Source organism: Sinorhizobium americanum, assembly GCF_001651855.1.
GTDB lineage: Bacteria > Pseudomonadota > Alphaproteobacteria > Rhizobiales > Rhizobiaceae > Sinorhizobium > Sinorhizobium americanum.
Map to the genome: position 1 here is coordinate 1 of NZ_LNQC01000080.1, position 115,343 is coordinate 115,343.

Annotated in this window: 90 protein-coding genes, 1 tRNA gene and 2 pseudogenes; 55 read left to right on the forward strand and 38 right to left on the reverse strand. The window is 63.7% G+C overall.

Features of this window, described 5'->3' with window-relative positions:
- Nucleotides 1-118 precede the first annotated feature (118 nt).
- The gene (rpmE, locus tag ATC00_RS27535) at nt 119-340 is read right to left on the reverse strand and encodes a 50S ribosomal protein L31 (protein ID WP_037389147.1); all 222 of its coding nucleotides are present in this window, start codon (nt 338-340) and stop codon (nt 119-121) included.
- A 199-nt stretch (nt 341-539) separates the two neighbouring features.
- Here rpmE and ATC00_RS27540 point away from each other — a divergent pair, with 199 nt between their 5' ends.
- Nucleotides 540-2,339: an ABC transporter transmembrane domain-containing protein gene (locus tag ATC00_RS27540; protein ID WP_037389149.1), complete on the forward strand. Its 1,800-nt coding sequence runs from the start codon at nt 540-542 to the stop codon at nt 2,337-2,339.
- A gap of 135 nt (nt 2,340-2,474) precedes the next feature.
- Complete coding sequence (locus tag ATC00_RS27545; protein ID WP_064255199.1) at nt 2,475-3,467, forward strand: Bug family tripartite tricarboxylate transporter substrate binding protein; 993 nt, start codon at nt 2,475-2,477, stop codon at nt 3,465-3,467.
- Nucleotides 3,468-3,504: 37 nt separating this feature from the next.
- Here ATC00_RS27545 and ATC00_RS27550 read toward each other — a convergent pair whose 3' ends face one another.
- The 6 genes from ATC00_RS27550 to ATC00_RS27575 all read right to left on the reverse strand — a co-directional run bounded on the left by ATC00_RS27550 (nt 3,505) and on the right by ATC00_RS27575 (nt 10,572).
- Nucleotides 3,505-5,154 (reverse strand): FAD-binding dehydrogenase, encoded by a 1,650-nt coding sequence (locus ATC00_RS27550; protein WP_082912592.1) that lies wholly within the window; start codon nt 5,152-5,154, stop codon nt 3,505-3,507.
- An 80-nt stretch (nt 5,155-5,234) separates the two neighbouring features.
- Complete coding sequence (locus ATC00_RS27555) at nt 5,235-6,266, reverse strand: peptidoglycan -binding protein (RefSeq protein WP_037389156.1); 1,032 nt, start codon at nt 6,264-6,266, stop codon at nt 5,235-5,237.
- 3 nt (nt 6,267-6,269) lie between these two features.
- The gene (locus ATC00_RS27560; RefSeq protein WP_064255201.1) at nt 6,270-7,376 is read right to left on the reverse strand and encodes a MotA/TolQ/ExbB proton channel family protein; all 1,107 of its coding nucleotides are present in this window, start codon (nt 7,374-7,376) and stop codon (nt 6,270-6,272) included.
- A gap of 362 nt (nt 7,377-7,738) precedes the next feature.
- Nucleotides 7,739-8,539, reverse strand: a complete 801-nt coding sequence (locus ATC00_RS27565; protein ID WP_037389161.1) for an inositol monophosphatase family protein — start codon at nt 8,537-8,539, stop codon at nt 7,739-7,741.
- A gap of 234 nt (nt 8,540-8,773) precedes the next feature.
- Entirely contained in the window at nt 8,774-9,910 is a 1,137-nt protein-coding gene (locus tag ATC00_RS27570) for a tetratricopeptide repeat protein (protein WP_064255260.1), read from the reverse strand.
- Nucleotides 9,911-9,918: 8 nt separating this feature from the next.
- Nucleotides 9,919-10,572 (reverse strand): thiamine phosphate synthase, encoded by a 654-nt coding sequence (locus ATC00_RS27575; protein ID WP_037389164.1) that lies wholly within the window; start codon nt 10,570-10,572, stop codon nt 9,919-9,921.
- 103 nt (nt 10,573-10,675) lie between these two features.
- Between ATC00_RS27575 and ATC00_RS27580 the strand changes: the two genes are divergently transcribed.
- A complete protein-coding gene (locus ATC00_RS27580; RefSeq protein ID WP_064255202.1) occupies nt 10,676-11,455 on the forward strand; it encodes a sulfite exporter TauE/SafE family protein in 780 nt (259 codons plus the stop codon).
- Between the two features lie 112 nt (nt 11,456-11,567).
- Nucleotides 11,568-11,828, forward strand: a complete 261-nt coding sequence (locus tag ATC00_RS27585) for an ArsR/SmtB family transcription factor (protein WP_037389169.1) — start codon at nt 11,568-11,570, stop codon at nt 11,826-11,828.
- Between the two features lie 144 nt (nt 11,829-11,972).
- On the opposite strand, the gene ATC00_RS30605 is transcribed toward ATC00_RS27585, so the two are convergent.
- Nucleotides 11,973-12,146: a YdcH family protein gene (locus ATC00_RS30605; protein ID WP_014765888.1), complete on the reverse strand. Its 174-nt coding sequence runs from the start codon at nt 12,144-12,146 to the stop codon at nt 11,973-11,975.
- 211 nt (nt 12,147-12,357) lie between these two features.
- On the opposite strand from ATC00_RS30605, the gene ATC00_RS27590 reads away from it, so the two are divergent.
- The 6 genes from ATC00_RS27590 (at nt 12,358) to ATC00_RS27615 (ending at nt 16,217) form a co-directional block, all read left to right on the forward strand.
- The gene (locus ATC00_RS27590; RefSeq protein ID WP_012709331.1) at nt 12,358-12,561 is read left to right on the forward strand and encodes a YdcH family protein; all 204 of its coding nucleotides are present in this window, start codon (nt 12,358-12,360) and stop codon (nt 12,559-12,561) included.
- A 53-nt stretch (nt 12,562-12,614) separates the two neighbouring features.
- Entirely contained in the window at nt 12,615-13,079 is a 465-nt protein-coding gene (purE, locus tag ATC00_RS27595) for a 5-(carboxyamino)imidazole ribonucleotide mutase (protein WP_064255261.1), read from the forward strand.
- A complete protein-coding gene (locus ATC00_RS27600; protein WP_064255203.1) occupies nt 13,076-14,125 on the forward strand; it encodes a 5-(carboxyamino)imidazole ribonucleotide synthase in 1,050 nt (349 codons plus the stop codon). Before purE ends, ATC00_RS27600 begins: the two co-directional genes overlap by 4 nt.
- A gap of 178 nt (nt 14,126-14,303) precedes the next feature.
- Nucleotides 14,304-14,429, forward strand: coding sequence for a type B 50S ribosomal protein L36 (ykgO, locus tag ATC00_RS27605; protein ID WP_012709334.1), 126 nt, complete (start codon nt 14,304-14,306; stop codon nt 14,427-14,429).
- A gap of 95 nt (nt 14,430-14,524) precedes the next feature.
- Nucleotides 14,525-15,124 (forward strand): tetratricopeptide repeat protein, encoded by a 600-nt coding sequence (locus tag ATC00_RS27610; RefSeq protein WP_064255204.1) that lies wholly within the window; start codon nt 14,525-14,527, stop codon nt 15,122-15,124.
- Nucleotides 15,125-15,170: 46 nt separating this feature from the next.
- Nucleotides 15,171-16,217: an alpha/beta fold hydrolase gene (locus ATC00_RS27615; RefSeq protein ID WP_064255205.1), complete on the forward strand. Its 1,047-nt coding sequence runs from the start codon at nt 15,171-15,173 to the stop codon at nt 16,215-16,217.
- Here the strand turns inward: ATC00_RS27615 and pyk are convergent.
- On the reverse strand, nt 16,184-17,623 hold the full coding sequence (gene pyk / locus ATC00_RS27620) for a pyruvate kinase (protein WP_037420214.1): 1,440 nt from the start codon (nt 17,621-17,623) through the stop codon (nt 16,184-16,186). The two genes, ATC00_RS27615 and pyk, sit on opposite strands and share 34 nt — an antisense overlap.
- Nucleotides 17,623-18,006 (reverse strand): annotated as a pseudogene (locus tag ATC00_RS27625) (DUF1036 domain-containing protein); the annotation flags it as partial. The pseudogene ATC00_RS27625 and the gene pyk, both read right to left, overlap by 1 nt.
- A 286-nt stretch (nt 18,007-18,292) precedes the next feature.
- Between ATC00_RS27625 and ATC00_RS27630 the strand changes: the two are divergent.
- The 3 genes from ATC00_RS27630 to ATC00_RS27640 all read left to right on the forward strand — a co-directional run bounded on the left by ATC00_RS27630 (nt 18,293) and on the right by ATC00_RS27640 (nt 19,850).
- On the forward strand, nt 18,293-19,087 hold the full coding sequence (locus tag ATC00_RS27630) for an N-formylglutamate amidohydrolase (RefSeq protein ID WP_037389182.1): 795 nt from the start codon (nt 18,293-18,295) through the stop codon (nt 19,085-19,087).
- Nucleotides 19,088-19,103: 16 nt separating this feature from the next.
- Nucleotides 19,104-19,409, forward strand: a complete 306-nt coding sequence (locus ATC00_RS27635) for a DUF1244 domain-containing protein (RefSeq protein ID WP_037389184.1) — start codon at nt 19,104-19,106, stop codon at nt 19,407-19,409.
- Between the two features lie 174 nt (nt 19,410-19,583).
- Nucleotides 19,584-19,850 carry a DUF2312 domain-containing protein gene (locus ATC00_RS27640; RefSeq protein WP_037389186.1) on the forward strand — a complete coding sequence of 89 codons (267 nt, stop codon included), beginning with the start codon at nt 19,584-19,586 and terminating at the stop codon, nt 19,848-19,850.
- Between the two features lie 76 nt (nt 19,851-19,926).
- Here the strand turns inward: ATC00_RS27640 and ATC00_RS27645 are convergent, their stop codons facing one another.
- Both ATC00_RS27645 and ATC00_RS27650 read right to left on the reverse strand, forming a co-directional pair.
- Nucleotides 19,927-21,765 carry a DUF882 domain-containing protein gene (locus ATC00_RS27645; RefSeq protein WP_037389188.1) on the reverse strand — a complete coding sequence of 613 codons (1,839 nt, stop codon included), beginning with the start codon at nt 21,763-21,765 and terminating at the stop codon, nt 19,927-19,929.
- 180 nt (nt 21,766-21,945) lie between these two features.
- A complete protein-coding gene (locus ATC00_RS27650; RefSeq protein WP_037389191.1) occupies nt 21,946-23,490 on the reverse strand; it encodes a sigma-54-dependent transcriptional regulator in 1,545 nt (514 codons plus the stop codon).
- Between the two features lie 183 nt (nt 23,491-23,673).
- On the opposite strand from ATC00_RS27650, the gene ATC00_RS27655 reads away from it, so the two are divergent.
- From ATC00_RS27655 to ATC00_RS27665, 3 genes are read left to right on the forward strand one after another with little or no spacing between them, the layout of a single operon-like run.
- A complete protein-coding gene (locus tag ATC00_RS27655) occupies nt 23,674-25,539 on the forward strand; it encodes a M3 family oligoendopeptidase (RefSeq protein WP_037389194.1) in 1,866 nt (621 codons plus the stop codon).
- A gap of 36 nt (nt 25,540-25,575) precedes the next feature.
- Nucleotides 25,576-26,733 (forward strand): aminodeoxychorismate synthase component I, encoded by a 1,158-nt coding sequence (locus tag ATC00_RS27660; RefSeq protein WP_064255206.1) that lies wholly within the window; start codon nt 25,576-25,578, stop codon nt 26,731-26,733.
- On the forward strand, nt 26,730-27,356 hold the full coding sequence (locus tag ATC00_RS27665; protein WP_064255207.1) for an aminotransferase class IV family protein: 627 nt from the start codon (nt 26,730-26,732) through the stop codon (nt 27,354-27,356). The genes ATC00_RS27660 and ATC00_RS27665 overlap by 4 nt, the downstream gene beginning before the upstream one ends.
- On the opposite strand, the gene ATC00_RS27670 is transcribed toward ATC00_RS27665, so the two are convergent.
- Nucleotides 27,321-28,271: a GGDEF domain-containing protein gene (locus ATC00_RS27670; RefSeq protein ID WP_037389202.1), complete on the reverse strand. Its 951-nt coding sequence runs from the start codon at nt 28,269-28,271 to the stop codon at nt 27,321-27,323. The two genes, ATC00_RS27665 and ATC00_RS27670, sit on opposite strands and share 36 nt — an antisense overlap.
- Nucleotides 28,272-28,387: 116 nt before the next feature.
- Between ATC00_RS27670 and ATC00_RS27675 the strand changes: the two genes are divergently transcribed.
- The 5 genes from ATC00_RS27675 (at nt 28,388) to hemH (ending at nt 34,801) form a co-directional block, all read left to right on the forward strand.
- Nucleotides 28,388-29,299, forward strand: a complete 912-nt coding sequence (locus ATC00_RS27675; protein WP_064255208.1) for a heme-dependent oxidative N-demethylase family protein — start codon at nt 28,388-28,390, stop codon at nt 29,297-29,299.
- Between the two features lie 144 nt (nt 29,300-29,443).
- A complete protein-coding gene (locus tag ATC00_RS27680; RefSeq protein ID WP_037389209.1) occupies nt 29,444-30,895 on the forward strand; it encodes a homospermidine synthase in 1,452 nt (483 codons plus the stop codon).
- A 294-nt stretch (nt 30,896-31,189) separates the two neighbouring features.
- Nucleotides 31,190-31,555: an outer membrane lipoprotein Omp10 gene (gene omp10, locus ATC00_RS27685; protein WP_037389211.1), complete on the forward strand. Its 366-nt coding sequence runs from the start codon at nt 31,190-31,192 to the stop codon at nt 31,553-31,555.
- 227 nt (nt 31,556-31,782) lie between these two features.
- Nucleotides 31,783-33,648 carry a bifunctional metallophosphatase/5'-nucleotidase gene (locus ATC00_RS27690; RefSeq protein WP_064255262.1) on the forward strand — a complete coding sequence of 622 codons (1,866 nt, stop codon included), beginning with the start codon at nt 31,783-31,785 and terminating at the stop codon, nt 33,646-33,648.
- 115 nt (nt 33,649-33,763) lie between these two features.
- Complete coding sequence (gene hemH, locus ATC00_RS27695) at nt 33,764-34,801, forward strand: ferrochelatase (protein ID WP_037389353.1); 1,038 nt, start codon at nt 33,764-33,766, stop codon at nt 34,799-34,801.
- A gap of 67 nt (nt 34,802-34,868) precedes the next feature.
- Here the strand turns inward: hemH and ATC00_RS27700 are convergent.
- The 3 genes and pseudogenes from ATC00_RS27700 to ATC00_RS27710 all read right to left on the reverse strand — a co-directional run bounded on the left by ATC00_RS27700 (nt 34,869) and on the right by ATC00_RS27710 (nt 40,013).
- Nucleotides 34,869-38,026, reverse strand: a pseudogene (locus ATC00_RS27700) (efflux RND transporter permease subunit).
- Nucleotides 38,023-39,192, reverse strand: a complete 1,170-nt coding sequence (locus ATC00_RS27705; protein WP_064255209.1) for an efflux RND transporter periplasmic adaptor subunit — start codon at nt 39,190-39,192, stop codon at nt 38,023-38,025. The pseudogene ATC00_RS27700 and the gene ATC00_RS27705 overlap by 4 nt, the downstream one beginning before the upstream one ends.
- A 341-nt stretch (nt 39,193-39,533) precedes the next feature.
- Nucleotides 39,534-40,013, reverse strand: coding sequence for a YqhA family protein (locus ATC00_RS27710; protein ID WP_064255210.1), 480 nt, complete (start codon nt 40,011-40,013; stop codon nt 39,534-39,536).
- A gap of 401 nt (nt 40,014-40,414) precedes the next feature.
- Here ATC00_RS27710 and ATC00_RS27715 point away from each other — a divergent pair, with 401 nt between their 5' ends.
- The 3 genes from ATC00_RS27715 to ATC00_RS27725 all read left to right on the forward strand — a co-directional run bounded on the left by ATC00_RS27715 (nt 40,415) and on the right by ATC00_RS27725 (nt 44,849).
- Entirely contained in the window at nt 40,415-41,842 is a 1,428-nt protein-coding gene (locus ATC00_RS27715; protein ID WP_064255211.1) for a basic amino acid/polyamine antiporter, read from the forward strand.
- 295 nt (nt 41,843-42,137) lie between these two features.
- A complete protein-coding gene (locus ATC00_RS27720; protein ID WP_064255212.1) occupies nt 42,138-43,571 on the forward strand; it encodes a basic amino acid/polyamine antiporter in 1,434 nt (477 codons plus the stop codon).
- Nucleotides 43,572-43,586: 15 nt separating this feature from the next.
- A complete protein-coding gene (locus ATC00_RS27725) occupies nt 43,587-44,849 on the forward strand; it encodes an arginine deiminase (protein WP_064255213.1) in 1,263 nt (420 codons plus the stop codon).
- 62 nt (nt 44,850-44,911) lie between these two features.
- Here ATC00_RS27725 and ATC00_RS27730 read toward each other — a convergent pair whose 3' ends face one another.
- Nucleotides 44,912-46,348, reverse strand: coding sequence for a metal-dependent hydrolase family protein (locus ATC00_RS27730; protein WP_037389230.1), 1,437 nt, complete (start codon nt 46,346-46,348; stop codon nt 44,912-44,914).
- Nucleotides 46,349-46,505: 157 nt separating this feature from the next.
- Nucleotides 46,506-48,392, reverse strand: coding sequence for a diguanylate cyclase (locus ATC00_RS27735; protein WP_064255214.1), 1,887 nt, complete (start codon nt 48,390-48,392; stop codon nt 46,506-46,508).
- Between the two features lie 198 nt (nt 48,393-48,590).
- Between ATC00_RS27735 and ATC00_RS27740 the strand changes: the two genes are divergently transcribed.
- The 3 genes from ATC00_RS27740 to ATC00_RS27750 all read left to right on the forward strand — a co-directional run bounded on the left by ATC00_RS27740 (nt 48,591) and on the right by ATC00_RS27750 (nt 51,590).
- Nucleotides 48,591-49,577, forward strand: coding sequence for an SPFH domain-containing protein (locus ATC00_RS27740; protein WP_064255215.1), 987 nt, complete (start codon nt 48,591-48,593; stop codon nt 49,575-49,577).
- Between the two features lie 10 nt (nt 49,578-49,587).
- A complete protein-coding gene (locus ATC00_RS27745; protein ID WP_037389238.1) occupies nt 49,588-50,043 on the forward strand; it encodes an NfeD family protein in 456 nt (151 codons plus the stop codon).
- Between the two features lie 104 nt (nt 50,044-50,147).
- Entirely contained in the window at nt 50,148-51,590 is a 1,443-nt protein-coding gene (locus ATC00_RS27750) for an outer membrane beta-barrel protein (protein ID WP_064255216.1), read from the forward strand.
- 77 nt (nt 51,591-51,667) lie between these two features.
- Here ATC00_RS27750 and galU read toward each other — a convergent pair whose 3' ends face one another.
- A complete protein-coding gene (gene galU / locus ATC00_RS27755) occupies nt 51,668-52,555 on the reverse strand; it encodes a UTP--glucose-1-phosphate uridylyltransferase GalU (RefSeq protein WP_037389244.1) in 888 nt (295 codons plus the stop codon).
- A gap of 302 nt (nt 52,556-52,857) precedes the next feature.
- Between galU and ATC00_RS27760 the strand changes: the two genes are divergently transcribed.
- On the forward strand, nt 52,858-54,075 hold the full coding sequence (locus ATC00_RS27760; protein WP_037389247.1) for a lytic murein transglycosylase: 1,218 nt from the start codon (nt 52,858-52,860) through the stop codon (nt 54,073-54,075).
- A 111-nt stretch (nt 54,076-54,186) separates the two neighbouring features.
- A complete protein-coding gene (locus ATC00_RS27765; protein WP_037389249.1) occupies nt 54,187-55,443 on the forward strand; it encodes an SGNH/GDSL hydrolase family protein in 1,257 nt (418 codons plus the stop codon).
- Nucleotides 55,444-55,606: 163 nt separating this feature from the next.
- On the opposite strand, the gene ATC00_RS27770 is transcribed toward ATC00_RS27765, so the two are convergent.
- Complete coding sequence (locus tag ATC00_RS27770; protein WP_037389252.1) at nt 55,607-57,064, reverse strand: glutamate synthase subunit beta; 1,458 nt, start codon at nt 57,062-57,064, stop codon at nt 55,607-55,609.
- Between the two features lie 98 nt (nt 57,065-57,162).
- Nucleotides 57,163-61,887 (reverse strand): glutamate synthase large subunit, encoded by a 4,725-nt coding sequence (gene gltB / locus ATC00_RS27775; RefSeq protein ID WP_064255217.1) that lies wholly within the window; start codon nt 61,885-61,887, stop codon nt 57,163-57,165.
- A 553-nt stretch (nt 61,888-62,440) separates the two neighbouring features.
- Here gltB and ATC00_RS27780 point away from each other — a divergent pair.
- Entirely contained in the window at nt 62,441-63,487 is a 1,047-nt protein-coding gene (locus ATC00_RS27780; RefSeq protein ID WP_064255263.1) for a threonine aldolase family protein, read from the forward strand.
- Nucleotides 63,488-63,567: 80 nt separating this feature from the next.
- Here ATC00_RS27780 and ATC00_RS27785 read toward each other — a convergent pair whose 3' ends face one another.
- Entirely contained in the window at nt 63,568-64,029 is a 462-nt protein-coding gene (locus ATC00_RS27785) for an Hsp20 family protein (protein WP_037389258.1), read from the reverse strand.
- A gap of 379 nt (nt 64,030-64,408) precedes the next feature.
- On the opposite strand from ATC00_RS27785, the gene ATC00_RS27790 reads away from it, so the two are divergent.
- The gene (locus ATC00_RS27790) at nt 64,409-65,392 is read left to right on the forward strand and encodes an alpha/beta fold hydrolase (RefSeq protein ID WP_064255218.1); all 984 of its coding nucleotides are present in this window, start codon (nt 64,409-64,411) and stop codon (nt 65,390-65,392) included.
- 68 nt (nt 65,393-65,460) lie between these two features.
- Here the strand turns inward: ATC00_RS27790 and hisN are convergent, their stop codons facing one another.
- Nucleotides 65,461-66,237, reverse strand: a complete 777-nt coding sequence (gene hisN / locus ATC00_RS27795; protein ID WP_064255219.1) for a histidinol-phosphatase — start codon at nt 66,235-66,237, stop codon at nt 65,461-65,463.
- Nucleotides 66,238-66,586: 349 nt separating this feature from the next.
- Nucleotides 66,587-67,468 (reverse strand): N-formylglutamate amidohydrolase, encoded by an 882-nt coding sequence (locus ATC00_RS27800; protein ID WP_064255220.1) that lies wholly within the window; start codon nt 67,466-67,468, stop codon nt 66,587-66,589.
- Nucleotides 67,469-67,658: 190 nt separating this feature from the next.
- On the opposite strand from ATC00_RS27800, the gene cpdR1 reads away from it, so the two are divergent.
- Both cpdR1 and ATC00_RS27810 read left to right on the forward strand, forming a co-directional pair.
- Nucleotides 67,659-68,021, forward strand: coding sequence for a response regulator CpdR1 (cpdR1, locus tag ATC00_RS27805; RefSeq protein WP_037389271.1), 363 nt, complete (start codon nt 67,659-67,661; stop codon nt 68,019-68,021).
- Nucleotides 68,022-68,309: 288 nt separating this feature from the next.
- Nucleotides 68,310-68,384: transfer RNA gene (locus ATC00_RS27810), tRNA-Val, on the forward strand.
- A 220-nt stretch (nt 68,385-68,604) separates the two neighbouring features.
- Here ATC00_RS27810 and ATC00_RS27815 read toward each other — a convergent pair.
- A complete protein-coding gene (locus ATC00_RS27815; protein ID WP_064255221.1) occupies nt 68,605-69,078 on the reverse strand; it encodes a hypothetical protein in 474 nt (157 codons plus the stop codon).
- 296 nt (nt 69,079-69,374) lie between these two features.
- Between ATC00_RS27815 and ATC00_RS27820 the strand changes: the two genes are divergently transcribed.
- Nucleotides 69,375-69,572: a hypothetical protein gene (locus tag ATC00_RS27820; protein WP_132079463.1), complete on the forward strand. Its 198-nt coding sequence runs from the start codon at nt 69,375-69,377 to the stop codon at nt 69,570-69,572.
- Between the two features lie 154 nt (nt 69,573-69,726).
- On the opposite strand, the gene ATC00_RS33110 is transcribed toward ATC00_RS27820, so the two are convergent.
- The 3 genes from ATC00_RS33110 to ATC00_RS27830 form a co-directional block, all read right to left on the reverse strand.
- On the reverse strand, nt 69,727-69,894 hold the full coding sequence (locus ATC00_RS33110; protein WP_082912594.1) for a hypothetical protein: 168 nt from the start codon (nt 69,892-69,894) through the stop codon (nt 69,727-69,729).
- Between the two features lie 301 nt (nt 69,895-70,195).
- Nucleotides 70,196-70,876, reverse strand: coding sequence for a peroxiredoxin-like family protein (locus ATC00_RS27825; RefSeq protein WP_064255222.1), 681 nt, complete (start codon nt 70,874-70,876; stop codon nt 70,196-70,198).
- 93 nt (nt 70,877-70,969) lie between these two features.
- Complete coding sequence (locus ATC00_RS27830; protein WP_064255223.1) at nt 70,970-74,233, reverse strand: adenylate/guanylate cyclase domain-containing protein; 3,264 nt, start codon at nt 74,231-74,233, stop codon at nt 70,970-70,972.
- 315 nt (nt 74,234-74,548) lie between these two features.
- On the opposite strand from ATC00_RS27830, the gene ilvD reads away from it, so the two are divergent.
- A complete protein-coding gene (ilvD, locus tag ATC00_RS27835; RefSeq protein ID WP_037389285.1) occupies nt 74,549-76,387 on the forward strand; it encodes a dihydroxy-acid dehydratase in 1,839 nt (612 codons plus the stop codon).
- Nucleotides 76,388-76,454: 67 nt separating this feature from the next.
- On the opposite strand, the gene ATC00_RS27840 is transcribed toward ilvD, so the two are convergent.
- A complete protein-coding gene (locus ATC00_RS27840; RefSeq protein ID WP_037389287.1) occupies nt 76,455-76,859 on the reverse strand; it encodes a GFA family protein in 405 nt (134 codons plus the stop codon).
- Nucleotides 76,860-76,952: 93 nt separating this feature from the next.
- Here ATC00_RS27840 and ATC00_RS27845 point away from each other — a divergent pair, with 93 nt between their 5' ends.
- Nucleotides 76,953-77,414 carry a MarR family winged helix-turn-helix transcriptional regulator gene (locus ATC00_RS27845; protein WP_037389289.1) on the forward strand — a complete coding sequence of 154 codons (462 nt, stop codon included), beginning with the start codon at nt 76,953-76,955 and terminating at the stop codon, nt 77,412-77,414.
- Here ATC00_RS27845 and ATC00_RS27850 read toward each other — a convergent pair whose 3' ends face one another.
- Nucleotides 77,415-77,885: a MarR family winged helix-turn-helix transcriptional regulator gene (locus ATC00_RS27850; protein WP_037389291.1), complete on the reverse strand. Its 471-nt coding sequence runs from the start codon at nt 77,883-77,885 to the stop codon at nt 77,415-77,417. It lies immediately after the preceding gene.
- A 256-nt stretch (nt 77,886-78,141) separates the two neighbouring features.
- On the opposite strand from ATC00_RS27850, the gene ATC00_RS27855 reads away from it, so the two are divergent.
- Nucleotides 78,142-78,615 (forward strand): DUF1579 domain-containing protein, encoded by a 474-nt coding sequence (locus ATC00_RS27855; RefSeq protein WP_037389292.1) that lies wholly within the window; start codon nt 78,142-78,144, stop codon nt 78,613-78,615.
- A 58-nt stretch (nt 78,616-78,673) separates the two neighbouring features.
- Complete coding sequence (locus ATC00_RS27860; RefSeq protein ID WP_037389293.1) at nt 78,674-79,438, forward strand: VOC family protein; 765 nt, start codon at nt 78,674-78,676, stop codon at nt 79,436-79,438.
- Nucleotides 79,439-79,485: 47 nt separating this feature from the next.
- Here the strand turns inward: ATC00_RS27860 and ATC00_RS27865 are convergent, their stop codons facing one another.
- Nucleotides 79,486-80,439, reverse strand: a complete 954-nt coding sequence (locus ATC00_RS27865; RefSeq protein WP_064255224.1) for a LysR family transcriptional regulator — start codon at nt 80,437-80,439, stop codon at nt 79,486-79,488.
- 108 nt (nt 80,440-80,547) lie between these two features.
- Here ATC00_RS27865 and ATC00_RS27870 point away from each other — a divergent pair, with 108 nt between their 5' ends.
- From ATC00_RS27870 to ATC00_RS27930, 13 genes are all read left to right on the forward strand, one after another.
- The gene (locus tag ATC00_RS27870) at nt 80,548-81,582 is read left to right on the forward strand and encodes an aldo/keto reductase (protein WP_037389297.1); all 1,035 of its coding nucleotides are present in this window, start codon (nt 80,548-80,550) and stop codon (nt 81,580-81,582) included.
- A 128-nt stretch (nt 81,583-81,710) separates the two neighbouring features.
- Nucleotides 81,711-85,037: a transglutaminase family protein gene (locus ATC00_RS27875; protein ID WP_037389299.1), complete on the forward strand. Its 3,327-nt coding sequence runs from the start codon at nt 81,711-81,713 to the stop codon at nt 85,035-85,037.
- Nucleotides 85,038-87,446, forward strand: a complete 2,409-nt coding sequence (locus tag ATC00_RS27880) for a circularly permuted type 2 ATP-grasp protein (RefSeq protein ID WP_037389302.1) — start codon at nt 85,038-85,040, stop codon at nt 87,444-87,446.
- A gap of 18 nt (nt 87,447-87,464) precedes the next feature.
- Nucleotides 87,465-88,343 (forward strand): transglutaminase family protein, encoded by an 879-nt coding sequence (locus ATC00_RS27885; RefSeq protein ID WP_037389304.1) that lies wholly within the window; start codon nt 87,465-87,467, stop codon nt 88,341-88,343.
- A gap of 183 nt (nt 88,344-88,526) precedes the next feature.
- The gene (locus tag ATC00_RS27890; protein ID WP_082912595.1) at nt 88,527-89,768 is read left to right on the forward strand and encodes a vWA domain-containing protein; all 1,242 of its coding nucleotides are present in this window, start codon (nt 88,527-88,529) and stop codon (nt 89,766-89,768) included.
- Between the two features lie 226 nt (nt 89,769-89,994).
- Complete coding sequence (locus tag ATC00_RS27895) at nt 89,995-92,460, forward strand: glycogen/starch/alpha-glucan phosphorylase (protein WP_082912596.1); 2,466 nt, start codon at nt 89,995-89,997, stop codon at nt 92,458-92,460.
- On the forward strand, nt 92,457-94,667 hold the full coding sequence (gene glgB, locus ATC00_RS27900; protein ID WP_037389309.1) for a 1,4-alpha-glucan branching protein GlgB: 2,211 nt from the start codon (nt 92,457-92,459) through the stop codon (nt 94,665-94,667). Before ATC00_RS27895 ends, glgB begins: the two co-directional genes overlap by 4 nt.
- A gap of 113 nt (nt 94,668-94,780) precedes the next feature.
- Complete coding sequence (glgC, locus tag ATC00_RS27905; protein WP_064255225.1) at nt 94,781-96,043, forward strand: glucose-1-phosphate adenylyltransferase; 1,263 nt, start codon at nt 94,781-94,783, stop codon at nt 96,041-96,043.
- Between the two features lie 11 nt (nt 96,044-96,054).
- The gene (glgA, locus tag ATC00_RS27910) at nt 96,055-97,497 is read left to right on the forward strand and encodes a glycogen synthase GlgA (protein WP_064255226.1); all 1,443 of its coding nucleotides are present in this window, start codon (nt 96,055-96,057) and stop codon (nt 97,495-97,497) included.
- Nucleotides 97,498-97,501: 4 nt separating this feature from the next.
- Nucleotides 97,502-99,130: an alpha-D-glucose phosphate-specific phosphoglucomutase gene (locus ATC00_RS27915; protein WP_064255227.1), complete on the forward strand. Its 1,629-nt coding sequence runs from the start codon at nt 97,502-97,504 to the stop codon at nt 99,128-99,130.
- 257 nt (nt 99,131-99,387) lie between these two features.
- Nucleotides 99,388-101,352, forward strand: a complete 1,965-nt coding sequence (glgX, locus tag ATC00_RS27920) for a glycogen debranching protein GlgX (protein WP_064255228.1) — start codon at nt 99,388-99,390, stop codon at nt 101,350-101,352.
- Nucleotides 101,353-101,429: 77 nt separating this feature from the next.
- A complete protein-coding gene (locus ATC00_RS27925) occupies nt 101,430-101,918 on the forward strand; it encodes a MaoC family dehydratase (RefSeq protein ID WP_037389323.1) in 489 nt (162 codons plus the stop codon).
- Nucleotides 101,911-102,981, forward strand: a complete 1,071-nt coding sequence (locus ATC00_RS27930; RefSeq protein ID WP_064255229.1) for a DUF2332 domain-containing protein — start codon at nt 101,911-101,913, stop codon at nt 102,979-102,981. The genes ATC00_RS27925 and ATC00_RS27930 overlap by 8 nt, the downstream gene beginning before the upstream one ends.
- 70 nt (nt 102,982-103,051) lie before the next feature.
- On the opposite strand, the gene soxG is transcribed toward ATC00_RS27930, so the two are convergent.
- From soxG to ATC00_RS27950, 4 genes are read right to left on the reverse strand one after another with little or no spacing between them, the layout of a single operon-like run.
- The gene (soxG, locus tag ATC00_RS27935) at nt 103,052-103,606 is read right to left on the reverse strand and encodes a sarcosine oxidase subunit gamma family protein (RefSeq protein ID WP_064255230.1); all 555 of its coding nucleotides are present in this window, start codon (nt 103,604-103,606) and stop codon (nt 103,052-103,054) included.
- Nucleotides 103,599-106,592 (reverse strand): sarcosine oxidase subunit alpha, encoded by a 2,994-nt coding sequence (locus ATC00_RS27940; protein WP_064255231.1) that lies wholly within the window; start codon nt 106,590-106,592, stop codon nt 103,599-103,601. Before ATC00_RS27940 ends, soxG begins: the two co-directional genes overlap by 8 nt.
- On the reverse strand, nt 106,589-106,930 hold the full coding sequence (locus tag ATC00_RS27945) for a sarcosine oxidase subunit delta (protein ID WP_037389331.1): 342 nt from the start codon (nt 106,928-106,930) through the stop codon (nt 106,589-106,591). Before ATC00_RS27945 ends, ATC00_RS27940 begins: the two co-directional genes overlap by 4 nt.
- Before the next feature lie 16 nt (nt 106,931-106,946).
- Complete coding sequence (locus ATC00_RS27950; protein WP_064255232.1) at nt 106,947-108,200, reverse strand: sarcosine oxidase subunit beta family protein; 1,254 nt, start codon at nt 108,198-108,200, stop codon at nt 106,947-106,949.
- 339 nt (nt 108,201-108,539) lie between these two features.
- Here ATC00_RS27950 and rpsU point away from each other — a divergent pair, with 339 nt between their 5' ends.
- The 4 genes from rpsU to ATC00_RS27970 all read left to right on the forward strand — a co-directional run bounded on the left by rpsU (nt 108,540) and on the right by ATC00_RS27970 (nt 111,897).
- The gene (gene rpsU, locus ATC00_RS27955) at nt 108,540-108,752 is read left to right on the forward strand and encodes a 30S ribosomal protein S21 (RefSeq protein ID WP_012709405.1); all 213 of its coding nucleotides are present in this window, start codon (nt 108,540-108,542) and stop codon (nt 108,750-108,752) included.
- Between the two features lie 246 nt (nt 108,753-108,998).
- Nucleotides 108,999-109,889 carry a tetratricopeptide repeat protein gene (locus ATC00_RS27960; RefSeq protein WP_037389337.1) on the forward strand — a complete coding sequence of 297 codons (891 nt, stop codon included), beginning with the start codon at nt 108,999-109,001 and terminating at the stop codon, nt 109,887-109,889.
- Between the two features lie 155 nt (nt 109,890-110,044).
- A complete protein-coding gene (locus tag ATC00_RS27965; RefSeq protein WP_064255233.1) occupies nt 110,045-110,518 on the forward strand; it encodes a DUF992 domain-containing protein in 474 nt (157 codons plus the stop codon).
- Between the two features lie 158 nt (nt 110,519-110,676).
- Nucleotides 110,677-111,897: an adenylate/guanylate cyclase domain-containing protein gene (locus ATC00_RS27970; protein ID WP_064255264.1), complete on the forward strand. Its 1,221-nt coding sequence runs from the start codon at nt 110,677-110,679 to the stop codon at nt 111,895-111,897.
- Nucleotides 111,898-112,077: 180 nt separating this feature from the next.
- On the opposite strand, the gene ATC00_RS27975 is transcribed toward ATC00_RS27970, so the two are convergent.
- The 3 genes from ATC00_RS27975 to ATC00_RS27985 are packed head-to-tail and all read right to left on the reverse strand — an operon-like array spanning nt 112,078 to nt 115,046.
- Nucleotides 112,078-113,478, reverse strand: a complete 1,401-nt coding sequence (locus ATC00_RS27975) for an NAD(P)(+) transhydrogenase (Re/Si-specific) subunit beta (RefSeq protein ID WP_064255234.1) — start codon at nt 113,476-113,478, stop codon at nt 112,078-112,080.
- Between the two features lie 9 nt (nt 113,479-113,487).
- A complete protein-coding gene (locus ATC00_RS27980; protein ID WP_012709410.1) occupies nt 113,488-113,898 on the reverse strand; it encodes an NAD(P) transhydrogenase subunit alpha part 2 in 411 nt (136 codons plus the stop codon).
- Entirely contained in the window at nt 113,898-115,046 is a 1,149-nt protein-coding gene (locus tag ATC00_RS27985; RefSeq protein ID WP_064255235.1) for a Re/Si-specific NAD(P)(+) transhydrogenase subunit alpha, read from the reverse strand. Before ATC00_RS27985 ends, ATC00_RS27980 begins: the two co-directional genes overlap by 1 nt.
- Between the last annotated feature and the right edge of the window lie 297 nt (nt 115,047-115,343).

The following is a 115,343-nucleotide window of genomic DNA, read 5'->3' on the forward strand; positions in this document are numbered from 1 at the left end:
AGACAACGACCGACGCCGCGCCTTGTAGGCGCGGAGAGGATGTCCTTTGCTTGACAGACCCAGCCCAAAAAGAGAAGCCCGGCATTGCCGGGCTCCAGAAACGCGATATCGCGAGCGATTAGAGGCCGAGGCCCTCGAAGCGCTTCTTGAACTTGGAAACGCGGCCGCCGCGGTCGACGAGCTGCTGGTTGCCGCCGGTCCAAGCCGGGTGCGACTTGGAGTCGATTTCGAGGTTCATGACTGCGCCTTCCGAACCCCAGGTCGAGCGGGTTTCGTATTCGGTGCCGTCGGTCATGACCACCTTGATCGTGTGGTATTCGGGATGGATGCCTGCCTTCATAACAATCTTCCTAGAGTTCCAGGGTCCAATTGTCGCAAGGCATTGCGACTTTGGGACCGAACACGTAAATGAAGCCGCGGACCGCTCTCGGCCACGGCTTCTTCAATTCGATGCCGTGCCTATACATGAAGGTCCGCGGGATAACAAGTGCCGCGCGGAAGACTAATCGACCCTCCGTGACAGGCGATCGGGGGGTCACGTGCCAAGACAAGAGAACCAAGCGCGAGAGCGCAAGTCCGTCCGGCCACTTGCAGCCGTGCTGCCCTATGTCAGGCGATACCGCCGCTTCGCGATCGGCGCCGCCATATCGCTGACGATCGCCGCGGTGACCACGCTGACGCTGCCGCTGGCCGTCCGCCGGATGATCGACCACGGCTTTTCCAATTCCGATTCCGCTTTCATCAATACCTATTTCACCATGCTGATGGTGCTGGCCATCATCCTGGCGCTGGCGAGCGCCGCCCGCTATTATTTCGTCATTTCCCTCGGAGAGCGCATCGTCGCCGATTTGAGGCGCGACGTCTTCGCCCGCGTCACGGGCCTTTCCGCCTCCTTCTTCGACGTCAACCAGTCCGGCGAGATCGTCTCCCGCCTGACCGCGGACACGACGCAGATCAAGTCGGCGGTCGGCGCCACGGCATCCGTCGCGCTGCGCAACCTGATCCTCTGTCTGGGCGCGATCGCCATGATGGTCTATACCAGCCCGAAGCTGTCGAGCCTGGTGATCGCCGCCATTCCGCTGATCGTCTTTCCCCTCGTCGGCTTCGGCCGCTCCGTCCGCCGCCGCGCCCGCGAGGCGCAGGACACGCTGGCCGCCGCCTCCGCCTATGCCGGGGAGGCGATCGCCGCCACCCGCACGCTGCAGGCCTTCAATGGCGAGGCGAGCGCCAACAACCGCTTCGGCGCCGCCGTGGAGGAGGCCTATGGCGCCGCCCGCGCGGCGATCCGGGCACGCTCGGCACTCACCGCCTTTGCCATCACCATGGTGTTCGGCAGCGTCGTCGCGGTGCTCTGGTTCGGAGCCCGCGACGTCCTTGACGGAACGCTTTCGGCCGGCACGCTCAGCCAGTTCCTGCTCTATTCGGTCTTTGCCGCCGGCAGCCTCGGAGCGCTCTCGGAAGTCTGGGGCGAAATCTCGCAGGCCGCAGGCGCCGCCGAGCGCCTGAACGAGCTCCTGAGCGAAGTCCCGCAGATCCGTGCTCCCGAGTTCCCCGCCCCAATGCCCGCACCGGCCAGGGGGGCGATCGCGTTCGACGACGTGCACTTCGCCTATCCGGCGCGCCCCGACTATAAGAGCCTCAAGGGCCTGAGCCTGGCGGTGGAGCAGGGCGAGACCGTTGCCATCGTCGGCCCTTCCGGCGCCGGCAAGAGCACGGTGTTCTCGATGCTCCTGCGCTATTACGACCCGATCAAGGGAGCCGTGCTGGTCGACGGCATCGACATCCGCAGCGTCGACCCGAAAGACCTGCGCGAACGGATCGCGATCGTGCCGCAGGACGTGACGATCTTCGCCGCCTCGGTGCATGACAACATCGCCTTCGGCACGGCGGCGAGCCGCGAGGCGGTGCAGGCGGCCGCCATCGCGGCGCAGGCCGACGAGTTCATCGCAAGGCTCGACCGCGGCTACGACACGCTGGTCGGCGAGCGCGGCGTGACGCTTTCCGGCGGCCAGCGCCAGCGTATCGCCATTGCCCGGGCGATTCTCAGGGACGCGCCGATCCTGCTCCTCGACGAAGCGACGTCGGCCCTCGACGCGGAGAGCGAGACGCTGGTGCAGAAGGCGCTCGACGGGCTGATGCGGGAGCGCACCACACTCGTCATCGCGCATCGGCTGGCGACGGTGCTGAAGGCGGACCGCATCCTGGTCATGGATCACGGCCGCATCGTCGAGGAAGGCACCCACGCATCGCTGATCCGCCAGGGCGGGCTCTATGCCAAGCTCGCGCGGCTCCAGTTTGATCACGGGGCGGAAGGATTGTTTGTCGCATCCCAGGTCTGAGGCCGCGCGTTAACCAAGCGCCCGTCGAATGTGATTGTTTCTCGATCCGCCATTGCCCGCGGCAAGCGCAGCCCTATTGTATGGGGGCCGGCTTTCGCCGACAGCGCCTTCGACGAGATTGGGAGGATATCCGTAATGCCATTTCTAAGCATGACCCGCCGCGCCGCCCTGGCCTTCGGCATCGCCACGCTTTCCGCCATGACCTTGGGCAGCCCGGTGCAGGCGCAAAGCTTTCCGGACCGAACGATAACGCTCGTGGTCCCCTTCGCCGCCGGCGGTTCGACCGACGTCGTGGCCCGGATCATCGCCCAGAAGATGTCCGAAGATCTCGGCCAGCAGGTGATAGTCCAGAACGTCGCCGGCGCCGGCGGCAACCTCGGGGCGTCCAATGTCGCCCGCGCCGATCCGGACGGCTACACGATCCTGATGGCGACGGTCGCGACCCACGCCCTGAACCCGCTGATCCTGAAGACCAAGCCCTACGATCCCGAGAAGGACTTCGCGCCGATCTCGCTGCTGGTCGTCGTTCCGAACGTGCTGGTTGTCAATCCGGAGCTGCCGGCCAAATCGGTTCAGGAATTGCTGGCGCTGCTCAAGGCATCGCCCGACCAGTACAGCTATGCTTCCTCCGGCAACGGCACGCCGCTGCATCTATCCGGCGAGCTCTTCAAGTCGATGGCCGGCGTCCAGATGCAGCACATCCCCTACAAGGGATCCGGCCCGGCGCTGAACGATGTCATCGGCAACCAGGTTCCGATCATGTTCGACAACCTGCCCTCCTCGTCCAGCCACATCAAGGCCGGGACGCTCCGGGCACTGGCGGTGACGACGGCGGAACGCGCCCCCTCCTTCCCGGACGTGCCGACCATCGCCGAATCCGGCATCCCTGGCTACGAGACCTATACCTGGAACGCCCTCTTCGCCCCGGCCAATACGCCGCAGCCGGTGATCGCGCGGCTGAATGAGTCGGCCAAGAAGGCGCTTGCCGATCCGGGGGTCCAGAAGCGCATGAAGGAGTTCAGCGCCAAGATCGTCGGCTCGACGCCCGAGGAACTCGGCGCCCATGTGAAGGCGGAGCTGGCGAAGTGGACACCGGTCGTGCGCGACGCAAACATCCAGATGGATTGACGAGAGAGAACCTGGCCGGGCTGTTTTCGCAGCTCGGCTAGGTTTTCACGGCCGCGCCCCGCCCCGCGGCACGGCCAGAAAAGATGCAGCCGCCCAGGAAGGTGCCTTCGAGCGCGTTGTAGCCGTGCATGCCGCCGCCGCCGAAGCCGGCGACTTCGCCGGCAGCAAAGAGGCCCGGCACCGGCTCACCGGAAAGCTCCAGCACCTGGCCGGCAAGGTTGGTCTGCAGTCCGCCGAGGGTCTTGCGCGTCAGGATATGCAATCGCACCGCGATGAGCGGGCCTGCCTTCGGGTCCAGGAGGCGATGCGGCCTGGCGGTGCGGAGCAACCGGTCGCCGCGATAGGCGCGGGCGCCGCGGATGGCGGTAACCTGCGCGTCCTTGGAAAACGGATTGTCGATCTCCCGGTCGCGTGCCTCGATCTGCGCCGTGAGGTGGCTCGCCGAAAGCCGGTTATCGCCCGTCAATCTGTTCATCCCCTCGACAAGATCTTCGAGCCGGTCCTTGACGACAAAGTCCTCGCCCTTGTCCATGAAGGCCTGCACCGGCCCGGTCGGCTTGGCGCCGAGCCGCTTCAGGAGAAGCGCTATGCTCTTGCCGGTCAGATCGGGATTCTGCTCGGACCCGGAAAGGGCAAATTCCTTCGTGATGATCGCGCGCGTCAGGATGAACCAACTATAGTCATGGCCGCTCCGGCGGATCGCGGCCAATGTCCCGAGCGTATCGAAGCCGGGCATGGCCGGCGCCGAAAAACGGTTGCCATCGGCATCGCACCAGAAGGAGGACGGCCCGGGCAGAATGCGGATGCCATGATCCGGCCAGATCGGGTCGAAGTTCCTTAGCCCCTCGGTATAGTGCCACATGCGGTCGGCATTGATGACGGAACCGCGCGCCTGGGCCGCGATATCCAGCATCCGGCCGTCGACGTGGTGCGGCACGCCGCTGACCATCGAGGCTGGCGGCTGGCCGAGCCGCTTGCGCGGCCAGTTGCGGCGCACCAACTCATGATTGCCGCCGATGCCGCCCGAACTGACGACCACCGCGCCGGCGGAGATCTCGAAATCGCCGATCTCGTCGCGCGAGCTGCGCTCGCCGCGGCCGACCGGATCCGCCTTGAGGATTGCCCCGCGCGCGCCGGTCACGACACCATCCGTCGTCACAAGTTCGTCGACCCGGTGGCGGAAGCGGAAACGAACGAGGCCGCGGCTCTCCGCCTCCCGCGTCAGCCGGATGAAAGGTTCGAGCACCGCCGGGCCGGTACCCCAGGTGATGTGAAAGCGGGGGACGGAATTGCCGTGGCCATGCGCAAGACCCCCGCCGCGCTCGGCCCATCCGACGACCGGAAACCAGCGCAGCCCGAGCGCATGTAGCCAGCGTCGCTTTTCGCCGGCGGCGAAATCCAGATAGGCTTCGGCCCACAGGCGCGGCCAGTGATCCTCGGGCCGGTCGAACTGCGACGATCCCATCCAGTCCTGGCCGGCCAAGTCCCGGCTGTCGCGAATGCCCATGCGCCGCTGCTCTGGACTGTCTACGAAGAAGAGGCCGCCAAGCGACCAGAAGGCCTGGCCGCCGAGATTCTGCTCGCCCTCCTGGTCGAGAACGATCACCTTGCGGCCAAGCCCCGCCGCCTCGGACGCCGCCACGAGCCCGGCAAGGCCGGCACCGATGACCAGCACATCGCAATCCATCAAAAGGCGCCCTCCCCAAACATCCTCGACCCGCGACTCTTACGCATACGTCAAGGTCAATTCAAGCGGGGGCCGTTCGTCTATTTTTCGGTCAGCTTAAGTTCGATTCGCCGATTTTGCGCCCGCGCCTCCAGGCTCTCCCCGGCCGCAATCGGCTGGTATTCGCCAAATCCGGCCGCCACCAGGCGGTCGGCCGGTACGCCCCTGGAGATCAGGAACTTGACGACCGAAGTGGCGCGCGCCGAGGACAGTTCCCAGTTGTCGGCGAAGCGGCCGGTGCCGGAGAGCTGCACATTGTCCGTATGGCCGTCGACGCGCAGCACCCAGTTGATCTCGGCCGGAATCTCCCTGGCAAGGTCGAGCAGCGCCGTGGCGAGCTTGGCCATTTCCACCTGACCCTCGGGGTTCAGGTCGCTGCTGCCCGAGGAGAAAAGCACTTCCGACTGGAAGACGAACCGGTCGCCGACGATGCGAATATTTTCGCGGTCGGAGAGAATTTCCCGCAGGCGGCCGAAAAAGTCCGAACGGTAGCGGTTGAGTTCCTGCACGCGCTGGGCGAGAGCGACGTTCAGCCGACGGCCGAGGTCGGCGATCTTCGCCTGCGAAGCCTGATCCTTCGCCTCTGAAGCCTGCAACGCGCCTTCTATGGCGCCGATCTGGCTGCGCAGCGCCGCGATCTGCTGATTCAAAAGCTCGATCTGGCTCATCGCGCGGGCGCTGACCTGCTTTTCATTCTCGAGTTCCGAACCCAACCGGCCGAGTTTCTGATTGGCCGCATCGGCACTGCCGGCCCCCTGGTCGAGCAGCGCCTGCAGTCGCGACCGCTCGCCTTCCGACTGGGCAAGCGAGGCCTGGAGATTGGCAAGCGAATCCTCGAGGTCCTGCTTGCCGCCCTTTTCGAGAGCCAGAAGCTGGGTCAGTTCGTTGATCTGGCTGTTCAGCCGGTTCAGCACCTCATCCTTGCCGGTGATCTCCCGCCCCATCAGGAACTGCGCCGTGACGAAGACGCTGAGCAGGAACATGATCGCCATGAGCAAGGTCGACAGCGCATCGACGAAGCCCGGCCAGTAGTTGATCGTCCGCGGATTGCGGCCTCTTCGGGCGAGCGCCATGGATCAGTCACTCCCGCTTTCGTCGGCGTGGCTGAGCTTCGCCTGCGACGTGGTCCTCTCGCTGTTGACGGCGATCCGGTCGGCCTGGCCGATGCGCGAGGTCAGCCGGTCGAGCGTCTTGCGCATCGATTTCGCCTCTTCTTGCTGCGCCTCGATCCAGTCGCGGAGCATCTGCTGCTCGCCGCGCATGTTCTTGACGAGGCCCTGGATGCCCTCGGCGAGGCTCGCCATCGCCGCCGTGGTGCGCTGGTTGACGCCGCCGTCCTGCGCGAGGCGGGAGAGCTGGTCGGCAACGCGCCGCATTTCCTCCGCCGGTGCGCCGCCGGTCGTCTCGATCGGCGCCGAAAAGCCGGAGCCGACATCGGTCACCGACGAAAGCCAGTTCTCAAGCTCCGTGTAGAAGCGGTTCTGGGCACGGCCGGCCTGGAGATCGAGGAAGCCGAGGATCAGCGAACCGGAAAGGCCGAACAGCGAGGCCGAGAAGGCGGTACCCATGCCGGTCAGCGGCGCCGACAGGCCGCTCTTCAGCGAGCTCAGGAGGTCCTCCGTCGTGCCGGAACCGGCGTCGAGCGATTGAATGACGGTATTGATCGAGCCGATCGTCCCGAGGAGACCCCAGAAGGTGCCGAGCAGGCCGAGAAAGACGAGGAGGCCGGCAAGATAGCGGGTGATGTCGCGCGACTCGTCGAGGCGGGTGGCGATGGAATCGAGGATCGAGCGGAGCGCGATCGTCGAAATCGCCGTCGTCTGGCGCCCGCCGATCAGCGCCCGCATGGGGGCAAGCAGCACCGGATCGCGCCCGACCTTATCGGCACTGCCCGCAGCGCGGAACGAGTTGAACCAGCGCACTTCGGGCCTGAGGCCGAGCACGTGGTTGAATGCCAGCAGAATGCCGATCAACAGCACCCCGAGGATCAGCCCGTTGAGGCCGGGGTTGCCGACGAAGGCTTCGCGTGCCTGCCGGAAGAGGATCGCCGCGACAAAACCGACGATGATCAGGAAGATGACCATCGTCCAGAAATACGGCATCGGGCTCGAAAGCTTGTGCGGATTATAGTTCTCCTCCGCCACTTCCTGCCCACGCCAGCCGGACAGACTCAGTTTCGTCATGCGTTTGCCAATCTCCCGGTTTGCGGCACGCTCTTGCGCTTGTCCGCACAAGCGCCGGTTGCTGCAACTCTTTGAAGTAGCGGATCATTCTCGAAATCAATAGCGATCGCGAGCCAAAGATGCCGCCGATGGCCGGAGACCATCCCTACCGGCCCGGAGACTAGTGGAACTTTGCGCCAAATTGAAGGGAAAACGGCAGGCCCGACGCAGGAATGCGCCGGCTGCCTCTAGCGAACCCGGATCACCACGCTGCGAAGGCGCAGAAATCTTCGATTTCAATGCCTTATGCCGAAATCGGGTCTACGAGGCGCGTGCTCTCGGCCGGTCCGAGGCATGGGCCCTGGAACGGCCATGCCTCACGGCTATTTCGTCGGAACTGGGCGGTGGATGACCTCGCGCAGCGCCTTGGCGATATATTCGTTGCCGCAGATGATCGAGCCGTCTTCGACCGGCTTGCTGCCGCCGTCGATGTCGGTCACCCAGCCGCCGGCCTCGCGAACGAGCAGGACCCCGGCGGCGATATCCCAGGCAGCAAGATCACGCTCCCAGAAGCCGTCGAAGCGGCCGGCAGCCACATAGGCGAGGTCGAGCGAGGCGGAGCCGAAGCGGCGAATGCCGGCCACCTCGCCCATGACGTGGCGGAGCTCGATGAGATATTTGCCGTGATTGCCGCGGCCGAGATGCGGCGTGCCCGTACCGACCACCGCGTCGGACAGGACCTTGCGGGCGCCGACGCGCAGGCGCCGGTCGTTCAGGAAGGCGCCGCCGCCCCGCTCGGCCGTATAGAGTTCGTCGGTTGCCGGATTGAAGACCACCGCAGCGACGATCTCGCCCTGGCGCTCCAGCGCGATCGAGATGGCGAAATGCGGGAGGCCGTGGAGAAAATTGGTCGTGCCGTCGAGCGGGTCGACGATCCAGCGATGGGCGCCGTCGGTGCCCTTGATCTCCTCGCCCTCTTCGCCGAGGAAGCCGTAGGTCGGGCGCGCCTTCAGGAGATCCTCGCGGATGCTTCGCTCGGCCTTGCGGTCCGCCTGGGAAACGTAGTCGCTCGGCCCCTTCAAGGAGACCTGCAGGTTCTGTACTTCGCCGAAATCGCGCGCCAGCGACTTGCCGGCCTTGAAGGCCGCCTGGACCATGACATTGAGAAGGGCAGAACGGGCCATAGGCAATCCTCTGAAAGCGAAGGCCGGCCGAGCCGCCTCGACCGGACATTGAACCTGCTTGACGGCCCGCCCTCGCAAAGGGTCGGCGAAGAGACGCACCGTCGTCAAAAAACCGAGTGAGAAGTCACTCCGCCCGCGGAGATGGCATGAGGCGCCGCGGACAAAACCGCGGCCTCAAAACCACAAAAACCCCGAGAGTTCAAGCGAAATACATGGCGCGGGTCGAATCAAGGCTCAGGACGAGCGGAACTTGTTCGCCGCCGCGAGCGCCGATTTCTGCTGCGAGTCGTTGAGGCCGAGATAGAAATCCTCGAGCGCATCGTCCTTGAGCCCCGCCCGGCGCGACAGCACGTACCATTTCGCCGCCTCGATCGGATCGGGCCGGGTGCCGATGGCGTTGACGAGGAGATGGGCAAGCCGGTTCTGAGCAACGACATTGCCGCCCTCGGCTGCTCGCTTCATCCAGGCGAAGCCCTCGTCCAGATTGCGGTCGCCGCCGATCCCCTCGATCAGCCAGATCGCCATATCGAGTTGCGCCGTGTCATAGCCGGCGCGCGCCGCCCGGGCCAGCCATTCGCGCGCACGCGCCCGCTTGCCGTCGTCGATGCCCTCGACATTGAGATAGATCTGCGAAAGCGCATATTGCGCATCGGCAATGCCCTGCTCGGCCGCCTTCTCGTAATAGGGCATCGCCGCCTTCAGGCCCTTCTGGCCGGGCGCGTCTGCAACGAGCGTCTGTCCGTAGTTGAACTGCGCGGCGGCGTTGCCGAGGTCGGCTGCCTTCTTCATCAGTTCGTCGGCGGCCTTGCGGTCGCGCTTGACATAGCGGCCCTCCATGAGGATCAGCGCATATTTGAACATCGCCGCTGGATCGCCGTTGTTCGCCGCCTGACCGTACCAGAAGGCGGCATCCTTGGGGTTGCGCGCGACGCCGAGGCCCTGCTCGAGGATTGATGCGACCAGCGTCTGGGCCGCCGGATCGCCGAGTTGGGCGCGCGGCAGCGCAAGGTCCATTGCCGTCAGGTAATAGCCGCGCTGGAAGGCTCCATAGGCCTCGTCCACCTTGCCGGCGAACGGCTTTTCGGCGGGAAGCGCGGGAAGTTCGGCCCCCATGCGGTCGATGATGTTGACGCCCCCGGACGGTTTTTCTTCGGCCTTCCTGGGCTTGGCGTTCGTATCGCTCTTCGCTGGCTTTTCGGAGCCTTCCGGCAGCGCCGCGCCGTTATAGGGCGTGATCCGGCCCCGTTTCGGGACGATGCCCTCATCCGCGGGTGCCGGCGGCTGTTCGGCGCGAACCGGCAACACGCCCAGAATTACGGCGACGACAAGGGTCGCGACCCGGCTTAGTTTCAGGGAGGATCGGCTCAGCATCGCCACGTCTAATCTTCAAACCGTGGCGCTTTTTCGTCGAGCAAGGCGTTGACGGCGGCAACCACGGAGGGCCCCTGGCCCGGCTCGGCGAAGACGGCGAGGCGAAGCGCAACGAACTCGGCGCCGGTATCGGCCACCGCAAGCGCCGACTGCGGATCGGTGCCGCCCATGACGATGCAGGGAATTTCGATCATCGATGCCCACCATTCCGCGAGCGCCAGGTTCTTCGGGTGTGCTTCCGGCTTGATGTCGCCGTCGGTGCGGCCGAAGAACACGTAGTCCGGCCGGAGTTCGCCGATCTCGAGCGCGTGGTGGCGGTCGGTTGCATTGCCGCCGCCGACGATCATCTTCGGCGTATGCCGCTCTATCGCCTCGGCAAGCACGTCCGCACCGGCGGCGATATGAAGACCATCGGCCTTGGCGCGGCCGGCAAGGCGCGTATCCCCCTCGATCAGCGCCGCCGCACCCGCCTGCTGGATCACCGGCACCAGCGCCTCGGCGTGCTTTTGGAAATCCGTCTCGTTGAGACCGTATTGCGGAACGATGACCGAGGCCACGTCGCCGCCTTTCAGCGCATCCGTGAGCACCTTCGCGCGTTCGGCGGCATCCGGCATGTCGGGCGCGATCAACACAAGGCGGCAGCGGTTTTCGATGGTGTTCATTCGTCTGTTCCTGGCGAAGCCCATTTCGAGGGCGGAAATCCGCTACTCGATTTCAATCGGGAAAACCGATAGACGGAGATGACCAAAGGATCAACCGCCGCCCATGTTTCCCGATCTCGACTTCTATCTGGTCGCCGTCCCGGCGGTCCTGCTCGTTGGCCTCAGCAAGGGAGGCATGGGAGAGGCGCTGTCGCTGATGGGCGTTCCGATCCTCTCGCTGGCGGTCTCGCCGGTCCAGGCGGCGGCGTTACTCCTCCCGATCCTCATCGCCATGGACATCGTCTCCCTATGGATCTGGCGTAAGCACGGCGACCGGAAAACGCTCACCATGCTCTTGCCCGGCGCGCTCGCCGGCATCGCCATCGGCTGGGCGACGTCGGCCTACGTGCCGCGCGATGCGCTGCGGCTGATCATCGGCGCTATTACAGTCGTGTTCGTCCTGCGCTACGTCTACACGGTCTGGCGCAGCCGCAGCGGAGCGCCGATCCTTCCGAAGCAGCACCGTCCGGGTCCTGCGGCGCTGTGGGGAAGCTTTGCAGGATATGGCAGCTTCGTGGCGCATGCCGGCGGGCCGCCGTTCCAGATCTACGCGCTACCGCTGAAGCTGGACCCGCGGGAATATACCGGGACCATCGTGCGTTTCTTCGCGACGCTGAATGCGGTGAAGCTCATTCCCTATTTCGCGCTGGGGCAACTCGACACCAGTAATCTCATGACATCGGCGACGCTTTTCCCCCTGGCGATGGTCGCAACGGCCTGCGGCGCCTGGATCGTGCGCCGGATGAAGCCGCAGGTGTTTTATCCCTTCATGTACACCATGGCCTTCGTCGCCGGATCGAGGCTTGTCTGGGAGGGCCTGACCAGCCTTCTCTCCGGCGGTTGATCCCAAAGGCGCGCGCGCCTTGTACCGCTCGCAGAATGCTGCAAAGCAATGCGATATATCGCAACGCACAATCTTCTTGCCGGTCGCAGGAAATTCGCCTAACGTCCCGGTCATGACGATCGCGGACCCATTCGATGCCATTGCGGATCCGAACCGGCGTTATCTGCTGGAGGAGCTGCGGCGCGCACCCAAGACTGTCAATGAACTCGCCGAAGGGCTGCCGATCAGCCGGCCGGCGGTGTCGCAGCATTTGAAGGCGCTGCTCGACTGCAATCTCGTATCGGTGTCGACAAGCGGCACCAGGCGCATCTACGCCATCCATAGGCCGGGCTTCGACCGCCTCAATCTATGGCTCGACCAATTCTGGTCCTGACGGCTTAAACATTCGCCGAGGAAGCGGACCGGGCCGTAGCCCGGTCGAGCGATCCAAACGTTATGGGATTGTTGTTGACCTTTCGCGCCGTTTTGCCCTTACGAGGCAGACGCCTCCCGAAAACGCGGGAGATACCGTTCGCAATCAGTGTGTCGAGGAACGGAGTCTTTCGATTTCGTCCTTGATGCGCAGCTTCCGCCGCTTGAGTTCACTGATCAACTCGTCCTCGCAGGAGGGAGAATTCAGCGCTTCATGCAGCTCCTGTTCCAGGGCGCCATGTTTTTTCTCAAGCGTTGCAAGATGAGCCTCAATGGTCATGGGCAGTCCCTTCCTTTTGCTTGCATCCGGCACGCAAATGCCGGATGTTCCATGGTTGTAACCTTACTAGTGTGCCACGCCATTTTTCATTTGTCGAAGGCGAAATGATGACGTCGGATAACTTCCCGTCACCGCCCAAGATGTGATAGAGCGGCGCAGGAAATTCCGGTTCGCGGCACGGACGCGGCCGGGCTTATGGGGATCGTTTTGAATGCCGGACCAGGACCAGGCCGAACTCAGACTGACGATAGCGCGCCTGAGGCAGGAACATGAAGACTATGACGTCGCCATCAATGCCATGATCGAAACCGGCTGCGACGCCCTGCGCATCCAGCGCATGAAGAAGAAGAAGCTGGCCATCAAGGACAAGATCAGCAAGATCGAAGATCAGATCATCCCCGACATCATCGCCTGAAACGGACCCATACAGACGTGACCGAAACCACGACCCCGCCCGTCGCCATCATCATGGGAAGCCAGTCGGACTGGGAGACGATGAAGAATGCGGCCGACACGCTCGAGGCTCTCGACATCGCCTATGAGGCGCGCATCGTTTCCGCGCACCGGACGCCGGACCGGCTGGTCCGCTTCGCCAAGGGCGCGCGCGACGAGGGCTTCAAGGTGATCATCGCCGGCGCGGGCGGGGCCGCCCATCTGCCGGGCATGTGCGCCGCGATGACGCCGCTGCCCGTCTTCGGCGTGCCGGTACAGTCAAAGGCGCTCTCGGGCCAGGATAGCCTGCTCTCGATCGTGCAGATGCCCGCCGGCATCCCGGTCGGCACGCTGGCGATCGGCAGAGCCGGCGCCGTCAACGCCGCCCTGCTCGCCGCCGCCGTCCTGGCGCTGGGCGATGACGACCTCGCCGACCGTCTCGACGACTGGCGTGAGCAGCAGACCGTTTCGGTCGCCGAGTACCCGGTAGACCAGGCATGAAGACCATTGGAATCATCGGCGGCGGCCAACTCGGCCGCATGCTGGCCATGGCGGCTGCCCGGCTGAATTTCCGCACAGTCATTCTGGAGCCGCAGCCGGACTGTCCCGCCGCCCAGGCGGCGAACGCCCAAATCGTTTCCGCCTATGACGACTCTCGGGGGCTCGACGAGCTCGCCCGGACCGCCGATCTGATCACCTACGAATTCGAGAACGTCCCCGTCGCCGCGGCCGAGCGGCTGGCGGCATCGCGGCCGGTCTTCCCGCCGCCGAAGGCGCTGGAAGTCGCACAGGATCGGCTGGTCGAGAAGCGGTTCATCAATGGCTGCGGCATTGCCACGGCTGGCTTCCACGCCGTCGACAGCCAGGCCGACCTCGAAGCGGCGCTTGCCGACTTCGATGGCTCCGGCGTTTTGAAGACCCGCCGCCTCGGCTATGACGGCAAGGGGCAGCGCGTCTTCCGCTCCGGCAAGGACGATCCTTCCGGCGCCTTCGCCGCCCTTGGCGGGGTGCCGCTGATCCTCGAAAGCTTCGTGGCTTTCGAACGGGAAATCTCGATCATCGCCGCACGCTCGCCTGACGGCGCCACCGCCTGTTTCGATCCGGCGGAAAACGTCCACCGGAACGGCATTCTCCACACCTCGACCGTGCCCGCATCGGTTCCCGCCTCGACCGCCGAGGCTGCCCGCAAGGCTGCGGCCGCCATTCTCGAGGCGCTCGGCTATGTCGGCGTCATCGGCGTCGAGTTCTTCGTGCTTGCCGACGGCAGCGTCGTCGCCAACGAGATCGCCCCGCGCGTCCACAATTCCGGTCACTGGACGGAAGCCGCCTGCGTCGTTTCGCAGTTTGAGCAGCATATCCGCGCGATTGCCGGCCTGCCGCTCGGCGACGCCTCGCGTCACTCGGACTGCGTGATGCAGAACCTCATCGGCGACGAGATCGCCGAATTGCCCGCTCTGCTCGGCGAGCCGAACGTCCTGGTCCATCTCTACGGCAAGGCCGAGGCACGCGCCGGCCGCAAGATGGGGCACTTCACCCGCCTTAGCTGAACCGATTTGGCCCTGGATTGCGCGCGCAGGCGTCGAAATCGCGCGGTCCTGCGGTTGACAAGGATGGGGGCGACACGCTATGTGCCTGCCTACTTGAAGAGCGCGCTGAATGGCGCGCTTTTGATTGTTGGAATTACCGGGCGAATTTTCATTCCCCGAAACCTGCGGATCAGGAAAAATGAAGATCAAGAATTCGCTCAAGTCGCTGAAAACCCGTCACCGCGAAAACCGCCTGGTTCGCCGCAAGGGTCGCGTCTACATCATCAACAAGTCGAACCCGCGTTTCAAGGCACGCCAGGGCTGATGCCCTCGGGCGGCTTCTGCCGCCGGCCTGAACGTCGGTCGCTTCGGTGACCCTCCTTCATATTTGATTTTGATCTTGTTTCATGGCGGGCTACGATGTCCGCCATGCGCTTTTTTCTACCTTTGATTCTGGCCCTGATCGTTCCGGCAACCGCGGGCCTGTCGCAACCTGCCGAACCCGCCCCCCAGCCGGAGGCGGCAAGTCTCACCACACCCGAGCAACGCCTTGACGCCCTGTTCCTCGACCTCAAGAAGGAGCGCGACGAGAACAAGGCGCGGGAGCTTGCGGACCGCATTCGCCTGGAGTGGCAGGACTCCGGCAGCGCCACGGTGAACCTTCTGATGCAGTCGGCCGACAAGGCGATCACTGACGACAAGAAAACGGTGGCGCTCGACATCCTCGACCAGGTCATCGTGCTTGCCCCCAGCTATGTCGAGGGCTGGAACCGCCGCGCGACGCTGCATTTCCAGATGGGCAACTACCGCAAATCGATGTCCGACATAAACCGCGTGCTTGCCATCGAACCCCGGCATTTCGGGGCGATCGCCGGCATGGCGACCATGCTGGAGGCCGCCGGCAAGAACGAACTGGCGATGCGGGCATGGCAGCAATTCCTCGATGTCTATCCCTCCGACCGCAAGGCGCAGGAGCAATTCGGCGAACTCGCCGAGAAGCTCGCCGGCAGCCGGACCTGATCGGCAACCTCTGCCCTATCGCAGCCGCTCCCTGATATGACCACGCATGTTCCTTGCTCTTCTGATTCTCGCCATTCTCATTCTCGCCGCGGTCGCCCACAGCTATTGGCAGGCACGCAGGATCGCCGCTCGCTTCCCCAACAGCGGCGAACTGGTCGATGTCGGCGGTTTCCGCATGAACTGCGTCCACATCCGGTCCCGCGGGACGGCGGATCTGCCCCCGATCGTCTTCATTCACGGAGCCGGAGGCAATCTTCTCGACCAATTGCACGCCTTTCAACCGGCGCTCGATGGCCGTGCCGAAATGCTTTTCGTCGATCGGCCGGGACACGGCTATTCGGAGCGCGGCGGGCCGGCCAATGCCCGGCCGGACGGCCAGGCCGACGCCATTATCCGCCTGATGAAGAAGCGCGGAATCTCCCGCGCAATCATCGTCGGCCACTCCTTCGGGGCCGCGATCGCCGCCAGCCTCGCGCTTCACCACCCGGACAGAACCGAAGGCGTCGTCCTGCTGGCGCCGGCGACACATCCCTGGCCCGGAGGCGTCGACTGGCATATCACCTTCGCGGCCATGCCGGTCGTCGGCTGGCTGTTCGCCAGCACGGCCGTCATTCCGATCGGGCTGAGGCGCATCGACCGGGTCACGCAAGCAATATTCTCGCCTAATCCGCGCCCGAAGGACTACGTTGCCAATACGGCGCCGCACCTCGTCCTGAGGCCGGCCACCTTTCTCAACAATGCAGTCGACGTCGCCAATCTTCACGCTTACGTCGCGCAGATGTCGCCGCGCTATGCGGAAATCTCCGCACCGACCGTCATCATAACCGGTGACCGGGACGGCATCGTTTTGGCCGACATTCATTCCCGCAGCCTGGCGAGCTCCATCAAGGGATCGGAGTTGCTGTGGATCAGCAATCTGGGGCACAAGCCCGATTATGTCGTGACCGACCTCGTCGTCGCTGCCATCGAGAAGATCTCCGGAAAGCCGCATGACCTCCAGGAATTCGCAAGGCGGGCCGAAGCCCGCCTGACGGTCGAGGAGCAGGTCGAGGAACTCGCTTATACGCCGGTACGTCCGTCCGAGCCGATGTAGGCGATGCGCAGCATATTGGTGGCGCCGGGCGTTCCGAGCGGCACGCCGGCGGAGATGATGATCCGGTCGCCGGGCTTGCCGAAGCCTTCCGAAACGGCAATGCGGCAGGCGCGATTGACCATGTCGTCGAGGTCGGTCGCATCCTCGGTGACGACGCAGTGCAGGCCCCAGACGACCGAGAGGCGGCGGGCCGTCTGGACGATCGGCGAAAGGGCGATGACCGGCACCTGCGGGCGCTCGCGCGCGGCGCGCAGGCCGGTGGCGCCGGACGAGGTATAGGTGACGATCGCCGCCAGGTTGAGCGTCTCGGCGATCTGGTGCGCGGCAAGCGAGATGGCGTCGGCTCCGGTTGCCTCCGGCGGCGTGCGCTGGGCGTAGATGATGCCGGAATAATGCGGGTCGCGTTCGACGTTGCTGGCGATCGAGGCCATGGTCGCGACCGCCTCGACCGGGTATTCGCCGGAGGCCGATTCAGCCGAAAGCATGACCGCATCCGCGCCTTCGAACACGGCGGTCGCCACGTCCGAAACCTCGGCGCGCGTCGGCACCGGCGACGAGATCATCGATTCGAGCATCTGCGTCGCGACGACGACGGGCTTGCCGGCACGCCGACAAGCGCGCGTCAGCTGCTTCTGCAGGCCGGGCACGGATTCGAGCGGCATCTCCACCCCGAGATCGCCGCGCGCGACCATCAGCGCGTCCGAAAGCTCGATGATCTCGTCGATGCGTTCGATCGCCTGCGGCTTCTCGATCTTCGACATGATCCCGACCCGACCGCGGGCGATCTTGCGGACCTCGGCAAGATCCTCCGGGCGCTGGATGAAGGAAAGCGCCACCCAATCAACCTGGCCGGTGGCAAGTACTGCGTCGAGATCGGCCCGGTCCTTGTCGGTCAGTGCGCCGACGCCGAGGAGGGTATCGGGCAGGCTGACGCCCTTGCGGTCCGAGATCCTCGTGCCCGAAACCACCGTGGTGACGATGCTCTTGCCGTCGGTCTTCTCGGCGCGCAGATGCAGCTTGCCGTCATCGATCAGCAAGCGGTCGCCGGGCTTCACCGCCTCGAGAATTTCCGGATGCGGAAGGAAGACGCGCGTGTTGTCGCCGGGCACGTCCCTATTGTCGAGCGTGAAAGTCTGGCCGATCTTGAGCTCGACCTTGCCTTCGGCGAATTTGCCGACGCGCAGCTTCGGGCCCTGCAGATCGGCAAGGATGCCGATCGGCCGGCCGCAGCGCGCCTCGACACTGCGAATTCGCTCGATGAGCGTGCGCATGACCTCATGGCTGGCGTGGCTCATATTGATGCGGAACAGGTCGGCCCCCACCTCGTGCAGCTTCTGGATCATCTGCTCCTCGGACGATGCCGGTCCGAGCGTGGCGAGGATTTTGACTTTTCTGTTCCGTCTCATCAATTCTGGCTTTCCTGCGTGCCGGGCGTATCGGAAAGCTGAACCATCCAGCTTCCCTGCCGCCCCGTGTCATATTCCTTGAATCCCATGCGCTGGAAGCCGCGCGCAAAGCAGTCCTGCACGCCGACGATCTTGAACTCGTTTTCGGCGACGCACATGTTGATGTCGCCGGTCCAGCGGCCGCCCTTGGCCGCGTCTTCCGCATAGAGATAGTAGTAGCGGGACTCGAGCTCGCCCTCGATCAGCGTCGCGCAGGTCGTTGCCGGCACCTGCCACCAGCCTTCCGTGACCCAGCCGTCCTTGGCGCGATAGCCGATCGCCACGCCGACCAGCTGCTGCGTCCCGTTGCACACGCGGAAGTCGGCCCGAGCCTCCCCAGAGATGAGAAATGCGCCGGAAATCACCAGGGAATACAGGAGGATGGCTCCTAACGTCGTCGACCCCGGCTTCGCTTTGCAAAAAGGATATCTAGACACGGCTTCCTGCGGAACTCCGTTTTGATTTGCGTGGCACTTTCTTGCGACGGCCAGTCCCGAATGTCAACGCAACTCTAATCGATTATATTTGCCATTCCTGTGACAGAAGGCGCTGAACTCACGGCTTTTTATTGCGGGGCGCAATCTTGCGTGCGATCAGATGCGGAACGTTGGAGAGCGACACAGGATCGGAATGCGGCACTTCTCCCCCTACGAAGTCATCAACGGCAAGCGCGAAAGCGGCCTCGTCCTTCTGGCCGATCACGCCATGAACCGGCTTCCCCCGGAATACGGGCGGCTCGGCCTTGCCGACAGCGCCTTCGAGCGCCACATCGCCTATGATATCGGCATCGAGCCATTGGTGCGGCAATTGTCCGCGGCACTCGACGCGCCGGCAGTCCTCGGCTGCTTCTCGCGTCTGCTGATCGACCCAAACCGCGGCGAGGACGACCCGACGCTGATCATGAAGATCTCGGACGGCGCCGTCATCCCCGGCAACCACCCGATCGCCGACGAGGAATGGCAGAACCGGCTGAACCGCTTCCACCGGCCCTACCACCAAGCGGTCTCGCAAACGATCGCCGAGACCGCTGCGGCGAGCGGAAAGGCGCCTCTGGTGATCTCGCTGCATTCCTTCACGCCTGCCTGGAAGGGTATCGCGCGCCCCTGGCACGCAGCGGTGCTCTGGGACAACGACCCCCGCGCCGTCTTTCCATTGATCGAAGGGCTCGAGAGAGCCGGCGACATCGTCGTCGGCAACAACGAGCCCTATGACGGTGCGCTGAGGGGCGATACCATGTACCGCCATTGCATGGTGCCGGGCATCGCCCATGCCTTGATCGAGGTGAGGCAGGATCTGATCTCCGATGCGGCGGGCGTTGCCGACTGGGCCGGGCGGCTGGCGCCGATCCTCGCGGAGCTCAACGACATGCCGGCTCTTCACGCCTATCAGCGCTTTCCTTCGCGCACGGGTGCTTATGACGGATGATGATTAGGAGATGGCCATGACCGACCTCAGCAAGGAGCAGCGCGCCGAATTCGAGGCCGCCGCCTTCCGCCGGCTGGTCGAGCACCTGCGCGAGCGCGGTGACGTCCAGAACATCGATCTGATGAACCTCGCTGGCTTCTGCCGCAACTGCCTCTCGAATTGGTACCGGGATGCGGCCGAAGCCTCGGGCATTTCGATGACCAAGGATGAGTCGCGCGAGATCATCTACGGCATGCCCTATGAGGAATGGCGCGCGCGCCATCAGAAGGACGCGACCGCGGAGCAGCAGGTGGCGTTCGAGCGCAATCGCCCGAAGGAATAGCGGCGGTCCAGACAGTCAGATTTCCCGTCGTATCCACATCAATCCACATGTGCAGCGCCCATCGGAGCGGGCGCAGGGAGGAATTGCCGGGCCTGTTGCGCAATCGCCCTTGACCTCGCCTGCCGTTCGCGGCAGGTCACAGCACCAGAATTCATTCCCCAAAAGGAGAAGACCATGTCCGATGCTCAAGGCTTCGCACGCGATCAGCTTCGCGCTTTCATCGAACGGATCGAGCGGCTGGAAGAAGAAAAGAAGACGATCGCCGATGACATCAAGGATGTCTATGGCGAAGCCAAGTCGATGGGTTTCGACACGAAGATCCTGCGCAAGGTCATTTCGATCCGCAAGCAGGACGCCGACGAGCGCATGGAGCAGGAGGCGATCCTCGACACCTATCTGCAGGCGCTGGGCATGGTCCCCGCCGCCGACGAGGCCGCTTAAGCCCGATCAGGCTGAATGAAAAAGCCCGCCGGTCAGCTCAGACCTGGCGGGCTTTTTCTGTGTCCGGGAAAGGAACTCAGTTGGTACTGAACTTCTTCACTTCCATGAAATTCACCGCAGTGCCGCTGAAGCGAGCCGTATCGACCGTGGCGCCGGCATTGCTGTTGAAGCCGGCCGCATAGACGGTCGTCGGCGCGGCTCTGAGCGAACTGCTGACGAAGCGCGGCGCCTTGACCGGCTTCGACAGCGTGGCGACGCGGCCGGTCGAAAGCGCCCATTCGGAAATGATCTTCTTCGTCAGCTTCGGCTCGGTCCGGACGGAGGAGCGGCTTGCCGCTTCTGCATCCTGCCGCTTCGGGCGGGCGCCCTTCGACGGCAAGTCCGCTTCGGTGTCGAAGGCGCTGTCGAAGATCGAGGCCCGCGAGCGGCCGGCGGGCTGCGGCGCATAGGCGGCCATTTGGACCGCCGGTGCAGCATGCTCCTCGACCGTGGGGGCCGCGAGCGCGACCCGCGTTTCGGGCGGCCGGGCCATGGCGATCGTCTCGGCCATGGATGCGGCCGCAACCGGGCGCTCCTCAACGAGCGGGGCGGTGACGTCGGCCTCGGCGACCGCGGCAAGCGCAGCCTGTCCGGCCGGACGCATTCCCGGCACCGGCACGAAGCCGAGCTCGGGTGTCTGGCCGTCGGCGGAGGCCACGAGCGTTTCGCCGGCCATGAGCGTGTTCTCACGCATCTGCGGGACCGGCACCTTCAGCGCGCTGAGATCCGGATATTCCGATGGCGTTTGCCCGGTTTGCGGCATGGCCGCGGCCAGAGCCTCCTGAGCGCTGTTCTTTTCCGGGGCAACGAGCGCGACCGCTACGCCGCTCTCAGCCGGTGCATTCTTGAAGGCCGGGCGCACGGCAGGCACCGGCGCGTTGATATTCTGCTGATCGTCGGCCGGCGCACCAGCGACCGAACCAGCGACACCCGGCAGCGCCTCCTGATCGGCCGGCGCCGAGGCGGTCTGAACCTTGGCCGGAGCTTCCTCGCCGCCGCCCTCGCCTGCGCCGGCGGCGATCGCCGTCGGTTCTTCATCCTCGTCCCCGCCGCCGCCAAAGAGCGCGGCGAAGAGGTTGCGGCGCTTGCCAGTGCCAACGTCGCCCGGCCCCTTCGCGCCACCGCCGGCCACCTCGATCGCTGACGCGCCGACGCGCCGCTTGTAATCGGCAACGGCCTGTTGGAAGCCCGGTAGCGGCTTGCCGTCGGCGGGAATGTGCATCGTCTTGCCATCGGGGAAGAGGCGCGCGAGTTCGTTGCGGGTCATGCGCGGCCAGGCGCGCACGCCGCCGACGTCCATGTGCACGAAGGGCGACCCGGAGGTCGGATAGTAGCCGACGCCGCCGACCTGGAACTTCATGCCGATCTCGCGCAGCGTCTTGAGCCTCACGTCGGGTAGATAGAAGTCCATCGCCTTGCCGAGCATGTGCTGGCTCTTCTTGGCAACGCCCTTCGAACGGGACCGCAGCATGCCGTTGGTGGCGGGCGAGCGATAGGCGGAGACGACGTGGATGTAGTCGCGCGAACCGCTCTTCTGGTAGACCTCCCAGATGAGGTCGAGCAGGCGCGGGTCCATCTTGGTCGGCTCGTTACGCCGCCAGTCGCGCAGGAACCGGTTGATCTGCTGCAGGCCCTTCGAATCGTAGCGGCCGTTGCGCTTGAAGGTGATCTGCGCCTTTTCCTTGGTATGGATGAAATAGAGCTTCAGGGTCCGTGTCTGGCCGGCGGCCTCGACCGGCGGCGCCATTCCGGGAGTGACGAGGGAGCACGTCAAGGCGATGGAGGCGAGAATCTGCGGCCCCTTGCGGGTGATCGCCGAGCAGAGTCTGCGCGTCAAGGAACCGATGGGTCCCCCCAAACCGAACAAATTTGGCATTCAATCCCCGTTCGACGGACAACCGTGCTTTGCTGTCTCAGATGACTGTCAAATAAGGTGACAGCATGGCAAATATGCCACAGTAGTCACCGCCCCTTATAATATAGTGAACAGTTTCCTAACAAGGTCTAAACGGCGGTGACTGAATTGGACGGCAAATGAGGTGTGAATGCGTCGATTTTATGCCGCTTCGCGCAGTGGATTGTCGGGATCGATGCCATAATCCTTGAGTTTTCGATAGAGCGTGGAGCGCCCGATGCCGAGTTTGCGGGCCACCTGGCTCATCTGGCCGCGATAGAACTTCAGCGCAAAACGAATCAGCTCCTCCTCGACCTCGGCAAGTTTGCGCACTTCGCCGCCCTCGTCGATGCTGGCGATGGCGTTCTCGAACCGCCCTTCGGGAACCGCGCCGAACGGCTCGGGCTTCTCCGGAGTTTCGGCGCGCGGAACGAGAACGGTCGCAGGGGTGGAAGCCTGCAGGCGGCGGTCCGGACCCCCCTCGCCCCAGGAGAACCCGCCACGATCGGCAACGACATAGCCCGGTATCTGGGTGGCGATCTGCGGAAAATCCTTGACCGTGAGTTCGCCGCCGTCGGCAAGCACGACGGCGCGGAAGATGGCGTTCTCGAGCTGGCGGATATTGCCGGGCCAGTCATAGGCGGTGAGCAGCGCCATCGCGCCGCTCGAAACCGTCAAGGGGTGGTTGAGCCTCTGCTCCGCGGTGAAACGCTCGACGAAGGCGCGCACCAGGACGGGAATGTCCTCCTTGCGCCGGCGGAGCGCCGGAATGGTGATCGGGAAGACGTTGAGGCGATAGTAGAGGTCCTCGCGGAAGCGCCCCTCGCGCACCTCGTTGATCAGATCCTTGTTGGTGGCCGAGATCAGCCGCACATTGACCCGCTGCGGCTGGCGCGCGCCCACCGTCTCGATCTCGCCCTGTTGGACGGCGCGCAGCAGCTTCACCTGAACCTCGAGCGGCAGGTCGCCGATCTCGTCGAGGAAGAGCGTGCCGCCGTCCGCATCGACGAATTTGCCGCTGTGTTTTTCGGTCGCGCCGGTAAAGGCGCCCTTCTCGTGGCCGAAGAGGATGCTCTCGACGAGGTTGTGCGGGATGGCACCGCAGTTGACGGTGACGAAGGGCTTGCTCGCCCGGTCGCTTGCCGCCTGGATCGCCCGTGCGACCATCTCCTTGCCGACGCCGGATTCACCCTCGAGCACGATCGGGATGTTCGACTGCGCGGCACGCCGCGCCAGATCGAGGACGCGGATCATCGCCGGACTCGCCGAAACGACATCGTCGAAGCCGACGGCACCGCCGCGCGGGCGGCGAGCGGTTTTGACCCGCCCGTCGCGACTCGCCATTTTCAGCACATTGCCGATGGCGATCGACAGCCGCTCCGGAGAAACAGGCTTGACGAGGAAGTCGAAGGCGCCTGCCTGCATCGCCTGCACGACCGTCTCGATGCCGCCCTGCCCGGTCTGGACGATCACCGGCGTGTCGATACCCCGTTCGGCAAGCGCCTCGAGAAAGCCGTGACCATTCATCTCCGGCATCAACAGATCGAGCAGGATGACATGGATCATGCCGCCCTTGCGCTCCAGGAGTTCGAGCCCGCTGCGCCCGTTGTCGGCGAGATGCGCGACATGGCCGAGCCGCTCGATCATGTTCGTCAGCAAACGGCGCTGCACCGGATCGTCATCGATGACAAGAATATGGGATGTCACGAAAGCCTCCTGCTTAGGACACGCGGTACTCTTTGGCCAGCCTCATGTGCCAAATCATGCCAGTCATTCGTGCCATAAAGGGCTGAACATCGTGTTTTGAGAAATGCTTGCATTTTAGCCATTGCGGGCGATAGCAATGCGCCCCATATCGCTGCCTTCCGCAATCAAACGAGAGAACCGCCGATGACCCTCGCTTCGCCCCTTCTCGCCGCCGTCGGTCCCTCTCCATTGCGCGCGCCAGCCGGACAGGCCGGCCCGGCCGCAGATCTCGGCGAGCTGCCTACCTGGCGGCTCGAGGATCTCTATGCCTCCGCCACCTCCGACGAATTCCGCTCCGATCTCGCGAAGGCGGAAGCCGACGCGCTCGCCTTCGAGAACAAGTGGAAGGGCAAGCTCGCGGAAGCCGCCGGCAAGTCGGGCGATCAAGGCATCGGCGCGGCCGTCAAGGAATTCGAGGCGCTCGAGGACCTGATGGGCCGCATCGCCTCCTTCGCCGGCCTCACCTATTTTTCCGATACGTCCAATCCGGCGAATGGCAAGCTCTATGGCGACGTCCAATCGAAGCTCACCGACATATCGGCGCATCTGTTGTTCTTCTCGCTCGAACTCAACCGGATCGACGACAAGGTCATCGATGCGGCGCTCGAGGCGGACGGTCTTGCCGCCCACTACAAGCCGTGGATTCTCGACCTGCGCAAGGACAAGCCCTACCAGCTCGACGACAAACTCGAGCAGCTTTTCCTGGAAAAATCTATGACCGGCGCGAGCGCCTTCAATCGGCTGTTCGACGAGACGATCGCCTCGCTCACCTTCTCGGTCGACGGGGAAGCGCTGCCGCTCGAGGTGACACTGAACCTCTTGCAGGATTCGTCCTCCGAAAACCGCAAGAAGGCGGCCATGGCGCTTGCCGAAACCTTCAAGGCGAATATCCGAACCTTTACCCTCGTCACCAATACGCTGGCCAAGGACAAGGAGATCTCCGACCGCTGGCGCGGCTTCGAGGACATCGCCGACAGCCGCCACCTCGCCAACCGGGTGGAGCGTGACGTGGTGGACGCGCTCGCGGCGGCGGTCAAGGCTGCCTATCCGCGTCTGTCGCACCGCTACTATGCGCTGAAGGCCAAGTGGCTCGGCATGGAACAGATGGAGTTCTGGGATCGCAACGCGCCGCTGCCGGAAACGCCGACCGCGCTGATCCCCTGGGGCGAGGCGAAGGACACGGTCCTATCCGCCTATCACGGCTTCGCGCCGGAAATGGCCTCGATCGCCCGGCGCTTCTTCGACGACCGCTGGATCGACGCCCCCGTGCGGCCGGGCAAGGCACCCGGCGCCTTCGCCCATCCGACGGTGCCCTCCGTCCATCCCTACGTGCTCGTCAATTATATGGGCAAGCCGCGCGACGTGATGACGCTCGCCCACGAGCTCGGCCATGGCGTCCACCAGGTGCTTGCCGGTGGCCAGGGAGCGCTGATGGCGTCGACGCCGCTGACGCTCGCCGAAACCGCCTCCGTCTTCGGCGAGATGCTGACCTTCCGCGCCCTGCTCGACCGCACCAGGGACAAGCGTGAGCGCAAGGCCATGCTCGCCCAGAAGGTCGAGGACATGATCAACACGGTGGTGCGCCAGATCGCCTTCTACGAGTTCGAGCGCAAGGTCCACACGGCGCGCAAAGAGGGCGAGTTGACCGCCGACGATCTCGGCGAACTGTGGTTGTCGGTGCAGGGCGAGAGCCTCGGGCCGGCCATCCGGATTTCGGAGGGCTATGAGACCTACTGGGCCTATATCCCGCATTTCATCCACTCGCCCTTCTACGTCTATGCCTATGCCTTCGGCGATTGCCTGGTGAACTCGCTCTATGCCGTCTATCGCAATGCCGAAAGCGGCTTCCAGCAGAAGTATTTCGAGCTCCTGAAGGCCGGCGGAACCAAGCATCATTCCGAGCTCCTGGCACCCTTCGGGCTCGATGCCGCCGATCCGTCGTTCTGGGCACAGGGCCTGTCGATGATTGAGGGGCTGATCGACGAACTGGAAGCACTTGATAAGGCGTGATCCGGCCACGACGGCGACTGACAGCGACGGCTTTAGATGATCGAACACGCGCCCTTTGTCCTCTTCCGGGACGACAGCGAAGACCGCACGACGGTCTTCGCCGAACCGTCGCGCGTGATCACGGCGCGCACACGGGCCGAGTTTCGACGCGGACTTTCAGAACTCGAGGCTGCCCGCCGCGCCGGCAAATGGCTGGCCGGCTATATGGCCTATGAGGCGGGGCATCTTTTCGAGGAAAAGCTCACTCCCTTTGCCGAGGAGAACCGCGAAACGCCGCTGATGTCCTTCGGCGTCTTCGACGCGCCCGCGGCAGACCACCCCCTCGCCGAGCCAAGCCGACGCGTCGAAAACGAACCGTTCCTGTCCGAGCCCCGCGCCGGCTGGGATTTTCCTGCCTATCGCCAACGTTTCGAGCAGCTGCACCAGCACCTGCGCCAGGGCGATTGCTACCAGGCGAACCTGACGATGCCGATCCAGGCGCGCTGGTCCGGCGACCCGCGCGCCGCCTTCTGGTCGCTGATCGAACGCCAGCCGGTCAAATACGGCGCGCTGGTGGCGCTCGACGGACCGCTTCTGCTGTCGCGATCGCCCGAGCTCTTCTTCCATGTCGACGCCGACGGCTGGATCGAGACGCATCCGATGAAGGGCACCGCACCGCGTGGGGCGACCGCGGAGGAGGACGCTGCAATCATCGCCGAGATGCGTGAAGACGAGAAGACGCAGGCCGAAAACCGGATGATCGTCGACCTGTTGCGCAACGACATCTCCCGCATCACCGAAGTCGGCACGCTCGATGTGCCGAAGCTCTTCGAGATCGAAACCTACCCCACCGTTCACCAGATGGTGAGCCATGTGCGGGCCAAGCTCCTGCCTGACATTGCCGTCGCCGATATCTTCGCCGCCCTCTTTCCGTGCGGCTCCGTGACCGGCGCGCCGAAAATGCGGGCCATGGAGATCCTGCACGAGCTGGAATCCGGCCCCCGCGATGCCTATTGCGGCGCGATCGGCTTCATCGCGCCGAACGGGGTCATCCGCTTCAACGTGGCAATCCGGACGATCTCGCTGTTTCCCGACGGCCGCGCCATCTTCAATGTCGGCGGCGGCATCGTCTTCGATTCCAAGGCCGAAGCCGAATATGACGAGTGTCTGTTGAAGGCGCGCTTCGCCGTCGGCGACGCCGAGGTCGCCCGATGACGGATTTCTCGCTGATAGAGACCATGCGCTACGAGCCTGAGGCCGGCTTCGTCCGCCTTGGACTGCACCTTGCACGACTGACACGCTCCGCCCGGCGCCTCTGCTTTTCCGGAGCGGCGGCGGCCGAGGCGCGGCTGCGGGAAGCGGTTTCCGATGCCGAAGGCGCGCTGCGCGTGCGCCTTACGCTCGACCGCCAAGGTGTCATCTCGGTGACGACCGCACCGTTCGCGCCGCTGCTGGCCGACGCACTCTGGCGCGTCCGGATCGCTTCGACACGGCTCGATTCTTCCGACCGGCTGCTTCGCATGAAGACGACGCGGCGCGGCGTCTACGAGGCGGCGCGCAACGAGTTCTCTTCGGCCGAGGCCGACGAGGTGCTCCTGTTCAATGAGCGCGGTGAGGTCTGCGAGGGAACGATCACCTCGATCTTCCTCGACGAGGGCCACGGCGTATTGAAGACGCCGCCGATCGCCTGCGGCCTGCTCGCCGGCGTGCTGCGTACAGAACTCATCTGCCAGCGGCGCGCGCGAGTGGCGCGGCTGTCGGCCGCCGACCTTCGGCGCGGCCGTCTCTATGTCGGCAATTCCCTACGAGGTCTGATCCGGGCGGAACTCGTGGTCTGACCCAGGCAGGGTATAGCGCTTCACCCGGTCCCGGCCCTCGCGCTTGGCGAGATGGAGCGCCTGGTTGGCGCGGGAATAGATATCGCTCACCTTGTCGCCGTCGCGGTACTCCGCAAGCCCGACCGAACACGTGTAGTAGAACTCCGGAATGTTGGAGAGCGGCCTGGCGCCGCGTATCTTTTCCAAGAGGCGATCGAGGATGAGGTTCGACTCGCTGACCGTCGTGTCGGGCAGGATCAGCATGAACGCCTCGCCGCCGATGCGGCCGAAGCAGTCCGATCGGCGGACGAAGCCCTGCATCTGGCGCGCGAAGTCAAGCAAGACCTCGTCGGCGCGCTGCGGGCCGTAGCGGTCGTTGATCGCCTTGAAATAGTCGATGTCGACGATCGCCACACACCCCCACATCTGCGGATTCTCGGCGCAATCCTGGATGAATTCGGCAAGCTTCCCGAGCGTATGGCGGCGGTCGGGGACGTGGACCAGTTCCTCCACCGGCGAATCCCGCAAGGCAAAATCCCTATCCTTCCGGTGCTTGCGCTCCTCTTCCCGTATGGCCGTCACGTCGACCGCCATGGAGAGCGTCCAGCCCCTTTCGTCCACCGTCTCGGTCACCCACAGCGACCGGCCGTCGTGCAGTTCGGCTTCCGACGCACGGGACGGCACGCTGCCGCGCCGCTCGAGCGCCGTGGCGATCCAGGCCTCAATGTCGTCGGCTCCGATTATCGCGCCCCGGCCTGCCGCATGATTGCGGCGCATGATCTCTTCCCAGGTCGGCGACTCATCGGCGCCGACATGATAGGTGGAACGGAATGCCGCATTGGCAAAGCGCAGCCGATCGTGCTGATCGTAGAGCGAGATCAGCACGGGCGATCGGGCTTGCAAACCCATCAGGGCCTTGAGGTAATCACCGGTCACGGTTGGTCTGCTCCAGCTTGAACAACAATCAATCACGGCGCGAAGCGGACGGATCAACTAAAGCTATAGCACGAAAAGCTTGCGGCAAGTCGTACAACATGTGAAACGAAGGGAAAATGGTTAAGTCGCAGAACGTGCCGAATTCGCACATGAAGCACACACCTTATGACGGTTCGTCGAAGCCCTTCACGATCGGGCTTACGCAGCTCGACCCCGATCGCTGGATCGAGCCGGACGAGGCGCTGGACTTCTATCTGTCCGAAAAGGCGAGGCTGCTTAGCGCAAGCCGCGAAGAGGTCTTCGCGGCCGAGGACCGGACCGAGACTGCCCAGCGGGAACTCGTCGATTTACTGACGGACTACCTTCCGCACCACTACCCTGAGCTTTACCGCCGAGAAAACGGCGCGATGATCGCCGGCGGCCGCCGCGTCGCGCTCGACGGTGATGTCCCTATCGTCGTCGCCGGCTCGCTGATCCAGGACGATCTGGCGATCCTGGAACGCAAGGAGGGCGAATGGCGGCTTACCGCCGCCTATGTCGCCTTTCCGTCGTCCTGGTCTCTTCGTGAGAAGTTCGGCCGGACGCTCGACGAGATCCACGCCCCGGTGCCTGGCTTCGAGGGCGGAAGCCGCAATGCGGAATTGATCGCCCGGATGTTCGACAATCTCTCGCCGGCCCGCTTCGTCGAGCGCTTCAACTGGGCCGTCAATATCGACGGCGCGCTGCATCTCCCGAAATCAAAGGCCGAGGGCATCGGCGCCGAGGCCGTCCAACTGACCGAGGACGGCACCTTCATCCGCGTCGAAAGGCAGACGCTGCGCAAGCTGCCGCGGACCGGCGCGATCGTCTTCACCATCCGCATCTATTCCGACCCCGTGGCCGCGCTCAGAAACAGGCCTGATGCGGCCGCCCTTGCCCGCTCCTTCATCGGACAGTTGAACGACCTGACGCCGCCGCAGGCAGCCTATAAAGGCCTTGTCAGCAAGCGGGAGGCGCTGATCTCGGCCCTCTTATCGATAGCCGGTTAAGCAATATCCGAAATCGCGGTTGACCCGCCGGCCCTTTATTGTGACACGAAACTATGCTCTAGGGCCTCACGCGAAATTCCGAGGCGCGCCATTCCGCGCGCATTCAAGCAGCATCAGAGACGTTTTGTCAGGAGAGACGCAAAAATGGCAGACACCAGCTACCCGGTCTATGGCGAGATTACCGGTCCGATCGTGATGATCGGCTTCGGTTCGATCGGCCACGGCACCTTGCCGCTGATCGAGCGCCACTTCAAATACGACAAGAGCCGGCTGATCGTGGTGGAGCCCCGCGAGGACGCCAAGGACACGGAGATCTTTGCCCGCCACGGCGTGCGCCACGTCCGCGCGGCCGTGACCAAGGACAATTACAAGGAACTGCTGAAGCCGTTGTTGACCGAAGGCGGCGGCCAGGGCTTCTGCGTCAACCTCTCTGTCGACACCTCGTCGCTCGATATCATCAAGCTCTGCCGCAAGCTCGACGTGCTCTACATCGACACGGTCGTCGAGCCTTGGCTCGGCTTCTACTTCGACTCCGAAATGGACAATGCTGCACGCACCAACTATGCGCTGCGTGAAACGATGCGCCGGGAGAAGGAAAAGAATCCGGGCGGCACCACGGCGGTTTCGACCTGCGGCGCCAATCCGGGCATGGTCTCCTGGTTCGTCAAGAAGGCGCTCCTCAACCTCGCCGACGACCTCGGCCTGAAATATGAGGAGCCGCATCAGGACGACCGCGAAGGCTGGGCCAAGCTGATGAAGAAGGCCGGCGTCAAGGGCATCCACATCGCCGAGCGCGACACCCAGCGTACCAAGCACCCGAAGCCGCTCAACGTCTTCTGGAACACCTGGTCGGTCGAGGGCTTCATCTCGGAAGGCATGCAGCCGGCCGAGCTTGGCTGGGGCACCCACGAGAACTGGATGCCGAAGAACGCCAGGAGACACAAGAAGGGCTGCCAGGCAGCGATCTACCTCGAGCAGCCGGGCGCCAACACCCGCGTGCGCAGCTGGTGCCCGACGCCGGGTCCGCAATACGGCTTCCTCGTCACCCACAATGAATCGATCTCGATCGCCGACTTCTTCACCGCCCGTGACAAGAACGGCGAAGTCACCTATCGGCCGACCTGCCACTATGCCTACCACCCGGCCAACGACGCGGTCCTGTCGCTGCATGAGATGTTCGGCAACGGCGGCACGGCGCAACCGGTGCACCACGTGCTGGACGAGACGGAACTCGAGGACGGCATCGACGAACTCGGCGTGCTGCTCTACGGCCACGACAAAAACGCCTACTGGTACGGCTCGCGCCTGTCGCTGGAAGAAACCCGCCGTATCGCCCCCTATCAGAACGCCACCGGCCTGCAGGTGACGAGCGCCGTTCTCGCCGGCATGGTCTGGGCCCTGGAGAATCCGAAGGCCGGCATAGTCGAGGCCGACGAGATGGACTACAGGCGCTGCCTCGAAGTGCAGCTTCCCTATCTCGGTCCGGTCGAAGGCCACTACACCGACTGGACGCCGCTCGACGGCCGCCCCGGTCTCTTCCCGGAAGACATCGACACCAAGGACCCCTGGCAGTTCAAGAACATCCTTGTCCGCTAAACCGATCGCGCCCGGAGCTCGCTGGCTCCGGGCGCCTCGACCGTGATTTTCGCGCCGCCGCACCGCATCCTTCTATTGCCTGCAGCTCACGACTGGACGGCGAAATTGAGAGCCTCCTGCGGCTTGGGCGCAACGCCCGGCGCACAAAGTCGCCCTCGAATGCTGTTCCGCTGCTCAATTTGCCGTCAACCCGGTTCCGGCGGAGCGAATTATGCGGTAGAGCGGGGCGAACAGAAGTCTGTAGCGGCATTGCATTAGCATCCCGCTTCAACTCGTGACGCGGGAGAAACGCCGATGAAGCCACTCGCCATGCTGACCATTCTCGCAACCGCCACGGCGCTTGCATCCTGCCAGTCGTCTCCGAGGGAAATCCGCCAGGCGCCGCAGGTGCGGGCGAGCGGCGTGGAGGGGGCCTGGGTCGATCCGAACGGCATTATCTCCACCTTTGCCGGCGGCACCTTCTCGACGCGCACCACCGACACCAACCAGCTTCTCGCCTCCGGCACCTATGTGAATGTCAGCCCGACGCTCGTCGAGATCAATATGACCTCGCTGGTCAGGAACACCCAGTCCAGGGTCAACTGCGCGCTCGTGACGCCGGCGCAGCTGAACTGCACGACGGATGCGGGCGCCCAGTTCTCGCTCGCCCGCCAGGGCTGAACAAAGGTCAAACAATGCGCATGTCTTGGAAGCCTCCCACCGGGAGGCTTCTTTGTTTCTGAGCCGGCTTAACCCTACTTCGAATCCGGCAAAGAAGGGACGTGTTTAGCGCTTGAAGTCCGGCGCGACTGATGAAAACATCCGGCCTGCCAAATTGCCTCGGTCGGGCGATGATTCCCTACCGGGGCTTGCAATCGGCTGAAGACGACAGGCAACAGGAGAACATCATGATCAAATATATGCGGACCGGCCTCATCACCGCATCCCTTCTCGCCCTTTCATCGGGCGCCGCCTTCGCCGATTACGAATTGAACATCCTGCATATCAACGACCTGCACTCGCGCATCGAGTCGATCAACAAGTTCGATTCGACCTGCTCGGCCGAGGAGGAAGGCAAGAACGAGTGCTTCGGCGGCGTCGCCCGTCTGAAGACCCTGATCGACCAGAAGCGCCAGGAGCTTACCGGCAAGAACGTGCTTCTGCTCAATGCCGGCGACAATTTTCAAGGATCGCTGTTCTTCACCACCTACAAGGGCGCGGCGGAAGCGGAATTCCTGAACCTGATGAAGTTCGACGCGATGACCGTCGGCAACCATGAGTTCGACGAAGCCGAGGACGGTCTCGCGAGCTTCCTCGACAAGGTCAAGTTCCCCGTCGTCACCGCCAACGTTCTTCCGAGCCACAAGTCAAAGATCGGCGACAGGATCAAGCCGTCGATCGTGCTCGATCTCGGCGGTCAGAAGATCGGCATTGTCGGTGCGGTCGCCAACGACACGCCGGAGCTCTCCTCGCCGGGCCCGGACATCCTGATCGGCGAGGACGTGGCGACGATCACCAGCGCCATCGATGAGCTGAAGAAACAGGGCGTCAACAAGATCATTGCGCTGACGCATGTCGGCTATCCGCGCGACCTCGCTGCGATCGCCAAGATCCCGGATGTCGACGTCGTCGTCGGCGGCCATTCCCACAGCCTGCTCTCCAACACCGACGAGAAGGCCGAAGGCCCCTATCCGACGATGGTCGACAACCCCGGCGGCTACAAGGTTCCGGTCGTGCAGGCGGGTTCCTACAGCAAATATCTCGGTGACCTCGTCGTCACTTTCGACGACAGCGGCGTCGTCAAGGCGGCCAAAGGCGATCCGATCCTCGTCGATTCCTCCATCAAGCCGGATGAGGCGGTGGTCGCGCGCATCAAGGAGCTCGCCAAGCCGATCGAAGAGTTGCGCACGAAGATCGTCGCCAAGACGGAAGCGCCGATCGACGGTTCGCGCGAGAATTGCCGGGCGAAGGAATGCGAGATGGGCAGTCTCGTGGCCGATGCCCTGCTCGACCGCGTCAAAGGCCAGGGCGTGACGATCGCCATCACCAATGGCGGCGGCCTCAGGGCCTCGATCGACGCCGGCGACGTGACGATGGGCGAAGTGATCACCGTGCTGCCCTTCCAGAACACCGTCGCGACCTTCCAGTTGAAGGGTGCCGATATCCGCGCGGCGCTGGAGAACGGCGTCAGCCAGGTCGAGGAAGGCGGCGGGCGGTTCCCGCAGGTGGCCGGCCTCAAATTCTCCTTCGATCGTTCGAAGCCTGCCGGCAGCCGCCTTGTTTCGATCGAGGTGAAGGAGGGTGACGCCTTCACGCCGCTCGATGCGGAAAAGACCTATTCGCTCGTCAGCAACAATTTCATGCGCGGCGGCGGCGACGGCTACGCGGTCTTCAAATCCAAGGGCGAGAACGCCTACGATTACGGCCCTGGTCTCGAAACGGTGCTCGCCGACTATCTTGCCGCCCATCAGCCGTTCAAGCCCTATGTGGACGGCCGCATCTCCGAGGTCGCCGCTGCCGCCGGCGCGACACCGGCAGCGGAAACCGCCGAAGCTGCTGCTCCCGCTGCTCCCGCTCCCCAGCCGTCACCCGAGACTGCGGCGGCCGCTGGCCGACCGCAGAAGCACGTCATCGCCCGGGGCGACACGCTTTGGGATTTGGCCGAGTCCTTCTACGGCAACGGCTTCGAGTGGAAGAAAATCGCGGCAGCCAACGGCGACCCGGAGCCGCGGGCACTGCATGTCGGGCGCGAACTGGAGATTCCGGCAAAGTAAGACAATTTGCCTCTATCGCAAAGGCTGGTGCGGGCTTTCCCGCGCCGGCTTTTCTTTTTAGAAGGATTTGAAAACAGAGGCGTTGCTGGACATATAGACGCCGATGAGGAAGACGATGACCCAAGCAAATGCCGAACCCACCGCCGCCGCTCACCCGCCCGTTGAATCGGGGAAGGTCGGCGTGCTGCTGGTCAATCTCGGCACGCCGGACGGCACCGATTACGCTTCCATGCGCCGCTACCTCAAGGAGTTCCTCAGCGACCGCCGCGTCATCGAGTGGTCACGTCTCTTCTGGTATCCGATCCTTTACGGCATCGTGCTCAACACGCGCCCGCAGAAGGTCGGCAAGGCCTATGAGCTAATCTGGAACAAGGAGCTGAACGAAAGCTGGCTCAGAACCTATACACGCAACCAGGCCGCTCTGATGGCCGAAGGGTTCGTCGATCGCCCTCACATCGTCGTCGATTGGGCGATGCGCTACGGCCAGCCGTCGATCGCCTCGCGCATGGAGGCGCTGCAAAAGCAGGGCTGCGAGCGCATCCTGGTGTTTCCGCTCTACCCGCAATATGCGGCGGCAACGACCGCTACGGTCAATGACAAGGCCTTCGAGGCGCTGTTGAAGATGCGCTGGCAGCCGGCTTTGCGCACCGTCCCGCCCTATCACGACGACCCGATCTATATCGATGCGCTCGCAACATCGATCGAGCGCCACCTGGCAAGGCTCGACTGGCAGCCGGAGGTGCTACTGGCGTCGTTCCACGGCATTCCGAAGAGCTATTTCGAACTCGGCGATCCCTATTATTGCCAATGCCAGAAGACGGCGCGGCTCTTGCGCGAGAGGCTCGGCTGGTCGAACGAGAAACTGCAGGTGACCTTCCAGTCGCGCTTTGGACCGGAGGAATGGCTGCAGCCCTATACGGACGCGACGGTCGAGAAGCTCGCCAAGGGCGGCGTCAAGCGCATCGCCGTCATCAATCCGGGCTTCGTTTCCGATTGTCTGGAGACGCTGGAAGAGATCGCCGGCCAGGCGGCCGAAAGCTTCCACCACAATGGCGGCGAGAAATTCGCCCATATCCCCTGTCTGAACGACAGTGCCGAGGGCATGGCCGTGCTCAACCACGTCGTGCGCCGTGAACTCGAGGGCTGGCTGTAGCGGTCGCCCAGCCGTTCCTTGATCGACACTCAAGCGCGATTCAATCTGTGCGAAGGCAGACATCCACTTAGGGTCGGCGGTGGGTGATTTCACCCGCCGTCGGGGCTTCGCGCGGTTTGAGGAGGCGCGCTTTGATTTCCTCGCGAACGGTTTGGACCAGCACATAAAGGACAGGAATGAGCAGGAGGCCGGCGGCGGTTCCGACGAACAGCCCCCCGAAGACGGTCATGCCGATGGCGCGGCGACTGCCAGCGCCTGCCCCAGTTGCGATCACGAGGGGGATGACGCCGAGGATCGATGCCATTGCGGTCATGAGAACCGGGCGGAAACGCTGAGCCGTCCCCGCCGCCGCGGCTTCAAGCGTCCCCAGTCCTTCCTCGCGCCGCTCCTTGGCGAACTCCACGATCAGGATCGCGTTCTTCACGGCGAGCCCTATCAATAGAACCAGACCGATTTGGGCGTATATGTTGATGTCGATCGAGGCGAGCATCAGACCCGCGAGAGCGCCGAGGATGGCGACGGAGACGGACAGCATCACCGCGACAGGAACGCTCCAGCTTTCATATTGCCCGACGAGAAAGAGATAAGTGAAGATGATGCCCATGAGCAGAACGAGGACGGTCTGGTTTCCCGACTGCTCCTCCTGCAGCGCCAATCCCGTCCACTCGAATCCGAAACCTTCAGGGAGGTTCTGCTCGGCGAGCGACGCCATGGTGGCAAGGGCCTGGCCGCTGCTCGTTCCCGTCGCCGCCTGGCCGTTGATTGAGGCCGAAGGGAACAGGTTATAGCGGTTGATCGCGTTCGGCCCATAGGTGGTGGAGATGGAGAGCAGAGATTGGAGCGGTACAAGCTCTCCGTTCCGGCTGCGTACCCGAAGGCGCTGAATGTCTTCGATACGGCTGCGGAATTCTGGCTCATCCTGGATGCGCACCTGGTACACACGGGAGAAGATGTTGAAATCATCGACATAGGACGAGCCGAGATGGGACTGCATGGCGTTGAAGATGGTCGCGGTCGAAACGCCGAAGAGCTCGGCCCGGCGGCGGTCAACATTGAGAAAGACCTGCGGGACGTCCGCCGAAAAGGTGCTGAAGACGCTGGCTAGTCCGGTGGTCTGGTTCGCCTTGACGATGAGGCCGCGCACCACCTCGGCAAGTTCCTGCTGGCTTTGGCCGCTGCGAGCCTGGAGTCTCAGATCGAAGCCGCCGGTTGCGCCAAGGCCCGGCATGGCCGGCGGATTGAACGGCACGACCGAGGCGGCGGGAATTCGGGCAAATTCCGCGCGGAGGCGATTCATGATTGCGTCGATGCTCTCCTCGGTGCTCCTGCGTTCGTCCCAGGGCTTCAGCGCGGCAATCACCATGCCGGCATTCGAGCCGCCGCCACCCACCATGCTGTTGCCGGCGATGCCGACCGAATTCGCCACGCCCGGCGTCCGTTGTAGGATCCTCGCGACGGTGTCCAGCGCCTGCTGCGTCCGCTCGAGTGAAGCGGCATTCGGCAGTTGCACGTTGATGAAAAGATATCCCTGATCCTCGCTCGGCACGAATCCGGTCGGAAGCGAGCGGAACAATCCGTAGACCCCGCCAAAGATCGCGAGAAGAATTAGCGAAGCAATCCAGAGCCGCCGGGACATGCGGTCGAGCATTGCGAGGTACCATTCGCGCGAGGCGTCGAGACCCCGGTTGAATGTCCCAAATATCCGGGACGGCTGCTCGCGCAGTCGCGTGAGCATGAGGACGCAGAGCGCCGGACTGAGCGTCAGTGCATTGATGGTCGAGAAGGTAATCGTCACCAGGATCGTCACCGCGAATTGGCGGTAGAGCTGTCCGGTGATTCCGGCCACGAATGCGATCGGCACGAAGAGGGCCGCAAGGACCAGCGTTGTCGCCACGATCGGACCCGTCACCTGACGCATCGTGCGCCGGGTGGCGCCCCGCACGTCCAGCCCCTCTTCGCTCATCACGCGCTGTACGTTCTCGCGACGATGATCGCGTCGTCGACGACCAGGCTGATGGCGAGAATGACGGCGAAGAGCGTGATTGTATTGGCCGAGTAGCCAAGCAGATAAAGGACGGCGAAGCCGCCAATCAGGGACACCGGGATCGTCAACGTCGGTATGACGGTCGCCCGCCAGTCCTGCAGGAAGAGGTAAGTGACCGCGACCACCAGCGCGAAAGTAATCGCAAGCGTGATACCGATCTCCTTGATCGTTTCGGTAATGAAAGCAGTGGTGTCGAAGACGACCGCATAGGCAACATCTTGGGGAAATTGCCGCGAAAGCCGATCGAGCTCGGAAAGCACTGCCCGCGACACGGCAAGCGCATTGGCGTCGGAGCTCTGGTAGACGACGACCGTCGCGCTCGGCTGCCCGTTGAAAGTAGACGTCGTGTCGTAGGATTGCGCGCCAAGTTCCACGCGCGCGACATCGCGGAGGCGGACGATGGCACCGTCCGTATTGGTGCGAACGACGATATTCGAAAAGTCCTCCTCGGTCGCGAGACGCCCCTGGGCCATGATCGTGAGCTGCAACTGTTGGCCCGATGCTGCCGGCGGAGACCCCAACTGGCCGGCAGAAGCCTGCGCGTTCTGGGCCTGGATGGCGCTCGTCAGGTCCGCGGCGGTGATGCCGAGAGCCTGCATGCGGTCCGGGTTCATCCAGACGCGCATGCTGTAGGACGGCCCGAAGACGCCGGCCTCGCCGACGCCGGCCACCCGGGCGATCGCATCACGGATATTATTCGCGGCAAAGTTGCTGATGAATATCTCGTCGTGCGTTCCCTTGGGGGAATAGACCGCGACGCCCATCAGCATGCTGGACGAGCGCGCTCTCACGGAGACCCCCGTCTGGGTCACGGAGGCGGGAAGCCGGGGCGTTGCGAGCGCGACGCGGTTCTGCACGTTCACTTGCGCCAATGCGGGATCGGTGCCGACGGCGAAGGTCACGGTCAGCGAGTAGGTCCCGTTGTTGGTGCTCGAGGACGACATGTAGAGCATGTCCTCGACCCCGTTGACCTGATCCTCGATCGGCGCTCCGACGCTCTCCTCCAGCACGCTGGCGTTGGCACCCGGGTAACTGGCGGTGACCTGCACCTCGGGTGGCGTGATCTGCGGGAACTGCGCGATCGGAATCTGAAACAGTGCGAGCGCACCAGCGATCGCCATCACCACGGCGATAACCATGGCAAGACGCGGGCGGTCGATGAAGTGCTGCGACAGGTTCATTGGCTTGAAGATCCTGGCGCGAAGCCGCCGGCCGCATTCGTTGCGGCGTTGTCGGGCGATACGCTCTGCGCCTCGACGACGGCTCCGGGGGAGACGCGCTGGAGGCCCTCGACGATCAGCGTCTCTCCGCCCTTCAGGCCCTCTTCGACGACCCAGTTCTGCCCGACCTGCACAGAGGCGCGAATGCGCCGCACGGTTGCCCGGCTCTCGTCGTCGACAACGAGCACGAAGCGGCCCTCGCGGTCCTGCTCCACCGATCCGACAGGTACCACCGGACGCTCTTCACGTTCCGCGGGCTCGACGATCACTGTCACGAACTGCCCCGGCATGAGGAGAGATCGCTGATTGGCGAACAGCGCTCGGATCGGCAGCGTCCCGGTCTGCACGTCCACCTCGTTTCCGAAGAATTCGACCTTGCCTGACTCCTGGTAAGGCTCACCGTTCGAGAGGCGCAGCTTGAGGACATAGCGCTTTGCCAGCTCGTCCTTGCCTGCGCCTCCGGCAGCAGCGCGAAGATCGAGGATGGTGCGATCGCTGACCGAGAACACCACGCGGATCGGATCCGTCTGAACCACCCTTGCCAATGGCTCCGACGAAGGGCTGACAAGGCTCCCCACAGAGAAGGCCGCACGGCCGATCCGACCGCCGATCGGGGCCCTGATGTGGGTATAACCGAGATTGAGCTCGGCCTGATTGACCCTGGCCTGTGCGGACAGGACGTTTGCCCGGGCAGTGTCACGAGCCGCCTGGCTCTCCTCCAGCACGGCCTGGGAAACGGTGCGCTGGGTCAGCGCCTGGTTGCGCTGGAACTGGCGCTCGGCATTGTCGAGCGTGGTCTCGGCGCTGGCGACGGCGGCTTGTGCGTCCTGGAGCGCGAGCTCATACGTCGTCCGCTCGAGGGTGAAGAGGTCTTGATCTTTCGCGACGTCTTGGCCTTCGGCGAAAAGCCGCCTCTCCAGGAAGCCTTCGATCCTGGCTCGGATATCCACCGCGTTGAGGGCCTCCACCCGGCCAACGAACTCATGGTCAGGAGATACATCCTCGACTTGAACGGCCATCACGCCCACCACGGGCGCGTTCTGCGCGACACCGTCTCCGGTCGAGCAGAGCAGGAGGCCGCTGCCCCCTAGGGCGAATCCCACAGATCGAAATACCGTTCTGAACATCGAAGACCCCGCTTCGAGTTTCCGCTGCAAGCCTCCTTGGCGAGGCAAGCTAGGAGGCGCCTGACGCGGCCTTGCGATAAAAGGAGAACCCTGGGGATGCCTGTCGAGACCTGTCGCACGCCGAATGAGCGACCGATTTATAAGTATTGGCCTCGATCGGTAACCGCTGGGAGCACTTTACGAGCGATACGCACATTCACGGACGCAGGGCGGATGCTGCAACGTCAAGAAGTGTCAGGCCGTTAGATCGACAAGTTATACGCGCAAAGCCGGCGCCCTTCAAGCAAAATGAGCCGTCGCAGTAGCCCGCGCGACGTGCCTGGGGAGGCGCTGCGCTGCTTCTATTTCGGACCGAGATCGTGCGTAGAACTGGCGACAAGCTTCATCGCCGCCGCCAGGAGAAGTGCCGCGCCCGGCAGCACAAGACCGTCCCAATCCAGCATCCCCTCAGTTTCCGCCACGACGGTCGCAAAATGAACGACGAGATAAAGGATGATCACCTCGATGAAGAGGATCTTCATTTCCGCGACCGTGTTGAGGATCATCCATCGCGGCACCCTCTTCCTGACCTCGTCCGAGAGATCGACGACGAAACCGAACGTGATCGCATAGCCGAAGATGGTGAGCACGATGCCGAAAAGGAACTTGTCGGTCGCGCGCAACACGGCAGCGGTCACCGAAAGCTCCGGCTCCGTTCTGACGAAAGTGAAAGCGTTGCGCAGAAGAAGCGCACCCTCGAGGAACATCAGCAGCGCGCCGCCCAGGACTCCAAGGGACGCAAGGATCATGATGTAGCGGATGCGCAAAAAAAACGAGATCATTGGCCTTGCTGCCTTTCCACAGCGGGTCCGGGCACACTGATTGGCACGGTGCGCTTCCCGTTCGAACGCTCCTCCCTGATATGCGGCAGCTCGACTGCCGCCCAACGCGGTGGAACCGTTCGGCCACATTTCATGGAGGCGCTGGCGACAGGCGCAGATTAGCACACCTAAATCTGGTCTGGTCCCCAGGGATTCTACAGCTTGAAGTTTTGCAACAAAAGGTACAACGTCTTGGACCTGCAACCTACAGCGACCCTTGCGCGTCCTATCAGACGCACAAGGGTCGCTGTAGCACTTTTGAATCACTGCGTGTCTAGTCCCTAAGGAGACATGCGGTCGGGCGGCTTCATCAGTAAGTGCTTTTCGTTCCATCAGGCAACCGTGATGCAATCGGAGGCCGCATGACCAGCACTGCCCAGAAACTTTCGCTTTTTTCGCTGTCCTCGCTCGTTGTCGGCTCCATGGTGGGTGCGGGCATATTTTCTCTGCCGCGCACCTTCGGCACTGCGACGGGACCCTTCGGCGCGATCGTGGCCTGGTGCGTCGCAGGCGCGGGCATGTTCACCCTGGCTCACGTGTTCCGGGTGCTAGCGGAACGCAAACCGGATCTCGACGCAGGCGTCTACGCCTATGCGAGGGCCGGCTTCGGCGACTATGCCGGCTTCCTTTCGGCCCTCGGCTATTGGCTGGTCGGCTGCATTGCCGATGTGTCGTACTGGGTGTTGATCAAGGCGACCCTCGCGGCCTTCTTCCCGATCTTCGGAGACGGCAACACGGTCGCCGCCGTGCTTGTCTCCTCTTTCGCGCTGTGGGGATTCCACTTCATGATCCTGCGAGGCATCAAAGAGGCGGCGGCCATCAACACCGTCGTCACGGTGGCAAAGATCGTGCCCATTGTGATCTTCATAGTCATCCTGCTCGGCGCGTTCGATGCCGGCCTCTTTCGCGCCAATTTTTGGGGCGGCGCGGGCATGCCCGAGGCGAGCCTCTTCGAGCAGGTTCGCGCGACCATGCTGGTCACAGTTTTTGTGTTCATCGGCGTAGAGGGGGCGAGCGTCTATTCGCGCTACGCCCGCAATCGTTCCGATGTGGGCGTGGCCACAACACTGGGCTTCGTCGGTGTTTTGGGATTGATGGTGCTGGTGACGCTGCTGCCCTACGCCGCCCTGGAACGACCGGAGATCGCGGGCATGCGACAACCCTCGATGGCTTCCGTGCTGGAATCCGTCGTCGGACCATGGGGCTCCGTGTTCGTCAGTGTCGGTTTGATCGTTTCCGTGCTCGGAGCGTATCTGGCATGGTCGCTGATCTGCGTCGAGGTGCTCTTCTGCGCTGCCAGGAACGGAGACATGCCGAGCGTTCTCGCCAGGGAGAACGGCAACAACGTTCCTGCTGCGGCTCTGTGGCTGAGCAATGGAGTGATCCAGCTCTTCCTCGTCAGCACGCTGTTCTCAGACGACGCGTTCCGGTTGATGGTAAACCTGACGAGCACAATGGTTCTGGTTCCATACCTGCTCGTAGCCGCCTACGGCTTCCTCCTCGCCCGCCGCGGCGAGACCTATCACATCAGGCCAGACGAGCGGTTCCGCGATCTGATCCTTGCGGGTGCCGCCGCGGTCTACACGACATTCATGATCTATGCCGGAGGCCTGAAGTTCCTGCTGCTTTCCACCATCCTCTACGCGCTTGGAACGGTCCTGTTCTTTTACACAAGGCGCGAACAGAAGAAGCCGCTGTTCAACCCTCGGGAATGGCTCGTCTTCATGGCTGCAATGGCAGGATGCCTTTTCGGCATCCACGGTCTCGTGACCGGTTACATCACCCTGTAGTGTCCTTTGCGCGTGAAAAGACGCGCCGCTGTCGCTCACATATGGCTTTGCGTCAGCGTATCGGCAGATGATCGATTCCCTCTAGAAATTTTGAAGGTTACACGTTAACATTGCGCTCCGAGGGTCCAAGCATGTTATAGAAGTGGTGCCAGAAGCGGATAACCGCTTCACATCGAAATCCTATAGGCAAGATCCACAAGCTCCTCCGGCATCACGAGCGGTACCAGATCTGAACGGCGTCCGCGCTAGCGCGGTCGGTTCCCTGCATCAGCGAACCCGGCCCGGGAGTAGTGCTATGGCGATCAAAGCTGAGCAGAAGCTATCCCTATTCGCTCTGACCGGCATGGTTGTCGGTTCCATGGTCGGCGCCGGCATCTTCTCGCTCCCGCGGACATTCGGCATCGCGACAGGGCCGTTCGGCGCAATCATCGCCTGGTGCATTGCGGGGGGCGGCATGTACATGCTGGCGCGGGTCTTCCAATCGCTGGCCGAACGCAAGCCCGATCTCGACGCCGGCGTTTTTGCCTATGCCAAGGAAGGGTTCGGCGACTATCCGGGTTTCCTGTCCGCCTTCGGCTACTGGATCGGCAGTTGCATCGGCAACGTGTCGTACTGGGTGCTGGTCAAGTCGACGCTCGGCAATTTTTTTCCAGCCTTCGGCGACGGCAACACCCTCATCGCTATCCTAGTCGCCTCGATCGGAATATGGCTCTTCCACTTCATGATCCTAAGGGGCATTCAGCAGGCGGCCTTTATCAACACCGTCGTGACCGTCGCGAAGATCATTCCGATCATCGCCTTCATCATCATCCTGTTCTTCTTCTTCAAACTCGACCTGTTTCGGCTCAACTTCTGGGGCGGCGAGGGGATGCCGGAGGCAACCCTTCTCCAACAAATCCAGGCGACGATGCTGGCGACGGTCTTCGTCTTCATCGGCATCGAAGGCGCGAGCAACTATTCGCGCTACGCGCAGACGCGCTCCGATATCGGCACGGCCACGATCATAGGCTTCATCGGCGTCAGCGCGCTGATGGTGCTGGTCACACTCTTGCCGTATGCGGCGCTGACGCGACCCGAGATCGCCGCCATGAGCCAGCCGTCGATGGCCGGCGTGCTTGCAGCCGTCGTCGGCCCCTGGGGTGCGGTTTTCATCAGCATCGGCGTCATCGTGTCGGTCCTTGGCGCCTACCTCGCCTGGTCGCTGGTGTGCGCGGAAGTGCTCTACGTGGCCGCGCGCACGGACGACATGCCCCAGCTTTTCGGCACCGAGAACCAGAACAAGGTCCCTGCGGCCGCGCTATGGCTCACCAACATCGTCGTCCAACTTTTCGTCATCAGCACCTACTGGTCGCGAGACGCGTTCGCGCTGATGCTGAATTTGACGAGCGCAATGTCGCTGATTCCCTACATGTTCGTGGCCGCTTTCGGGTTCCTGCTGGCGCGACGCGCCGAGACCTACGAGGTCAGGCCGCATGAACGCAACCGCGACCTGATCATCGCCAGCATCGCCGCCTTCTACACGTTTTTCATGATTGTCGCCGGCGGCATTAAGTTCGTCCTGTTGTCGGCTCTTCTGTATGCCCCTGGCACGATCCTCTATTTCTGGGCCAGGCGCGAGCAGGGCAAGCAGGTCTTCAACACATCCGTCGACTGGCTGATTTTTGCGGCCGCAGTCATCGGCTGCATCGCCGCGATCATCGGATTGTCCACCGGCTACCTGACGATCTGAAAAAGGAGATGTGTCATGTCTTCTGAAAGCTCGACCACCCAGCACAGTTTCGGCGTACATTCCGAGGTCGGCCAGCTAAGCAAGGTGATGGTCTGCGCGCCCGGCCGCGCCCACCATCGTCTGACACCAAGCAATTGCGATGCTCTTCTCTTCGACGACGTCCTTTGGGTGGACAACGCCAAACGCGACCATTTCGACTTCATGACCAAGATGCGCGACCGTGGCGTTGAGGTTGTCGAGATGCACAACTTGCTGGCCCAGACCGTCGCAATTCCCGAAGCCAAGGAGTGGATCCTCAACAACCAGGTCGTTCCGAACCAGATCGGCCTCGGCCTCATCAACGAAGTCCGTTCTTATCTCGAGGGCCTCTCCAACCGCGATCTCGCCGAAACGCTGATCGGCGGGCTGTCGACCTATGAATTTCCCGAGTCGCTCGGCGGCGAGCAGTTGGCGCTGATCCGTGACGCTGCGGGCGTCAACGAATACCTGCTGCCGCCGCTGCCCAACACGCTCTATACCCGTGATACCACCTGCTGGATCTATGGCGGGGTGACGCTCAACCCGCTCTATTGGCCAGCGCGCCACGAAGAGACCATCCTCGCCACCGCCATCTACAAGTTCCACCCAGACTTCGCCGGCAAAGTTAACGTCTGGTGGGGCGACCCGACCAAGGACTGGGGCCTCGCCACCCTTGAGGGCGGCGACGTCATGCCGATCGGCAAAGGCAACGTGTTGATCGGCATGAGCGAGCGTACGTCGCGGCAGGCAATCAGCCAACTCGCTGTAACCCTCTTTGAAAAGGATGCAGCCGAACGCGTCATCGTCGCCGCCATGCCAAAGCTGCGAGCGGCCATGCACCTCGACACGGTGTTCACCTTCGCCGACCGCGACTGCGTGCTGCTGTATCCCGATATTGTTAACGGTATCGAGGCTTTCTCCTACAGGCCGGGCAACAAGCTGGGCTCCGTTGAGCTGCACCGGGACAGGGGCTCGTTCGTCGAAACGGTGCGCGACGCCCTCGGCCTCAAGGAGATGCGCGTGGTCGAGACCGGCGGCAATGCCTATGTACGCGAACGCACGCAATGGGACAGCGGTGCCAATCTCGTCTGCCTCTCGCCCGGCGTGGTGCTTGCCTACGACCGCAACACCTACACCAATACGCTGCTGCGCAAGGCGGGTGTTGAAGTCATCACCATTTCCGGTGCCGAGCTGGGGCGTGGACGCGGTGGCGGCCACTGCATGACCTGCCCGATCGTGCGCGACGCCGTCGACTACTAGCAATTGAGATCAGCCGCGACCGGGCGAGATTCTCAAATGCAGAAGCAGAACCGGCTTTGCACTCAAAGCATGTTCTTGTGGATCGCACCGTCTTTGATGACGACGGCCAAGTTCTTTTCCGGATCTTCAATCAGGCGGATGTCCTCGAGCGGATTGCCATTGATAACCAGGATATCGGCGAGCGCGCCTTCCTCTATGACGCCGAGTTTGCCCGGATAAGGGGTGCGGAGATTGGAGAGCGCCAGCAGTTCCGCATTGCCCGATGTCGCCATGCGAAGCGTTTCGGCGTTGGTGTACCAGCGGCTGAGATGGGTCAGCATGATGCCCTGGCGCTGCGTGATTTCAGGGGAGAACAGCACATCCGACCCCCATGCCGTCTTGATCCCGTGCTTGCGAACAAGCTCGTAGATCCTCGGAGTCCCGGCAAAGACCTGCAGCATGCGTTCGGCCGATGGCCCTGTCTGCTGCGCGACATCATCCGTCGACAGGAAAGGCTGGGTGCTGAGCCAGACTTCCTTGTCGGCCATGAGCCTTGCCGTCTCCTCGTCCATCAGATGCGCATGCTCGATGCAGCGCGCTCCCGCCGCAATGGCCCGCTGGACGGTGTTCGGAGCATAGGCATGAACAGTGACGTAGGTGTTCCAGTCCCGGGCAACGTCAATCGCCGCGCGTAGCTCCTCCTCGCTGAAGGTCGACATGTCGAGCGGGCTGCGCGGAGACGACACGCCACCGCCTCCGACGATCTTGATCTGCGAGGCGCCCTGCAGAAGCTGCTCCCGTACGCGTTGCTTCAAGTCTCCTATGCTGTCGGCGATCGCCGCGGCGCCCACGAGTTCACTGACGCTGAGCCGCCCAGGGTCGCGCGGAATCTCACTCGGCATGCGAAGGTCGCCATGCCCGCCGGAAGTCGTGATCATCGCACCGGACGGAAATATGCGCGGACCCGGTATCACGCCGTTGTCGATTGCTTGCTTGAAAGAGAAGACGGGACTGCCGAGATCACGCACTGTGGTAAAGCCGCGCAGGAGGGTCCGTTCCGCTTCGGCCGTGGAGGCGGAGAAGACGAAGCCGGGATCGCCTGTCGCGATAACCGCCAGGGGAACGGCGGCATAGAGCGTATGCCAGTGCGCATCGATCATACCGGGCATCAGAACGCGATCGCCGCAATCGATCACGGTCGCGTCGGACGGCGGAGCGCTGTTCGTCGCGTCGACGGACGCGATCCTGTTGCCCTCGATCACGACTTGGACCCCTGCCCGCAATGTGTCCGACTTGCCATCGAACAACCGGACCTTGCTCAAGAGAACCTTGGAGGCAGGCCCCTGGGCGAACGATGGCCCAGGCATTATCCCGGTGACGGCCGCTGCACCCGCACCGGCAAGAAAGCTTCTGCGGGAAAATTCATCCAAACGGCGCGATGCTTCCTGTAGAGCGGGGCTGAAGCAGGCGCAGCCAGTGCCATGCACGAGATGTTGATACTTGGTACCCAACCGAATCATGAGACCGCTCCGGTTTCATGTCATCAGACGACCATGGCCAGACTATCATTGGCTGGGTGCAATATCCACTACCGCGTGTATGCGCGCACATGATACGCGCCGCGTCAGATCCTGACCGTTGAGCCGAAGCCCTGCCGCTGGTTCCTAAGTCTGCGCCCTAACCGGCCAGCTTGATGTCCGCCGCGTCGGCGAGCACGCGCGAGAGAATGCGATTGCGTCCCAGCATCTTGGCCTCGTAGAGAGCGGCGTCCGCTTCCGACAGGAGGCAGTTCGGCTCGGCCTGCAGGACATGCCCGAGTGCCGAGGCTATGCCGATGCTTGCCGTGACAGATCCGAATTCGCTTTGCGCATGGAGGATTTTTTCCTCTCCGAGCAGCCGGGCGAATTTCTCGGCAACGATGGCGGCCGCCTTGTCGTCGGTATCCGGCAACAGCACGACAAATTCCTCGCCACCATAGCGCGCGACGATATCCGTCGGCCGTTGCGCGGAATTCAGAAGGCATTTGCTGACGAGACGCAGACACTGGTCGCCGGCCGGATGCCCGTAAGTATCGTTATAGGCCTTGAACCGGTCGATATCGATCATCAGGAGGCTGAGCGGCGTATTGCTTCTGGCGCATTTCGCCGCCTCGCGCACAAAGGCCTCATCGAAGGCGCGGCGGTTGACGATGCCGGTCAAGCCGTCCGTCTCCGCCAAGTTCTTCAACTGCTCGGCCGAAAGCCGGAGCGCCATCTCGGCCTGCTTCATCACCGTGATGTCCGAGACGACCACCATCGCGGTGCCGTCGGGCGCAAGCCTTGTCCTGATGCTGTGCCAATCGCCGTTCTGATGCTGGACCTCTTCGTCCTTATTGCGGTGCAAGGTGGAAGTCGCCTCGTTGATCCATTCGTCCACGGATTCGTAAGGGACGTTGAGCCGCTCTCGGGTCTCTGCGACGCAGCGGACAATATCGCTGATATGCGCGCCGATCACCCGGGCACTGCCCGACAGAGGGAAGGCATTGCGGTATTGGTCGTTGCAGAAGAGAAGATAGCCATCCCTGTTGAACATCGCGAAGCCGTCGGACATCCCCGCCATCGCATGGGAGAGCAGGTTCTTGCTTTCCCTGAGTTCCCGCTCGAGCGCGGTGCGTTCGGTAATGTCCCGGGTTACGCCCGCCAACCCGATCACCCGTCCCGCCTTGTCGCGCAGCGGCACCTTGGAGGCGAGCAGGTCGCGACCCTCGATGTGCTCGAGGGAATCGATCAAGGGCACGCCCGTGCGCATCGCCTCCTGCTCGCGATGATAGAGTTCCTCGGCAAGCGGTCGCGGGTGGAGATCGAAATCCGACAAACCCACCATCTCGGCCGTCGTCCTCATACGATAGAGGCGGATCATGTTTTCGTTGACGGTGACGAACCGGCTGTCCCTGTCCTTCACGTAAAGATAGTCAGGCGACTGGGAAAACGCGGTCTCCAGCATCCTGCGTTCGAGCTCCAGGTGCTGGGTCGTCAGCACGATGAAACCGCAGACGATGGTCGCCGCGCAGTTCATCGCCGCCATGGGCAGGCCGAGCGCCGCCAAGGCATGAACCTTCGACAAGGTGGGCAGCACCGCCATCAGCACGATCAGCAGCGTCCCCACCGCCGCCCCGAGAATGACGACATGCGGAAGCGTCGGCGATCTCTTCTTCATGAGGAGATTGACGCTCACCCCCATGCCGGTAACGACAATGATCGCCACGACGCCATCGATTGTGGAAACACCACCGATCGCAGCGCGGAAAAGGATGGCCAGGGATGCACTCAGCGCCGCCGCAATCGGTCCGCCGAACATGCCGGCAAGCGCGAGCGGCGCGAAGCGCAGGTCCATGTGGATGCCGGGACCGAATTCAACGGCCAGCAGGATCGAGCCGATCGATGCGACGCCGGCCACCAGACCGAACAGCAGCTTCTCATGCCCGACAAACCGCCGCCTGAGCCAGATCGACAGCTGCGCCCAGAGCGAGATCGCCAGGCTTACAAATGCAAGGTTGCCAACAAACTGCCCCCAGATGCCATTCATCGCGCTGCGCTTGGCCCTTCATCACCCTCAGAAGGCCGACATTAGACGAGAACTGGTTTGAGCTTTATTAAGTTCGAGCCGGCACCGGACGGTATGCAAGCGCAGGGAGACGCTTTCGCTTGAATTATTCCCGCGAATCGCCACGTCATAGGCCGGGCAGCGCTCCAGGTCTGGAGTTGCAAAGAGGGAGGATTGTCGTTGGGCGGCTTGGATTATGCGGTCATTGCGCTCGTAGTTCTCGTAATTCTCGTAATCATCACATGCGTCAAGACAGTCCCGCAGGGTTACAGCTACACGGTCGAGCGCTTCGGCCGATATGTTAAGACCATCGAACCGGGGTTAAACTTCATCCTGCCGCTCGTCGATCGCATCGGCGCGAAGATGAACGTGATGGAGCAGGTGCTTGACGTGCCGACCCAGGAGGTCATCACCAAGGACAATGCCAGCGTGTCCGCGGACGCCGTCGCCTTCTACCAGGTGCTGAACCCCGCCCAGGCCGCCTATCAGGTTTCCAATCTCGAGAACGCGCTGCTCAACCTGACGATGACCAATATCCGCTCGGTCATGGGCTCGATGGATCTCGACGAACTGCTTTCCAACCGCGACACGATCAACGACCGGCTGCTGCGCGTCGTCGACGAGGCGGCCAATCCCTGGGGCATTAAGATCACCCGCGTCGAGATCAAGGATATCGCGCCGCCGACCGACTTGGTCGAGGCGATGGCCCGGCAGATGAAGGCGGAGCGCGAGAAGCGCGCGCAGGTCCTCGAAGCGGAAGGCGCCAGGAATGCGCAGATCCTGCGCGCCGAAGGCGCCAAGCAATCGGCGATCCTCGAGGCGGAGGGACAGCGCGAAGCGGCCTATCGCGAGGCGGAAGCGCGCGAGCGTCTGGCGGAGGCAGAGGCCAAGGCGACCCGCATGGTGTCCGAAGCGATCGCCGCCGGCGACGTGCAGGCGATCAACTACTTCGTCGCGCAGAAATACACGGAAGCCCTGGCTTCGATCGGCACCGCGAACAACCAGAAGATCGTCCTGATGCCGATGGAAGCGTCCTCGCTGATCGGCTCGCTCGGCGGCATCGGCGCGATCGCCCGGGAAGTGTTCGGCGACGGGCAGGATCGCGTTCCTCCCCGGCCGCGTCAATCGACGCCGCGCACGCGCCCCGGCCCCAGCGAGAACGCGTGAGCCTCGATCTATGATCCAGCGCATCGCCATCGAGCTCGGTCCCTGGACCTGGTGGGTCCTCGGCCTCGTCCTCCTCACGGCAGAGGTGATGCTGCCGGGGGTCTTCCTGATCTGGATCGGTCTTGCGGCGCTTTTTACCGGCATCCTGTCCCTCATCCTGTGGGACATGGCCGTCTGGATTTGGGAGGTGCAACTCGTCGTCTTCTCGCTGCTTTCGCTCATCTCGGTCTTCGTCGGGCGGCGTTTCGTCGTCTCGTCTGCGGCAAGCGACCAACCGCTCCTCAACAGGCGCGGCGAAAGTCTTGTCGGCCGCACAGCCGTGCTTGAGCAGCCGATTGCCGAGGGCCGCGGGCGCGTCCGCCTCGACGACACGACCTGGGTGGTCGAAGGACCGGACCTGCCCGCCGGCACCCGCGTGCGCATCGTCGCCAGCAGCGGCCGCCAGCTGACCGTCGAGCGGGCCTGAAGCCCTCGTCTCTTTATGGCTGATTTGCCTTCAGAAACGATTGCTTAACCACGTGCCTTTACGATTGCGAAACGATTGCAATCAGGTTCGCGGACAAACGGTAGATGGCGCCCAGGTTTTCACGCTCGATCACGGCGGGCGCCTCGCTTGCGAGAAAGCGGGCCTGGTTGTTGGCGGGCTGTGCGCTTCTATTCGCCCACACGGCGGCCGCGCAGAGTCTTGATGCGCCGCAAGCCACAGGCACCGCGGTCACTGGCACAGCGACTGAGACGGGTGCCTCCCCGGCGATCACCGATCCCCAGACGACCGGCGCCGTTGCGGCCTCCGACCTTCCCCCGGCCTTGGACGAGGATTTCAACCGCCTCAACCGGCGCGAGGAAACGATCGACGGACTGCGCACGCGGATTGACCCGGAAGCCGGCCAGGCGTCCGGGATCCGCATCGGCAGCTTCGTGCTGAAGCCGGCGCTCAGCGAAACCTTGAACCACGAGCGGCAGAAGACCGGCGGCACCAGCCAGAGCCGAGGCTTTCTCGAGACCGGCCTTAAAGGGTCGCTCACATCCGACTGGTCGCGCCACCAGCTGAGCGTCATAGGCGAAGGTATCCTGCAGGACAATTTGTCGGGCGAAGGCGAGGAAGAGCCGCGCGCCGACGTCGATGCGGAACTGCGCCTCGATCTTAGCGACGAAACCACCGCCAAGTTAAGAGCGGGCTACAGTTTCGAGCGCGAGGACGCCAACGATCCGAACGCCATCGCAAATGCCGTGGAGCAATCGGCGGTCAACACCTACCGGCTGGGCGCGGCCGTCGAGCGCGACCTCGGCCTCATCCGCGGCTCCGTAGGCCTCGACTTCGAGCGGCAGACCTATGGCGATGTCGAGCTCGACAACGGCACGACGCTGTCGCAGGAGGACCGCGACCGCAATACCGGCACGCTCACCGGACGGCTCGGCTACGAACTCTCGCCGGCCCTCATCCCCTTTCTCGAAGCCTCGGCCGGAAAATCCATCTACGATCTCAGGCGGGACACGCTCGGCTTCGAGCGTTCTTACACGACTTATGCGGGACGAGCCGGCATGGAGGTGGACCTCGGCGAGAAGCTCAACGGCGAGCTTGCGCTCGGCTACGAGACCTTTCGGTTCGACGATGACAGGCTGGGTGACTTGAGCGGCCTGTCGGTCGACGGGCGGGTCAACTGGTCGCCGCAGCGCGGCACCGACGTGCTCTTTGGCCTCTTGACCTATCTCGATCCCTCCACGACAGCGGGCAATCCGGGATCGATCAACTACGAGCTGACGAATATCATTACCCACCAGCTGCGTTCGTCACTGGTGGCGACATTGTCGAACAGCCTGACATTGCGCGATTTCCCCTCGGATACCGCCGCCTCCGACGAGACCACCTGGCGGACCGGTGCCGGTCTCACCTGGGACATGAGCCGCTATCTCGCGCTGACCGGTGACGTCAGCTACGAGCGCACCAACAGGGATGTCGGCCCCTCGAGCGATACGACGCGCGTCGGCGTCGGCCTGACGCTGCGGCGCTGAGGCAAGTGGATTCTGTTCAAGAAGAAAGGCCGCGTCTTCGGACGCGGCCTTTCTCGATCCGCTCGAAGTAAGAGCAATTACTTCAATCCGTGCAACAGCGTCTTGAGCGGCCCTTCGACGGTCGGACGGATGTCGGCGCGCTCGAGCGCGAAGGCAACGTTTGCGAGGATGAAGCCGTCCTTCGCACCGCAGTCGAATGTCTCGCCGCGGAAATGATAGGCGGCGAAGGGTTGCTCTCCGGAAAGCTTCACCATGCCGTCGGTCAACTGGATCTCGTTGCCGGCGCCGCGCTCCTGCCGCTCGAGAATCGGGAAAATATTCGGCTGCAGGATATAGCGGCCGTTGATGAAGAAGTTGGACGGGGCCGTTCCCGGCGCCGGCTTCTCGACCATCTTGGTGATCTTGAAGCCGTCGCCGACCCTGTCCCCGACGCCGACGATGCCGTATTTATGCGCCTGATCGGGGGCGCATTCTTCGACGGCGATGACATTGCCGCCGCTGTGCTCGTAGAGCTCGACCATGCCCTTGAGGCAGCCCTTCTCGCCCTTCATGATCATGTCGGGCAGAAGCAGCGCAAAGGGCTCGTTGCCGACGAGATCGCGCGCGCACCAGACGGCGTGGCCGAGGCCGAGCGGCGCCTGCTGGCGGGTGAAGCTCGTCGTGCCGGCCTTCGGCAGAATGGCTTCGAGCAGCTCGATTTCCGCCCTCTTGTTGCGTTCCCTGAGCGTCTGGTCGAGTTCGACCTGAATGTCGAAATAATCCTCGATGACCGCCTTGCTGCGGCCTGTCACGAAGATCAGATGCTCGATCCCTGCCTCCAGCGCCTCGTCGACGACATACTGGATGACCGGCTTGTCCACGACCGTCAGCATTTCCTTCGGCACTGCCTTGGTGGCGGGAAGGAAACGCGTTCCCAGGCCTGCGACCGGGAAAACGGCTTTGCGGACTTTACGCTTGTCGGTCATGAACACCTCCTTGGAGTGGACCTCAGTCTAGCCTGAAACAGGCGAATTGAATCGGTTTTAGTCGTCATTTGCCATTTTTTGCTAAGGAAGACGACTCGGCAATTTCATGGTAAAGACTTTGTTGACTTCGTTTCTGTAGGCTTCTCCACTGACCCGAAACGGCTGCTGCCGTTCGGCCTCACGAAGGACCGCATGCTGCCCCACACGCGGCGCGCCTGCGGGCAAGATTCGCAAAACCCGGAGTAATCCGTCCGGCATGAACGCTGGCTGAATGCTCCGCCGAGAAACGGAACCGACAGCAGATGATCAGAAACCGCAGGACGTTCTTCCGACATATCGCCGCCGCTCTCGTCGCCGCCGCCGCGCTGGGTTCATCACCGGCGCGGGCGGATCAAGGTTTTCAGAACTGGATCAACAACTTCTACGCAACGGCGACCAAGAGCGGCATCAGCCAGGCGACCTACCGCAAGGCTTTCGCCGGCGTGAAGACGCCCGACCCGGCGGTCATCGAGAAAGCCAACTACCAGCCCGAATTCAAGCACAAGATTTGGGAATATATCGACTCGCGTGTCAATCCTTACACCCGGCGCATAGGCCAGGAGATGGCGGCCAAGCATGCGCGCACGCTTGACTCGCTCGAGCGGCATTTCGGCGTCGACCGCACCATCCTGCTGGCGATCTGGTCGATGGAGTCGAATTATGGCGCCGTCTTGCAGAAGGACGACCGGCTGCACTATGTGCCGCGCGCGCTCGCAACGCTTGCCTATGCCGACCCGAAGCGGGCCAAGTTCGCCCGGACCCAGCTGATCGCGGCCTTGAAGATCCTGCAGAGCGGCGACATCACCCCGCGCGAGCTCACCGGCTCCTGGGCGGGAGCCATGGGGCATACGCAGTTCATTCCGACCAGCTACCTTCTCTACGCGGTCGACGCCGACGGCAACGGCCATCGCGACATCTGGAATTCGGTACCCGATGCGCTGGCGACGGCTGCCAACCTTTTGAAGAAGAACGGCTGGCAGGCGGGCGAGACCTGGGGTTACGAGGTCGTGGTGCCGGCCAATGCGTCCAAATATTCGGGACAAACGAAGACGCTCGGCCAATGGGCCGCGCTCGGCTTCCTTCGTCCGAACGGCAAGGGGTTCCGCAATTCGAAAACCCGGGCCGAGCTCAAGCTGCCGGGCGGAGGCGGCGGTCCGGGCTTCCTGATGACCCGCAACTTCTTCGTGATCAAGCGCTACAACGCCTCGGATTCCTACGCGCTCGGCGTCGGGCTTCTCGCCGACCAGATCGCCGGCTATGCCGGCATGCAGCAACGCTGGCCGCGGCCCGACGGGTCGCTCGATATCAGCGAGAAGTTCGAACTGCAGAACCGGCTCAAGGAACTTGGCTATTACGAAGGCGAGGTGGACGGCAATTTCGGCTCGGGCTCGAAAGCCGCGATCCAGGCTTTCCAGACGCAGAACGGCCTGACGCCGGATGGCGAGCCGACGCAGAACCTGCTGCGTGCCCTGCGCCGCTAACGTTTGCCACGGATTTCTCGGAGTCACGGCGATTTGCGATCATTCGGTCCCAAATCGCCGTGATTTGGCGTATGCTTAAGACGCGCCTGCCATTCGACGGTGATTGTAATCATGTTTAGAGCCAGAGATGCCGGGAAAGGGTCGCTTCTCCTGCGTTTGACGCCGGTCTTCCTTGCTGCGGCTGCGATGCTGGTCACCGGCTTCCTTGCCAGCATGGCCGAGGCGCAGGAGCCCGTCCCGCGTCGCACTTTTTTCCAACGGCTCTTCGGCGGCTTCGCTCCGCAGCGGCGAACTTACTATCAGGATCAGAGCGCCTACCCGCCGCAACCGCGGCCGCGTCGCATACAGAGGCGACGGCAGCAGCCGGCCGAGCAGCAACGGCCGCGTCAGCAACGCGCCAAGCCGCGCGTCGCCGACACACCCCCGCCCGCTCCGGTCGTCGAAAAGTCGCCGAACGCAAAAAAGGTCCTGGTCGTCGGTGACTTCGTTGCCGGAAGTCTTGGCGACGGCCTAAAGACTGCCTTCGAGATGTCACCAGGCGTGGTGGTGGAGACACGCGCCAACGGTTCGTCCGGCCTGGTGCGGGACGACTACTTCAATTGGCCGGAGAACCTGCCGGGCTATGTCGCCGAACTCAAGCCCTCGGTCATCGTCGTCAGTCTCGGCGCCAACGATCGCCAGATGATGCGGATCGGCGAAACCAAGGAGACGTTCCGCAGCGACCTGTGGACAGCAGAGTACCGCAAGCGCGTCAACGCGCTCGCCGCCCTCGCCCGAAAGGATAATCTGCCGCTTCTCTGGGTCGGCATGCCGCCCTTCCAGTCGACCGCCATGACCGCCGACATGGTCACCTTCAACGGCATCTATCGCGAGGAGGCAGAGAAGGTTGGCGGACAATTCATCGACATCTGGGACGGCTTCGTCGACGAAGGCGGCAAATTCGTTCTGACCGGCTCCGACATCAACGGCCAGCAGGTCCGCCTGCGCGGCTCCGACGGCATCAACCTGACCAAGGCGGGCAAGCGCAAGCTTGCCTTCTATGTCGAGAAGGACATCCGCAAGCTTCTCGGCGAGGCGGCCGCGGATGCGGACGTCCCGGGCGCCGGGGAACTCAAGGATCTTGTGGTGACCGCCCCGCTTGCCAACGAGGACATCGTCAAGACGCCCCCGATCGGGGTCACCGATCCGGCGCTCGACGGCGCCACCGCCCTTCTCGGCGCGGGCGCCCCGGAGAAGGGGACCGGCAAGAGCCCGAGAGATCTGCTCGTGGAAAAGGGCGAAGTTCCCGCCGCCCCCGTCGGTCGCATCGACGACTTCCGGCTGGCAAAGCCCGCAACGGTGATTAGCCATCCGCTGTTGCGGAATTGAGGCCTTCGCCAGTTCTGCCCCTCATCCGGCCTGCCGGCCACCTTCTCCCCGCAAGCGGGGCGAAGGAAACTCGTGACGCCGTCCAGTCCCCTCTCCCCGCGTGCGGAGAGAGGGTTAGGTTGAGGGGCAGAGGCAGACGGAAGTGAACGATTTTGTCGGCGCCTTACCTTGGCAGCACCGTCGATCCCATCAGGGCCTCGTCGATCGCCCGGGCCGCCTGGCGGCCTTCACGGATCGCCCAGACGACGAGCGACTGGCCTCGACGGACGTCGCCCGCCGTCCAGAGCTTGTCGACCGAGGTCCTGTAGTCCCGCTCATTGGCCACGACGTTGGTCGAACCGCGCCGGTCGGTGTTGAGCGACAGCCTGTCGCCGAGATCCTTGAGCACGCTGGTGGTGAAGGGTCCGCGGAAACCGATGGCGATGAAGGCGAGGTCCGCCTTGATGATGAACTCGGTACCGGCAATCGGCTTGCGCCGATCATCGACCTGGCAGCACTTGACGCCCGTCAGGTTGCCGTCCTCGTCGCCGATGAATTCGAGCGTGGCGACCTGAAACTCGCGAACCGCACCCTCGGCCTGACTGGAGGAGGTGCGCATCTTCGTCGCCCAGAACGGCCAGACGGCGAGCTTGTCTTCCTTCTCCGGCGGCTGCGGGCGGATGTCGAGCTGCGTCACCTTGACCGCACCCTGGCGGAAGGCGGTTCCGACGCAGTCGGACGCCGTGTCGCCGCCGCCGACGACCACCACATGCTTGGCGCCAGCAACGATCGGCTCGGACGGCCAGCCGACGCTGTCGATATTCTCGCGGCCGAGACGGCGGTTCTGCTGCACCAGATAGGGCATGGCATCGTGCACGCCGATGAATTCAACACCGGGAATGCCCGCATCGCGCGGGGTTTCGGAGCCGCCGCAATAGAGCACCGCATCATTGTCGTCGAGAAGCGCCTGGACCGCCAGGTCGACGCCGACATTGACGCCGCAATGGAAGGTCACGCCTTCGCCCTTCATCTGTTCGACGCGGCGGTCGATGAAGTTCTTCTCCATCTTGAAGTCCGGGATGCCGTAGCGCAGCAGCCCGCCGGGCTTCGACTCGCGCTCGTAGACATGAACCTCGTGGCCGGCGCGCGCAAGCTGCTGGGCAGCCGCCATGCCGGCCGGGCCGGAACCGATGACGGCGACCTTCTTGCCGGTCTTGGTCACGGCCGGCTGCGGCACGATATAGCCCATCTCATAGGCCTTGTCGGCGATCGCCTGCTCGACCGTCTTGATCGCCACCGGCACATCCTCGAGGTTCAGCGTGCAGGCTTCCTCGCAGGGCGCCGGGCAGACGCGACCGGTGAACTCCGGGAAGTTGTTGGTCGAATGCAGGTTGCGGATCGCCTCATCCCAGTTGCCGTTATAGACGAGGTCGTTCCAGTCCGGGATCTGGTTGTGCACCGGACACCCGGTCGGCCCATGGCAGTAAGGAATGCCGCAGTCCATGCAGCGAGCGGACTGCTTCTGCACTTCCTGGTCGGACATCGGAATGGTGAATTCACGGAAATGGCGGATGCGGTCGGACGCCGGCTGGTACTTCGCCACTTGCCGATCGATCTCGAGAAATCCAGTAACCTTGCCCATCTTACGATCCTGATATCTTCAAATCTGCACAGGCGCCCTCCGGCGCGTGGTGGCCCCCGTCACCAGGGACGGTCCGGGGGCCGCTGTCACAGGGGCCGTTACTCGGCCGCTACCGCCATCTTCATGCGCTCCATGTCCTCGAGCGCGCGGCGGTACTCGACCGGCATGACCTTGCGGAATTTCGGCCGGTAATCCGCCCACTGGTCGAGGATCTCCTTGGCGCGCGCCGACCCCGTGAAGTGCAGGTGGTTGGAGATGAGCTGGTAGAGCCGCTCCTCGTCGTGGCGCGTCATGTCGCCCGAAACGTCCACGCGGCCCTTGTACATGAGGTCGCCGCCGTGATGGTGCAGCTTCTCCAGCATGTCGTCCTCTTCCGGCACCGGCTGCAGCTCGACCATGGCCATGTTGCAGCGGCGGGCGAAATCGCCCTCCTCGTCGAGTACATAGGCGACGCCGCCGGACATGCCGGCCGCGAAGTTGCGGCCGGTGCCGCCGAGCACGACGACGACGCCGCCGGTCATGTATTCGCAGCCGTGGTCGCCGACACCCTCGACGACCGCCACCGCGCCCGAGTTACGCACCGCGAAGCGCTCGCCGGCGACGCCGTTGAAGTAGCACTCGCCCGAGATCGCCCCGTAGAGCACCGTGTTTCCGACGATGATCGACTCCTGCGGCACGATCTTCGCGCTCTCCGGCGGCCGGACGATGATGCGCCCGCCCGAAAGGCCCTTGCCGACATAGTCGTTGCCGTCGCCGACGAGATCGAAGGTGACGCCGCGCGCCAGGAAGGCGCCGAAGGACTGGCCCGCCGTGCCCTTGAGCGTCACGTGGATCGTGTCGTCCTTCAGCCCCTTATGGCCCCAGCGCTTGGCGAGCGCACCGGAAAGCATCGCGCCGGCCGAACGGTCAACGTTCTTGATCTCGGCCTCGAATGCCACCGGCACCTTGGTTTCCAGCGCCAGCTTCGCCTTCTCGATCAGCCTGCGGTCGAGAATGTCGTCGATCGGATGGTTCTGGCGGGTCGTCCAGTAGGTCGCTTCCTTCGGCGCTTCGACCTTGTGGAAGATCTTCGAGAAGTCGAGGCCCCTGGCCTTCCAATGTTCGATCATCCGGTCGCGCTCGAGCAGTTCCGAGGCGCCGATGATCTCGTCGAGCTTCCGGACCCCGAGCGAAGCGAGGATTTCCCGCACCTCTTCGGCCACAAAGAAGAAGTAGTTGATGATGTGTTCCGGCGTGCCCTTGAAGCGCTTGCGGAGCACCGGATCCTGGGTGGCGACGCCGACCGGACAGGTGTTCAGATGGCACTTGCGCATCATAATGCAGCCGGCGGCGATCAGCGGCGCGGTGGCGAAACCGAATTCGTCGGCACCGAGCAGCGCGCCAATGATCACATCACGGCCGGTCTTAAGGCCGCCATCGACCTGAAGGGCGACGCGCGAGCGCAAGCCGTTCAGCACCAAAGTCTGCTGGGTTTCGGCAAGGCCGATTTCCCAAGGGCTGCCGGCGTGCTTCAGCGAAGTCAGCGGCGAGGCGCCAGTGCCGCCGTCGAAGCCGGCGATGGTGATGTGGTCGGCGCGCGCCTTGGCGACACCGGCCGCAACCGTGCCGACGCCGACTTCCGACACCAGCTTGACCGAAATGTCGGCCTCCGGGTTGACGTTCTTCAGATCGTAGATCAGCTGCGCCAGGTCTTCGATCGAATAGATATCGTGATGCGGCGGCGGCGAGATGAGGCCGACGCCCGGCGTCGAATGCCGGGTCTTGGCGACCGTCGCATCCACCTTGTGGCCGGGCAGCTGACCGCCCTCGCCGGGCTTCGCACCCTGCGCCACCTTGATCTGCAGCACGTCGGCATTGACCAGATATTCGGTGGTGACGCCGAAACGGCCGGAGGCGATCTGCTTGATTGCCGAGCGTTCCGGGTTCATCGAACCGTCCGGACGCGGCAGATAGCGGTCGCTTTCCTCGCCGCCCTCGCCGGTGTTCGACTTGCCGCCGATCCGATTCATGGCGATCGCCAGCGTCGTATGCGCCTCGCGGCTGATCGAGCCGAAGGACATGGCACCGGTCGAGAAGCGCTTGACGATATCGGCTGCCGGCTCGACCTCCTCGATCGAGATCGGCTTGCGGCCGACGGCCTCGGCGCTCTTGATCGTAAACAGGCCGCGGATCGTGTTCATGCGCAGCGCCGAGGCGTTCACCATCTCGGCGAATTCGCGGTAACGGTCCTCGGCATTGCCGCGCACCGCATGCTGCAGCGAAGCGATGGCGTCCGGCGTCCAGGCATGGCTCTCGCCGCGCATGCGGAAGGCGTATTCGCCGCCGATGTCGAGCGTGTTGGCAAGCACCGGATCGGCGCCGAAGGCGGCCTTGTGGCGGGAAACCGTCTCGGCGGCGATCTCATCGAGGCCGATGCCCTCGATCGTCGTCGCCGTGCCGAAGAAATACTTGTCGACCAGCTTCGATGACAGGCCGACGGCGTCGAAGATCTGCGCGCCGCAATAGGACTGGTAGGTCGAGATGCCCATCTTGGACATGACCTTGAGGATGCCCTTTCCGACCGCCTTGATGTAGCGGTACACGACTTCCTTTTCGTCGACTTCCTTCGGGAAGTCGCCGCGCTTGTGCATGTCGACGAGCGTGTCGAAGGCGAGATAGGGGTTGATCGCTTCCGCGCCATAGCCGGCGAGCAAGCAGAAGTGATGCACCTCGCGCGGTTCGCCCGATTCCAGCACGAGACCAACCGAGGTGCGCAGACCCTTGCGGATCAGGTGGTGATGAACGGCCGCTGTTGCCAGCAGCGCCGGGATCGCCACGCGATCCGGTCCGATCTGCCGGTCGGAAAGCACGATGATGTTGTAGCCGCCCTTGACCGCCGCTTCAGCCCGCTCGCAGAGCCGGTCGAGCATTTCCGGCATGCCTTCGGCACCGCGGGAAATGTCATAGGTGAAGTCGAGCGTCTTGGTGTCGAAGCGGTCTTCCGTGTGGCCGATCGACCGGATCTTCTCAAGATCGCCATTCGTCAGGATCGGCTGGCGAACCTCCAGGCGCTTGGCATGCGCCATGCCTGCATGGTCGAGGATGTTCGGCCGCGGACCGATGAACGAGACGAGGCTCATCACCAGCTCCTCGCGGATCGGGTCGATCGGCGGGTTGGTGACCTGGGCGAAGTTCTGCTTGAAATAGGTGTAAAGCAGCTTCGGCTTGTCTGACATGGCCGAGATCGGCGTGTCGGTGCCCATCGAGCCGATCGCTTCCTGGCCCGTGGTCGCCATCGGCGACATCAGGAGCTTCGTGTCTTCCTGGCTATAGCCGAAGGCCTGCTGGCGGTCGATCAGCGACACGTCGCGGCGCAGCGCCCGCGGCTCGACCGGCTTCAGGTCTTCAAGGATAAGCTGGGTATCGTCGAGCCACTGCTGGTAGGGATGCTTGCCGGCAAGCGACGACTTCACCTCCTCGTCGGAGATGATGCGGCCCTCTTCCATGTCGATCAGCAGCATCTTGCCCGGCTGCAGGCGCCACTTCTTGACGATCTTGTCCTCGTCGACCGGCAAGACGCCGGCTTCCGACGCCATGATGACACGGTCGTCGCTGGTGACGATGTAGCGCGCCGGACGAAGGCCGTTGCGATCGAGCGTCGCGCCGACCTGACGGCCGTCGGTGAAGGCGACCGCCGCCGGCCCGTCCCACGGCTCCATGAGAGCCGCATGATACTCGTAGAATGCCTTGCGTTCGGGCGACATCAGCTGGTTGCCGGCCCAGGCCTCCGGGATCAGCATCATCACCGCGTGCGACAGCGAATAGCCGCCCTGCACCAGGAACTCGAGCGCGTTGTCGAAACAGGCAGTGTCGGACTGGCCCTCATAGGAGATCGGCCAGAGCTTGGAGATGTCGTCGCCGAAGAGCGGCGAGGAAACCGATGCCTGCCGCGCCGCCATCCAGTTGACGTTGCCGCGCAGCGTGTTGATTTCGCCGTTATGCGCGACCATGCGGTAGGGATGCGCCAGCTTCCAGGAGGGGAAGGTGTTGGTCGAGAAGCGCTGGTGGACCAGCGCCACCGCCGACTGGAAGCGCTCGTCGGCAAGGTCCTTGTAATAGGCTCCGACCTGGTAGGCGAGGAACATGCCCTTGTAGACGATGGTCGAGGTCGACAGCGACACCACATAAAAGCCGAGGTCGCCGCCATCCGCCTCCGCATAGATGCGGTTGGAGATCACCTTGCGCAGCGTGAACAGCCGCCGCTCGAATTCCGCATTCGTCGCAGCGTCGCGGCCGGCGCCGATGAAGACCTGCACATGGTGCGGCTCGGTGGCGGCAATGTCGGGCGCCTTCGAAAGCGACGAATTGTCGACCGGCACGTCGCGGAAGCCGAGCAGATGCTGGCCTTCCTCAGCGACCACCTCGCTGATCACCTCCTTGAAATGGGCGATCAGCTTCTCGTCGCGCGGCATGAAGAGATAGCCGACGGCGTATTCGCCGGCCTTCGGAAGTGTGACCCCCTGGTTCGCCATCTCCTCGCGGAAGAAGCGGTCGGGGATCTGCACGAGGATGCCCGCGCCGTCGCCCATCAGCGGATCGGCGCCGACCGCACCGCGGTGCGTCAGATTTTCGAGCATGAAGAGGCCATCGCGGACAATCTTGTGCGACTTCTCTCCCTTCATATGCGCGACGAAGCCGACGCCGCAGGCGTCATGTTCGTTGCGCGGATCGTAAAGGCCCTGTTTTCGCGGCAGACCGGAGGGGAACGCGGGCGTTTTCACAGCCGTCGCAGCATTCTGTGCGAGGTTGAGCCCAATCTGTTGTGATGGCGAATGATCCGTCATCGTCTTCCCTCCTGTTGAACCCGGAAATCCGGGCATACCGCGGCCCGCGCGCCTGTCGCCGCCTCGCGTTTTTCGCATTGCGGCAAGCCGGGGCATTATCGTCGCATGATCCTGAGCAGGTCGCAAATGAAGCGCGGCCCCATCAGGCACGAATGTCCGCGACCATGGTGATGGCAGGCGATAACAGCCGAATGAAATCCGGCGAAACTCCTTGCGCTCCCCGCCCGAGGCCGCTTTTTGCGGTCATTCCGGCGATTGTTCCGGTCCCTAGACCGAAATAGGACAGCAAACCTGTCCTATTTCATGCGCTCTATGCCAGAAAGCGCCCCCCTCTGCAAGGGGCATAGCCGCAAATAATGTTGGAGATTTTGCCGAACATTGCCGAAAGTTTCGCCGATTTGAAATAAAATTACGCGATGCTGTCGGTTTCTTCGCTTTGGTTTCAAACTGGTCTCCTGTTGGCATTGCCCAGAGCCTAAGCATTGTCTGGACGCCGAACTCGGCTATGGTCACGCCGAAGCGGCCGCGGAGGCTGACAGACAGGATGATTCCGATGATATTTGCGTCCGACAACTGGGCTGGCGCTCATCCGGCCATTTCCGAAAACCTCGCCGCCCATGTGCACGGCTATGTTTCCGCCTACGGCACGAGCGAACTCGACCGGAAGGTCGAAGAGCGCCTGTCGGAGATTTTCGAAAGGGACGTCGCGGTGTTTTTCGTCGGCACCGGCACGGCGGCCAACGCGCTTGCGCTGGCGAGCACCAATCGGGCCGGAGGTATCGCCTTCTGCCACCGCGAAGCGCATGTGAACGTCGACGAATGCGGTGCGCCGGAATTCTTCTCGCATGGCGCCAGGCTCTGCCCGGTCGACGGCGCGCGCGGCAAGATGGATGCGGCGCGGCTCGAAGCCGAGATCCGCCGCTTTCCGCCGGACGTCGTGCATGGCGGCCAGCCCATGGCGGTGACACTGACGCAGGCGACCGAGAGCGGCACGGTCTATTCGCTCGCGGAAATCGAAGCGGTCGCCTCGATCGCCAAATCGCACAAGCTGCCGCTGCACATGGACGGCGCGCGCTTCGCCAATGCCCTGGTCAGCCTCGACACTACCCCGGCCGAGATGACCTGGAAGCGCGGTGTCGACCTTCTATCCTTCGGCGGCACGAAGAATGGCTGCTGGTGCGCCGAGGCGCTCATCCTCTTCGACCCCGCGAAGACGCACGAGATGCATTTCCTGCGCAAGCGCGCGGCCCAGCTCTTCTCGAAATCCCGCTTCATCGCCGCCCAGTTCGACGCGTATCTCAAAGGGGACTTGTGGCTCGACCTCGCCCGCCATGCGAATAGCATGGCACGGCGCCTTGCGGAGGGAATCGCGGCTTCGGCCGTGAGTCGGCTCGCCTGGACGCCGGGGGCCAACGAAGTCTTCGTGATCCTGAAGCGCGACGTGGCCGCGCGTCTCGAAGAGCAGGGGGCGGTCTTCTACGACTGGCCGGCGCCGCAAGATCTCGCCGCCAGCCTCGCCGCGGATGAAGGTCTCTACCGCCTCGTCACGAGCTTCGCCACGCGGGCCGATGAGGTCGACCAGTTCATCGCGGCCTGCTGAACAAGGGATGCGCGGCGGAAATGCCCATGAAAAAACGGCGCCCCCGAGGGACGCCGCCTTTGATGGCCTGATTGTCGAAGTTAGGCCGTCTGCGCCTCGATCTGCTTCGGCTGGGAAGAGACCGAAGTGATCTCGATGCGACGGGGCTTCGCAGCTTCAGGAATCTCGCGCACGAGATCGACATGAAGCAGGCCGTTCTTCAGCGAAGCGGCTCGGATCTCGACATGGTCGGCAAGCTGGAAGCGGCGTTCGAAGGCGCGCTTGGCGATGCCGCGATGGAGAAACTGGCTTTCCTCACCCTTGTCCTCGCTCTTTTCGCCCTTGATCGTCAGCGTGTTTTCGCGCGCTTCGACCGAAAGCTCGCTCTCGTCGAAGCCGGCAACGGCCATGGTGATGCGGTAGGCGTTTTCGCCGGTGCGCTCGATATTGTAGGGCGGATAGGTCTGCGCCTGATCGGGCTGGCCCAGGCTGTCAAGCATGGTGAACAGGCGATCGAAGCCGACGGTGGAGCGGTAAAGGGGGGAAAAATCAACGTGACGCATGGTGTCCTCCTTCAAGAGCAACGGTTTGCGATGTCTGGCCTGCCACCCCATAAGGCTGCGGCATGACCGGTGAACGGACCCGTCTTCGGCGCCCGCAGCCAAAACATGGGAACGCTTTCGCATGAGTTCAAGGCCCAATCTGGCATTGGTGAACGGCATATGAACGACGGGTTCGGGCGCCGTTCAGCCTCACGGAGCTAAAACAGAGACACTGGGTGGAAGCGCCCAGGGCTGAAGCGACATGTCCCTTCTCCTTCAGCGGCCGGAAGCGGTGATCGTCCGGATTTCATCCGCCGCTTCCGGCTTTTTTCTTTGACGGCGGCAAGACTGGCGCCTATCCCTGAACGATCTCGACTTCGTTTCCTCGGCCGCGCGCTTCATGACGACGATCCTTCATTCCACGCCGGACAATCCGATACCGGGCAAGCCGCAGGTGGGCTTTTTCGACGGCGCCGGCGAGCGCAAAATCCGCTATGCGGTGTTCAAGGCGACCGCGCCGGTCACGCGCGGCACGATCGTGCTCCTGCAGGGGCGCAACGAGTCCATCGAGAAATATTTCGAAACGATCGGCGATCTCACGGCGGCCGGATTCTGGGTCGCGACCTTCGACTGGCGCGGCCAGGGCGGGTCCGAACGGCTGCTGCCGCAGCCGGGCCGCGGTCATGTGGAGCATTTTGCCGATTACGAGCGCGACCTGTCGATATTCCTGGAGCAGATCGTCCTGCCCGACACGCGGCTCCCCTTTTCCATCGTCGCCCATTCGATGGGGGCGCTGGTCGCCCTGTCGCTGGCGCCGATGCTGGCGAGCCGTATCGACCGCATGGTGCTGCTCGCGCCGTTCCTGGGTTTGAGCGGCCAGGCGATCGGCGAGCCCGGCATCGTCGCGATCGCCACGGCGATGCGCTGGTTCGGCCTCGGCAGCCTGCCGGTGCGCGGCGACAAGGAGCGCCAGTCTCCCTTCAAGAACAACCCGCTGACCTCGGACAGCCGGCGCTATGCGCGCAACCTTGCCGTCATCGACGCCTGTCCGCATTTGCGCATCGGGCCGCCGACCGGCCGCTGGTTGAGCGAAGCGTTCCGGGTGATCAGGCGCACGATGCGCCGCGAGCACCTGACGAGGATCATCGTCCCGACGGTCATTCTGGCGCCGACGGCCGATGGCCTCGTGCCCTATCTCGCCATGGAATATCTTGCCAGCAATTTCCGCGCCGGCCACCTGATCCCGATCGACGGAGCACGCCATGAGCTCTTCCAGGAAGCCGACCGCTACCGCGCCCAGGCGTTCGCCGCCATTCTGGCCTTCCTGCCGGAGACCGACGCCGAGGAAATCGACCTTTCGCCGCAGACGATGGAAGATGCGTAACTCGTTGCATGTCGCCCACAAATGTGGGCAGCAGCTTTGGGGTAACGACATGCACAAAGCGGGCCGCTTTAGCGCGCTCGCAACATCTCCAGCGCCTGCGCATGTAGCTCCGGGCTGCCCGCGGCGATGATCTCGCCGCCCATTTCCGCCGGACCGCCCTGCCAGTCGGTGATGATGCCGCCCGCCTGCTCGATCAGCGGAATGAGGCCACCGACATCGTAGGGCTTCAGGCCGCATTCGATAACGAGGTCCACATGGCCGGCCGCAAGCAGCGCGAAGGCGTAGCAATCGCATCCGTAGCGGAAGAGCCGCACCTTCGCCTGCAGCGCCTCGAAACGTTCCTTGAGCTCGCCGGTATAGAGATGCGGCGAGGTGGTGAACAGGACAGCATCCGAAAGCGCGTCGCAGGCACGCGTGGACAGCACCTTCTCGCCACCTGGACCGCGGTAGGTCGATTTCTCTCCATCGGCGAAATAGCGCTCGCCGGTGAAGGGCTGGTCCATCAGCCCCATGATCGCCTTGCCGTGGCGATAAAGCCCGATCAGCGTTCCCCAGACCGGCAATCCGGAAATGAAGGCGCGCGTTCCATCGATCGGGTCGATCACCCAGACATGTTCGCGGTCGAGGCCGATATTGCCGTGCTCCTCGCCGAGGATGCCATGCTCGGGGAACGCGGCTTCAATCAATCGCCGGATGGCCGCCTCCGCCGACTGGTCGGCTTCGGTGACGGGGTCGAACCCGCCTTCGAGCTTGTTGACGACGCTCGTGCCCGTGCGGAAGCGGGGCAGGGTTTCCGCCTTGGCGGCATCGGCGAGGCGGTCGAAGAAGGAACGGTCGGGCAGCATGTCACTCTCTTGAGGCGAGGAAGGAAGTTCCTCCTGAATAGAGGAAATCTGCCGAAAGGCAACGATTGCACCGGCCCTGCCCGCTGCGATGCAAAGGAGCTGCCGCCTACTGCATGTGTCCTTAAATCGACCTCGATTTAAGGACAAAGACATGCAGCAATTCAAAGTGCTACAGCGACCTTTGCGCGTCTGATAAGACGCGCGGCGCTGTAGAAACTTGACAATTGTGCAGTGCAATATTAGGGTGCCCATGCAGTCACGAGTGGCTGCAAATACCCTTCTTGGGTGTTTCCTCCCTAGACTTGACCGCGCCATTGGCGCGGTTCTTTTTGAGGGCACGGGGAGCCGGCTATTCCGCGGCAAGCGGCAGATAGGCGCCGTAGTCCTCGACATGGCGCGCCAGACCCGTGACGAAGGTCGCAAGATCGGTTGCCAAAGCTGCAAATCCCGGCTTTTTGACCAGCGTCGCCTCGTCGACATAGAGGCTGCGGTTGATCTCGATCTGAAGCGCGTGCAGCCCGCGTGTGGGCCGGCCATAATGTTCGGTGATGAAGCCGCCGGCATAGGGCTTGTTGCGGGTCACCGCATAGCCCAGCTCTTCAAGGAGTTCGACAGCAAAGCGTGATAGTTCAGCGGCGGCGCTCGTTCCATAACGGTCGCCGATGATGAAATCCGGGCGCTGGCCGCTGCCTGCCAGGTGAACGTTGCCGGGCATCGAATGGCAGTCGATCAGCACCGCCATTCCGAACTGGACATGGGTGCGGGCGATCAGCTTCCGGAGCGTCGCATGGTAGGGCTTGTAGATTGATTCGATCCGCGCCAGCGCCTCCTCGACCGGCACGCGGCTGCGGTAAATTTCCATATTCTCGGCCACCAGCCGCGGCACCGTGCCGAGCCCGCCGGCGACCCGCATCGAACTGATATTGGCGTGGGGCGGCAGCACACCCTCGAACATGCGCGGATCGAGCTCGTAGGGTTCGCGGTTGACGTCGAGAAAGGCGCGCGGAAAATGGGCCCTCAGCAGCGGCGCTCCGATTAGAGTGGCGCTTTGGAAGAGTTCGTCGACGAAGTGGTCCTCGGACCGGCGAATCGAATGCGCATCGAGCCGCGACTGATCGAGAAAAGACTGGGGATAATAGCGCCCGCTATGTGGGGAGTTGAAGACGAGGGGGATCCGCTGGCTCGCGGGTTCCAAGACCTCGAACACGTCCCACTCGGCCACTTCCCCCATCGGAACCCTTTTACCATATGCGGATCTTGCTGTTCGTATCATGTTGCCAGTTGGCCGCCGCTGTGTCCATAGTGGCCTCCCGCCGGTTCCGGGGGTTGACCCCTGCCGTTCACCGGATATTTACGCTGTTGCGGTTTGCTAGGCTGCCGCATCCCACAAGCATTGAAAAGAAGTAGCCACGGCTGAATTCATGACTGCGAAAATCCTCCTTGCCGAAGACGACAACGACATGCGCCGCTTCCTCGTGAAGGCGTTGGAAAAGGCCGGCTACAAGGTCCTGTCCTACGACAACGGCGCCAGCGCCTATGACCGGCTTCGCGAAGAGCCTTTTTCGCTGCTGCTGACCGATATCGTCATGCCCGAGATGGACGGCATCGAGCTCGCCCGCCGGGCGACCGAGCTCGATCCGGACCTGAAGGTGATGTTCATCACCGGCTTCGCAGCGGTCGCGCTGAACCCGGACTCGAAGGCCCCGAAGGACGCCAAGGTCCTCTCCAAGCCCTTCCACCTTCGCGACCTCGTCGACGAGGTCAACAAGATGCTGGCTGCCTGAGACGGCGCAGGGCGTCGCCTGTCTGCGAACTCGGCGGGCGGGGCCGATCTGCTTGATCGACTTCCGCTTGCGATTCGCCTCGCCGGGTCTCGCCGCGTGCATTATGCTGCCCGTTCACCCGGCGGTCGCCTCTGCTATTTCAATCATTTAGCCTGCCCGATGCGCCCGCAGCGGGCAAAAAGCCCACACAAACCCGACACTCCGGCGCCAGCAAGATTTCTGTCGAAAAACCTTCGAAAAGCCTATTGACGCGCACGCCGGTTTTATGGTCTATGCGCCGCATCGGATGGGCGTGTAGCTCAGCGGGAGAGCACTACGTTGACATCGTAGGGGTCACAAGTTCGATCCTTGTCACGCCCACCATCCAAGTTTCTGATATAAAAGGCCTTTCGAGAAATCGGGAGGCCTTTTTACATGGTGCTCCTCGGTGTCCCCAAAACCTCGCGGAGGCTGCCCGAGCGCCTTCCGTTGTTTTGGCCGCGACTGCGTCCGGTGGAGGAGCATAGTGGCGAGCACCTGCCTGTCGGCGGCTGATGAAGCATCCGTGACGGCTTCCAACGGCCGGTCGGGGCCGCCCTCCGGTTCAGCGCTTCCCCAGCCTCCGCAGGTGTCTCTTGTAGATTCCTGGGAACCGCTTTGGTTTCCCTGCTGCGGGTCTGTTCGTCTGTTCGATCAAGTGAGAAAGTTCCGGATACTCGGTCTTCAGCCGCCTTATTCGACGACCCTGATGAACGATGGGTACGAGTTCGACAATCGACCGGTACTTGATCAGGAAAGGCAAAAGATCGCCTCCATCCACCGGTATTTGCCCGACGGCGGACGCCATCGTGGGCGCGGTTTCGTTCCGGGGAACACCGAGTTCTGCCCATGTCTTCACCACAGGCATCCACACCGCGAAGGTGGCGGGGATTTCTTCACTGGGATAACTGGCACCCTCCTTAACTTCGCCATGCCTCAAAAGCCATTTTAAGGGTGTGCCTGGCTGCAGAGCGACGGCTAGGCGCCACCCTGAGATAAGGCCGGGATTTTGTTTCGCGAGTTCCTGCATACTCGACATGGTTCACCCCCGGCGTAAAGATGCTTCGCGACATGGGACCTGTCCAGTTACACATTTGGGTAGGTAAGCCGCCAAAAAACAATCATTGCGCGAGAAGCTGCGCGCGTCCTGAAACCGCGCCGGACGGCGGCCGAGTGAATGCGTCGACGCTTTCCTAGGACCTTAGTCCAACAGGAAATGGGCCGGAGGTCTTAGCCCACTTGCCACTATCCCATTGATATTTCTTGTAATCCTTGACTAAAACGTGCGCCGTGCGACCCTCAGGCTCTTAGTTCCATCGCGAGGGGAAGCACACCGTGAGACTCATGAAGGTGAAGAAGAAGTATCCCCGAAAGAAACACGGGTCAGTTGCAACCGAGCGCTTCGATGATGGAAGGATCGTCAAGAAGCGTGCAGCCCCCGGTTTGTCGTACCGCGAGGAATGGACCCACGATGGGTGTCCGGGCACCTTCGAGGCGTGGCTGGCAAGCAAGGGAGTCTTTCCCAAGCAGTAGCCTCACAGCGGCGGACAGATCGTCACGCCTCGCCCAACGGCGTAAAAGATGCACCTCGTCCTTGACCACCGATGCACTGGCAGAGATTGAAGGCGATGAGAAAGGTTGGCGGAGCCCGTTTTTCTGTTGCGACCGATTATGCCGGTAGCTGAGGCTAAAGCCTGACGATATCGTCGACCCAATATTCCACTTGATAACGAACGGAGTTGGCTTGCTCCTTTGCTTCGCGCCAGGCCGCGCGGCCATATCGACCCTCGCAGGCGATCCGGTCGGTCGCCCAGAAGCCAGCCAACGCAACAATGAACAGTAGCAAGCCGCGCATATCGACATCTTGTCGATGAATTCTTTAGAAAGCTCTAACGCTCACACTTGCATTCAAGCGGATCGGATCGGCGCATCGATCTCCCTGCCGCTGCCATCGATCACGTATTCGCTTGGTCGTCACGCGGTTGTCACGAACAGCGGCTAGGAAAGACCCACCTCGCCGTTGACCACGGATGGACTGGCAAAGGCAGAAGGTGATGAGGAAGGTCGGGTTTACCCCGGCCTTTTTTGTTTTCCCGGAACGGCCACGAGGAGCGGCCGCACCGGCCGCTCACGCGCGGTAATGCCTTGTCAGTTCCTCAATGAAGAACCTGCGAAGCCGCCGACATCACCTCGTCCGGAGAAGGAGACCGGAACATGTTGCGGCCGTCCGCGGAAGCCTCGGTGAAGGCCCATCGCACGACACCGTCGCGGTCGAGCAGGAACTCGCCGACGAGCTGCCCCATGGCGTTCGCCTCCATCCGTTTGTCATCATCGGTCATCTCGTAGCCGTCGGCCTTCTGAAGATAATCCCCAGCGGCGACCGGATCCATCGGTTCCGGCAGTTCACCGGGCAAGTCGACCCGCATCGACATGACTGTCTGCATGCCCAGTTTATGCGGCCAATCGTCTTCGTCCTCGGTGAACTCGAGGTTCGGCAGGCCGAAGGCTCGGTGTGAAATTCGCTCGGGATCCGACGCGGCGAGCAAATTCGGCAAGGGATGGTAGCGGAAATAGAGGCGGGCCCGCTCGATCGGCGTGTTGACGACCGTCAGCGTCTCGACCCCCTTTTCATTGAGGGCGGCCTTGAGCTGCGCCATCGTGGCGATCTGCCGGCGGCAGAACGGGCATTGCAGGCCGCGGAAAAGCCCTACCAGAACGGGTTTGCGGCCCCGAAAATCATCAATGGCGATCTTGCCCTCCTGGGTGATCGCGTCGAGCACCACGTTCGGCGCCCGGTCGCCCGGCTGCAATGGGCCGGAACTGGTGTATTCCGCCATGGCTGTTCTCCTCCCTGCATGCCGCGCAGCACGCAAGCCCGCTCGAGGCGTGTGGCGCTGCTTCCTCCCGGGCCATTGCTGCGTGACGGCTGCTCAGTCGAGGAACGGCAGTATCACCAGAGCTTCCGGGTCGAGATCGTGACTTTCGCAGATGTCTTGCGCCAAACGGAAATGACGTTCGGCCTCGGCGAGCTCGCCTTCATCGAGGCAAAGTGTCGCCAAGCCATCATAGCACGGAAACAGCACCTGCGCTTCGCCCGTTTCACCGGCAAGATCGAGCGCTTCACCGTAGAGCTTGCGGGCGTCCGCCGGCCTGCCGTGGCACTGGAAGATCTGCCCCAGCACCAGCAGCGAGACTGGCAGATGGTCGCGCTGGTCGAGCGCGCGGTCGATCTCGATCGCCCTTTGCGCCGCCGGCACACCTTCGGTCGAGCAGCGGTCGGTGAAGGTGCAATGAGCGACCGCAAGATTGGCAAGGAGCCGCGCCTGAAAGCCGAGGTCGCCGATGCGGCGGGCCATGTCCAGGCCGCGCCGGCAGACTTCGATGGCGAGCTTCGGATCGACGATCGTGTAGAGCACGCCGAGATTGGTATAGCCGCGGCAGGCCGCATGCATCAGGGTCGCCCCTTCGGCAACCTCGACGCTCGTCTCCACAGCCTTGATCGCCTCTCGCGTGCGACCGCGCCGCGCGAGAGCTACCCCTTTGGTATTCAACGCCTCGGCGGTGACGAGGGCTACCTCGCGCCTCGTTTCGGCACCCACTTCGGTACCAAGCGCCTTGACTCTCTCCAAGGCGTCGTCCGCCCATTTGGAGGCGCCGAGATAGTCGCCCATGCGGAAAGCCAGATGCCCCCGCTCCTGCAGCAGCGACGCGCTTTCGACCGGCGCCTCGGCGCGCTCGAGCAGCCCGGCTGCTTCCGTGAAAGTCGCCTGCGCCCGATCGCGCTTGCCGGCCTCCCAGAGAAGACGGCCGAGCTTGCGGAGGATCCGCGCAAAAGCCACGGCATCCGAGGCGACGGGGCCGGCGTCGAGCAGCGCACGGTAGTGCTCCTCCGCCTGGGCGCGCTCACCGAAGGGCACGAGCAGATCGGCGAGCCGCTCGCGAGCGACGAACCAGTCTGGCTGCTCTTCGCCGAGCGTGGCCAGCGCAGACATCGCCTGCCGATAGAAGCGGATGGCGTCTTCATTGGCATAAAGCTGGCTTGCCCGGTCTCCGGCGGCCATCAGATAGCGAGCCCCCTTGGCCCGGTCGGCCGAGTGACTGTAGTGATGCCCGAGGACAGCCAGATCCTCGAAACGCTCGGGGCTCTCCCCATGGCGGCGCTCCAGGGCATTGGCGATCGCCGCGTGAATCTCCGTCCGCCGCTTGACGAGCAGATTGTTGTAGACCACCTCGTGCAACAGGGACTGAACGAAGCGATAGCTTTGCGATGCCGGCGTCCCGCCCCGGGCACTCTCCTCGATGATTTCGGCATCGCACAGCAACTCCAGGCCCGGCGCCACGTCACCCGGTTGCGAAGAGATGGTGGCGAGCAACTCCGCGTCGAAGCGGGGGCCGATGACGGCGGCGCCATGGACGAGGCGGCGCACTTCCGGCGGCAGGCGATCGATGCGCGCCAGCAGCATCGCCTCGATGCCGGCGGGAATGTCGACGCTCGCTTCGCCGTCGACCACATGCCATCGGGAGCCGTCCCGCCGGAGCGTTCCGAGTTCGATGAGGCCGCGGACGATTTCCTCGATGAACAGCGGGTTGCCGCCGGCGCGCGCGAGGATTTGCCGGCGCAGGCCTTGAGGCAGGCAATTCTCTCCGAAGAACCCCGCCAGCAGCCGCTGTCCGTCGGCGGGAGAGAGCGGCCCAAGGCGCAATGCGGTCACGCTGGTGCGCCCCGGGGCCAGGCGCTCCGGGCCGGAATCGGGCCGCTGCGTGGTGATAAGCATCAAGGGGCGGCGATCCAGCCGGTCTAGCACGAAGCGCAACGCCTCCAGCGAAGCAGCGTCCGCCCAGTGCAGGTCCTCAAGCACGATGAGCAAGGGCGCCCGCTCGAGCCGCCTTTCGAACATGGTGCGGATGACCGACAGGAGCTGGCGGCGAACCTGGTCGGGAGAGACGTGCTTCAGAGCGCCTTCCCGATCTCCCATCCCTAGAATATGGAAGAGAAGCGGCATCGCCTCATCCAGCTCATCAGCGGTGAAGCCTATTTCGGCGAGACCGGCTGCCAGCCGCTCCTGCGTTTGCTCCGCGGTGCCCCCGGCCGGTATGCCATAGGCGCTGCCGAGCACGGCAGCGAGCATGCCGTAGGACGGCTCGCCGAGCGGAGAGCAGGCCGCGCGTCTGACGACCACATGCGCAAAGCGCGGGTCCTCGCCGATGGCCGACAGGAGCTCGACCACCAGACGCGACTTGCCGATGCCGGCTTCGCCGGTCAGACGCACGACTTGCGCCGTGCCGGTGCAGGCGAGCGCCAGGCAGTCCCGCATCCGGACGATCTCGGCATCGCGTCCGATAAGGGGCGCGCTGAGGCCGAGGGCGTCGAGACCCCTGGCCGGGCGCGGCGCCTCGAGCGCGCCGGTCAAACGATGCACCTGAAGGCTACCGGTCTTGCCGCGCAGGGCGACGGCGCCGAGCGTCTCATAGGCGAAGGCATGCCGGGTGAGCCTGTGCGTCACCGGCCCCGCTAGGATTTCATCCGTGCCGGCCATCGTCTGCAGGCGTTGCGCCGTGTTCACGGTGTCGCCGGTGACCGAGTAGGATTTCGAGTCGCGCGCCCCGAAGCCGCCGGTGACGACCGGGCCGGTGTTGACGCCGATATGAAGGCTGAGCGGCAGGCCGATGCGGCCATGCCAGCGGTCGCTCACCTCAGCGGTCCGCTCGCGCATCTCCAGTGCGGCCCGAAGGGCCCTCTCCGGATCGTCCTCATGCGCTACCGGGGCGCCGAAGAGGGCAAGCAGCGCATCGCCGATGAACTTGTCGACGAAGCCGCCGAATGTCTCGACTGCATTCGTCAACGCCTCGAAGAGCTCGTTCTGCAGCGCCTGCAGAATTTCCGGGTCGATCTGCTCGCTGAGACCGGTGAAACCGCAGAGATCGGCGAACAGGACCGTGACGGTGCGCCGGTCGGCGCCGATATCCGGTGAGGGTGCTGCAGGCGTCTGCGCGACGGCTACCGCCGGAGGCGGCTTTGGAGCCGGTCTGACATCCGCCGGCGCTCCGAGTCGGGTGCCGCAGCGCGGGCAGAAGGCGAAATGCGGCGCGCAGAGAGAGCCGCAAGCGGAGCACGAACTCTGCTGCTTAGCACCGCATTTCGGGCAGAACGCGAAGCCGCTTTCAATCTCGCTACCGCATTCATGGCAGTTCATCGCCGACGAACCTCGATACGCACCCGCCGCGAAGACGTCCACGGCACAGGCGGGAATGCTGAAAAAACAATGGACTTGTTGATGTGGCTTGGCAAGCAATGCGCCATCTTGCCGGAGGTGAAGCGACACGTCGGCAACCCTCAAGGAAACGCCGCCTCGAACGTGCGGCGAATGACTGGCGCTTCGCGGCGCTCATGCGGCGGAAATAATCTGACGCGAAAGATGACGTGCGCGCAATTTTGCGCTAGTACGCCTGAACGGCGCTCAATCATCGCCATTGCTCGCGTATCGTATTCGTCCGTGAAGGAACACGTCATGCCTGCCTATCGCTCCCGCACCACCACCCACGGCCGCAACATGGCCGGCGCCCGCGGCCTCTGGCGCGCGACGGGCATGAAGGACAGCGACTTCGGCAAGCCGATTATTGCGGTGGTGAACTCCTTCACCCAGTTCGTGCCCGGCCACGTGCATCTCAAGGATCTGGGTCAGCTCGTTGCGCGCGAGATTGAGGCGGCCGGCGGCGTCGCCAAGGAATTCAACACGATCGCCGTCGACGATGGCATCGCCATGGGCCATGATGGCATGCTCTATTCGCTGCCGTCGCGCGAGATCATCGCCGACAGCGTCGAATACATGGTCAACGCCCATTGTGCCGATGCCATGGTCTGCATCTCCAACTGCGACAAGATCACCCCCGGCATGCTGATGGCGGCCTTGCGCCTCAACATTCCCGCCGTATTCGTTTCCGGCGGACCGATGGAAGCCGGCAAGGTCGTGCTACACGGCAAGACGCACGCGCTCGACCTCGTCGACGCGATGGTCGCTGCGGCCGACGACAGCGTCTCCGACGAAGACGTCAAGGTCATCGAGCGCTCCGCCTGCCCGACCTGTGGCTCCTGCTCCGGCATGTTCACCGCCAACTCGATGAACTGTCTGACCGAGGCGCTCGGCCTGTCTCTGCCGGGCAATGGCTCGACACTCGCCACCCATGCCGACCGCAAGCGCCTCTTCGTCGAGGCCGGCCATCTCGTCGTCGACCTGGCGCGCCGCTATTACGAGCAGGAGGACGAGCGCGTGCTGCCGCGGGCGATCGCGTCGAAGAAGGCTTTCGAGAACGCCATGGCGCTCGATATCGCCATGGGCGGTTCGACCAATACCGTGCTGCACATCCTCGCCGCCGCCTATGAAGGCGAGGTCGACTTCACCATGGACGACATCGACCGGCTCTCGCGCAAGGTTCCCTGCCTGTCGAAGGTCGCACCGGCGAAAGCCGACGTGCATATGGAAGACGTGCACCGCGCCGGCGGGATCATGTCGATCCTCGGCGAACTGGAAAAAGGCGGCCTCATCAACCGCGATTGCCCGACCGTGCACAGCGAGACGATCGGCGACGCGATCGATCGCTGGGACATCACCCGCACGGCAAGTGAGACAGTCCGTAACTTCTTCCGCGCCGCTCCGGGCGGCATCCCGACGCAGGTTGCCTTCAGCCAGGAGGCGCGCTGGGACGACCTCGACACCGACCGGGAAAAGGGCGTCATCCGTTCGGTCGAGCATCCCTTCTCCAAGGACGGTGGCCTCGCGGTACTGAAGGGCAACATCGCGCTCGACGGCTGCATCGTGAAGACGGCCGGCGTCGATGAGAGCATCCTGAAATTTTCCGGCCCGGCCCGCGTCTTCGAAAGCCAGGACGCCTCCGTCAAGGCCATCCTCGCCAACGAGATCAAGGCCGGTGACGTCGTCGTGATCCGCTATGAGGGGCCGAAAGGGGGCCCCGGCATGCAGGAAATGCTTTATCCGACGAGCTACCTGAAGTCGAAGGGCCTCGGCAAGGCCTGCGCGCTGATCACCGACGGCCGCTTCTCCGGCGGCACGTCGGGGCTGTCGATCGGCCATGTCTCGCCCGAGGCGGCCAATGGCGGCATGATCGGGCTGGTCCGCGAGGGCGACATGATCGACATCGACATCCCGAACCGCACCATCAGCCTGAGGGTGGACGAAGCGGAGCTGGCCAAACGCCGCGCCGAACAGGATGCCAAGGGCTGGACGCCAGCCGAGCCGCGCAAGCGCAAGGTGACCACGGCGCTCAAGGCCTATGCCGCCTTCGCGACCTCCGCCGACCGTGGCGCGGTGCGGGATCTCGGCAACCGGTAGTCGGAGAGAAGGCAGGCCAAGGAAAGCTCCCGCCGCAGCGGGAGCTTTTTCATTTGAACGGCTGAAATCACATGTGCCGCGTCTCGGCCGGCACATTCCACCAGTTGTTGTGCAGCCCGTCCATATACTGGATCGGCAGGGCGGCAAGCATCGCCGGATCGATATCGTCGAGGCAGGCGATGTTGATCGAGACGAAGGCGCCGCCGAGCTCTTCGACATATCCCGTTCCGTAAGGCGAGACGCCGCAAGCCGGGCAGAATCGATGGTGGCCGCTCATCGTGTTGAACTGATAGTCGCCGCTGCTCGTGTCTTCGCAGAGCAGTCGGAAGTCCTCCGGCTTCACCAGCGCGCCCCAGTAGCGCGTCTTCGAGCAATAGGTGCAATTGCACCGGCTGGTCCCGGCCTCCAGATCGGCATCGACTTCATAGCGGATCCGTCCGCAGTGGCAGCTGCCCTTGTAGGTCATCTTCATCTCGCTCCTCCCCGAGGCTCTCTTGCCAATCAAAAAGCAATATGACAACGTATTGCCAAATACGATTACCGCAACTGACAATATGTTGTCAACATGAATGATCCCCCACGGACACCCTCCGGTGACGCCTTCGCCGAGTTCGCCATCTCGGTCCTGCGTCTCGCCGGACATTTGACCTCGGAAGGAGATAGGCTGGCGCAGCCATCCGGCCAGACCAGCGCCCGCTGGCAGGTATTGGCGGCAGCAAGGCATTCGACGCTATCGGTGGCAGACGCCGCCCGCGCCCTCGGGCTGGCGCGGCAGGGCGTGCAGCGCATCGCCGACATTCTTGAAGCCGAGGGCCTGCTGGCCTACCAGCAGAATCCGGCCCATCAGCGCGCCAAGCTGATGACGCTCACGCCGAGTGGCGAAGCGGCGCTCGCAGAGATCACAGCAAGACAATCCGTCTGGGTAAACGCGCTTGGCGCAGAGATGGGAGAGGAGAGGCTGCGGCAGGCGACGGCGCTGATCACCGAACTCGCCGCGCTGCTCGGAGAGCGTCGCGCGTCGACATGATCACGCGCCGCATATCGCCGGCGTTTCCGTGAGAGCGAGAAGGTCGGTCCGCAGCCGGTCGGGACCGGCGTCGCCGAGCTGCGCATCGACTGCAGCATGCGTGCACTGCCAGATCGGCACGGCTTCCGCCAGCAGCCGCTCTCCCGCTTCCGTCAATCGCAGGCGCCGCAGCCGTCTGTCGTCGGGATCGACGAATGTCTCGACGATACCGCGGCGCTCGAGCGGTTTCAGCGCCGCCGTCAGCGTCGTGCGGTCCATCGCCAGAAGCGACGCGACCGCGCTCATGCTCGGCGGTTCGGGCCTGTTCAGCGACATCATCAGCGAGAACTGCCCATTGGTGAGGTCGAGCGGCCTCAGCGCCTCGTCAAAACGGCGGGCGAGCGCCCGGGCGGCACGCTGGACATGCAGGCACAGACAGCTGTCCCTGACGACGATCGTGGTCGAGAAGGGGATGAGCGGCAGCTTTGACATGTTCGACTAATGTTGATATCAACCTAAATAGTCAAGCAAAAATGGCGATGCATCCACCCTTCGACGTTCTCACCCATGAGAATTCGAGCACGGAATTCATTCGCCACTGCGACGGTATGACGACTGACTGGGACCGCACGCCTGCCTGCCGCGGTCGAATGGACTTAGCGGCCGGCCCTATCTGACGCTCTGTGCCGCGTAGCATCGAGGCGCGGCAGACCACGGCGATGCAATCGAAAAAGCGAAGGAGGAGAACGTGAAAGCAGAGCCTCAGGAAGAACACCGATGGCTGGAACAGCTGCTTGGTGAATGGACGGTCACGTCGGAAGAGTCGATGGGAAGCGGCGGGTCGAGTGAGCCATGGGTCGAGAATGTCCGTTCGATGCAGGGACTCTGGGTCGTTTGCGAAGGGCAAGGCACCATGCCGGACGGAAGTTCCGGTCAGACCCTGATGACGCTGGGCTTCAATCCCCTGACCGGCCGCTATGTCGGCACGTGGGTCGGCTCGATGATGACGCATATGTGGGTCTATGACGGCGAGATCGAAGAGGACGGCAAGACGCTCGCTCTGAATTGCGAAGGCCCGGATTTTGAGAACCCAGGCAAGTCCGCCAGATACCAGGACAGAATAACGTTGAACGATGCAAACCGCAGGACATTGACGGCCCGCGTCCAGGCGGAAGACGGAGGCTGGAAGGAACTGATGAAGGCGGAATACCGCCGCCGATAGCTGATGCCACGGCGATCGCTGCGTCGCCGGCATGGACCCAAAAACCGGAGGATCGACAATGCACGGGAAATTCATCTGGTACGAGCTGATGACGACGGACACGAAGGCCGCGGAAGCCTTCTATAAGAGCGTTGTCGGCTGGTCCGCCCGCGACGCGGGCATGCCGGACATGAACTACACGCTTTTCTCCAAGGGCGAGCACCAGGTCGCCGGCCTGATGACCATGCCCGACGGCGCGCTCGAGATGAAGGTGCCGCCGGCCTGGCTCGGCTATGTGGCAGTCGATGATGTCGATGCAAGCGCCGACAAGCTCGCCGCCGCGGGGGGTACCGTCCACCGCGCGCCGGACGACATCCCCGGCGTCGGCCGCTTCGCGATCGTCACCGATCCGCATGGCGCTGCCTTCGCTCTGTTCAAGGGCGATGGCGAACCGCCGCCAGCAATGGACCAGATGGCAGCCGGCAATGTCGGCTGGCATGAACTGATGGCAGGCGACCTCGACACCGCTTTCGAGTTCTATTCGAAGCTGTTCGGCTGGACCAAGGACCAGGCGATGGACATGGGCGAGATGGGCGTTTACCAGATCTTCGCCTTCAACGGCCAGCCGATCGGCGGCATGATGACCAAGCCGAAGGAAATACCCGCGCCACCCTACTGGCTCTATTATTTCAACGTCGAGGCGCTCGATGCGGCGATCGATCGGGTCACGTCCGGCGGCGGCAACATCATTCAGGATCCGATGGAGGTGCCCGGCGGCGCCTGGATTGTGCAGGGCACCGACCCGCAGGGCGCAGTTTTCGCGCTTGTCGCACCGAAGCGCTGACGCAAGCGCCAATCAAGAAATGGCTCGCGGTCCCCGCGGGCCTTCTTCTATCCCGACACACCTAACCGCTGCCGATCGAGGTCGTCGGGCAGCACCGGCGTCACGCGGGCATGGCTCGCAAGAAAGTCGAGAACCGCTCGCACGCGGGAGGGGAGAGCCCCGCCCTGCCCCAGGAAAACCGCATGGATCTCTTCGAGGTCCCCCGGGTTCAAGTCCTCGAGCACCGGCAGCAGCCGGCCGGCGCGCATGTCTTCGCGCACCGCGAACTCGGCAAGCCGCGCCAGCCCGGCGCCGACGATGGCGAGGTGCCGCAGCCCCTCGCCGTCGCTGACCTGCACCGCTCCCGAAGCGGGCAGCACGACCGTTTCGCCGGCCTGCCGGAGGGGCCAGCCGTCGACGGCGCGGGCATAGCAGAAGCCAAGCCGATCATGCGCCCGCAGTTCTTCCAGGCTCGAGGGCATGCCGTTGCGCGCGAGATAGGACGGGGCTGCGACGATGACCATCCGCGTCGCGCCGAGCTTGCGGGCGATCAGTGTCGAACTCTTCAGCGGTCCCGCCCGGACCGCCACATCTGCGCGCGCCTCCATCAGGTCGACCACCGCATCGGTCTGGACGATGTCGAGCGTGACCGCCGGAAATCGCTCGCGGAACTGTGGCACCAGAGGCATCAGGACATGCGTGCCGAACGAGGCGTTGACGTTCAATCGCACCCTGCCGGTCGGGCTTTCGCCGACCGAAGCGCAGCGTTCCGCCTCGTCGATGTCGGCAAGTATCCGCGTCGTGCGCTCGTAGAAGGCATGGCCCTCCGGCGTAAGCTGTAGCTTACGCGTCGAGCGGTTTACCAGCCTAACGCCGAGCCTTTCTTCGAGGCGCAGCACGAGCTTGCTGACGGCGGAAGGCGTCATGCGGAAGTGGCGGGCGGCGGAGGAGAAACCGCCGAGCTCCACCGCTTTCGCAAAGACTTCCATTTCACCCGAGCGGTTGACCGAGGGTCGCGACATGTGAATTCAACTCACAGATAATGTTCCCGCCACCAGTCTATATCCAAAACGCCGTCCGCTCCATCTTTCTCCCCGTGTAAGTGACATGAGCACGAAGGAGTTCTTGGAATGGAGTATCGACGGCTTGGTTCGTCTGGCCTGAAGGTGCCGGCGCTCAGCTTCGGCGCCGGCACGTTCGGCGGCAAGGGTCCGCTTTTCAGCGCCTGGGGCACGACGGCGGAAGCGGAGGCCCGGCGCCTGGTCGACATCTGCCTAGAGGCGGGCGTCAACCTCTTCGACACGGCGGATGTCTATTCCGATGGCGCCTCCGAGGAAATCCTCGGAGCGGCGATCCGGGGCCGACGAGGCGACGTGCTTCTGTCGACGAAGATGTCGCTGCCGACCGGCGACGGACCGAATGATGCCGGCTCGTCCCGCGCACGCCTCGTCAAAGGCGTCGACGCCGCGCTGCGACGGCTCGGCACCGATTATATCGACCTGATGCAATTGCACGCCTTCGATGCCGGCACGCCGGTCGAGGAAGTGCTGTCGACCCTCGACATGCTCGTGCGCTCCGGCAAGCTGCGCTATGTCGGCGTTTCCAATTTCTCCGGCTGGCAATTGATGAAGTCTCTGGCGGCCGCCGACCGCCACGGCTATCCACGCTACGTCGCCAATCAGGTCTACTACTCTCTCGTCGGGCGGGATTACGAATGGGAGCTGATGCCGCTCGGCCTCGACCAGGGCGTCGGCGCGCTGGTCTGGAGCCCGCTCGGCTGGGGCCGGCTGACCGGCAGGATCCGCCGCGGCGAGCCTTGGCCGGAAGGAAGCCGGCTGCACGACACCGCCGCTTTCGGCCCGCCGGTCGACGACGAAAAGCTCTACGACATCGTCGACGCGCTGGATCAGATTTCGGAGGAAACCGGCCGAACGGTGCCGCAAATCGCGATCAATTGGCTGCTCCAGCGCCCCACCGTCTCGAGCGTCATCATCGGGGCGCGCAACGAGGAGCAACTCCGCCAGAACCTCGGCGCCGTCGGCTGGTCGCTGTCGGCTGAGCAGATCGCCCGCCTCGATGCGGCGAGCGCGACGACGGCACCCTACCCTCACTTCCCCTACTACCGGCAGGAGGGCTTCGCGAGGATCAATCCACCGCCAGTCTAAAACCGGAATCGACCCCCGATGACCCGGCCAAGCCAAGCCTCGGTTTCGGCTTGCTTTCTTTCTTTGCATTGCACAAAGTCCTCTCGAATGGCGGGCGATGGATCCGCCATTCGAGGGGAAAACGCTGCATGTCGATCAAGGCCAGTATCTATCACCTGACCCATTACAAATATGACCGGCCGGTAAGGCTCTCACCACAGATCATCAGGTTGAAACCGGCCGCCCATTCGAAGACGAAGGTCATCAGCCACTCGCTGAAAATCTCGCCGGAGAACCATTTCGTCAATCTGCAGCAGGATCCCTACGGCAATTACCTCGCCCGCTACGTCTTCCCCGATCCGGTGACGGAACTGAAGATCGAAGTCGATCTCGTTGCCGACATGACCGTCTACAATCCCTTCGACTTCTTCGTCGAGGAGGAAGCCGAGCACTGGCCGTTTTGCTACCCTGAGGACCTCAGCGAGGACCTGAAGATCTACATGACGCCGGAACCGGCGGGCGAAAGGCTTTCGACCTTCCTCTCAGGCGTCGATCGCTCGCGCCAGCGCACCATCGACATCGTCGTGGGCCTCAATGCGCGGCTGCAGAAGGAGATCGGCTACGTCATCCGCATGGAGCCGGGCGTGCAAGCGCCGGAGGAGACGCTCGGCCTCGCCAGGGGCTCCTGCCGCGATTCGAGCTGGCTGCTCGTGCAGATCCTCCGCAATCTCGGCTTTGCCGCCCGCTTCGTCTCCGGCTACCTCATCCAGCTGACGCCGGACCTGAAGGCCCTCGACGGCCCCTCCGGCACCGAATACGACTTCACTGACCTTCACGCCTGGGCCGAGGTCTACCTTCCCGGCGCCGGCTGGATCGGCCTCGATCCGACCTCCGGCCTCCTGACCGGCGAAAGCCATATCCCGCTTGCCGCGACTCCGCACTTCCGCAATGCCGCGCCGATCTCCGGCGGCTTCTTCGGAGACCCGGATACGAAGACGGACTTCGCCTTCGACATGAAGGTCGCGCGCGTCGCCGAGCATCCGCGCATCACCAAGCCCTTTTCCGACGAGAGCTGGGAGGCGCTCAATGCGCTCGGCGACGCCGTCGACCGGGTGCTCGCCGACAACGACGTACGGCTGACCATGGGCGGCGAGCCGACCTTCGTATCGATCGACGACTTCGAATCCGACGAATGGAACACCGCGGCCGTCGGCCCCACCAAGCGGGAGAAGGCCGATGCGCTCATTCGCCGCCTGCGCGAGCGCTTCGCGCCGGGCGGCTTCCTGCATTACGGACAGGGCAAGTGGTATCCGGGCGAGAGCCTGCCGCGCTGGACCTTCTCACTCTATTGGCGCCGGGACGGCCTGCCGATCTGGCAGCGGCCGGAGCTCATTGCCGAGGAACACGGCAGGAACGGCGTGACGGAGCGCGATGCCGAGCGCCTACTGGTCGCGATTGCCGGCGAGCTCGACCTCGCCGCCGACATGGTCGTTCCGGCCTATGAAGATCCGGCCGAATGGATCGTCAAGGAAGCGAACCTGCCGGACAATGTCGATCCGTCCAACTCCAAGCTCAAGGACCCGGAGGAACGCAGCCGCCTCGCCCGCGTCTTCGAACGCGGCCTGACGACGCCGACAGGCTATGTGCTGCCGGTACAGGCCTGGAATTCGCGGGCTTCGGGGCGGAAATGGACGAGCGAGAAATGGCAGACCCGGCGCGGCCGCATCTTTCTCGTGCCCGGCGACAGCCCGGTCGGCTACCGGCTGCCGCTCGGTTCCCTGCCCTACATCTCCGCCTCCGCCTATCCCTATATCAACCCGCTCGACCCGACCGTTCCGCGCGCAGACCTGCCGGATTTTGCCGAGGGGAAGGGTCGTACCCAACAGTCACGCTTCCAACCCGCCGAGGAGCCGCAAACGCCGCTGCCCGCTTCGCGCGACGAGATCGGCGGCTCGGTGCGCACCGCGCTCACCGTCGAGCCCCGCGACGGCCGGCTGAGTGTCTTCATGCCGCCGACGACGAGCATCGAGGAATATCTGGACCTGATCGCCTCGACCGAAAGGGCCGCGGCGGCGCTCGGCCTCAGCGTTCATATCGAAGGCTATGCGCCGCCGCAGGACGAGCGCATCAATGTCATCCGCGTGGCACCCGACCCGGGCGTGATCGAGGTCAATATCCATCCGGCTTCGACCTGGCAGGAATGCGTCGACATCACCACGGCGATCTACGAGGAAGCACGCCAGAGCCGGCTCGGTGCCGACAAGTTCATGATTGACGGCCGCCACACGGGAACCGGCGGCGGCAACCACGTGGTGGTCGGCGGCCGCAGCCCCAACGACAGTCCCTTCCTGCGCCGGCCGGACCTCTTGAAGAGCATCGTGCTGCACTGGCAGCGCCATCCCTCGCTTTCCTATCTCTTTTCCGGCCTGTTCATCGGACCGACCAGCCAGGCGCCACGCATAGACGAGGCGCGCCACGATTCGCTTTACGAGCTGGAGATCGCCCTTGCGCAGGTGCCGACGCCGGACGCCGGCCGCATGCCGCCGCTCCCGTGGCTCGTCGACCGTCTGTTCCGCAATCTGCTCGTCGACGTCACCGGCAACACGCACCGCTCGGAGATCTGCATCGACAAGCTGTTTTCGCCCGACGGTCCGACCGGGCGCCTCGGCCTGATCGAGTTCAGGGGCTTCGAGATGCCGCCCAATGCGCGCATGTCGCTCGCCCAGCAATTGCTGGTCCGCGCGCTGATTGCCCGTTTCTGGAAAAACCCGGTCGAAGGCAGCTTTGTTCGCTGGGGCACGGCGCTCCACGACCGCTTCATGCTACCGCACCACGTCTGGCAGGATTTCCTCGACGTTCTCGCTGATTTGAGGGCGCATGGCTTCGACTTCCGGCCGGAATGGTTCGCGGCGCAGCTCGAATTCCGCTTCCCTTTCTGCGGCGAGGTAGAATACGAGGAGGCGAAGCTCGAAATCCGCCAAGCCCTCGAACCTTGGCACGTGATGGGCGAGCAGGGCGCGATCGGCGGCACGGTGCGCTACGTCGATTCCTCCGTCGAGCGCCTGCAGGTGAAGCTCGAAACCGGCAATCCCGATCGCTATATCGTCACCTGCAACGGCCGGCCGGTGCCGCTGTCGAAAACCGGTACGAACGGCGTCGCCATCGCCGGCGTGCGCTACAAGGCCTGGCAGCCGGCATCCGGCCTGCACCCTGTCTTGCCGGTGAACACTCCCCTTACATTCGACATTTATGATACATGGTCGAATCGGGCGATCGGCGGCTGCGTCTACCATGTTGCGCATCCGGGCGGCCGTAACTATGAGACCTTTCCGGTCAACGGCAACGAGGCGGAGGCACGCCGGCTGGCGCGCTTCGAACCCTGGGGCCACACGACCGGCATGTATCGGCTGCGACCCGAGACACCCTCGGCGGAGTTTCCCCTGACGCTCGACTTGAGGCGTCCGGCAGGAGTGTAAATGGCGAAGAAGCAGGCGGCAGAGGCAACAGGCAAGGTTCGGCTCGGTGGCAACCCGGCGTTCGGCTATCGCGCCCTGCCGGGCGTCGCCGACGAGATGCTCGACCCGCAGGGCAATGTCCGGCCGGTCTGGCAGCGGCTGCTCGCCGCGCTTGACCGGATGGACGAAACGGAGCTCGCCAACCGCTTCGCCCGCGCCGACCGCTATCTGCGCGACGCCGGCGTTTTCTATCGCGCCTATGGCAAGGAAAACACCGAACGAAGCTGGCCGCTTTCGCACATACCGGTGCTGATCGACGAAGCCGAATGGGCCGCCGTTTCGGAAGGGTTGATCCAGCGCGCCGAGCTTCTGGAGAAGGTGGTTGCGGATATCTATGGCGAGAACCGCCTGGTGCGCGAAGGCCTGCTGCCGCCGGCACTCGTCGCCTCCAATCCGCAGTTCCTGCGGCCGCTGGTCGGCGTAAAGCCGGCAGACGGACATTTCCTGCACTTTTGTTCTTTCGAGATCGGTCGAGGCCCAGACGGCACCTGGTGGGTTCTTGCCGATCGGACGGAGGCGCCCTCCGGAGCAGGCTTCGCGCTTGAAAACCGCGTGGCGACGACGCGCGCCTTTTCCAACCTCTATGCCGAAACCCACGTGCAACGCCTGGCGAGCTTCTTCGGGGCCTTTCGCGATACGCTCCAGGCGCAAAAGCTGCATCCGGACGACCGCATCGCCGTGCTCTCGCCCGGGATCGCCAACGAAACCTATTTCGAGCATGCCTATATCGCCCGCTATCTCGGCTTCATGCTGCTCGAGGGCGAGGACCTGACGGTCGTCGGCGGCCGGGTGATGGTGCGCACCGTCGCCGGCCTGAAGCCGATCGGCGTACTCTGGCGCCGCCTCGACGCCTCCTTCGCCGATCCGCTCGAGCTAAACCAATCCTCCCATATCGGCACGCCCGGCATCGTCGAAGCGCTCCGCGCCGGCTCCGTCTCGATCGTCAACGCGATCGGCTCCGGCATTCTTGAGACGCGCGCCTTCCTCGCCTTCATGCCGACGCTCTGTCGCCACCTGCTTGGAGAAGAGCAGAAGCTGCCGTCAATCGCCACTTGGTGGTGCGGCCAGGAACAGGAGCGCCAGCACGTCGCGAGCAATATCGAGGGCATGGTCATCGGCCCGGCCTATTCGACGCGGCCCTTTTTCGACGACAACGGGCAATCGGTGCTCGGTACGGCGTTGCGCGAAACCACCAAGACGTCGGCCGCCGAATGGCTGGCGGCAGGCGGAGGCAAGCTGGTCGGTCAGGAGGTGGTGACGCTGTCGACGACGCCGGCCTGGGTGCGCGGCCGGCTGAGGCCGCGGCCGATGAGCTTGCGCGTCTTTGCAGCACGCACCCGCGACGGCTGGCAGATCATGCCGGGCGGCTTCGCCCGCATCGGCTCCGGCGACGACGTGGCGGCGATCGCCATGCAGGCAGGCGGCACCGCTGCCGATGTCTGGATCGTCAGCGACAGGCCGGTCGAGCGCACCACGCTGCTGCCTGCAGAGGAGAGCTTCACCCGCAACCTGCCGGGGAGCCTGCCGAGCCGCGCGGCGGACAATCTTTTCTGGCTGGGCCGCTATATCGAAAGGTCCGAGGGTGCGCTCCGGATCTTGCGCGCCTGGCACGCCCGCTTTGCCGAAGCGGCGGATCCGAACATGCCGCTCCTGAAGGATGTCAGCAGCTATCTCGCTGCCCTCGACATCAGCACGCGCCAGCCGGTGCCGGCCAGTCTGCTTGCCAATATCGACAGCGCCCTCTTCAGCGCCGGCAACATCCGCGACCGGTTCTCTCCGGACGGCTGGCTCGCCCTGAACGACCTGTCGAAAACGGCGCGCAAGTTCCACGCGACCGTGCAGGCCGGCGACGACGCGACCCATGCGATGACCATCCTCCTGCGCAAGCTGGCGGGTTTTGCCGGTCTCGTCCACGAAAACATGTATCGTTTTACCGGCTGGCGATTCCTGTCGATCGGGCGCTATCTCGAGCGCGGCCTGCACATGACACGGCTGCTCGGCCATATGTCCGGACCGGAGGCTCCCGACGGCGCCTATGACATGCTGCTCGAGATCGGCGACAGCGTTATGACCCACCGGCGCCGCTACAACGTCAACACGGCGGCCCTGACGGTTACCGACCTTCTGGCGCTCGACCCGCTCAATCCCCGCTCGGTGCTTTTTCAACTGAACGAGATCAAGACGGAGGTGGAGCTGCTGCCGAACGCCTTCGTCAACGGCCAGATGTCGCCCTTTTACCGGGAGACGATGCGGCTTCACTCCGGCCTTGCGGTGATGACGCCCGAGGCGATGACCGCGGCGGTCTACAGGCGGCTGGAACAGGATCTGGAAAGACTTTCGGACCTGCTCGCGCAAACCTATCTCGGCTGACGGAGAGCGACTGCTCCCATGCTCTATGACATCAAACTGAAGATCACCTACGGCTACGAGGTTCCGGTGAGCGGCGGACGCCATCTGGTGCGCGTGTTGCCCGCCTCAATCCCGGGTCGTCAGCGCCTCATCGCGGGTTCCGTCACGTTTCAGCCCACGCCCGGTGAGCGGTCGGAGAGCATCGACTTCTTCGCCAACGCCACCACCTCCATCCTGTTCCGCACCGTGCACGAGCACTTGGTCATTCGCATGCAGGCGCGCGTCCAGGCCGAGGCGGCGGCGCTCACCGCCGATTTCTCGCCGCCTCTGGCCGGCCTGCCCCTGCAACTCGCCTCCAGCTGGTCCGTCGATGCCGAGTCGCCGCACCACTTCGTCGGCCCGAGTCCGCTGCTGCCCGAAGCTGCGGAAATCGCCGCCTATGCGCGCGAGATCGCCGCGGAGAACATGACGGTCCGCCAGATCGGCATTGCCATCTGCGAGCGCATCCACCGCGATTTCGCCTATGATGCCGAAGCGACCACGGTGACGACGACGCCCGCCGAAGCCTTCAAGCTGAAGCGCGGCGTCTGCCAGGACTTCACCCATGTGATGATCGTGGCGCTACGCAGCCTCGGCATTCCCGCCGGCTATGTCAGCGGGTTCCTCAGAACCCTGCCGCCGCCCGGCAAGGAGCGGCTCGAAGGGGCGGACGCCATGCATGCCTGGGTCCGCTTCTGGTGCGGAACAACCGGTGGCTGGATGGAACTCGACCCGACCAACAATATTCCGGCGGGCACCGACCATATCGTCGTGGGCCATGGGCGCGATTATGGTGACGTGGCGCCGGTCATCGGTGTGCTGAAAAGCTACGGCAGCCATACCACCGAACAGGCGGTCGACGTCATTCCGGTCGATTGACCGAAACTGACACGCTTCGCGCCATTTTCACACGGATTCAGGCAAGTCCGCCCTTACCGGCGCCCCGCAGAAAGCATGGGCTTTGCGGCGGTTCGTTAAGATTGCAGCGATTGTTTGAACGGGACGGTAACGCATCATCCACTAGTGTCATGGGCGACAGGCTACAACGTGTGGGGGTGCAGCATGGGAAGAGGGTCCATTATCGGCCAATCCTTGATGAAGATGCTGAAGGATCGGGGCGGCAATTTCGGCATGATGACGGCGGTCGCTGCGCCGCTGCTTCTCGCGGCCGGCGGCGTGTCCATCGATATGGCCAATATGCTGATGACGAAGAACCAGCTCCAGGATGCCACCGATGCTGCCGCTCTTGCGGCGGCGTCTGCGCTTGTTTCCGAGGAACAGCCGAGTATCGCAGAGGCCAAGGAGATTGCCCGCAAATTCCTGAAAACCCAGGGGGGCGGGACCACGACACCGGATACTCCGGCTGGCAGCGGCGATGGAACTCCGACCGACACTCAATCGTCGGCTCCAGCGTGGGACGACGTCAACACGCTCGAAGTAGACATCACCGAGACGCCCAACGGCACGAAGGGAAAGATCTTCCAGGTCACCGTCGTTAACAAGCGCGTCATCGAGTTCAATGCCATGACACGGCTGCTCGGCACGGATTCGATCGAGCTCGAAGCCAGTTCCACGGCGGAAAGCGCGACCGAGAGCAAGAACGCGCTGTCGATGTATCTGGTCCTCGATAGATCCGGCTCGATGGCATGGAAGACGAACACCATCAACACGGCAAAAAAGAGCTGCCCCAACTATACGGAGGCGACCTGGAGCAAGTACCCGTACCTGAAGGCGACCAGTCCCTGCTACGTCACCAAGATCGACGCCCTGAAGACTGCCGTCAGCGACCTGCTGGCGCAATTGCTGGTCGCCGATCCGGATCAGATCTACGTTCGGACCGCTGCGATCTCCTATAACTCCGTGCAGGACGCGGCGGGAACCCTCGCCTGGGGTACGAGCGGCGCTGCAACCTACGTCAACGCGCTCGTCGCAACCGGCGGCACGGCATCGGCCGGCGCCTTCAAGACCGCCTACCAGAAGGTCATCGCGGAAACCGAAAACACGGCGCACGCCGCCAAGAACGGCCAGATGCCGTCGAAATACATCGTCTTCATGACCGACGGCGAGAACAACTACGCCAATGACGACACGGTGACCAAACAATGGTGCGACACCGCCAAGGCCAACAAGGTCGAGATCTATAGCGTCGCGTTCATGGCGCCGCAGCGCGGTCAGGAACTGCTGAGATATTGCGCCTCGTCCGCCTCGCATTATTTCGAGGCCGAGGAAGTCACGGATCTCGTCGCGGCCTTCCAGGCCATCGGCGAACGCGCCGCGGCAGTGGTTTCCCGCCTCACGAAGTAAGCGACTCAATCCGTTTTGTTATGCCGCTCGGCCGTTGCCGGGCGGCATTTTTCTTGCTGCGAAACTATTGAAATAGAAGCCTAAGTGCATCCGCGCCCGACATCGAAACGGTCTAATCCATTTAAAAACAGCTGTTGCAAGCGCTTCGGATCGATGCATAAATGCCCTGTTCCCGGCCGCTTCGGCCTGCGGTTTCCTGAAATGCAACAAGGGTTTGACAGTTCTCATGATGAATCGGCTCTCCACCAACGACCTGCCGCAGCCGGCCCTGAGATCCTCCGAACCCGGCCAGCTCGCCGTCGAGATTCTCGAGCGCCTGAAATATCGCATCGGCAAGGATCCGAAGGTCGCCAAGCCCCACGACTGGCTGACCGCCGCCATTCTGGTGGCTCGTGACCGGATCACCGACAAGTGGATGGAATCGACCCGCAAGACCTATGCGACCGGAGCGAAGCGGGTCTACTATCTTTCCCTCGAATTCCTCATCGGCCGCCTGATGCGCGACGCCATGACCAATATCGGCCTGATGGACGAGATGCGCGATGCGCTTGCCTCGCTCGGCGTCGATATCGATATGGTCGCGCAGCTCGAGCCCGACGCGGCGCTCGGCAATGGCGGCCTTGGGCGCCTTGCCGCCTGCTTCATGGAATCGATGGCGACGGTCGACGTGCCCGCCTATGGCTACGGCATCCGCTACATGCACGGCCTGTTCCGCCAGCAGATGGCGGATGGCTGGCAGGTCGAACTGCCCGAAACCTGGCTGGCGCACGGCAATCCCTGGGAATTCGAGCGGCGGGAGAGCTCCTACGAGATCGGCTACGGCGGAAGCGTCGAGACGGTCAATATCGACGAGGAAGTGCAGCGCTACGTCTGGAAGCCGGCGGAACGGGTGATCGCCACCGCCTTCGACACGCCGGCGGTCGGCTGGCGGGCGAAGCGCGTCAACACGCTGCGGCTCTGGGCCGCACAGCCGATCGATCCGATCCTGCTCGATGCCTTCAATGCCGGCGACCATATCGGTGCGCTGCGCGAGAGCAACAAGGCGGAGTCGCTGACCCGCGTGCTCTATCCGGCCGACGCAACGCCCGCCGGCCAGGAATTGCGCCTCCGGCAGGAGTATTTCTTCTCCTCCGCCTCGCTGCAGGACATTTTGCGCCGGCATCTGCAGCAATATCCGGACTTCACGTCACTGCCGGATGCGGTTGCCATCCAGCTCAACGACACCCATCCGGCCGTCTCCGTCGCGGAACTGGTGCGGCTCTTGACTGACGTCCACGGGCTCGGTTTCGAAGAGGCCTGGGACATCACCCGGCGGACCTTCGCCTACACCAACCACACGCTCTTGCCGGAGGCGCTCGAAAGCTGGCCGGTGCCGCTCTTCGAGCGGCTGCTGCCGCGCCACATGCAGATCGTCTATGCGATCAATGCAAAGGTCCTCATCGAGGCACGCCGGCAGAAGCATGCGGCCGACGAGGAAATCCGCGCCATCTCGCTGATCGACGAAACGGGCGAGCGGCGGGTCCGCATGGGCAATCTCGCCTTTGTCGGCTCACACTCGATCAACGGCGTCTCGGCGCTGCACACCGACCTGATGAAGGAAACGGTATTTGCCAACCTGCACCGTCTTTACCCGGATCGCATCAACAACAAGACCAACGGCATCACGCCGCGCCGCTGGCTAATGCAGTGCAATCCCGGCCTTTTCGCGCTGATCCGGGAGGCGATCGGCGACGAGTTCATGGACAATACCGAAGCGCTGCAGGCACTCGACGCCTTCGCCGACAAGGCGGATTTCCAGGAACACTTCGCCGCCGTCAAGCGCGCCAACAAGGTGCGGCTGGCGAAGTTGGTCCAAGGAACACTTGGCATCAGGCTCGATCCTTCGGCGATGTTCGACATCCAGATCAAGCGCATTCACGAGTACAAGCGGCAGTTGCTGAACATCATCGAGGCCGTGGCGCTCTATGATCAGATCCGTTCGCATCCGGAACTCGACTGGGTGCCGCGCGTCAAGCTCTTCGCCGGCAAGGCGGCGCCGAGCTATCACCACGCCAAGCTGATCATCAAGCTCGCCAACGATGTCGCCCGCGTCATCAACAACGACCCCGCGGTGCGCGGTCTCCTGAAGATCGTCTTCGTTCCTAACTACAACGTCTCGCTTGCCGAGGTGATGGTTCCGGCCGCCGATCTCTCCGAGCAGATCTCGACCGCCGGCATGGAGGCGTCGGGCACCGGCAACATGAAGTTCGGCCTCAATGGCGCGCTCACCATCGGCACGCTCGACGGCGCCAATGTGGAGATGCGCGACTGGGTGGGCGAGGAGAACATCAAGATCTTCGGCATGACCGCCGAGGAAGTGGCGAAGGCCCGGGCCGAAGGGCACAATCCGCGGGCCGTGATCGAGGGCTCGCGCGAGCTGTCGCAGGCGCTCTCGGCGATCGCCTCCGGCGTCTTCTCGCCGGACGATCGCAACCGCTTTGCCGGACTTGTCGATGGCCTCTACAACCATGACTGGTTCATGGTCGCTGCCGATTTCGAAGCCTATGCAAAGGCGCAGCGCGAGGTCGACAAACTCTGGACAACCCCGTCCGATTGGTATTCGAAGACGATCCGCAACACGGCGCGCATGGGCTGGTTTTCATCCGACCGCACGATCCGGCAATATGCCGGTGAAATCTGGAGAGCTGGATGACGTCACCGCCCGGCAAGGACGAAACGCCCGCTGTGTCAGGCTTCTTGCCGGCGCAGGAGATCAAGGCAATACTTTCCGGCACCCACAGCGACCCCTTTGCCGTTCTCGGTGTGCACGCATCCGGCAAGAGCTATGTCGCACGATGCTTCGTCCCCGGCGCGGAAGCGGTGGTCGCGGAGACTCTCTCCGGCAGCGAAGTCGGAGCACTTGAACGGCGCGAGGACGCCGGTTTTTTCGAAGGTCCCGTCTCGCTCCGCAAGGCGCAGCCGGTCCGCTACCGCGCCCGCAACGAAGGCGGCGAATGGATCGTCGTCGATCCATACAGTTTCGGTCCCGTCCTCGGGCCCATGGATGACTATTACATCCGCGAAGGCTCGCACCTCAGGCTCTTCGACAAGATGGGGGCCCATCCGATCTCGCATGACGGCGCCGAAGGCTTTCACTTCGCCGTCTGGGCACCGAATGCCCGGCGCGTGTCCGTCGTCGGCAGCTTCAACGATTGGGACGGGCGCCGGCACGTCATGCGGCTGCGGGCCGATACCGGCATCTGGGAAATCTTCATCCCCGGCGTGCCGATCGGTGCCCCTTACAAATACGAGATCCTTGGCAAGGACGGCACGCTGCTGCCGCTGAAGGCCGATCCTTTCGCCCGACGCTCGGAACTGCGCCCGGACACCGCATCGGTAACGGCGGCCGAGATCGTCCAGGTATGGGAGGACGAGGCGCACCGGCGGCACTGGGACGAGGTCGATCCGCGCCGGCAGCCGATTTCCATCTATGAGGTTCATGCCAGTTCGTGGCAGCGCCGCGACAATGGCGATATGCTCACCTGGGACGAACTGGCGGAGCGGCTGATCCCCTATTGCGTCGACATGGGCTTCACCCATATCGAATTCCTGCCGATCTCCGAATTTCCGTACGATCCGTCCTGGGGTTACCAGACCACCGGGCTTTTTTCACCGACTGCCCGCTTCGGCGAGCCGGAGGGCTTTGCCCGTTTCATCAATGGCTGCCACAAGGTCGGCATCGGCGTCATCCTCGACTGGGTGCCGGCGCATTTTCCGACTGACGAACACGGGCTTCGCTGGTTCGACGGCACTGCGCTCTACGAGCACGAGGATCCCCGCCAGGGCTTCCACCCCGACTGGAACACGGCGATCTACAATTTCGGCCGCGAGGAGGTCGCCGCCTATCTCGTCAACAACGCCCTCTACTGGGCCGAGAAGTTCCATGTCGACGGGCTGCGCGTCGATGCGGTCGCCTCCATGCTCTATCTCGATTATTCGCGCAAGCATGGCGAATGGGTGCCGAACGAGTATGGCGGCAACGAAAATCTCGAGGCGGTCCGTTTCCTGCAGACGATGAACGCCCGCCTCTACGGCATCCATCAGGGCGTCCTGACCATCGCCGAGGAGTCGACTTCCTGGCCGAAAGTCTCCCATCCGGTCCACGCCGGCGGGCTGGGCTTCGGATTCAAGTGGAACATGGGCTTCATGCACGACACGCTGCAGTATCTGTCGCGTGAGCCGGTGCACCGCAAATTCCACCACAACGACATGACCTTCGGGCTGCTCTATGCCTTCAGCGAGAATTTCGTCCTGCCGCTGTCGCATGACGAAGTCGTGCACGGCAAGGGATCGCTGATCGCCAAGATGGCCGGCGACGATTGGCAGAAGTTCGCCAATCTCAGGGCCTACTACGGTTTCATGTGGGGCTATCCGGGCAAGAAGCTGCTCTTCATGGGCCAGGAATTCGCGCAATGGCGCGAATGGTCGGAAGAGCGCCAGCTCGACTGGAACCTGCTCGAATACAACCTGCACGAAGGTATGCGGCGGCTGGTCCGCGACTTGAACGGCACCTATCGTGCGAAGCCGGCGCTGCACGCGCGCGACTGTGAGGGCGAGGGCTTCGAGTGGCTGATTGCCGACGACCGGGACAATTCGGTCTTCGCCTGGCTGAGAAAGGCGCCGGGCGAGAAGCTCGTCGCCGTCGTCACGAATTTCACCCCCGTCTACCGCGAAAGCTATGACGTGCCGCTGCCGGTCGCGGGACGCTGGAAGGAAATCCTCAACACTGATGCGGAGATCTACGGAGGAAGCGGCAAGGGCAACGGCGGCGCCGTTCTCGCGGAAAAGAAATCGAACGGAAGGACGATGGCCACCATCACGCTGCCGCCGCTGGCGACGCTGATGCTGGAGCAGGAGTGAGGAGCGGGTCCGACCGACACCGTCGGCGGACGAGCAGGAAGAAACATGGGGCCCGCGAGGCGTCGCAGAATGCCGCCGGGCGGTCCTCGAAGAACTGATCTTGGGGAGGACGAATGGTGGAAAAGCGTACTCAACCTCTGGCCCGTGATGCCATGGCCTATGTTCTCGCCGGCGGCCGCGGCAGCCGACTGAAGGAACTTACCGACCGGCGCGCCAAGCCGGCCGTCTATTTCGGCGGCAAGGCGCGCATCATCGATTTCGCGCTCTCCAATGCGCTGAATTCCGGTATCCGCCGAATCGGAGTCGCGACCCAGTACAAGGCCCATTCGCTGATCCGGCACCTACAGCGCGGCTGGAACTTCTTCCGCCCGGAGCGGAACGAGAGCTTCGACATTCTGCCGGCAAGCCAGCGCGTCTCGGAGACGCAATGGTATGAAGGCACCGCCGATGCGGTCTTCCAGAACATCGACATCATCGAGGATCACGGCGTCGAGTACATGGTGATCCTCGCCGGCGACCACATCTACAAGATGGACTACGAGCTGATGCTGCAGCAGCACGTCGATTCCGGCGCCGATGTCACGATCGGCTGCCTGGAAGTGCCGCGCATGGAGGCGACTGGTTTCGGCGTCATGCATGTCGATGACAAGGATCGGATCATCGCCTTCGTCGAGAAGCCGGCCGATCCGCCCGGCATTCCGGGCAACCCGGAGATGGCGCTCGCCTCGATGGGCATCTACGTCTTCCACACCAAGTTCCTGATGGACATGCTGCGCCGCGACGCGGCCGATCCTAAGTCGAGCCGCGACTTCGGCAAGGACATCATTCCCCATATCGTCGAGCACGGGAAAGCAGTGGCGCACCGCTTCACCCACTCCTGCGTCCGCTCGGACTTCGAGCGCGAGGCCTATTGGCGCGACGTCGGCACGATCGACGCCTACTGGCAGGCGAACATCGACCTCACCCATATCACGCCCGAGCTCGACATCTACGACAGCACCTGGCCGATCTGGACCTTCTCCGAAATCAAGCCGCCGGCCAAATTCGTGCACGACGACGAAGATCGCCGCGGCTCGGCGACCTCATCGCTCGTTTCGGGCGATTGCATTATCTCCGGCGCAATGCTCAACAAGAGCCTGTTGTTCACCGGCGTGCGCGTCAATTCATACTCCAGACTCGAAAATGCCGTAGTTCTCCCCGACGTGACGGTCGGGCGGCATTCGATCCTGCGCAATGTCGTCATCGACAGCAGGGTCGTGATCCCGGAGGGACTGGTCGTCGGCGATGATCCGGAGCTCGACGCCAAGCGCTTCCGCCGGACCGAGAACGGCGTCTGCCTGATCACCCAAACGATGATTGACAAGCTGGGAATGTAGGTCCGCCTCGTATGAATATCCTGTCCGTTGCGTCCGAGGTCTACCCGCTGGTCAAGACCGGAGGGCTCGCCGATGTCGTCGGCGCGCTCCCGGCGGCGCTTCTTCCCCACGGCATCCGCACCCGTACCCTGGTGCCGGGTTATCCGGCCGTGCTCCACAAGCTCAAGAAGAAGAAGGCGGTCGGCGGCATCGATAACCTGTTCGGCAATCCCGCGACCGTGCTTGCGGCCGAGTTCGACGGACTGGATCTGCTCGTGCTCGACCAGCCGGCTCTCTACGACCGCGACGGCGGCCCCTATCTCGATCCGACAGGACGCGACTATCCGGACAATTTCCGCCGCTTCGCGGCCTTGTCGCTCGCCGCCGCCGAGATTGCCGGCGATGACGTCGTTCCCGGCTGGAAGCCCGACATTGTCCATGTTCACGATTGGCAGGCGGCGCTGACGCCGGTCTATATGCGCTTCGGCTCGGCGCGGAACATGCCGACCGTCCTGACGATTCACAACATCGCCTTCCAGGGACAGTTCGGCCCTTCGGTGTTCGCCGAGCTCTCCTTGCCGCCCGAGGCGTTCTCGGTGCAATTCGTCGAATATTACGGCGATGTCGGGTTTCTGAAAGGCGGCCTGCAGACGGCGACGGCGATCACCACGGTCAGTCCCTCCTACGCGCATGAGATCCTCACCCCGGAATTCGGCATGGGCATGGAAGGGCTTCTCGCAAGCCGCACATTGGATCTGACCGGGATCGTCAACGGCATCGACGTCGACACCTGGAATCCGGAGACGGATCCGCACATCGCCCGAAATTATGGTCCGACGGCGATCAAGCAGCGCGCGGCCAACCGCAAGGCTCTGGAAGAGCGTTTTGGCCTGGACGATAGCCGCGGCCCGATCTTTTGTGTGATCAGCCGGCTCACTTGGCAAAAAGGCATGGACCTCCTGGCGGAAGTGGCGGACGATATCGTGACGCTCGGCGGCAAGCTTATCGTGCTCGGCTCCGGCGACAGCGCGCTCGAGGGGGCGCTGTTGGCAGCCGCCTCGCGCCACCGTGGCCGCATCGGCATGGTCACCGGCTATGACGAACCGCTGTCGCACCTCATGCAAGCGGGCTCGGACGCGATCCTCATTCCCTCACGCTTCGAGCCCTGTGGCCTGACGCAGCTCTATGGTCTGCGCTATGGTTGCGTGCCGATTGTTGCCCGCACCGGCGGCCTCACCGACACGGTGATCGACGCCAACGAGGCGGCGCTGTCGGCGAGAGTCGCAACCGGGTTCCAGTTCCGCCCGGTCACCGCCGACGGCCTGCGTCTTGCGATCCGGCGCGCAATGCATGCATTCAACGAGCCGAAAGTGTGGGCGCGCCTCCAGAACCAGGGCATGAAGTCCGACGTTTCCTGGGCCAAGAGTGCGGAACGCTACGCTTCACTCTACTCCGGTCTTCTCGCGAAAGGCTAAGACAATGATAAAAACCGTCTCCACCAACCCCTATGGCGACCAGAAGCCAGGCACATCGGGCCTTAGGAAGAAGGTTCCGGTCTTCCAGCAGAAGAACTATGCTGAGAACTTCATCCAGTCGATTTTCGATTCGCTTGAAGGCTTCGCGGGAGAGACGCTGGTGATCGGCGGCGACGGCCGCTACTACAACCGCGAAGTCATTCAGAAGGCGATCAAGATGGCCGCGGCGAACGGCTTCGGCCGTGTGCTCGTCGGCCGCGGCGGCATCCTTTCGACGCCCGCCGCCTCGAATGTCATCCGCAAATACAAGGCCTTCGGCGGCATCGTGCTGTCGGCAAGCCACAACCCCGGTGGACCGACTGAGGACTTCGGCATCAAGTACAATGTCGGCAATGGCGGTCCGGCACCGGAAAAGGTGACGGATGCGATCTTCGCCCGCACCAAGACGATCGACAGCTACAGGATTGCCGATGTCGGTGACGTCAATCTCGACGTCGAGGGGTCTCAGCAGGTCGAGGACATGACCGTGACGGTCATCGATCCGGTCGCCGACTATGCCGAGCTTATGGAGAGCCTGTTCGACTTCGCGGCGATCCGCAAGCTGATTTCCGGCGGCTTCCGCGTCGTCTTCGACGCGATGAGCGCCGTCACCGGACCCTATGCCAAGGAGATCATCGAGAAACGGCTCGGCGCGCCGAAAGGCTCGGTGATGAACTTCATCCCCCTGCCCGACTTCGGTGGCCATCATCCGGACCCGAACCTCGTCCACGCCCGTGCGCTCTACGAGACCATGATGGCGCCCGACGCGCCCGATTTCGGCGCCGCCTCAGACGGCGACGGCGACCGCAACCTGATCGTCGGCAAGGGTATTTTCGTCACCCCGTCCGACAGCTTGGCGATCCTGGCCGCCAATGCGCATCTGGCGACCGGCTACGCCAAGGGACTTTCCGGCATCGCCCGCTCCATGCCGACGAGCGGTGCTGCCGACCGCGTCGCGGAAAAGCTCGGCATCGGCCTCTACGAGACGCCGACCGGCTGGAAATTCTTCGGCAACCTGCTCGACGAGGGCATGACGACGATCTGCGGCGAGGAAAGCGCCGGCACCGGGTCCAACCACGTGCGCGAAAAGGACGGCCTCTGGGCGGTCTTGCTGTGGCTCAACATCCTGGCGGTGCGCAAGGAAAGCGCGCTCGACATCGTCCGCCAGCACTGGTCGACCTATGGCCGCAACTATTATTCGCGCCATGACTATGAGGGCGTCGATTCCGACGCTGCAAACGCCCTGATCGCCGCACTCCGCGAAAAGCTCGCCGGCCTGCCGGGCACGAGCTTCGGCGCGCTGAAGGTCGAGACCGCGGATGATTTCTCCTACAACGATCCGGTCGACAAGTCGGTGAGCAGCAACCAGGGCATCCGCATCCTCTTCAAGGGCGGATCGCGCGTCGTCTTTCGGCTTTCCGGCACCGGTACCTCCGGCGCGACGCTGCGGGTCTATATCGAGCGTTTCGAGCCTGACCCGGCGCGCCACGACCTCGACACCCAGGAAGCCCTTGCCGACCTGATCGCCGTCGCCGACGACATCGCCGAGATCAAGTCGCGCACCGGCCGCCAGGCGCCGAGCGTTATTACCTGAGACCGTTTGCCATCACGTCGCTCTCTATGTTGTCCTTTACCCCCCTCTGCCCTGCCGGGCATCTCCCACACAAGGGGGGAGATCGACTCGCGGCGAACTCATAGCTCCACCAGGAAAGCCTGCAATTCGGAGCCTTGTGATTTGGCATTGCCGCAAGCCCCGTCCAATCTCCCCCCTTGTGGGGGAGATGCCCGGCAGGGCAGAGGTGGTGGACGGGGGACCGATTTCAACTGCAGATCAACAAGGACCGCACCCTCATGCCAACGACCGGAATTCCACCCCTCGGCGTGACGCGCACGCCTGTCGGTACTCGCTTTGCCGTATGGTCGCACAATGCCGCCCGTATCGATCTCTGCCTGTTCGACAAGCAGGGCGAAAAGGAACTGCGCCGCCTGTCGATGGCACGCGACGGCGATGTGCACAGCATCACCCTTGCCGACGTCCCAACTGGCAGTCGCTATGGCCTGCGCGCCGAGGGCGTCTACTCACCCGATCACGGATTGTGGTTCGATCCATCGAAGCTGCTGGTCGATCCCTATGCCATAGAACTCGACCGCCCCTTTCGCCACGAGCCGCGCCTGACAGTCTTCGGCGAGGAAACCGCCGACCTCGTGCCGAAAGGAATCGTGGCGGACGTCAAGGCGGCAAAGCCGAAGCCGCCGTTGTTCCGGCCCGGTGGGCTGATCTACGAGGTCGCGGTCAAGCCGTTCACCATTCTTCATCCGGAGGTTCCGGAAAAGAAGCGCGGCACGCTGGCCGCCCTCGCCGAGCCGGTCGTCATCGAGCACCTGCACCACCTCGGCGTCTCGGCCGTCGAACTGATGCCGATCGTCGCCTGGATCGACGAGCGGCACCTGCCGCCGCTCGGACTTCACAACGGCTGGGGCTACAACCCGATCGCGCCGATGGCGCTCGATCCGCGCCTGGTTCCGGGCGGGCTCAAGGAATTGCGCAAGACCGTCGAAGCCCTGCACAAGGCCGGCATCGGCGTCATCCTCGATCTCGTCTTCAACCATTCCGGCGAGAGCGACCGCTACGGCACGACGCTTTCGATGCGCGGTCTCGACAATCTCGGTTACTATCGCCATGTCACCGGCCAGCCCGGCGAACTCATTAACGACACCGGCTGCGGCAATACCATCGCCTGCGATCACCCGATGGTTCAAAGGCTGGTCCTCGATAGCCTGCGTCACTTCGTTCTCGCCGCCGGCGTCGACGGCTTTCGCTTCGATCTTGCCTCCATCCTCGGCAGGGATACGAGCGGCTTTCATCGCGACGCAGCGCTCTTCTCGGCGATCGCAGCCGATCCGCTGTTGTCGGACCGCGTGCTCGTCGCCGAGCCTTGGGACACCGGTCCCGGCGGCTATCAGCTCGGCAATTTCCCTGAAGGATTCCTCGAATGGAACGATCGGGCGCGCGACGATATCCGCCGCTATTGGCGCGGCGACCGGCATGCCGTGGGCGCGCTCGCCACCGCGCTTGCCGGCTCCTCCGACACGTTTTCGCGCTGGGGCGAAACGAGAACGCGCAGCGTCAATTTCATCGCCGCCCATGACGGTTTCACGCTCTTCGACCTCGTCTCCTATGCGCGCAAGCACAATGAGGCGAATGGCGAAGGCAATCGAGATGGGCACAACGAAAATTATTCCTGGAACAACGGAGCCGAAGGGCCGACTGACGATCCGGAGGTCGTTACGGCGCGGCGGAACGATGCCATGGCGCTCCTCGGCAGCCTCTTCGCCTCCCGCGGAACGATCATGCTGTCGGCAGGGGACGAAGGCGGCCGCAGCCAGCATGGCAACAACAATGCCTATGCGCAGGACAACCCGATCACCTGGCTCGACTGGAGGAGGCTCGACCAGAAACTGGTCGACCACACGGCTGCGCTCTCCGCCATGCGCCGTCGCTTCGGCGTCTTCGCCGAGACCCCATTCTTCACCGGCCAGGGCGACGTCGCCTGGCTGCGGTTCGATGGTCGGCCGATGACCATCGAAGATTGGGAACATCCGGCAACCGACAACCTGATCATGGTCCTTTCGACCGAGGATCGGCAGCAGCAGCGATCGACCCGGCTCGCCGTCGTCATCAACCGCAGCCATGCGCCGCATCCGTTCAGCCCGCCCACGAGCCTCAACGGCGAATGGCAAGATGCCCTCTCGGACGCGGCGCTGCCGGCCGAAGCCCCGGCGCGATCGGTGACCTTTCTCCTCGAGGTTTTCTAAAGATTTACCGCCACTTGCTAGAAATTGCCCGGCCGGCCTATAGATCGATAGGCAGGCCGCTGGTTCAGGACAATCACATGCCGCAGGACATTTCACTTTCCGAAGTCAAGCATCTGATCGGCAAAGAGATCGGCGTATCCGACTGGATCACCGTTACCCAGAAGACCATCGACAATTTTGCCGAGGCGACGGGCGACTTCCAGTTCATCCACACCGATCCCGAGCGGGCGGTCGCCGAAACCCCGTTCGGCGGCACGATCGCGCACGGTTTCCTGTCGCTCTCGCTGCTCTCAGCCATGAACTACAATTGCCTGCCTAAGATCCGCGAGCAGACGATGGGCATCAATTACGGCTTCGACAAGGTGCGCTTCATGGCACCCGTCAAGAGCGGCGCACGGGTGCGCGGCCGCTTCAGCATGGCCGACGCGCGCTTCCGCGGCGCCGGCATGCTGATGATCACCTATGACGCAACCGTCGAGATCGAGGGCGAGCGCAAGCCCGCCCTGACGGCCGTGTGGCAGACGATCGTCCAGTTCGACCCGAAGGACCGGCCGGCCGATGCCTGACGCCGGGCCGGCCGACTCCGTCCGCAGCGCATTTCGCGACCAGGCGAAAGCCTGCGAGCAACTCGGCTCGCCTTTCACGGCGCGCCTTTGCCGGCTAGCTGCCGAGCATCTTAACGAAAAGACCGCGGTGGGGCGCCGCGTCCTGACTTGGCCGGGCGACCCATCCGCCAATGTCGACGCGCTCGCGCTCAGGCTTTTCGGTTCCCTTCACGCACTGGTTCTCCTCAACCGCGACGAGGTGTTGGCAGGATGCTATTCGCCCAATCACACCGATGACGCCATGCTATGGGCCGCTTGCGAGGGCGCACTCGCGAGGCACGCGGACTTCATTCTTCAGAGGCTTCGCTCTGCGCCGCAAACCAATGAGGTGCGCCGCTCCGGTGCGTTGCTTCCCGGCTTCCTGACAATAACCGGCCTACTTCGCAAGGGCCTTGTCCTCTCCGAGATCGGCGCCAGCGCCGGCTTGAACCTCTACTGGGATCGCTATCGATACGCTCACCCCGACGGGGCTTGGGGCGATGAGACGGCCGACGTTGTCATCGCGCCCGAGTGGCGAGGAGAAACGCCGAAGCTTGGGTCCGTGGAGATAGTCGAGCGCGCCGGTTGCGATCTCAACCCGCTGAACCCGGCCGACGAGGACGACCGGCTGCGGCTGCTCTCCTATATCTGGGCCGACCAGTTGGACCGGCTCGATCGAACGAGGAAAGCCTTGGACATCGCCGCGTCTGAAGGCCGGCCAGTCGAGCGCGCCGACGCAATCGACTGGCTCAAGGTCCGGCTCGCGCTGAGGTTTCCGGGCGCGGTGCATGTCATCTATCACTCAATCGCCTGGCAATACCTGCCGGCGACGGCGCAGCGTGAAGGCGAGGCCCCGATTTCGGCCGCCGGCGCGGCAGCGACCGGCGAGGCGCCGCTGGCCCGGCTGCAGATGGAGGGAGACGGCCAAACACCCGGAGCGGCATTGTCGCTTCAGATATGGCCGGGCGGTGAAAAGCACCTCATCGGCCGCGCCGACTACCACGGCCGATGGGTCACATGGCAAGGCTGGCCGGCAAGCGCCTGACCATGTCCGCTTGGCAAGAAAAAAAGCGGCAGGTGCTCTGCCGCTTTTCCAGTTTCCGAGACGCGCCTTTTCAATGCGCCGCGTCTTCAGCGCCTTCCGAAAGCAGGCCGAAGACGAAGGGCGCGAACGACCGCCAGCACTCGAGGCGGAACGTGTCCTCGGCCGTGCGGAGGAGAACGATCTCGGCCTTGCCGAAAATGGTGCGCGAGCAGGCGCCGACCGGGAAGAGGCCGAGCGACAGGTCCTGCGGGCAGCCGCTGTTGATCGCCACTTCCGCGCCCGGTCCGCTGACGATGATCGCCATGTTGCGGTGCGACACATCGACGGCCGAATGCAAGGCGCCGCTGGACGCCGCGGCGCCCATCAGCTCGGCACCGTCCTCGTCGATCACCAGCCACTCGTCCGGGCCGAGCCAGAGCGCGTGGCGCTTGGCCGTCGAAGCCGAGGTCTTCGGCCGCGTTGGGAGCGTCACCCCGAGAGCAGCCGAAAGGGCCGGAACCGCGTCTTTGCCGGCGCGCAGCGCGATCCGCGCTGCGGGTGCCGCCGGCGTGAGGACCGCCGCGTGCGAACCGCCCCTGAGGCCGGCGAGCGGAACTTTGCGAGTTGCAATTGCCTGGTCAGCCATGGAGGCGACCTCCTTCCTTGTCAAAGAACACCATGTCGCTCACCTCGACGGCGACGGTCCGGTCGGCCATCGGCACGTAGAGCGTCTGGCCGAGGCGCGCCTGGCCGCCGGCAACGACAGCCATCGCGATCGAGCGGCCGCAATTCGACGACCAGTAGGACGAGGTCACATGGCCGAGCATGGTCATCGGTTTCGGTTCGTTCGGATCGGCGACGATCTGCGCGCCCTCCTCCAGCACCACCTTCGGATCCTTGGTGAGCAGGCCGACGAGCTGCTTGCGACCGTCCTTGACGAGATCGGGGCGCTTCAGGCCGCGTATGCCGACGAAATCCGGCTTCTTCTTCGACACCGCCCAGGAAACGCCGGCATCATGCGGCGTGAGGGTGCCGTCGGTGTCCTGGCCGACGATGATGTAGCCCTTCTCGGCGCGCAGCACGTGCATCGTCTCGGTTCCGTAGGCGCAGGCGCCCATCGGTTCCGCCCGGGCCCAGATCGCCTCCCAGACCGCCTGGCCATAGTCCGCCGGGACGTTGACCTCGAAGCCGAGCTCGCCGGTGAACGACATGCGGAAGAGCCTTGTCGGCACGCCGCAGATCTTTCCTTCGGCGACGCTCATATGCGGAAGCGCCTCATTGGAGAGGTCGATGCCTTCGACGAGCGGCGCGATGATCTCGCGCGCCTTCGGACCCTGCACGGCGATGACGGCCCATTGTTCCGTCGTCGAGGTCAGCCACACCTTCAGATGCGGGAACTCCGTCTGCAGATAGTCTTCCATGTGCTGGAGGACGCGCGGCGCGCCGCCGGTCGTCGTCGTCACGTGGAAACGATCCTCGGCCAGCCGGCCGACGACGCCGTCGTCATAGACGAAGCCGTCGTCGCGCAGCATGATGCCATAGCGGCAGCGGCCGGGCTTCAGATTATCCCAAGCGTTCGTGTACATGAGGTTCAGGAACTGGGCCGCATCGGGGCCGACCACCTCGATCTTGCCGAGCGTCGATGCATCGAAAACCCCGGCGACGTCACGAACCGTCTTGCACTCGCGAGCGACCGCGTCATGCATGCTCTCGCCCGCCTTCGGATAGAACCAGGCGCGCTTCCAGTTTCCGACATCCTCGAACTCGGCGCCCTGCGCCTCCTCCCAGGAATGCATCGGCGTCTTGCGGGCCGGATCGAACAGGCTGCCGCGCGAATGGTTGACGATCGCACCGAAGGTTATCGGCGTATAGGGCTGGCGGAAGGTCGTCAGGCCGACCTCCGGGATCCCCTTACCGAGCGCTTCCGCAGCGATTGCAAGCCCGTGCATGTTGGAGAGCTTGCCCTGGTCGGAGGCCATGCCGTTGGTGGTGAAGCGCTTGATGTGCTCGACCGAGTGCATGCCTTCGCGCACGGCAAGACGAATGTCCTTGGCGCAGACGTCGTGCTGGAAGTCGATGAAGGCCTTGACGGTCGTGTCCGGTCCGGCCCCTTCGGCCGCCCCGATCATGCCGCCCGTCCAGTCGAAGGCGTTCTGGCCGGTGAGCGCGACCTGCGCCCCGCCTTCGGCGCCAGCAGCGCGTGCCGCCAGTTCGCCGGCGGCAAGCGCCTCGTCGATCGTCGCCTGGAGATCGTCGGTGCCGTTGCAGGCGCCGATCGACAGACAATCCTGCGCATAGGTGCCGGGCAGGAAACGCTCCGTCTCCGCATCGAACTTCACCTTGCCGCGCGACTGCGAGAAGAGGTGCACCGACGGCGTCCAGCCGGCCGAGACGAGCAGCGCATCGACGGCGATCTTGCGGGCCCCGCTGCCGCCGTTGCGGGCGACGGTGATCGAGGCGATCCGGAGTTTGCCCGTCGTGTTGACGACGGAGTGCCCCTTGAGCACCTCGATGCCGAGCTCTCTCGCCTTCTCCAGCACCGCTTCACCCGGCCGTTCGCGGCAATCGACGATCACTGGAACAGCGACACCGGCTTTCCTGAGGTCGAAGGCGGCTTCGTAGGCGGAATCATGCGCCGTGTAGACGCCGACTTTCTTGCCGACGGCAACGCCGAAATGGTTGAGGAAGGTGCGGCCCGCCGAGGCCAGCAGGATGCCCGGCCGGTCGTTGTTGGCAAACACCATGTGGCGCTCGATCGCGCCGTTGGCGAGGACCACCTTCTTGGCGCGGACCTGCCAGAGACGTTCGCGCGGCAGCGCCTTGTCAGGCGCCGCGAGATGGTCGGTCACGCGTTCCACCAGCCCGACGAAATTGTGGTTGTAATAGCCAAAAGCCGTCGTGCGGGTGAGCAGCGTGACATTGTCCATGGCGGCGAGCGCCTGCCCGGTCGCCTGGGCCCAGTCGTAACCGGGCTTGCCGTCGATGGTGGTGCCGCTGTCATAGCGCAGCGCGCCGCCGACATCCGGCTGCTCGTCGCAGAGGATCACTTTCGCGCCCGCCTTTGCCGCGGCGAGCGCGGCCGCAAGACCGGCAACGCCGGCGCCGACGACCAGCACGTCGCAATGGGCATAGCGGCTCGCATAATGATCCGGATCGGGCTCGGTCGGCGCCACGCCGAGGCCGGCTGCCCGGCGGATGAAGGGCTCGTAGAGCGCGTGCCACGCCGCCTTCGGCCACATGAAGGTCTTGTAGTAGAAGCCGGCGGCGAAGAAGGGCGACAGGAGATCGTTGAAGCCGCCGACGTCGAAGGCAAGTGACGGCCAGCGGTTCTGCGAGGCGACCTTCATGCCGTCGAAGACTTCCTGCACGGTGGCGCGCACGTTCGGCTGGCGGCGGGCCGCATCGCGCGAGACGTCGAGAAGCGCATTCGGCTCCTCGGCGCCCGCGGAAAGGATGCCGCGCGGACGGTGATACTTGAACGAACGGCCGACGAGATGGATGTCGTTGGCGATCAGCGCCGAGGCGACCGTATCGCCCTCGAGCGCCGTCAAAGTCCGGCCGTCGAAGCTGAAGCGTGCGGTGCGGGCCGGCGTCAGGCGTCCCGCTCCCGAAATACGATTGACCCCGCTCATTGGGCTGCTCCTTCCAGGGCCTCGTAGGTTTCGACCGTCGCGCTCGTCTCGGGCGCCGCGTCGAGATTGGGCTTCGGCTCGCCGGCCTTGTAGGTCGTCAGGAACCGGTCGCTCACCGTATCGCGGGCGGCGTTGAAAAACCGGCCGCAGCCGTGGATGTGGCGCCATCTCTCGAAGATCACGCCCTTGGGATTGTCGCGCAGGAAGAAATACGCCTCGAACTCTTCGTCGCTGATCTCGGCGATATTGGTGGGGCGGGCGATGTGGGCATCACCGCCGTTGCGGAATTCGAGCTCGGAACGCTCTTCTTCGCAGTAGGGGCAATAAATCAGAAGCATCTGGAAAGTCCTCGCATCAATGCGCTACGGCGGCGGCGGCCGCCTCGTCGATGAGCCGCCCGGTGCGGAAGCGCTCGAGCGTCAGCCCCGCTGCGAGCCGGTGCGGCTCCCCGCGTGCGATGAGATGGGCAAAGAGATTGGCCGAGCCCGGCGTCGCCTTGAAGCCGCCCGTTCCCCAACCGGCATTCAGGTAAAGCCCGGGTACCGGCGTGACACCCTGGATCGGCGAACGATCCTGCGTCACGTCGACGATGCCACCCCACTGCCGCATCATCTTGACGCGGCGGAACATCGGGAAGAGCTCGCAGATTGCATCAAGCGTATGCGTGATAATCTGCAGGCCGCCGGTCTGCGAATAGGAATTGTACTGGTCGGTGCCGGCGCCGATGACGAACTCGCCCTTGTCGGATTGCGAAATATAGGCGTGCACCGAGTTCGACATCACCACGCAGGGGAAGATCGGCTTCAACGGCTCGGAGACCAGCGCCTGCAGCGGCTGACTCTGCAGCGGCACGCGCACGTCGGCCATCTGCATCAGCACCGAACTATGGCCGGCTGCGGAAATGCCGACCTTCTTCGCGCCGATGAAGCCGCGATTGGTGTCGACGCCGGTGACCCGGCCGGTTTCGTCGCGACGGATGCCGGTCACTTCGCAGTTCTGGATGATGTGCACGCCACGGTCCGAGGCCGCACGCGCATAGCCCCAGGCAACCGCATCATGACGCGCCGTGCCGCCGCGTCGCTGCAGTGCGGCACCGTTGATCGGGTAGCGGGCGGTCTTGGCAATATCGAGCGGCGGGCAATACGCCTTTGCCTGCTCCGGCGTCAGCCAGTCGTTGTCGATGCCGTAGAGCCGGTTGGCATTGATGTGCCGCTTGAAGGACTGCTGATCGTGAATATTGTGCGACAGCATCATTACGCCGCGCGGCGAGTACATGACGTTGTAGTTCAGGTCCTGCGACAGGTTTTCCCAGAGCTTCAACGAATGCTCGTAAATGTCCATGCTCTCTTCATAGAGATAGTTGGACCGGATGATTGTCGTGTTGCGGCCGGTATTGCCGCCGCCGATCCATCCCTTTTCAAGCACGGCGACATTGGTGATGCCGTGCTCCTTGGCAAGATAATAGGCTGCCCCAAGGCCATGCCCGCCGCCGCCGATGATGATCACATCATAGTGCGGGCGTGGCTCCGGCGAGGCCCAGTGGGGGCCCCAGCCCTTGTGGCCGCGCAGTGCCTCGCGCGCCACGGCGAAAACAGAATATTTGCGCATCCGCCTGCTACTCCATGAACCTCAAAAAACTTGTCCGTCGGCGTTAGAAATCGCAAATCCGGTGACGGCGCAACGTTTCTTTTGCGACGCGATCCGGCGGACTTGGTCGGAGTTGCGACATGGGCGACAAACGGCGACAAGCATTCAGGGGCGCGATCGCTTCTTCTCTCCCGCTGCGGCGCATTTTTGCCGGCAGCTCCGATGTCGCCGCTGGACTTTCGGCCCGTCATCTGGTATCCGCTCCTCTAATCGTAGAGCTGTCGGCTCAGCGAACGCAGACTTATTGCCTCCCAAACCTGACGGTGAGGCTACCAACTCGAACAAAGGAACGGGATTCACGTGCAGGTACTTGTCCGCGATAACAATGTCGACCAGGCGCTCCGCGCTCTCAAGAAGAAGATGCAGCGCGAAGGCATTTTCCGCGAAATGAAGATGCGTGACTTCTACGAAAAGCCGTCCCAGAAGCGTGCGCGCGAAAAGGCCGAGGCCGTCCGCCGCGTTCGCAAGCTGGCTCGCAAGCGCGCGCAGCGTGAAGGCCTCCTGGCCCGCTGATTGGTCGTTTTTTCGACGCTTTCCAATGTAAATCGTGGCGGGGGCGAGGCATCGCCGCCGCCATTTTGATATGGACACCCTGTCCGTCGGCAGTTTAGCGTGACTGCCGCATCAGTTGGCGACGGTCAGCCGCCCGGAAACAGGCCGGTTGGTTCAGCCGAGGCGCTCATTGAGCCCCGGAGCCCCCGCGCCTTCGCCGCTCTCCGTAAAGGAAAGCACTGGGACCTGTCGCTTGAGGGATCGACTTTGACACTTGCTGCCATGACTGCGGACGTCTCCGGTTTCACCGTCCAAGAGGCGCAACGCCGCCACCAGCGCAATCCGAAGCTTGCCGCCATGCTGATACTCGGCTCGGCTCTGCTGCTTGCCGGATGCCAGACCGACAACGCCTCCGAATCGATGATCCGCGTAGAGCGGGCGCAGGGCTCGGAGGAGAATATAGCGTCGCTGTCGAGCGTCATCGCCTCCAATCCGAGCGACCCGGAAGCCTATAATGTGCGCGGTTCGGCATATGGCCGCGCCGGCGAATTCCGCCGGGCGCTTGCCGACTTCGACCAGGCGATCAAGCTCAATCCGAGCTTCTACCAGGCCTATGCCAATCGCGGGCTCGTCCATCGCAACATGGGCGACCAGCAGGCCGCGCTTGCCGATTACAATGCGGCGCTGCAGCTCAACGCAAATTACGACGTCGCCTATATCGGCCGCGGCAATCTCTACCGCCAGGCCAACCAGCTCGACCCTGCCCTCAATGATTTCAGCAAGGCAATCCAGCTCGACACCACCGATCCCCGCGCCTACCACAATCGCGGTTTGATCTATCAGGCGCGCAACGATCACGCCAAGGCGATCGAGGATTTCTCGACGGCGATCTCGCTGTCGCCGAGCTCGGCCGAGCCCTATAACGGCCGCGGCATTTCCTATGCGGCGCAAGGCGACGACGACAACGCCTTCTCGGATTTCAACACCGCCATCAACCTCAACGGTAAGCTCGCAGAATCCTGGGCGAACCAGGCGCTGATCTACGAGCGCCGAGGCGAGAAGGCCAAGGCGCAGAAGTCCTATTCCCACGCGCTGCAGCTCGATCCGAAGTACGAACCGGCCCGCGCCGGGCTGGAGCGCGTCAAGGCGATGTCCTGAGACCGCCGCCGTTTTCTTCGAAACGCCCGCGACTATTGTCGCGGGCTTTTTTTGTTTGGGGCCTCAACGTTGGTCGCGGCCCGCCAGATCGGCGATTGCGGAACCATCACAGGCCCAATCCGTTTGACCAGAGCTTCCAAACGGAGATCTGAGCCATGATCAGACAGATTGTCATCGCGGCGGCCGCGCTTGCGGCCCTTTCAGGAACGGCGCCCGCTCAAAATTATGTGGCGCTCGGTCGCCTTACCTGCGGCTCCGAGGGCGGCACGGGGCTCATCATCACCTCCACCAAGAACCTGATGTGCACGTTCAAGCCTGCGGATGGATCGCCAGGAGCCGTTTATGCCGGCAAGATCACCAAGATCGGCATCGATATCGGGTCGACCGGCAAGACCGTCATGGTCTGGGACGTGATGGCGAAGACGGGCACGCCTTTCACCGAATATGCACTGGCCGGCGAATATACCGGTCTCGGTGCCGATGCGAGCTTCGCCGTCGGTGGCGGCGCGAAGGTCATCGCCGGCGGCACCAACAAGGCCTTCATGCTGCAGCCGATCAACGTCCAGGTCCAGGAGGGCCTGAACGTCGCGCTCGGCATCGACCATCTGGTTCTGGCGCCCGCGGGCTGATCGCATAAGCGAACAACTGCCGAGGCCTCGTCGGGGCGTCGCAGGTCACTCCTCCAGGCGGTCGATTGAAACTGCGGCGACTTGCGCGCCAAGGCAAGGCGCGCCACTGTGCTGTTGATCGCCGGGCGACCCGGCGCGACAGCACGATCGGACAGGGGATGAAGGACCAGGCAATCCGCGACATCGTTCTGTGGATGTCGGACGAGGGAATTCGCGGGCTCAAAGAACAGGATCTTCTCGCGGGCTTCTGCGACCGTTGCCACGCCGCCGGCGTTCACGTCGACCGCGCACTCGGGCTGATCGACACGCTCCACCCGGAGTTCGAGGGACGCGCCTTCCAGTGGAACAGCGAAAGCGACGAAGTGCCGGACGTCCTGCACTACGGCTCGACAACCAGCGGTGAGGCGCTGGCGAACTGGCAACGCTCCCTCTTCTTCCACATGCTTCAGGCAGACGAAACCGAACGGCGCATTCGCCTTGCGCAGGAACGGCATATCCCCTTCACCACGCTGGACGCGCTCAAGACCGAGGGGCACACCGACTGTGTCGGCTTCATCCACCACTTCACCGACCGCGGCCGCGTCGGCCAGATGGATTGTTTCTACTCTCACTGGGCGACGAAGAGACGCGCAGGCTTCAGCGACGAGGACCTTAACGTGCTCCGGGCGCTGGTGCCGACGCTTGCGCTCGCCGTGAAGGCGGCCTCCTGCGTCCGCATCATCGGCACGCTCGCAGACGTATATCTCGGCCAGGACGCCGGGCGGCGGGTGGTCGAGGGCAGCATCGAACGGGGAGCGGCCGAGCGCATCGAGGCGGTCATGTGGTTCTCGGACCTGCGCAACTACACGCGCATCGCCGAGAGCATCGCGCCGGAGGAAGTCATTCCTTTCCTCAACGACTATTCCGGCACGGTGATCACTGCGATCGAGGAGCATGGCGGCAGCGTGCTGAAGCTGATCGGTGATGGCGTCCTCGCCATTTTCAACGGCCGCCAGCCCGCCGATGCCTGCAATGCGGCGATCGCCGCAGAGCGACAACTGCGCGTCATGCTCGCCGAGCTGAACGACCGGCGGCTCGACGAGGGAAAGCCGACCACCGACGTCTATCTCGGTCTGCATATCGGCGAGGTTTTCTACGGAAACATCGGCAGCCAGAACCGGCTCGACTTCACCGTGGTCGGGCCAGCCGTCAATGAGGTGAGCCGCATCGTTTCGATGTGCCGCTCGGTGGAACGGCACCTCATCATGTCTTCGGAATTCATCGAGGCCTCTCCGGCTGCCCACCGCGCCAATGCCGTTTCGCTCGGCCGCTTCGCGCTTCGCGGCGTCACAAGGGCGAAGGAGCTGTTCACCTGGGATCCCGACACGGCGGGAGGTTGAGTCCACTGGCGGTACGCAGCCTGTCCGAACTGCCCCTCTCCCCGGGTTTACCCCGAGGACTAGCCTCTCCCCGCAGGCGGGGAGGGACTAAGCGTTGCCACGTCTCACCTTCACCCCGCTTGCGGGGAGAAGGCGCCGGCAGGCCGGATGAGGGGCGGGCAATTCAAAGTCCATCCCGCCTCAGTGGTTGATCGCCTTGACGATCTCCTCGGTGACCTTCTTGGCGTCGCCGAGCAGCATCATCGTGCCGTCCTTGTAGAACAGCGTGTTGTCGATGCCGGCATAGCCGGAGCCGAGCGAGCGCTTGACGAACAGGCAGGTCTTGGCCTTGTCGACGTCGAGGATCGGCATGCCGTAGATCGGCGAGGCCTTGTCATCGCGCGCCGCCGGATTGGTGACGTCGTTGGCGCCGATGACATAGGCCACATCGGCCTGGGCGAATTCCGAGTTGATGTCCTCGAGCTCGAACACCTCGTCATAGGGGACGTTCGCTTCCGCCAGGAGCACGTTCATGTGCCCGGGCATGCGGCCGGCAACGGGATGGATGGCGTATTTGACCTCGACGCCGGCCGCCTTCAGCTGGTCGCCCATCTCCCTGAGCGCATGCTGCGCCTGCGCCACCGCCATGCCGTAGCCGGGCACGATGATCACCTTCGAGGCGTTCGCCATCAGGAAGGCGGCGTCGTCGGCCGAGCCCTGCTTGACGGTCCGCTGGATGCCGTCGTCGCCGCCGGCGGCGGCCGTCTCGCCGCCGAAGCCGCCGAGGATCACCGAGATGAACGAACGGTTCATGCCCTTGCACATGATGTAGGAGAGGATCGCACCGGAGGAGCCGACCAGCGCCCCGGTGACGATCAGCGCCAGGTTGCCGAGCGTGAAGCCGATGCCGGCCGCCGCCCAGCCGGAATAGGAGTTGAGCATCGACACCACCACCGGCATGTCGGCGCCGCCGATCGGGATGATGATCAGCACGCCGAGCGCCAGCGACAGGGCGACGATCAGCCAGAAGACCGTGGTGCTCTCGGTGAAGACCAGCATGATCACCAGCGCGACGAGCGCCGCCGCAAGGCCGGCATTGACGAGATGGCGTGCCGGCAGGAGGATCGGCTTGCCCGACATGCGGCCATCGAGCTTCAGGAAGGCGATGACCGAGCCGGTGAAGGTGATCGCGCCGATGGCGACGCCGAGCGACATTTCGACCAGCGCCTGCGAATGGATGTCGCCGATGGCGCCGATGCCGAAGCTTTCCGGCGCGTACATCGCCGCGGCCGCCACCATCACGGCAGCGAGACCGACGAGCGAGTGGAAAGCGGCGACAAGCTGCGGCATCGAGGTCATGGCGATGCGCCGCGCGATGACGGCGCCGACACCGCCGCCGATGGCAAGGCCGACGACGATCATCAGAAAGCCGCCGATCGACGGCAGGGCGAGCAGCAGCGTCGTGACGATGGCGATCGCCATGCCGATCATGCCGTAGGCATTGCCCCTGCGGCTGGTGGTCGGATGCGACAGGCCGCGGAGCGCGATGATGAACAGCACGCCGGAGACGAGATAGAGGAAGGCTGCGAAGTTAGCGTTCATCGGCCCGCCTCACTTGTCTTTTTTCTTGTACATGGCGAGCATCCGCTGGGTGACGAGGAAGCCGCCGAAGATGTTGACCGAGGCGAGCACCAAGGCGACGAAGCCGAAGCCGGTGGCCAGTCCCGAAGCCGAGATGCCGACCGCCAGGAGCGCGCCGACGACGATCACCGAGGAGATCGCATTGGTGACCGCCATCAGCGGCGTGTGCAGCGCCGGCGTCACCGACCAGACGACGTAGTAGCCGACGAAGATCGCCAGCACGAAGATCGCCAGCCGGAAGACGAACGGATCGATCGCCCCGCCGGTGGCGCCATGCGCCACCGCGCCGGCCGCGTCCGGCACGTATTCGGCCGCCGTCCTGACCGCCTCGACCGCCCGTTCGAGGTCGGTCAGCGCCTTGTCGAGAAGTTCGTTCGCCATTACTTGTCCCCCCCATTCGGGCCGCCGAAGGCCGGATGCACGACCGCACCGCCGTGGGTCAGCGCCGTCGCCTTGACGAGTTCGTCCTCCATGTTCACCGCCAGCGCTTTCGTTTCCTTCGAGACCATCGTCTCCAGGAAGGTGACGAGGTTCTTGGCATAGAGCAGCGAGGCGGAGGCGGCGATGCGGCCCGGCACGTTGAGATGGCCGACGACCTTGACGCCGCCGATCTCGACGACCTGGCCGGCTTCGGCGCCTTCGACATTGCCGCCGCGCTCGACGGCAAGGTCGACGACGACCGAGCCGGGCTTCATCGCATCGAGCATCGCGCGGGTCACCAGCCGCGGCGCCGGCCGGCCGGGGATCAGCGCCGTGGTGATGACGATGTCCTGCTTGGCGATATGCTCGGCGACCAGGGCCGCCTGCTTCGCCTGGTAGTCCTTCGACATTTCCTTGGCGTAGCCGCCGGCGGTTTCGGCCGCCTTGAACTCCTCGTCCTCGACGGCGATGAACTTGGCGCCGAGCGAGGCGACCTGCTCCTTGGCCGCCGGGCGAACGTCGGTGGCCGATACCATGGCGCCCAAGCGCCGTGCGGTGGCGATCGCCTGCAGCCCGGCAACACCGGCGCCCATGACGAACACCTTGGCCGCCGGCACCGTGCCGGCCGCCGTCATCATCATCGGCAGCGCCCGGTCATATTCGTTGGCCGCGTCGACCACCGCCTGGTAGCCGGCGAGGTTCGCCTGCGAGGACAGCACGTCCATCGACTGCGCCCGGGTGATGCGCGGCATCAGTTCCATGGCGAAGGCGGTGAGCCCGGCCTCAGCCATCGCGGCGATCGCCGCCTCGTTGCCGTAGGGATCCATGATGGCAATGACGATGGCGCCGGATCGGTAGCCGGTAACTTCCTCGGCCGTCGGCCGGCGCACCTTGAGGATGACGTCGGCGCTCTTCGCATCGGCGGCCGAGCCGATCCGGGCGCCGGCCTTCTCGAACTCCGCATCCGGCACCCGCGAGCGCATGCCCGCCCCGGCTTCAACGACGACGTCGAAGCCGAGCGACTTCAGCTTTTTGACGCTTTCGACGGAAGCCGCGACGCGCGGCTCGTCGGAATCCGATTCCCGCGCGATAAAAACAATCTGGCTCAATACTCCCCCTCTCCGCCCCGCAGCCAGGCCCTCGCTGAATGCGGGTACATGTTCGATTGCCGAGTCGGCGGCTTGAACCGAGCCGCCCCGAATGCTCGCTCCTTAAACGGATCCGCGATCCAAGGAGAAGCCATGCAGCACTTCAATGCGCTGCAGCGAGCTTGTGCGGACCAGGGCACGATCGCTGCAGCGACAGGCACTCTTCCTTCGCAGGCAGACCTTGTCCGCCGCCGAAAAACGCTCCTCACGCGGTGAGGTGAGTCCGGATTGCATCCGGCGACGCAGGCAGGGGCGTCC

Coding starts and splice junctions, on each gene's coding strand:
- rpmE (WP_037389147.1), bottom strand. CDS start 340: ATGAAGGCAGGCATCCATCCCGAATACCACACGATCAAGGTGGTCATG.
- ATC00_RS27545 (WP_064255199.1), top strand. CDS start 2,475: ATGCCATTTCTAAGCATGACCCGCCGCGCCGCCCTGGCCTTCGGCATC.
- ATC00_RS27550 (WP_082912592.1), bottom strand. CDS start 5,154: ATGGATTGCGATGTGCTGGTCATCGGTGCCGGCCTTGCCGGGCTCGTG.
- ATC00_RS27555 (WP_037389156.1), bottom strand. CDS start 6,266: ATGGCGCTCGCCCGAAGAGGCCGCAATCCGCGGACGATCAACTACTGG.
- ATC00_RS27560 (WP_064255201.1), bottom strand. CDS start 7,376: ATGACGAAACTGAGTCTGTCCGGCTGGCGTGGGCAGGAAGTGGCGGAG.
- ATC00_RS27565 (WP_037389161.1), bottom strand. CDS start 8,539: ATGGCCCGTTCTGCCCTTCTCAATGTCATGGTCCAGGCGGCCTTCAAG.
- ATC00_RS27570 (WP_064255260.1), bottom strand. CDS start 9,910: ATGCTGAGCCGATCCTCCCTGAAACTAAGCCGGGTCGCGACCCTTGTC.
- ATC00_RS27575 (WP_037389164.1), bottom strand. CDS start 10,572: ATGAACACCATCGAAAACCGCTGCCGCCTTGTGTTGATCGCGCCCGAC.
- ATC00_RS27580 (WP_064255202.1), top strand. CDS start 10,676: ATGTTTCCCGATCTCGACTTCTATCTGGTCGCCGTCCCGGCGGTCCTG.
- ATC00_RS27585 (WP_037389169.1), top strand. CDS start 11,568: ATGACGATCGCGGACCCATTCGATGCCATTGCGGATCCGAACCGGCGT.
- ATC00_RS30605 (WP_014765888.1), bottom strand. CDS start 12,146: ATGACCATTGAGGCTCATCTTGCAACGCTTGAGAAAAAACATGGCGCC.
- ATC00_RS27590 (WP_012709331.1), top strand. CDS start 12,358: ATGCCGGACCAGGACCAGGCCGAACTCAGACTGACGATAGCGCGCCTG.
- purE (WP_064255261.1), top strand. CDS start 12,615: ATGGGAAGCCAGTCGGACTGGGAGACGATGAAGAATGCGGCCGACACG.
- ATC00_RS27600 (WP_064255203.1), top strand. CDS start 13,076: ATGAAGACCATTGGAATCATCGGCGGCGGCCAACTCGGCCGCATGCTG.
- ykgO (WP_012709334.1), top strand. CDS start 14,304: ATGAAGATCAAGAATTCGCTCAAGTCGCTGAAAACCCGTCACCGCGAA.
- ATC00_RS27610 (WP_064255204.1), top strand. CDS start 14,525: ATGTCCGCCATGCGCTTTTTTCTACCTTTGATTCTGGCCCTGATCGTT.
- ATC00_RS27615 (WP_064255205.1), top strand. CDS start 15,171: ATGTTCCTTGCTCTTCTGATTCTCGCCATTCTCATTCTCGCCGCGGTC.
- pyk (WP_037420214.1), bottom strand. CDS start 17,623: ATGAGACGGAACAGAAAAGTCAAAATCCTCGCCACGCTCGGACCGGCA.
- ATC00_RS27630 (WP_037389182.1), top strand. CDS start 18,293: ATGCGGCACTTCTCCCCCTACGAAGTCATCAACGGCAAGCGCGAAAGC.
- ATC00_RS27635 (WP_037389184.1), top strand. CDS start 19,104: ATGACCGACCTCAGCAAGGAGCAGCGCGCCGAATTCGAGGCCGCCGCC.
- ATC00_RS27640 (WP_037389186.1), top strand. CDS start 19,584: ATGTCCGATGCTCAAGGCTTCGCACGCGATCAGCTTCGCGCTTTCATC.
- ATC00_RS27645 (WP_037389188.1), bottom strand. CDS start 21,765: ATGCCAAATTTGTTCGGTTTGGGGGGACCCATCGGTTCCTTGACGCGC.
- ATC00_RS27655 (WP_037389194.1), top strand. CDS start 23,674: ATGACCCTCGCTTCGCCCCTTCTCGCCGCCGTCGGTCCCTCTCCATTG.
- ATC00_RS27660 (WP_064255206.1), top strand. CDS start 25,576: ATGATCGAACACGCGCCCTTTGTCCTCTTCCGGGACGACAGCGAAGAC.
- ATC00_RS27665 (WP_064255207.1), top strand. CDS start 26,730: ATGACGGATTTCTCGCTGATAGAGACCATGCGCTACGAGCCTGAGGCC.
- ATC00_RS27675 (WP_064255208.1), top strand. CDS start 28,388: ATGGTTAAGTCGCAGAACGTGCCGAATTCGCACATGAAGCACACACCT.
- ATC00_RS27680 (WP_037389209.1), top strand. CDS start 29,444: ATGGCAGACACCAGCTACCCGGTCTATGGCGAGATTACCGGTCCGATC.
- omp10 (WP_037389211.1), top strand. CDS start 31,190: ATGAAGCCACTCGCCATGCTGACCATTCTCGCAACCGCCACGGCGCTT.
- ATC00_RS27690 (WP_064255262.1), top strand. CDS start 31,783: ATGATCAAATATATGCGGACCGGCCTCATCACCGCATCCCTTCTCGCC.
- hemH (WP_037389353.1), top strand. CDS start 33,764: ATGACCCAAGCAAATGCCGAACCCACCGCCGCCGCTCACCCGCCCGTT.
- ATC00_RS27705 (WP_064255209.1), bottom strand. CDS start 39,192: ATGTTCAGAACGGTATTTCGATCTGTGGGATTCGCCCTAGGGGGCAGC.
- ATC00_RS27710 (WP_064255210.1), bottom strand. CDS start 40,013: ATGATCTCGTTTTTTTTGCGCATCCGCTACATCATGATCCTTGCGTCC.
- ATC00_RS27715 (WP_064255211.1), top strand. CDS start 40,415: ATGACCAGCACTGCCCAGAAACTTTCGCTTTTTTCGCTGTCCTCGCTC.
- ATC00_RS27720 (WP_064255212.1), top strand. CDS start 42,138: ATGGCGATCAAAGCTGAGCAGAAGCTATCCCTATTCGCTCTGACCGGC.
- ATC00_RS27725 (WP_064255213.1), top strand. CDS start 43,587: ATGTCTTCTGAAAGCTCGACCACCCAGCACAGTTTCGGCGTACATTCC.
- ATC00_RS27730 (WP_037389230.1), bottom strand. CDS start 46,348: ATGATTCGGTTGGGTACCAAGTATCAACATCTCGTGCATGGCACTGGC.
- ATC00_RS27735 (WP_064255214.1), bottom strand. CDS start 48,392: ATGAATGGCATCTGGGGGCAGTTTGTTGGCAACCTTGCATTTGTAAGC.
- ATC00_RS27745 (WP_037389238.1), top strand. CDS start 49,588: ATGATCCAGCGCATCGCCATCGAGCTCGGTCCCTGGACCTGGTGGGTC.
- ATC00_RS27750 (WP_064255216.1), top strand. CDS start 50,148: ATGGCGCCCAGGTTTTCACGCTCGATCACGGCGGGCGCCTCGCTTGCG.
- galU (WP_037389244.1), bottom strand. CDS start 52,555: ATGACCGACAAGCGTAAAGTCCGCAAAGCCGTTTTCCCGGTCGCAGGC.
- ATC00_RS27760 (WP_037389247.1), top strand. CDS start 52,858: ATGATCAGAAACCGCAGGACGTTCTTCCGACATATCGCCGCCGCTCTC.
- ATC00_RS27765 (WP_037389249.1), top strand. CDS start 54,187: ATGTTTAGAGCCAGAGATGCCGGGAAAGGGTCGCTTCTCCTGCGTTTG.
- ATC00_RS27770 (WP_037389252.1), bottom strand. CDS start 57,064: ATGGGCAAGGTTACTGGATTTCTCGAGATCGATCGGCAAGTGGCGAAG.
- gltB (WP_064255217.1), bottom strand. CDS start 61,887: ATGACGGATCATTCGCCATCACAACAGATTGGGCTCAACCTCGCACAG.
- ATC00_RS27780 (WP_064255263.1), top strand. CDS start 62,441: ATGATATTTGCGTCCGACAACTGGGCTGGCGCTCATCCGGCCATTTCC.
- ATC00_RS27785 (WP_037389258.1), bottom strand. CDS start 64,029: ATGCGTCACGTTGATTTTTCCCCCCTTTACCGCTCCACCGTCGGCTTC.
- ATC00_RS27790 (WP_064255218.1), top strand. CDS start 64,409: ATGACGACGATCCTTCATTCCACGCCGGACAATCCGATACCGGGCAAG.
- hisN (WP_064255219.1), bottom strand. CDS start 66,237: ATGCTGCCCGACCGTTCCTTCTTCGACCGCCTCGCCGATGCCGCCAAG.
- ATC00_RS27800 (WP_064255220.1), bottom strand. CDS start 67,468: ATGGGGGAAGTGGCCGAGTGGGACGTGTTCGAGGTCTTGGAACCCGCG.
- cpdR1 (WP_037389271.1), top strand. CDS start 67,659: ATGACTGCGAAAATCCTCCTTGCCGAAGACGACAACGACATGCGCCGC.
- ATC00_RS27815 (WP_064255221.1), bottom strand. CDS start 69,078: ATGTCGAGTATGCAGGAACTCGCGAAACAAAATCCCGGCCTTATCTCA.
- ATC00_RS33110 (WP_082912594.1), bottom strand. CDS start 69,894: ATGCGCGGCTTGCTACTGTTCATTGTTGCGTTGGCTGGCTTCTGGGCG.
- ATC00_RS27825 (WP_064255222.1), bottom strand. CDS start 70,876: ATGGCGGAATACACCAGTTCCGGCCCATTGCAGCCGGGCGACCGGGCG.
- ATC00_RS27830 (WP_064255223.1), bottom strand. CDS start 74,233: ATGAACTGCCATGAATGCGGTAGCGAGATTGAAAGCGGCTTCGCGTTC.
- ilvD (WP_037389285.1), top strand. CDS start 74,549: ATGCCTGCCTATCGCTCCCGCACCACCACCCACGGCCGCAACATGGCC.
- ATC00_RS27840 (WP_037389287.1), bottom strand. CDS start 76,859: ATGAAGATGACCTACAAGGGCAGCTGCCACTGCGGACGGATCCGCTAT.
- ATC00_RS27845 (WP_037389289.1), top strand. CDS start 76,953: ATGAATGATCCCCCACGGACACCCTCCGGTGACGCCTTCGCCGAGTTC.
- ATC00_RS27850 (WP_037389291.1), bottom strand. CDS start 77,885: ATGTCAAAGCTGCCGCTCATCCCCTTCTCGACCACGATCGTCGTCAGG.
- ATC00_RS27860 (WP_037389293.1), top strand. CDS start 78,674: ATGCACGGGAAATTCATCTGGTACGAGCTGATGACGACGGACACGAAG.
- ATC00_RS27865 (WP_064255224.1), bottom strand. CDS start 80,439: ATGTCGCGACCCTCGGTCAACCGCTCGGGTGAAATGGAAGTCTTTGCG.
- ATC00_RS27870 (WP_037389297.1), top strand. CDS start 80,548: ATGGAGTATCGACGGCTTGGTTCGTCTGGCCTGAAGGTGCCGGCGCTC.
- ATC00_RS27875 (WP_037389299.1), top strand. CDS start 81,711: ATGTCGATCAAGGCCAGTATCTATCACCTGACCCATTACAAATATGAC.
- ATC00_RS27880 (WP_037389302.1), top strand. CDS start 85,038: ATGGCGAAGAAGCAGGCGGCAGAGGCAACAGGCAAGGTTCGGCTCGGT.
- ATC00_RS27885 (WP_037389304.1), top strand. CDS start 87,465: ATGCTCTATGACATCAAACTGAAGATCACCTACGGCTACGAGGTTCCG.
- ATC00_RS27890 (WP_082912595.1), top strand. CDS start 88,527: ATGGGAAGAGGGTCCATTATCGGCCAATCCTTGATGAAGATGCTGAAG.
- ATC00_RS27895 (WP_082912596.1), top strand. CDS start 89,995: ATGATGAATCGGCTCTCCACCAACGACCTGCCGCAGCCGGCCCTGAGA.
- glgB (WP_037389309.1), top strand. CDS start 92,457: ATGACGTCACCGCCCGGCAAGGACGAAACGCCCGCTGTGTCAGGCTTC.
- glgC (WP_064255225.1), top strand. CDS start 94,781: ATGGTGGAAAAGCGTACTCAACCTCTGGCCCGTGATGCCATGGCCTAT.
- glgA (WP_064255226.1), top strand. CDS start 96,055: ATGAATATCCTGTCCGTTGCGTCCGAGGTCTACCCGCTGGTCAAGACC.
- ATC00_RS27915 (WP_064255227.1), top strand. CDS start 97,502: ATGATAAAAACCGTCTCCACCAACCCCTATGGCGACCAGAAGCCAGGC.
- glgX (WP_064255228.1), top strand. CDS start 99,388: ATGCCAACGACCGGAATTCCACCCCTCGGCGTGACGCGCACGCCTGTC.
- ATC00_RS27925 (WP_037389323.1), top strand. CDS start 101,430: ATGCCGCAGGACATTTCACTTTCCGAAGTCAAGCATCTGATCGGCAAA.
- ATC00_RS27930 (WP_064255229.1), top strand. CDS start 101,911: ATGCCTGACGCCGGGCCGGCCGACTCCGTCCGCAGCGCATTTCGCGAC.
- soxG (WP_064255230.1), bottom strand. CDS start 103,606: ATGGCTGACCAGGCAATTGCAACTCGCAAAGTTCCGCTCGCCGGCCTC.
- ATC00_RS27940 (WP_064255231.1), bottom strand. CDS start 106,592: ATGAGCGGGGTCAATCGTATTTCGGGAGCGGGACGCCTGACGCCGGCC.
- ATC00_RS27945 (WP_037389331.1), bottom strand. CDS start 106,930: ATGCTTCTGATTTATTGCCCCTACTGCGAAGAAGAGCGTTCCGAGCTC.
- ATC00_RS27950 (WP_064255232.1), bottom strand. CDS start 108,200: ATGCGCAAATATTCTGTTTTCGCCGTGGCGCGCGAGGCACTGCGCGGC.
- ATC00_RS27965 (WP_064255233.1), top strand. CDS start 110,045: ATGATCAGACAGATTGTCATCGCGGCGGCCGCGCTTGCGGCCCTTTCA.
- ATC00_RS27970 (WP_064255264.1), top strand. CDS start 110,677: ATGAAGGACCAGGCAATCCGCGACATCGTTCTGTGGATGTCGGACGAG.
- ATC00_RS27975 (WP_064255234.1), bottom strand. CDS start 113,478: ATGAACGCTAACTTCGCAGCCTTCCTCTATCTCGTCTCCGGCGTGCTG.
- ATC00_RS27980 (WP_012709410.1), bottom strand. CDS start 113,898: ATGGCGAACGAACTTCTCGACAAGGCGCTGACCGACCTCGAACGGGCG.